The organism is Bradyrhizobium betae (assembly GCF_050632175.1).
GTDB classification, from domain to species: domain Bacteria; phylum Pseudomonadota; class Alphaproteobacteria; order Rhizobiales; family Xanthobacteraceae; genus Bradyrhizobium; species Bradyrhizobium betae_B.
Genome location: NZ_CP192576.1, coordinates 5352066 through 5467408, shown reverse-complemented (window position 1 = coordinate 5467408; position 115343 = coordinate 5352066). Strand labels below are relative to the sequence as shown.

The 115343-nt window shown below is 65.7% G+C and carries 81 protein-coding genes, 11 pseudogenes and 3 riboswitches (2 of these 95 cut by a window edge); of the genes and pseudogenes, 31 read left to right on the top strand and 61 right to left on the bottom strand.

The genetic code is table 11. From position 1 onward, the window contains the following. Positions 1 to 1084, top strand: partial view of a GNAT family N-acetyltransferase gene (locus ACQ86E_RS26080; protein WP_431202428.1) — the 3' portion only. Its footprint begins 53 nt before the window's first position; 1084 of the gene's 1137 nt are visible here — the last part of the coding sequence; its start codon lies beyond the left edge, outside the window; the stop codon is at positions 1082 to 1084. Between the two features lie 28 nt (positions 1085 to 1112). On the opposite strand, the gene ACQ86E_RS26075 is transcribed toward ACQ86E_RS26080, so the two are convergent. Next, positions 1113 to 2336, bottom strand: a complete 1224-nt coding sequence (locus ACQ86E_RS26075; RefSeq protein WP_431202427.1) for an FAD-dependent oxidoreductase — start codon at positions 2334 to 2336, stop codon at positions 1113 to 1115. A 438-nt stretch (positions 2337 to 2774) separates the two neighbouring features. Here ACQ86E_RS26075 and ACQ86E_RS26070 point away from each other — a divergent pair, with 438 nt between their 5' ends. The 3 genes and pseudogenes from ACQ86E_RS26070 to ACQ86E_RS26060 all read left to right on the top strand — a co-directional run bounded on the left by ACQ86E_RS26070 (position 2775) and on the right by ACQ86E_RS26060 (position 7048). Then, positions 2775 to 4121 carry a lipopolysaccharide biosynthesis protein gene (locus ACQ86E_RS26070; protein WP_431202426.1) on the top strand — a complete coding sequence of 449 codons (1347 nt, stop codon included), beginning with the start codon at positions 2775 to 2777 and terminating at the stop codon, positions 4119 to 4121. Positions 4122 to 4317: 196 nt separating this feature from the next. Further along, positions 4318 to 5486 (top strand): annotated as a pseudogene (locus ACQ86E_RS26065) (glycosyltransferase family 4 protein). A gap of 28 nt (positions 5487 to 5514) precedes the next feature. Then, positions 5515 to 7048 (top strand): annotated as a pseudogene (locus ACQ86E_RS26060) (glucosamine inositolphosphorylceramide transferase family protein). 19 nt (positions 7049 to 7067) lie between these two features. Here the strand turns inward: ACQ86E_RS26060 and ACQ86E_RS26055 are convergent. The 11 genes and pseudogenes from ACQ86E_RS26055 to ACQ86E_RS26005 form a co-directional block, all read right to left on the bottom strand. Further along, positions 7068 to 7829, bottom strand: a complete 762-nt coding sequence (locus ACQ86E_RS26055) for an SDR family NAD(P)-dependent oxidoreductase (protein WP_431202425.1) — start codon at positions 7827 to 7829, stop codon at positions 7068 to 7070. A 21-nt stretch (positions 7830 to 7850) separates the two neighbouring features. Then, a pseudogene (locus ACQ86E_RS26050) lies at positions 7851 to 9589 on the bottom strand (nitrilase-related carbon-nitrogen hydrolase). A gap of 13 nt (positions 9590 to 9602) precedes the next feature. Then, positions 9603 to 10593, bottom strand: a pseudogene (locus ACQ86E_RS26045) (acetamidase/formamidase family protein). A 24-nt stretch (positions 10594 to 10617) separates the two neighbouring features. Further along, on the bottom strand, positions 10618 to 11337 hold the full coding sequence (locus tag ACQ86E_RS26040; RefSeq protein WP_431206565.1) for an ABC transporter ATP-binding protein: 720 nt from the start codon (positions 11335 to 11337) through the stop codon (positions 10618 to 10620). Position 11338: 1 nt separating this feature from the next. Then, complete coding sequence (locus ACQ86E_RS26035) at positions 11339 to 12055, bottom strand: ATP-binding cassette domain-containing protein (protein ID WP_431202424.1); 717 nt, start codon at positions 12053 to 12055, stop codon at positions 11339 to 11341. Next, positions 12055 to 13119 carry a branched-chain amino acid ABC transporter permease gene (locus ACQ86E_RS26030; RefSeq protein ID WP_431202423.1) on the bottom strand — a complete coding sequence of 355 codons (1065 nt, stop codon included), beginning with the start codon at positions 13117 to 13119 and terminating at the stop codon, positions 12055 to 12057. Before ACQ86E_RS26030 ends, ACQ86E_RS26035 begins: the two co-directional genes overlap by 1 nt. A gap of 15 nt (positions 13120 to 13134) precedes the next feature. After that, entirely contained in the window at positions 13135 to 14007 is an 873-nt protein-coding gene (locus tag ACQ86E_RS26025) for an ABC transporter permease subunit (protein WP_431202422.1), read from the bottom strand. Then, a complete protein-coding gene (locus tag ACQ86E_RS26020; RefSeq protein WP_431202421.1) occupies positions 13961 to 15343 on the bottom strand; it encodes an urea ABC transporter substrate-binding protein in 1383 nt (460 codons plus the stop codon). The genes ACQ86E_RS26025 and ACQ86E_RS26020 overlap by 47 nt, the downstream gene beginning before the upstream one ends. A 10-nt stretch (positions 15344 to 15353) precedes the next feature. Further along, on the bottom strand, positions 15354 to 16019 hold the full coding sequence (locus tag ACQ86E_RS26015; RefSeq protein ID WP_015687148.1) for an ANTAR domain-containing response regulator: 666 nt from the start codon (positions 16017 to 16019) through the stop codon (positions 15354 to 15356). A 2-nt stretch (positions 16020 to 16021) separates the two neighbouring features. Continuing rightward, positions 16022 to 17176, bottom strand: coding sequence for a transporter substrate-binding domain-containing protein (locus tag ACQ86E_RS26010; RefSeq protein ID WP_431202420.1), 1155 nt, complete (start codon positions 17174 to 17176; stop codon positions 16022 to 16024). A 265-nt stretch (positions 17177 to 17441) separates the two neighbouring features. Then, positions 17442 to 18364, bottom strand: a pseudogene (locus tag ACQ86E_RS26005) (LysR family transcriptional regulator). Positions 18365 to 18471: 107 nt separating this feature from the next. Between ACQ86E_RS26005 and ACQ86E_RS26000 the strand changes: the two are divergent. The 11 genes and pseudogenes from ACQ86E_RS26000 to ACQ86E_RS25950 all read left to right on the top strand — a co-directional run bounded on the left by ACQ86E_RS26000 (position 18472) and on the right by ACQ86E_RS25950 (position 29350). Beyond that, positions 18472 to 18795, top strand: coding sequence for a Dabb family protein (locus ACQ86E_RS26000; protein ID WP_431202419.1), 324 nt, complete (start codon positions 18472 to 18474; stop codon positions 18793 to 18795). Then, positions 18792 to 19871 carry a maleylacetate reductase gene (locus tag ACQ86E_RS25995; protein ID WP_431202418.1) on the top strand — a complete coding sequence of 360 codons (1080 nt, stop codon included), beginning with the start codon at positions 18792 to 18794 and terminating at the stop codon, positions 19869 to 19871. The genes ACQ86E_RS26000 and ACQ86E_RS25995 overlap by 4 nt, the downstream gene beginning before the upstream one ends. Positions 19872 to 19875: 4 nt before the next feature. Next, on the top strand, positions 19876 to 21252 hold the full coding sequence (locus ACQ86E_RS25990; protein WP_431202417.1) for an amidohydrolase family protein: 1377 nt from the start codon (positions 19876 to 19878) through the stop codon (positions 21250 to 21252). A gap of 20 nt (positions 21253 to 21272) precedes the next feature. Then, positions 21273 to 22175, top strand: a complete 903-nt coding sequence (locus ACQ86E_RS25985) for an NAD(P)-dependent oxidoreductase (RefSeq protein ID WP_431202416.1) — start codon at positions 21273 to 21275, stop codon at positions 22173 to 22175. Between the two features lie 15 nt (positions 22176 to 22190). Further along, positions 22191 to 23075, top strand: coding sequence for an intradiol ring-cleavage dioxygenase (locus ACQ86E_RS25980; protein ID WP_431202415.1), 885 nt, complete (start codon positions 22191 to 22193; stop codon positions 23073 to 23075). A gap of 58 nt (positions 23076 to 23133) precedes the next feature. Further along, a pseudogene (locus ACQ86E_RS25975) lies at positions 23134 to 24529 on the top strand (FAD-linked oxidase C-terminal domain-containing protein). Next, the gene (locus ACQ86E_RS25970; RefSeq protein ID WP_431202414.1) at positions 24526 to 26052 is read left to right on the top strand and encodes a sugar ABC transporter ATP-binding protein; all 1527 of its coding nucleotides are present in this window, start codon (positions 24526 to 24528) and stop codon (positions 26050 to 26052) included. Before ACQ86E_RS25975 ends, ACQ86E_RS25970 begins: the two are co-directional and overlap by 4 nt. Then, positions 26045 to 26995, top strand: a complete 951-nt coding sequence (locus tag ACQ86E_RS25965) for an ABC transporter permease (RefSeq protein ID WP_431202413.1) — start codon at positions 26045 to 26047, stop codon at positions 26993 to 26995. The genes ACQ86E_RS25970 and ACQ86E_RS25965 overlap by 8 nt, the downstream gene beginning before the upstream one ends. Next, complete coding sequence (locus ACQ86E_RS25960; protein WP_431202412.1) at positions 26992 to 27969, top strand: ABC transporter permease; 978 nt, start codon at positions 26992 to 26994, stop codon at positions 27967 to 27969. The genes ACQ86E_RS25965 and ACQ86E_RS25960 overlap by 4 nt, the downstream gene beginning before the upstream one ends. 42 nt (positions 27970 to 28011) lie before the next feature. Beyond that, positions 28012 to 28986, top strand: a complete 975-nt coding sequence (locus tag ACQ86E_RS25955) for a sugar ABC transporter substrate-binding protein (protein WP_431202411.1) — start codon at positions 28012 to 28014, stop codon at positions 28984 to 28986. Positions 28987 to 29062: 76 nt separating this feature from the next. Then, positions 29063 to 29350 (top strand): YciI family protein, encoded by a 288-nt coding sequence (locus tag ACQ86E_RS25950; protein WP_431202410.1) that lies wholly within the window; start codon positions 29063 to 29065, stop codon positions 29348 to 29350. A 178-nt stretch (positions 29351 to 29528) separates the two neighbouring features. On the opposite strand, the gene ACQ86E_RS25945 is transcribed toward ACQ86E_RS25950, so the two are convergent. The 13 genes from ACQ86E_RS25945 to hydA (ACQ86E_RS25885) form a co-directional block, all read right to left on the bottom strand. After that, on the bottom strand, positions 29529 to 30521 hold the full coding sequence (locus tag ACQ86E_RS25945) for an ABC transporter ATP-binding protein (RefSeq protein WP_143844377.1): 993 nt from the start codon (positions 30519 to 30521) through the stop codon (positions 29529 to 29531). Then, the gene (locus ACQ86E_RS25940; RefSeq protein ID WP_431202409.1) at positions 30518 to 31507 is read right to left on the bottom strand and encodes an ABC transporter ATP-binding protein; all 990 of its coding nucleotides are present in this window, start codon (positions 31505 to 31507) and stop codon (positions 30518 to 30520) included. Before ACQ86E_RS25940 ends, ACQ86E_RS25945 begins: the two co-directional genes overlap by 4 nt. A gap of 19 nt (positions 31508 to 31526) precedes the next feature. Then, a complete protein-coding gene (locus ACQ86E_RS25935; RefSeq protein ID WP_431202408.1) occupies positions 31527 to 32450 on the bottom strand; it encodes an ABC transporter permease in 924 nt (307 codons plus the stop codon). Further along, on the bottom strand, positions 32447 to 33388 hold the full coding sequence (locus tag ACQ86E_RS25930) for an ABC transporter permease (protein ID WP_431202407.1): 942 nt from the start codon (positions 33386 to 33388) through the stop codon (positions 32447 to 32449). Before ACQ86E_RS25930 ends, ACQ86E_RS25935 begins: the two co-directional genes overlap by 4 nt. Positions 33389 to 33405: 17 nt before the next feature. Then, entirely contained in the window at positions 33406 to 35007 is a 1602-nt protein-coding gene (locus tag ACQ86E_RS25925) for an ABC transporter substrate-binding protein (protein WP_431202406.1), read from the bottom strand. Between the two features lie 141 nt (positions 35008 to 35148). After that, a complete protein-coding gene (gene nikE, locus ACQ86E_RS25920; protein WP_431202405.1) occupies positions 35149 to 36819 on the bottom strand; it encodes a nickel ABC transporter ATP-binding protein NikE in 1671 nt (556 codons plus the stop codon). Next, positions 36816 to 37664 (bottom strand): ABC transporter permease, encoded by an 849-nt coding sequence (locus tag ACQ86E_RS25915; RefSeq protein ID WP_431202404.1) that lies wholly within the window; start codon positions 37662 to 37664, stop codon positions 36816 to 36818. The genes nikE and ACQ86E_RS25915 overlap by 4 nt, the downstream gene beginning before the upstream one ends. Further along, a complete protein-coding gene (locus ACQ86E_RS25910; protein ID WP_431202403.1) occupies positions 37661 to 38695 on the bottom strand; it encodes an ABC transporter permease in 1035 nt (344 codons plus the stop codon). Before ACQ86E_RS25910 ends, ACQ86E_RS25915 begins: the two co-directional genes overlap by 4 nt. Before the next feature lie 45 nt (positions 38696 to 38740). Further along, the gene (locus tag ACQ86E_RS25905; RefSeq protein ID WP_431202402.1) at positions 38741 to 40360 is read right to left on the bottom strand and encodes an ABC transporter substrate-binding protein; all 1620 of its coding nucleotides are present in this window, start codon (positions 40358 to 40360) and stop codon (positions 38741 to 38743) included. A 120-nt stretch (positions 40361 to 40480) separates the two neighbouring features. Then, positions 40481 to 41917, bottom strand: a complete 1437-nt coding sequence (locus tag ACQ86E_RS25900; protein WP_431202401.1) for an NAD(P)-binding domain-containing protein — start codon at positions 41915 to 41917, stop codon at positions 40481 to 40483. Further along, entirely contained in the window at positions 41914 to 42663 is a 750-nt protein-coding gene (locus ACQ86E_RS25895) for an SDR family oxidoreductase (protein ID WP_431202400.1), read from the bottom strand. Before ACQ86E_RS25895 ends, ACQ86E_RS25900 begins: the two co-directional genes overlap by 4 nt. Before the next feature lies 1 nt (position 42664). Next, positions 42665 to 43639 (bottom strand): NAD-dependent epimerase/dehydratase family protein, encoded by a 975-nt coding sequence (locus ACQ86E_RS25890; RefSeq protein WP_431202399.1) that lies wholly within the window; start codon positions 43637 to 43639, stop codon positions 42665 to 42667. Positions 43640 to 43655: 16 nt separating this feature from the next. Beyond that, on the bottom strand, positions 43656 to 45125 hold the full coding sequence (gene hydA / locus ACQ86E_RS25885) for a dihydropyrimidinase (RefSeq protein ID WP_431202398.1): 1470 nt from the start codon (positions 45123 to 45125) through the stop codon (positions 43656 to 43658). Between the two features lie 56 nt (positions 45126 to 45181). Between hydA (ACQ86E_RS25885) and ACQ86E_RS25880 the strand changes: the two genes are divergently transcribed. After that, positions 45182 to 45844 carry an aspartate/glutamate racemase family protein gene (locus ACQ86E_RS25880; protein WP_431202397.1) on the top strand — a complete coding sequence of 221 codons (663 nt, stop codon included), beginning with the start codon at positions 45182 to 45184 and terminating at the stop codon, positions 45842 to 45844. Here the strand turns inward: ACQ86E_RS25880 and ACQ86E_RS25875 are convergent. From ACQ86E_RS25875 to ACQ86E_RS25820, 12 genes and pseudogenes are all read right to left on the bottom strand, one after another. After that, positions 45841 to 46509 carry a flavin reductase family protein gene (locus tag ACQ86E_RS25875; protein ID WP_431202396.1) on the bottom strand — a complete coding sequence of 223 codons (669 nt, stop codon included), beginning with the start codon at positions 46507 to 46509 and terminating at the stop codon, positions 45841 to 45843. The genes ACQ86E_RS25880 and ACQ86E_RS25875 overlap by 4 nt on opposite strands. Continuing rightward, the gene (locus ACQ86E_RS25870; RefSeq protein ID WP_431202395.1) at positions 46506 to 47438 is read right to left on the bottom strand and encodes an N-carbamoyl-D-amino-acid hydrolase; all 933 of its coding nucleotides are present in this window, start codon (positions 47436 to 47438) and stop codon (positions 46506 to 46508) included. Before ACQ86E_RS25870 ends, ACQ86E_RS25875 begins: the two co-directional genes overlap by 4 nt. A gap of 105 nt (positions 47439 to 47543) precedes the next feature. Then, positions 47544 to 49226: a long-chain-fatty-acid--CoA ligase gene (locus ACQ86E_RS25865; RefSeq protein ID WP_431202394.1), complete on the bottom strand. Its 1683-nt coding sequence runs from the start codon at positions 49224 to 49226 to the stop codon at positions 47544 to 47546. Then, positions 49223 to 50518 (bottom strand): aspartate aminotransferase family protein, encoded by a 1296-nt coding sequence (locus ACQ86E_RS25860; RefSeq protein WP_431202393.1) that lies wholly within the window; start codon positions 50516 to 50518, stop codon positions 49223 to 49225. Before ACQ86E_RS25860 ends, ACQ86E_RS25865 begins: the two co-directional genes overlap by 4 nt. A gap of 11 nt (positions 50519 to 50529) precedes the next feature. Beyond that, entirely contained in the window at positions 50530 to 52110 is a 1581-nt protein-coding gene (locus ACQ86E_RS25855; RefSeq protein ID WP_431202392.1) for a hydantoinase B/oxoprolinase family protein, read from the bottom strand. Continuing rightward, on the bottom strand, positions 52107 to 54116 hold the full coding sequence (locus ACQ86E_RS25850; protein ID WP_431202391.1) for a hydantoinase/oxoprolinase family protein: 2010 nt from the start codon (positions 54114 to 54116) through the stop codon (positions 52107 to 52109). Before ACQ86E_RS25850 ends, ACQ86E_RS25855 begins: the two co-directional genes overlap by 4 nt. A 425-nt stretch (positions 54117 to 54541) precedes the next feature. Then, positions 54542 to 56089 (bottom strand): PLP-dependent aminotransferase family protein, encoded by a 1548-nt coding sequence (locus ACQ86E_RS25845; RefSeq protein WP_431202390.1) that lies wholly within the window; start codon positions 56087 to 56089, stop codon positions 54542 to 54544. A 107-nt stretch (positions 56090 to 56196) separates the two neighbouring features. Continuing rightward, positions 56197 to 57619: pseudogene (hydA, locus tag ACQ86E_RS25840) on the bottom strand (dihydropyrimidinase). Then, positions 57619 to 58356: a maleate cis-trans isomerase family protein gene (locus ACQ86E_RS25835; protein WP_431202389.1), complete on the bottom strand. Its 738-nt coding sequence runs from the start codon at positions 58354 to 58356 to the stop codon at positions 57619 to 57621. Before ACQ86E_RS25835 ends, hydA (ACQ86E_RS25840) begins: the two are co-directional and overlap by 1 nt. A gap of 3 nt (positions 58357 to 58359) precedes the next feature. Next, positions 58360 to 59136: an ABC transporter ATP-binding protein gene (locus tag ACQ86E_RS25830; RefSeq protein ID WP_431202388.1), complete on the bottom strand. Its 777-nt coding sequence runs from the start codon at positions 59134 to 59136 to the stop codon at positions 58360 to 58362. After that, on the bottom strand, positions 59136 to 59987 hold the full coding sequence (locus tag ACQ86E_RS25825) for an ABC transporter permease (protein ID WP_431202387.1): 852 nt from the start codon (positions 59985 to 59987) through the stop codon (positions 59136 to 59138). Before ACQ86E_RS25825 ends, ACQ86E_RS25830 begins: the two co-directional genes overlap by 1 nt. Then, entirely contained in the window at positions 59971 to 60975 is a 1005-nt protein-coding gene (locus ACQ86E_RS25820; RefSeq protein ID WP_431202386.1) for an ABC transporter substrate-binding protein, read from the bottom strand. The genes ACQ86E_RS25825 and ACQ86E_RS25820 overlap by 17 nt, the downstream gene beginning before the upstream one ends. A 199-nt stretch (positions 60976 to 61174) precedes the next feature. Between ACQ86E_RS25820 and ACQ86E_RS25815 the strand changes: the two are divergent. Both ACQ86E_RS25815 and ACQ86E_RS25810 read left to right on the top strand, forming a co-directional pair. Continuing rightward, positions 61175 to 61893: pseudogene (locus ACQ86E_RS25815) on the top strand (GntR family transcriptional regulator). Between the two features lie 2 nt (positions 61894 to 61895). Continuing rightward, positions 61896 to 62645 carry an aspartate/glutamate racemase family protein gene (locus ACQ86E_RS25810; protein ID WP_431202385.1) on the top strand — a complete coding sequence of 250 codons (750 nt, stop codon included), beginning with the start codon at positions 61896 to 61898 and terminating at the stop codon, positions 62643 to 62645. Here ACQ86E_RS25810 and ACQ86E_RS25805 read toward each other — a convergent pair whose 3' ends face one another. Next, positions 62646 to 64034, bottom strand: a complete 1389-nt coding sequence (locus ACQ86E_RS25805; RefSeq protein WP_431202384.1) for an amidase — start codon at positions 64032 to 64034, stop codon at positions 62646 to 62648. 88 nt (positions 64035 to 64122) lie between these two features. Between ACQ86E_RS25805 and ACQ86E_RS25800 the strand changes: the two genes are divergently transcribed. Genes ACQ86E_RS25800 through ACQ86E_RS25785 form a run of 4 tightly spaced genes read left to right on the top strand, consistent with a single transcriptional unit; the run spans position 64123 to position 67996 of the window. After that, entirely contained in the window at positions 64123 to 65217 is a 1095-nt protein-coding gene (locus tag ACQ86E_RS25800) for an ABC transporter ATP-binding protein (RefSeq protein WP_431202383.1), read from the top strand. Positions 65218 to 65248: 31 nt separating this feature from the next. Beyond that, the gene (locus tag ACQ86E_RS25795; protein ID WP_431202382.1) at positions 65249 to 66295 is read left to right on the top strand and encodes an ABC transporter substrate-binding protein; all 1047 of its coding nucleotides are present in this window, start codon (positions 65249 to 65251) and stop codon (positions 66293 to 66295) included. A gap of 22 nt (positions 66296 to 66317) precedes the next feature. Further along, positions 66318 to 67181 carry an ABC transporter permease gene (locus tag ACQ86E_RS25790; protein WP_431202381.1) on the top strand — a complete coding sequence of 288 codons (864 nt, stop codon included), beginning with the start codon at positions 66318 to 66320 and terminating at the stop codon, positions 67179 to 67181. After that, positions 67181 to 67996, top strand: a complete 816-nt coding sequence (locus tag ACQ86E_RS25785; RefSeq protein WP_431202380.1) for an ABC transporter permease — start codon at positions 67181 to 67183, stop codon at positions 67994 to 67996. Before ACQ86E_RS25790 ends, ACQ86E_RS25785 begins: the two co-directional genes overlap by 1 nt. On the opposite strand, the gene ACQ86E_RS25780 is transcribed toward ACQ86E_RS25785, so the two are convergent. Beyond that, on the bottom strand, positions 67997 to 68332 hold the full coding sequence (locus ACQ86E_RS25780; protein ID WP_431202379.1) for a hydroxyisourate hydrolase: 336 nt from the start codon (positions 68330 to 68332) through the stop codon (positions 67997 to 67999). Between the two features lie 29 nt (positions 68333 to 68361). On the opposite strand from ACQ86E_RS25780, the gene ACQ86E_RS25775 reads away from it, so the two are divergent. Next, positions 68362 to 69558, top strand: a complete 1197-nt coding sequence (locus tag ACQ86E_RS25775; RefSeq protein ID WP_431202378.1) for an MFS transporter — start codon at positions 68362 to 68364, stop codon at positions 69556 to 69558. After that, positions 69539 to 70906, top strand: a complete 1368-nt coding sequence (locus ACQ86E_RS25770) for an amidase (RefSeq protein WP_431202377.1) — start codon at positions 69539 to 69541, stop codon at positions 70904 to 70906. The genes ACQ86E_RS25775 and ACQ86E_RS25770 overlap by 20 nt, the downstream gene beginning before the upstream one ends. On the opposite strand, the gene ACQ86E_RS25765 is transcribed toward ACQ86E_RS25770, so the two are convergent. Both ACQ86E_RS25765 and ACQ86E_RS25760 read right to left on the bottom strand, forming a co-directional pair. Beyond that, positions 70907 to 72328, bottom strand: a complete 1422-nt coding sequence (locus ACQ86E_RS25765) for a PepSY domain-containing protein (RefSeq protein ID WP_431202376.1) — start codon at positions 72326 to 72328, stop codon at positions 70907 to 70909. A 12-nt stretch (positions 72329 to 72340) separates the two neighbouring features. After that, entirely contained in the window at positions 72341 to 74710 is a 2370-nt protein-coding gene (locus tag ACQ86E_RS25760; RefSeq protein WP_431202375.1) for a TonB-dependent receptor domain-containing protein, read from the bottom strand. Positions 74711 to 74826: 116 nt separating this feature from the next. Continuing rightward, positions 74827 to 75028, bottom strand: a riboswitch (cobalamin riboswitch). Between the two features lie 71 nt (positions 75029 to 75099). On the opposite strand from ACQ86E_RS25760, the gene ACQ86E_RS25755 reads away from it, so the two are divergent. Beyond that, complete coding sequence (locus ACQ86E_RS25755; protein ID WP_431202374.1) at positions 75100 to 75672, top strand: histidine phosphatase family protein; 573 nt, start codon at positions 75100 to 75102, stop codon at positions 75670 to 75672. Positions 75673 to 75678: 6 nt separating this feature from the next. Here the strand turns inward: ACQ86E_RS25755 and cobT are convergent, their stop codons facing one another. The 8 genes and pseudogenes from cobT to cbiE form a co-directional block, all read right to left on the bottom strand. Further along, entirely contained in the window at positions 75679 to 76731 is a 1053-nt protein-coding gene (cobT, locus tag ACQ86E_RS25750) for a nicotinate-nucleotide--dimethylbenzimidazole phosphoribosyltransferase (RefSeq protein ID WP_431202373.1), read from the bottom strand. A gap of 15 nt (positions 76732 to 76746) precedes the next feature. Next, a complete protein-coding gene (gene cobF / locus ACQ86E_RS25745; RefSeq protein WP_431202372.1) occupies positions 76747 to 77496 on the bottom strand; it encodes a precorrin-6A synthase (deacetylating) in 750 nt (249 codons plus the stop codon). Positions 77497 to 77542: 46 nt separating this feature from the next. Next, positions 77543 to 78219, bottom strand: a pseudogene (locus ACQ86E_RS25740) (energy-coupling factor ABC transporter permease). Positions 78220 to 78256: 37 nt separating this feature from the next. Further along, a riboswitch (cobalamin riboswitch) is annotated at positions 78257 to 78474 on the bottom strand. Positions 78475 to 78519: 45 nt separating this feature from the next. Then, complete coding sequence (gene cobA, locus ACQ86E_RS25735) at positions 78520 to 79251, bottom strand: uroporphyrinogen-III C-methyltransferase (RefSeq protein WP_431202371.1); 732 nt, start codon at positions 79249 to 79251, stop codon at positions 78520 to 78522. Further along, complete coding sequence (locus tag ACQ86E_RS25730; protein ID WP_431202370.1) at positions 79248 to 80558, bottom strand: cobyrinate a,c-diamide synthase; 1311 nt, start codon at positions 80556 to 80558, stop codon at positions 79248 to 79250. Before ACQ86E_RS25730 ends, cobA begins: the two co-directional genes overlap by 4 nt. Continuing rightward, positions 80558 to 81340 carry a precorrin-4 C(11)-methyltransferase gene (gene cobM, locus ACQ86E_RS25725; RefSeq protein WP_431202369.1) on the bottom strand — a complete coding sequence of 261 codons (783 nt, stop codon included), beginning with the start codon at positions 81338 to 81340 and terminating at the stop codon, positions 80558 to 80560. Before cobM ends, ACQ86E_RS25730 begins: the two co-directional genes overlap by 1 nt. After that, a complete protein-coding gene (locus ACQ86E_RS25720; RefSeq protein WP_431202368.1) occupies positions 81337 to 81705 on the bottom strand; it encodes a cobalamin biosynthesis protein in 369 nt (122 codons plus the stop codon). The genes cobM and ACQ86E_RS25720 overlap by 4 nt, the downstream gene beginning before the upstream one ends. Next, a complete protein-coding gene (gene cbiE / locus ACQ86E_RS25715) occupies positions 81702 to 82883 on the bottom strand; it encodes a precorrin-6y C5,15-methyltransferase (decarboxylating) subunit CbiE (RefSeq protein ID WP_431206564.1) in 1182 nt (393 codons plus the stop codon). Before cbiE ends, ACQ86E_RS25720 begins: the two co-directional genes overlap by 4 nt. A gap of 10 nt (positions 82884 to 82893) precedes the next feature. On the opposite strand from cbiE, the gene ACQ86E_RS25710 reads away from it, so the two are divergent. Continuing rightward, positions 82894 to 83640 carry a cobalt-precorrin-6A reductase gene (locus ACQ86E_RS25710; protein WP_431202367.1) on the top strand — a complete coding sequence of 249 codons (747 nt, stop codon included), beginning with the start codon at positions 82894 to 82896 and terminating at the stop codon, positions 83638 to 83640. On the opposite strand, the gene cobJ is transcribed toward ACQ86E_RS25710, so the two are convergent. The 7 genes from cobJ to ACQ86E_RS25675 are packed head-to-tail and all read right to left on the bottom strand — an operon-like array spanning position 83616 to position 91538. Then, the gene (cobJ, locus tag ACQ86E_RS25705; RefSeq protein WP_431202366.1) at positions 83616 to 84350 is read right to left on the bottom strand and encodes a precorrin-3B C(17)-methyltransferase; all 735 of its coding nucleotides are present in this window, start codon (positions 84348 to 84350) and stop codon (positions 83616 to 83618) included. The two genes, ACQ86E_RS25710 and cobJ, sit on opposite strands and share 25 nt — an antisense overlap. After that, complete coding sequence (locus ACQ86E_RS25700) at positions 84347 to 85078, bottom strand: precorrin-2 C(20)-methyltransferase (protein ID WP_431202365.1); 732 nt, start codon at positions 85076 to 85078, stop codon at positions 84347 to 84349. The genes cobJ and ACQ86E_RS25700 overlap by 4 nt, the downstream gene beginning before the upstream one ends. 2 nt (positions 85079 to 85080) lie before the next feature. Then, positions 85081 to 85710: a precorrin-8X methylmutase gene (locus ACQ86E_RS25695; RefSeq protein WP_431202364.1), complete on the bottom strand. Its 630-nt coding sequence runs from the start codon at positions 85708 to 85710 to the stop codon at positions 85081 to 85083. Continuing rightward, a complete protein-coding gene (gene cobG, locus ACQ86E_RS25690) occupies positions 85710 to 86873 on the bottom strand; it encodes a precorrin-3B synthase (protein ID WP_431202363.1) in 1164 nt (387 codons plus the stop codon). The genes ACQ86E_RS25695 and cobG overlap by 1 nt, the downstream gene beginning before the upstream one ends. Beyond that, entirely contained in the window at positions 86870 to 90118 is a 3249-nt protein-coding gene (gene cobN, locus ACQ86E_RS25685) for a cobaltochelatase subunit CobN (RefSeq protein WP_431202362.1), read from the bottom strand. Before cobN ends, cobG begins: the two co-directional genes overlap by 4 nt. Continuing rightward, on the bottom strand, positions 90118 to 91167 hold the full coding sequence (cobW, locus tag ACQ86E_RS25680; protein ID WP_431202361.1) for a cobalamin biosynthesis protein CobW: 1050 nt from the start codon (positions 91165 to 91167) through the stop codon (positions 90118 to 90120). The genes cobN and cobW overlap by 1 nt, the downstream gene beginning before the upstream one ends. Next, complete coding sequence (locus ACQ86E_RS25675; RefSeq protein ID WP_431202360.1) at positions 91164 to 91538, bottom strand: DUF1636 family protein; 375 nt, start codon at positions 91536 to 91538, stop codon at positions 91164 to 91166. The genes cobW and ACQ86E_RS25675 overlap by 4 nt, the downstream gene beginning before the upstream one ends. Before the next feature lie 97 nt (positions 91539 to 91635). After that, positions 91636 to 91858: riboswitch (cobalamin riboswitch) on the bottom strand. A 39-nt stretch (positions 91859 to 91897) separates the two neighbouring features. Between ACQ86E_RS25675 and cobO the strand changes: the two genes are divergently transcribed. Further along, entirely contained in the window at positions 91898 to 92533 is a 636-nt protein-coding gene (cobO, locus tag ACQ86E_RS25670) for a cob(I)yrinic acid a,c-diamide adenosyltransferase (protein ID WP_431202359.1), read from the top strand. An 11-nt stretch (positions 92534 to 92544) separates the two neighbouring features. After that, positions 92545 to 93993, top strand: coding sequence for a cobyric acid synthase (locus ACQ86E_RS25665; RefSeq protein ID WP_431202358.1), 1449 nt, complete (start codon positions 92545 to 92547; stop codon positions 93991 to 93993). On the opposite strand, the gene cobD is transcribed toward ACQ86E_RS25665, so the two are convergent. Continuing rightward, complete coding sequence (gene cobD / locus ACQ86E_RS25660) at positions 93982 to 94947, bottom strand: threonine-phosphate decarboxylase CobD (RefSeq protein ID WP_431202357.1); 966 nt, start codon at positions 94945 to 94947, stop codon at positions 93982 to 93984. The two genes, ACQ86E_RS25665 and cobD, sit on opposite strands and share 12 nt — an antisense overlap. An 11-nt stretch (positions 94948 to 94958) precedes the next feature. Next, entirely contained in the window at positions 94959 to 95894 is a 936-nt protein-coding gene (gene cbiB, locus ACQ86E_RS25655) for an adenosylcobinamide-phosphate synthase CbiB (RefSeq protein ID WP_431206563.1), read from the bottom strand. Between the two features lie 151 nt (positions 95895 to 96045). Between cbiB and cobU the strand changes: the two genes are divergently transcribed. From cobU to bluB, 3 genes are read left to right on the top strand one after another with little or no spacing between them, the layout of a single operon-like run. Then, entirely contained in the window at positions 96046 to 96549 is a 504-nt protein-coding gene (cobU, locus tag ACQ86E_RS25650; RefSeq protein WP_431202356.1) for a bifunctional adenosylcobinamide kinase/adenosylcobinamide-phosphate guanylyltransferase, read from the top strand. Then, the gene (gene cobS / locus ACQ86E_RS25645) at positions 96546 to 97328 is read left to right on the top strand and encodes an adenosylcobinamide-GDP ribazoletransferase (protein ID WP_431202355.1); all 783 of its coding nucleotides are present in this window, start codon (positions 96546 to 96548) and stop codon (positions 97326 to 97328) included. The genes cobU and cobS overlap by 4 nt, the downstream gene beginning before the upstream one ends. 4 nt (positions 97329 to 97332) lie before the next feature. After that, entirely contained in the window at positions 97333 to 97965 is a 633-nt protein-coding gene (gene bluB / locus ACQ86E_RS25640; protein WP_431202354.1) for a 5,6-dimethylbenzimidazole synthase, read from the top strand. Between the two features lie 279 nt (positions 97966 to 98244). On the opposite strand, the gene ACQ86E_RS25635 is transcribed toward bluB, so the two are convergent. The 3 genes and pseudogenes from ACQ86E_RS25635 to ACQ86E_RS25625 form a co-directional block, all read right to left on the bottom strand. Further along, positions 98245 to 98787 carry a ShlB/FhaC/HecB family hemolysin secretion/activation protein gene (locus ACQ86E_RS25635; protein WP_431206562.1) on the bottom strand — a complete coding sequence of 181 codons (543 nt, stop codon included), beginning with the start codon at positions 98785 to 98787 and terminating at the stop codon, positions 98245 to 98247. 556 nt (positions 98788 to 99343) lie between these two features. Continuing rightward, positions 99344 to 99775: pseudogene (locus ACQ86E_RS25630) on the bottom strand (POTRA domain-containing protein); the annotation flags it as partial. An 11-nt stretch (positions 99776 to 99786) separates the two neighbouring features. Next, positions 99787 to 115343 (bottom strand): annotated as a pseudogene (locus ACQ86E_RS25625) (leukotoxin LktA family filamentous adhesin); it runs 761 nt beyond the window's last position.

Here is a 115343-nt window from a genome sequence, read left to right as displayed (position 1 = left end):
TCTGTCACCGGAATACGCGGAGCTGTTCGACAGCTCGGCCGCAACCGCGTTTCAGCATCCGCTCTGGCTGGACGGCCTCTATGCCAGGCTCGCCTCCCATGCGGGAGCCAAGAAGCTCGTCGTCGTCGTTCGTCACCGCGCGACGGGGGCGCTGGCGATGGTGCTGCCCCTGCTCCGAATCCGCCGCGGTCCGGTCCGCACCGTTGAATTCGCCGATCTGCGTGTTTCCGACTATCTGGCGCCGGTCTGCAGTCCCGAGGTGTTTTCCAGTCTGCTGGAGGACGAAGCTGCATGCGAAGAAATTCGGCGCCTCGTCAGGCCGTTCGACCTGCTCCGCATGACCAAGCTGCCGGACGGTCGGCTCCCGATCGAAAGTCTCCTGGGCTCACCGCGCCGGGTGTCGATGGATACGAATGCCTATGCGACCGTGCTCGTCGCCCCGTTCGAACAATGGCGCGCCAGCACACTGGATCGCTCCTATCAGAAGGAGCTCGCCAAGAAGTATCGCCAGCTCCAGAAGAAGGGCGAGTTGAGCTTTTCATGCTGTGATGACAGCGCGTCCATTCTCGAGGCGATGGACGCGATGAAGCAGTTTCGCGGCCCGCGATTTCAGGCACAGGGCGACGGAGACCTGCTCCAGCGTCCCGAATATTACGACTTCTATTCCGGCATCGCGCTCAGCGGCCTCGGCTCGTTGGTCCGGCTCTATGCCATAAAGATGGACGGCAACGTGATTGCCGCCGTGCTGGGCCTGTGCCACCGCGGCAGCTTCCTCATCATCATGAGCGCGTTCGACATTGCGGGGTACAAGAGCCAGTCCCTGGGATCCCTGATGTTCGAGCAGGTCGCGAGGGATTGCATCGAGCGCGGCGATCAGATGCTCGACTTCACCATTGGCGACGAGCCCTACAAGAAATTGTTCGGTGGGCAACCTTCGCCCATGTGGATGGTGACGCAAGCCGGCAGCACCGCAGGTGCCATCAGCCTGTTCGCGCTGAAACAGGCTCCCTGGCTCAAGCTGGCGGCCAAGCGGCTATCCGATTTCAGGCTTTTGCCGGCCCGCACCCCAACGCCCACGGGCTGACCGGCGGGCGGGTAATCGGGCGCAGACTTCAGGCGCGCAGCGCACCGCGAACACGTCCGAGCCAGCCCGGATTCATCTGATCGACGCGGTGCGTGAGACTGCGCCGCAGGAAGTGCAGGCGACGCCGCACATCCCATCCGATATCGCTGCGGGACGTCAGGGCCTCGCGGAAGCGCGCCATCTTCAGCGATTGCTGATCTGCCGCGACCTTGTCGGGATCGGAATAGAACTGCGATATCTTCTCCGATCCCATACCCGCGCTTGCAAGCCAACGCGGTGCGTATTCGGTGCAGAGACGATCGACGTCCACCAGCAGGCGGGCGACGCCCGTGCCGGCGGCGGGACAATTGGTCTGGAACGCATCGCCGATGAGGACGATTCCCGGCTGCAAGTGTCCCTCCACCATGGTCAGGTCCATCACCCAGTTCTGGACCTTGTCGGTCACGCGGAAGTCGCCGAGGTAAGGCCATAGTCCCGGCAGCAGGCGCAAAACGGTCGCCTCCGGTTCGCGGCGCAGCTCGCGCATGATCGGATCGGTCGGGTCGCGGAACATGAAGAGATTGGCCCGCATGCCTGATGGCACGGGAAACAGGCTGAGATAGTCGATCCCATCTGCCGTGCGCTCGCCATAACAGGTCAGCGCCTCGAAATCGAACGGCGCGCCGTCCTTGCGGGCGATCGTGAAGCCGAATGAAACGGAGTGACGTTCGGCCAGCACGCGCCGCCTGATGCCGAGCTTGTAGCCGAGCGCGCTCGCCATGCCGGTGGCGAGAACGACAAGGCGCGCGTCCAGGCGCTTTCCGGAGGCCAGCTCGATATGCTGCACATCGTCGCTGCAGCTGATTGCGGTGACCTCGTCGACGATCAGACTGGACGGATCAGGTAATTGGCTACGCGCCATGGCGACGAGATTGGCGTAGGGAAGTCCGTAGGCTCGGCCGATGCTGACATCGACCACCTTGCCTTCCCGGATATTGAGCACCTGATCGTACCGACAGGCGACGTTCGCGAGCGCGTCGAGGAAGCCCAGCTTGCGGAACATCTCCAGCTGCTGGCCGCCGATCTTCTCGACCCGGAATTCGTCCGGATGCACCGCGCGCTTGTCGACGAGAGCGACACGATGCCCCGCCCGCGCAAGCACTGCAGCGGCAAGCGATCCTGCGAGGCCGCCGCCGACGATCGCGATATCAGCGACAATCGTCGCGGTTCCGGCAATACCGCCCGGCTCGGTCACGGCTCTATCGGTCGTCATGGTCTGGGCTCCACGGTCAGCTGTGGTTCCATGTGCAATTCTCTCGCCTGATGTCCTATCGCAACGTCGGAGGCGATCATTTCCAGAGATTGAGGTTAATGGGATGCGGGACAAACCTGTCCCGGCACGCGCCTTGCTCGGAACAGTCTAGAAATCCCGTTCTCTCGTCCGATCGGCAGTGCCAATCCCTCTCTCAGGACCATTCCGAAGCTCGAACGGCCGAACACCGACCGGCTCCGCCTCTTATCGCGCGTCGATGCAGCATCGATCCGGGACAAGCGGCACGCAGCTGTTCCACGGTGACGCAGCAACTTACGACCTTCGTCGACCACAGGCGACTGGCTCAACGGAGCGCGCATTAACACTCGTGATTTTCCGCCATGCTAGGTTGGCGCTGTACTTGAAACCGGTATCTTCGCGGGACGCCGCGTATCTCTGATGATCACTACCATTGTTCAGTTTCTGCGGCGCGACGTAACGCGCGGTGTCGTCGGGACCATCCTGCTCAAGGTTGGCAGCGGCGCACTCGCGTTTGCGTTGTTCTCGCTCGCGGCGCGAACGATGACGCCGGACGGATTCGGCATCTTTGCGACCTGGCTTTCAGTTGCGCAGATCGCGGCGGTCGTCGGGCTGGTCGGCCAGGAATCGCTGCTGGTACGATTTCTGAATGAGTATCAGGTCGGAGACAGGCCCGACCTCGCCAAAGGCGTCCTGCTCTCGAGTATGAAGATCGCCTGCGTCGCGATGCTGATCGCGATCGCCGCAGTCGCACTGGTCGCGAATCTCCGGGGCGATTGGTGGCTGCTGATCCTCGCGGTCTCGGCCTACACGGCCGTGAGCGCCGGACTGATGCTTGGCAGCCAGATCGCGCGTTCGCTGGTCAGCATTCTCATGGGCGAAGGCAACCGCGAGTTCTTCTGGCGGGTGATCGTGGTCTTGTTCCTGCTCGCAATGCTGCTCGGCCACAAGCAGCTCGATCCCACCGAGCTGATCGCGGTGATGACGATCGCCATGTCGTTGGGCCTTGTCGCGCAGATCGTTGCGATCGCGCGGGCGCTGCCGGATCTGCGCAGTACGACCGCGCGTTCCGAGAGATCGCGCTGGCGATCGAGCTCGTTTCATTTCTGGATCGCGTCGATCCTTGAAGTCGCAAACCAGTATTTCGATGTCATTCTGGTCTACTGGATGATGGATCCCGCGACCGCAGGCATCTACTTTGCGGCGTCACGCCTCGCCAACATCTTCGCCATGTTGTCCGCCGCGTTGTACACGTTCGGTGCGCGCCGGCTTCCGTCGCTGTACTTCAGCAAGAACCACGGGGAATTCGAGCGAACGTTAAGGCTCATGGCGGAGGTGACGGCGCTCTGCGTGGCTGCCGGCCTCGCCCTGATCTGGATTGGCGGCCCCTATCTGCTCAATCTGTTCGGGCCGCATTTCACCGCGCAGCACTCAGTCCTGATCGTGCTCGCGATCGGAACGGCCATCCAGGCTGCAGGCGGCCCATCCGCGGCAATCCTGCAGCTGACCGGCCATGAGCGCATCTACGTCCCGGTCGTCGCCGCGAACGTGGCGCTGCGATTGGTCGGGTTTGTCGTGCTGATTCCCTGGCTCGGCGTGCTGGGTGCGGCGATCGCGGCCACCGTGTCACTGGCGCTCACGACCGTCGCCCTCAACATCCTGTGCCGCAAGCGAACCGGGGTCGATCCTTCGGTTCTCGTGCTTCTGCGCTTCTCTGCATGGAAGCGAGGAAGCTACGCGGTCCGCGGCGCCGACTCGGCCGAATAGGCGCGGGCACTGCCAATTGGTTAACGAAAGCGCTGCACGCCATCCTGAAACCGGCGCAATTCCCGCAAGAACAGGCCAATGGGCAGGTTCCGCATTAACTCCGTTTGTTGCTAATCGATGTCTGCGCCGGGCCTGCGTGATAGGTACGGGATTAAGAAGGTGAAGAATTCGTTTCTTTTTTAGCGGGTCGGAATCCGTGCTCCACTACCAGCCGAACAAGGACGAGACCACCGCGGCAGCAGTCGCGCCGCTGAACGGCGGCGAACGTAGACTGCACGTCCTTCTCGTCCAGACTCAGGCCGAGAACGCGGGTGCGCAGGAGATTTCGAGACTGTTGGGCGCCGGTCTCTCCGCGCGCGGGCATCGCGTGTCCAACCTGTTCTTCTTCCGCAAGTCGGACTCGTTCGACGAGCCGCCGGACACGTTCTACTGCGCGACGAGCCGGCCGGGCAATCCGCTGGCGCTGCTGCGCATGCTGTGGAGGCTCGGCGGCCATATCAGGACGATCAGGCCCGACGCCGTCCTGACATTCCAGCATTTCGGCAACGTCATCGGCGCAGGCATGACGCGCCTCGTCAGCCGCGCGCCGGTCGTCGCGAACCAGGTTTCATCCGCGCTGGCGATGAGCTGGCCGGTCCGCACCGCCGACATCGCGATGGGCAGCACCGGGTTCTTCGACTGCATCACGCTCAACTCGCAGGACATGGAGCGCGAATATTCGCACTATCCCGCGGCCTACCGGTCGCGCATGGTGCATGTGCCGCACGGCTTCGAAGACAAGGCGCTGGTCTTGTCGAAGGACGACGCGCGGCAAAACTTCAATCTGCCGCCGGACCGAGTCCTGCTCGGCTGCGCGGCGAGGCTGCACCCCCACAAGCGGCTCGATGCGGCAATACGGCTGTTGCCGGCCGAACCGTCCTGGCATCTCGCGCTGGCCGGCCAAGGGCCCGACGAGACGCGACTGAGGCAGCTCGCGGATTCCTGAAGGTCTCGGACAGATTGCATCTGCTCGGCGAAATCGCTCCGCGCCAGATCGCCGGCTTTCTCGCCTGCCTCGACGTGTTCGTGTTTCCGACGCTGGCCGAAACCTTTGGTCTGGCCGCTGTCGAGGCCGCAAACGCCGGCGTTCCCTCCGTCGTCACGGATCTTCCCGTGCTGCGCGAGGTGCTGTCCTTCGAAGGAAAGCCTACCGCGCTCTTTGTCGATACCTCGGATCAGAAGAAGCTGGCGGCTGCCGTCTCCAGGCTCCTGTCCGACCAGGCACTGCGCGACGAACTGCAACACAACGCCAAAGGGCTGAGGTTGCGCTATTCGGTCGACGCGATGGTGGAGGAATACGTTCGAATCCTCGGCCAGGTGATCTGACCATGCGCTTTGAACGGGTTGGCTCGACATGATCATCGAGTTTCGCTGCGAACGTGACCATGCGCGGCGGTGGATGCACCGCGAGACGCTCTCGATCGACGGCCGGGACGTTCCGGTTCAGATCGCGTGGACGGCGACCACCGAGCCGCGGCCCGCAGGTCTCGACGCGCTGTTCGGGCTGGAGCGCCTGGTGCTGCACAAGGGCAGGCCCGGCGGCGCCGACAGGCTGACGATCACTCCCGACCAGGCGCAGGTGCGTACCGGCACGGCCGACGTGGTTGTCGATTTCACGAACGCCGTACGCGATCCGAACTGTTCTGCCCGGCTCTATCTACGCCCCTTGTTCAACGGATCCGCGGGCGAAAACGCCGCACTCGCCGCCGTTCTCGGCGGCGACCTGCCCGTCATCGAGATCGTCAACGAGATCGACGGTGCCATGCTCGATCGTGGCCACCCGTCCGCAGAGATTGCGGCCGGCCTGAGCGGCGGGCTCGAAACGATCATGGCACGAATAATGACCATGGTGGCTGCAATCCTGTCGGGACGCCCGCGCATCGTGCCGCAGCTGGCGCGTCCCGCACGGAACGGCAACGGGCGTGGGCCGGCAGCCTACGTCGCGCGCGGCCTCGCCGTATCGATCGCCAAGGAGATCTATCGCCTCTGCTGCTATGCCCCGCATTGGCACGTCGGATGGCGCTTCAATGACGGCGCAGGTGTCTGGCAGACCGGCGATCTTTCCGGACCCACATGGAACGTGCTGGGCGATCCCGGAAACCATTTCTATGCCGATCCCTTTGCCATCACCTGGCAGGGGCGAACGTTCGTCTTCTTTGAAGACCTCGATCACCGGATCGGAAAAGGCATCATCTCAGCGATCGAGTTCGGCGACACCGGGCCGATCGGCGACGTCGTGCCCGTGCTGGAGGAGCCGTGGCATCTCTCCTATCCATTCCTGATCGAGGATGACGGCGAGTTGTGGATGATCCCGGAGAGCTCGCTCCATGGCGACGTCGCGCTCTACAAATGCGTCCGGTTTCCGGACAAATGGGAGCGGCACGCGACGCTGCTCTCCGGCCTCGAGATCGCCGACGCGACGATCACGCGGCACAACGGGCTGAACTATCTGTTTGGAGCCTGGCGCGACGGAACCGGCGGCTATTCGGATCTCGCTGGCGATCTACTACGCCGACCACCTGCTCGGCCCCTGGACGCCCCATGCCAGCAACCCGGTCATGATCGACCGCGCGAGCACGCGGCCGGCGGGGAATTTCGTCACCATCGACGGCAAATTGTGGCGGCCGGTGCAGGATTGCGCCGACGGATATGGTGCTGCGCTCGCTCTGGCGGAGATTGTCGAACTGTCGCCGACGACGTTCAAGCAGATCGTCCGCCACTCGCTCAAGCCCGGACCGCTGTGGCCCGGACGAAAGCTGCACACGCTGAATCGCTGCGGCCGGCTCGAAGTCATCGACGGATCGCGCGTTCAACCCAAGACCCGCGCCTTCGCAGCCAAGTTCCCGTCGGCGGTCCTGCCCCCGCGGACCAGCCCGCACACGGCCTGAACGACATCCGCCTCGCGCGCTAGAACTGCACCCCGCGCGTCAGGGCGCCGTCGACGACGAGATTCGTCCCCGTAATGAAGCTCGCGGCGCGGCTGGCGAGGAAGACGGCGGCGTTGGCCATTTCCTGCGGCGTGCCCATCCGCCCCGTCGGATTGAGTGCTAGGGCCGTCTTGTAGAGCTCGGGATTGTTGTCCTTGATCATGTTCCAGACCCCGCCCTCGAAATAGGTATTGCCCGGCGAAACCGAGTTGGCGCGAATGCCCTTGCCGGCGAGCTGATTGGCGAGACCTTGCGTGTAATGGATGATGGCGGCCTTGAAGGTGCCGTAGGGACCGGCGGCGAAATCGACCTCGCGCCCCGAGACGCTCGATATGGTGACGATCGCGCCGGCAGCGCTCTTCTCCAGATAGGGCATGGCTGCGTTCACCAGCCGGACCGTGCCCATCATGTCGGTCGCAAACTCCTTCTCCCAGCTTTCGTCGTCCTGGCCGATCGCGAGCGCACTGACATTGGCGACGACGACATCGATGCCGCCGAGCTTCGAGGCCATATCGCCCACCCAGGCCTTCAGGACGGCGGCGTCGGCAACATCGACCGCACCGCCATAGGCTGCAACGCCCTTGGCCTTGAGCGCAGCGACCGTGCTCTCGACCTCGGCCAGATTGCGGGAGCACACGCCGACATCGGCGCCTTCGGTGGCGAACGTCTCGGCGATCGCGCGGCCGATTCCCTTGGTGCTTCCCGTGACGAGAACCTTGGCGCCCTTGAGTCCCAGATCCATGGCCGAATTCCTTTTCCTGGTTCAGTAATTGTTCGCGACCGCCTTGATCAATCCACGATAGCTGTGCGGCATGCGCATCGACACCAGATCCTTTCGCCGCACGACGTTGGTCGGATAGACGCTGTCGAGATTGGTGGTGTCGACCAGCGCGGTTGCAAGGCCCGTGCCGTCGGCCGCGATCGCCTCCCCCGCGGGAACGCGAACGTGTCGGGGCCGAACACCCCGCTCAACCCGGGATAACCGCGCTCGGGATCGACGACATTGGCGAAGGCGAAGAAAAGGTTGTTCTCGCCGGCGCGAACCCGGAAATGATGCCAGTGATGCGGATCCGGCCCGGTCGGAATCGGTACCGGCTGATCGACCTGCGTGCCGGCGTGCGACGAACTGAAGCGCCCCTTGATCGCGGCGGGGCACGCGATGAGATCGCAGCCGCGCAACGCCAGCACCCGCCCCGCCTCCGGGAACGACGCATCGTGACCGATCAGCAGCCCGATCCGGCCGATCGGCGTGTCGACGACGGTCCAGTCGTCACCGGCGGTGGCCCAGCTGCGCTCGTCGGCCGTGAGATGTGTCTTGCGATACACCGCGATGCCACCGTCGGGCGCGACGAGGCAGGCGCTGTTGTAAAGCAGATCGCCGTCACGCTCGGCGAGGCCGCAGACGAGGTAGAGCCCGAGCTCGCTTGCAAGCTTGCCGAGGCTGTCGGTCGCCGGCCCCGGGATCGGTTGCGCCGATCTCGCGGGATCGGCCAATCCCGTCAGCGCGAGCTCCGGAAAGACCACGAGCTCCGCGCCGTCGTCCCTGGCCTTGCGCGCGAGCGCTGCGATCTCGCCGAGGTTCTGGCTGACGTCATCCCGAGGTGCAAACTGCGCGACGCTGACTTGCGACGTCTTGCCCGTCGGCCACGGCTCATGGCCATAGAGCCCAAAGAAATCGCGCGGATTCCAGCTGAACGTATCGGTGAGCAGTTCAGGGTAAAGCTCCGGCCGACGCTGTGCGAACACCGTCTCGCCGAGCACGCGGCGCGCGCGGGCGGCGCCAAGATCGATCTCCGACATCAGGACACCGTCGCCCTTGTCGAGCACGGCCGTCACCTGCCCGTCCGGCGCGATCACGCAGCTGCCGCCGCTGAACTGCACGGTGCGCTCCAGGCCCCATCGATTGCTCTCGATGACGTAGCAGCCGTTCTCGAAGGCGCGGCTGATCCAGTATGGCGCCGGCGTGCGCTCCGCCAGCCAGTTCGAGATATGGCAGATGACGTCCGCGCCGCCGAGCGCCATCAGCCGCGCGGTCTCGACGAAATGGATGTCCATGCAGATCAGCAGCGCGATCCGCCCGATCGGCGTCTCGAACACCTGGTTGTGCAGGTCGCCCGCCGCCGCCCATTTCGGCTCGGAGATATAGGGGTGCGTCTTGCGGTGGCGGCCGACGATGCCGCCGGGCCCGATCAGGACGGCCGTGTTGAAGTAGATGCCGTCCTCGTCGACCTCCGGCATGCCGACCACGATGTAACAGCCGTGCTTGCGCGCCAGCGCCGCAAAGCGGTTCGTGGTCGGCCCCGGGACCGTCTCGACGAAGGGAGCGACCTCGGCACGGTCGAACCAGCAATAGCCGGTCGTCCCCATTTCCGGCGTGACGATCAGCCTGGCACCGGCCGCCGCCGCCTGCTCGCAGAGTTCGAGCAGGCGCGCGATGTTGCGCTCCTGCTCGAACATGGTCGGTTCGAACTGGACGGCGGCAACCTTGTGCTTGGTGGACATGATCCGGATGGCCTCAAACGAGATAGGACTTCTTGATGGAAGCGCCGAGCGTATATTTCGGGTCCACCATGTTGCCGACCCGCATCCGTCCGGCCTGGGTCAGCAGCATGTAGGCGTCGATCTCGTCGAAGCCATAATCGGCCGCCATCCAGCGGCAGAGTTCACGGTAGGCGATGCGTGCCGCATCCTCCATCGGCCGCGCCGAACCGATGGTCATGATGAAGTCCTTGGTCTCGAGCTCGCGGCCAGGCGATGGTCCAGTTCTTGATCAGGTCGATCTGCACCGTGGTCACGGTCGGATGCTCGATGGCGACGCCGCAGAGTTCACCGTCACCCTGCGCGGCGTGGCAGTCGCCAAGATAAAGCAACGCGCCCTTGGTGTTCACCGGCAGGTAGATGACGGCGCCGACGCCGACATCCGGCAGGTCCATGTTGCCGCCGTAATAGTCGGGAACGAGCGATGAGATCGCCTCGATCTCCGGCGAGGTGCCGATGGTGCCGATGAAGGGCTCATAGGGCAGCGTGATCTTGTCGTTCCATTTCGTCCCGGTCTTGGCATCGATCACGAGTTTCTTCACGCGCTCCGGCAGCGCGGGATTGAGCAGCGCGGTCTGGCCGGTCGAGACAAGGCCGCCGAAGTCCGGCATGACCACGGTGGTGCCGCACGGCTGCGGCCCGCGCGGCACGATGCTCTCGATGTAGACGGCGAGCGTGTCGCCCTTCTCCGCGCCGTTGACGTGGATCGGCCCATTCTGCGGATTGAGGAACGGGAAGTTGAGAATTTTCGACGGGCTGTCGGTCTCGTGCTTGATCGCGCCTTCGAACGCGTCATGAGTCTCGGCGGAGACCACCGCGCCGGGATCGACGGTCAGCACCGAATCGACATAGGGCCCGTAGACATAGTGGTACTTGCCCTGCTCGCTTTCCGTGATCGTATACTCCTTGCCGCGCGCGCCCTTGGCGACGCCTTTGCGCGCCATGATCGACTCGTTTTGCCAGGCCATTGCTGTTCTCCTTGGTTGGACTGTCTAGACCGCGAGGTGCCGGCGCATCTCCACCACGTCGTCGAGCGCCGAGCGGTCGAGACTCGCGACGATGCGGCCCTTGTCCATGACGTAGCAGCGCTGCGCCATGGCGCGGATCATGTCGAGATTCTGCTCGACCAGGATGATGGTCACGCCGGTCTTGCGGTTGAGCTCGACCATGTTGCGCGCGATGTCCTGGACGATGTTGGGCTGAATGCCCTCGGACGGCTCGTCCAGCAGGATCAGGCTCGGATCGGCAATCAGGACCCGTCCGATCGCCAGCTGCTGCTGCTGGCCTCCGGACATGGTGCCGGCGCGCTGCTGCCAGCGCTCTTCGAGAATGGGAAAGGCCTCCACGATCTTGCGCCGGCCCGCTTCGGGAATGCCTCCGCCCTTGATCGCGGCCCCGACGGCGACGTTCTCGCCGACGGTCAGGCGCGGGAAGACGTCGCGTCCCTGCGGCACATAGCCCATGCCGAGCCGCGCCCGCTTGTGCGCCGGCAGCGATTCCACGGCCTCGCCGCGATAGACGATCGAGCCACTCATCGCCGGCACGAGCCCGATCAGACTCTTCATTAACGTCGATTTGCCGACGCCGTTGCGCCCGATGACCGCGACGATCTCGCCTTCCCGCACCTCGATCTCGAGGCCCTGAAGCACCGGCTTGCCGCCATAGCCGGCACGCAGGCCGAGCGTCGAGAGGATCACTTCCTTGCGCGGCATATCAAGCATGGGCCTGCCCCAGATAGATCGCTGCCACACGCTCGTCAGCCACGATCTCGTCGATCGAGCCCTGCGCGAACACCTGGCCGAGATGCAGCACGGTGACGCGCTGGGCGACCTGCCGCACGAACGCCATGTCGTGCTCGATCGCCAGCACGGTCATGCCGCCGGCATTGAGCCGCTGCACCATTTCGCCGGTCATGTGGGTTTCCTCCGGCGACATGCCGGCGGTCGGCTCGTCGAGCAGCAGGAGGCGCGGCTTCAGGCTGATCGCCATGCCGATCTCCAGCCATTGCTTCTGGCCGTGGCTGAGATTGCCCGCGGTCTGCGCCTGCTCGGATTCGAGGCCGAGGAAGCCGAGCAGCCGATCGATCTCGGCTTCGAGCTCGGGGCCACGATGCCGGATCTGCAGGGCGATCTCGAGGTTCTGGCGCACGGACAGGCCCTTGAAGACGCCCGGCACCTGGAACTTGACCGAGAGGCCGCGGTGAATCCGCGCAAAGGATTTCAGCGCGGTGATGTTCTCTCCCGCAAAGACGATCTCGCCGCTGCCGGGATGATGCTCCCCCAGGATCAGGCGGAACAGCGTGCTCTTGCCGGCACCGTTCGGCCCGATCAGGCAGTGGATCTCGCCGGGCTCGAGCGTCAGGTTCACGCTGTTGGTGACGTGCAGGCCGCCAAAATGCTTGTTCAGTTCGCGCAGCTCGAGCAGCGACATCAGCCGGCCCTCTGCGTGAAGCGCGCTGCGAGCCGCCCGAGCCAGTTCATCGCGCCGAGCACGAGGCCGTTCGGAGCGATCAAGACCGTGAGCACGAGCAGAACGCCCATGAAGACGAGCGCGTACTGGCTGCCGTAGATCGTCAGCGCCTGGAACGCCGCGAGCACCACCAGCGTGCCGACCACGGTCGAGGTCAAGTCGCTGCGGCCGCCGACCGCGACCCAGATCAGCGGCAGCGCCGCCGCCGTCATGCCCATGCTCGACGGCGTGATGTATTGCCCCCACGCCGTGTAGAGCACGCCCGATATCCCCGCGAGCGCGGCGCCGATGACGAAGGTGATGAGCTGGTATTTGCGGATGTCGTAGCCCAGCATCTCCGCCCTTTCAGGATTCTCGCGGATGGCGACAATGACGTTGCCGAACGACGAGTTCATCAGGATGCGCAACGCCAGATAGACGAAGACCAGAAGGCCGAGCACGAAATAGTACAGCCCGACATCGGCGAACAGCACGATCGGCTCGCCCGGCCAGGGGATGGTGAGCGGCGGCATCGCGCTCATGCCGTTGAAGCCGTTGAGCCGCGCGCTGCCGATGTGCCACTCCGGCCCCGCGGTCTGCGCCATGAAGCGCTCCAGCATCAGCGTCACGGCGAGCGTGACGATGCCGAGGAAGACGCCGGCGATGCGGCCGAAGAACATGAAATAGCCGAGCAGGACCGCGAACAGCGCAGCGATCGCAATCGCAACGACGAACGCGACCAGTGTGAAGCCATAGGCCGAGCCGAAATTGAGGGTCAGGACGCCGTAGCCATAGCCCGCAATGCCGAAGAACGCGGTCTGCCCGAAGGACAGCGATCCGCCATAGCCCCAGATCAGGCACAGGCTGAGCGCGATGAACACCCAGACGAAGAAGTAGACGGTGTTGCCGACCGTGTAGCCGTCGCTGAACAGCGGATAGGCGAGCGCGATCGCCAGCACGATGGCAAACAGGCCCCAGAAGGCCCGACCGCGACCGACGGTCTGCGGGCCTTCGAGACGGCGAAAAAAGGAAACGAGAGCAGCCACGACGCCATCACTCCGTCAGGTGCGTTCGCGCAGCACGAAGCCGGAGATGCCCTTCGGCAGCACCCGGACCACGATGATGACGGCAACCAAAAGGCCGATCTGGCCGAACAACTGTCCCTGCCAGGACGTCATCCCCGACTTCACGATCGCAAGCAGGCCGCCGGCGGGCGCCGTGCCGAGGAAGACGTCGGCACCGCCGATCACGACCGTGACGAACGCCTCCATGATGAAGGTCGCGCCCATGGTCGGCACCAGCGTCATGGTCGGCGCATAGAGGCCGCCAGCAAGGCCGGCGAGCCCCGCGCCGCAGGCGAAGGTCAGGCTGTAGATCAGGCGCGTATCGACGCCGAGCGCAGCCGCCATGTGCGGCACCTGGATGGTGGCGCGCGCCAGCACGCCGAAGCGGGTCCAGTTGAACAGCGCATAGAGTGCGGCAAGCACGCCGAGCGCGGAGCAAAACAGCACGATGCGGTAGATCGAATAGGAGTAGTCGCCGACCTGAAAACTGCCGAACGGCGTGCCGACCCCCGCCATGGTCGAGCCGACCATGATCAGCGTGCCCTGCGTGGCGATCAGGCTGAGCCCCCAGGTTGCGACGATGGTGTCGAGCGGCCGATCGTAGAGATGACGGATCACCGCGAGTTCGACCAGCACGCCGACCAGCGCAGACACGACCGTCCCCGCCAGGATACCGAGCGGGAGCGGCAAACCGGCATGCACGGTCGCCGCGGTGACATAGGCACCGCACATGATGAACTCGCCGTGGGCCAGATTGATCACGCCCATCATGCCGAAGATCACCGCGAGCCCGCAGGCCGAGAGCACCAGGAACGCGAAGGCGTCACCGAATTGATAAAGTGCCGAAAAGACGTGGGTCGCTATGTCCATGAACCAACCAGATCGATGAGAGGGGCAACGTTGCCGGCGCGGGTAACCGTGATCGTCCCGGCGTGCAGGCACGCCGGGACGACCACCCGCCGGTCAGGGTTTCGGCGGGGGATCTCGACGGCGTGTACTGGGCCATCGGATCTTTCTTGGTCAGATCGCAGCCGGCTTCACCCAGCCAATACGGCTTGATGTCCTCCCAGGTCTTCGGGAAGGAGATCGAATGATCGGCGCCGACCTTGGCCAGATAGATCGTGTGCGACATGTGCTGGCTCTTCGGGTCGATGCAGACCTTGCCTTCCGGTGCGTCCATGCAGACGTCGCCCATCGCGATCACCTTGCGGATGTCCTCGCGCTTGGTCGACTTCGCCCGCTCCACCATCTGCTTGTAGAGGTAGACCGCGAGATAGGAGTTCTCCGCCTCCTGGTTCACATAGGGCTCGCTCGGGAACTTGGCCTTGAACTTGGCGTAGAATTCCTTGCTCTTCGGCGAGTCGATCTCCTCGATGTAGTTGGTGGTGACGTACATGTCCTTCAGGCTCGGCGGCTTGAAGCGCTTGTGCTCGTAGCCCTGGCCGACGTTGACCGAGGATGCCATCGGCAGGTTGACGTTCGCGGAGGCGGCCTGCTCGTAATAGGAAGCCTGCGCGGTGCCGACCAGCAGCGTGACCACGAAGTCGGGCTTGGCCTTCTGGATGTTCTGGACGCTCTGCGAGAATTGCGAGACGCCGAGCGGGATGAACTCCTCGCCGGCCATCTTGCCGCCGTTCTCCTTGACGATCTTGCGCACCCATTCGGCCGAGATCTGGCCGAAATTATAGTCGGCGGCGAGCGTGTAGACGTTCTTGCCGTACTTCTCCATCATGTAGGGAATGAGCGTGGAGAACTGCTGCTCCGGCACCGCGCCCGTTACGATCATGTGGCCGTCGCAGACGCCGCCTTCATACTGGTTGTTGTAGAAGGCAAAGCCGTTGAACTGATCGACGATGGGACGATAGGCCTCACGCGAGGCCGAGGAGAAGCCCGCGAACACAACGTCGACCTTGTCACGCTGGAGCACGCGCCGCATGAACTCCTGGTAGCGGGTGTTGTCGGACTGCGTGTCGTAAGGGACGAGCTCCAGCGGCCGGCCCATGATGCCGCCCGCCTTGTTGATCTCCTCGGCGGCGAGCTGGATGGCGTGGACCTTGCCGATCGTGGCCGCGGCGAAGTCGCCGGACTGATCCTCCAGCACGCCGAGCTTGATCGGGTTCTCCGCCGCGGATGCCGGGACTGATCCGAGGACAAGCGTCCCCGTGAGGGCTGCGGCACGCAGCCCCCGCAATACAGACTTGCTCATTTTGCTTCTCCTAGATGGCTTGCTTGTTGCCGCCTTGCAGCATGATGCCGGTCGTGCGGCCGGACGTATCGGGCGGCTTCGCCCGCTTGCTCAGGAACTCCTCGCAATAGAGTTCCATGTTCTGCCGCGCGCGCATGCTTTCGCGACGGAGCTGGGAATAGGCACCTTCCTCGTCGAGACCGCCCTGCTGCATCAGCAGGACCACGGCCCGGATCACCGCGCGACGACCGCGGCGGCGTTCCTCGAGGTCCTGCAGGCGTTCGCTCATTTCGGCGCGCAGCAGGAACTGGTTGATGCCCATGAACAGGGATGTGTAGACCGCACCGCCATGCACCGGCTTGCGCAGGAACGAGGTCGCACCGAGATTGACGAGCGCCTTCAGCCGGCTCGGCGCCTCGACGCCGACAAGGCCGATCACCGGCACCGGCGGCAGCCGCGAGGCGGGATGGACCTCGATCGCGACGGCGCCTTCGAGATCGCCGTCGACGAAAAGAATGTCGCGGTCGGCCTGCAGGCTCGTCACGTCGATCTGCGCGCGGCCGTCGATGATTTCGGGGTATTCGGTGGAGACGCCAAGCTTGGCGAGCGTCGTTTCGAGCGTGCTCTCCCATCCGCCTCGCCGTGTCACGACGATGGCGCGGCCGCCCTTGAAGTTCTGTAGCAGTCGAGAGCTCATGATTACACCACCTTCAACAGCGGAGAGCGCATTGCGCTGGCAAAGCGCGGCGACGACTGGACGAGATAGGGATCGGGCGCGATCGGCTCGCGGGATTCCAGCAGCACCTCGAATTGCCCGCTCGCAGACGAGCGGCCGATCCGCGGCGTGAGCCAGGCGTGGAAGGTCTGCCGGTCGATGCGGACCTCACCTTGCGGCGCGCGCAGCCGCTGATCGGCCACGGCGGCGCGCACCTTGCGCGCATCGTCTGTGCCGGCCTGCAACAATGCTGCCGCGAGCAGCTTGACCGCGATATAGGACGACTCGGCGTCGGCCGAGGAGACCGGTCCATCCGGAAAGGAGTGCGCATACGCATTGATGAAGGCGGCATTCTCCGGCGAATTCAGCGACGAGAAATAGACGCTCGACGACAGATGCCCGTCGATGGCATCGGGACCGATCTCCGGCAATTCCGGTTCGGACAGCGTGCAGCTCGCGACGGGAATTTCCGCGGCCTGATCGATCCCGCGTGCGCGGCAGGCGGCGCGGAATGCGCGGAAGAAGGCATAGGCGCTGGTGCCGATCAGATTGTTGAAGACGAAGTCAGGGCGCTGCTCGATGATCGCGGCAATGACCTGGTCGACCTCGGTATCGCCCATCGAGAGATAGCGCTCGGCGAGCACGGTACCGCCGCGCGCGATGAGCGCCTCGCGGAAGATGCGGTTGTTCTCCCAGGCCCAGATATAATTCGAGCCGATGCAGAAGGCGCGCGAGCCGACCCGGGACGCCAGATAGTCGACGAGCGGCAGCACGTGCTGGTTGGGCGCTGCGCCGGTATAGATGACGTTATCGGAACTCTCGAAACCCTCGTAGTGCGAGGGATACCAGAGCAGCCCGTCGAACTTCTCGAAACACGGGATCACTTCCTTGCGGCTCGACGAGGTGTAGCAGCCGACCACCTGGCGGATGCCGGAGCCGAGCAGCTCGAGGCTGAGCGAACGATAGCGCGCGAGGTCGCCCGAAGGATTGACCACCACTGGCTCCAGCTCGATATCTTGGCTGGTCGCGTTGACCTCCTCAAACGCGAGCAACGCGCCATTAAGGATCGACCGCGCGACGACGCTGTAGGAGCCCGTCGTCGAGAACATCACGCCAATCCGATAATGTCTTCGCGTCATCACTCGATCCAAAACAAAAAAGCGCCCGCCGGCTGTAAAGCCGAGGGCGCGCTCGCCGCCAACCAAACACGCATTCGCGTGGCGTTGGAAATGGTTTGAACTTGTTCGCGTTGACGGGCTGCCTTGCCCCACGCTCGTGCATTACGGTCGTTGAGATCGGTTATTATGTCAAGCGCGTTGTTGCAGCGAAGATTGCCGCAATTCGTGCCGACGTGTAGCAAAACTGTGCAGTGCGGTCAGAGGCCTCCGGAACTCCGTCTGCCCATCACTTTGTCGCGTCGATCCAGATTCCCGGCTCTGAATGCTCTCGGATATGGCTGACGAGAAAATCGGAAAAGACCCTGATCTTGGCGGGCAGCCGGACGCGGTTCTGATAGGCGATATTCATGGTGAGCAGCGGCAGCTCCCACCCCATCAGCACGGGCACCAGACGGCCGGCCGCGATATCGCTCTGCACAATGTAGAGCGGCTGGATCAGGATGCCGAGCCCGGCGCGCGCCGCACCACAGATGATCTGGCCGTCATTGCTGTCGAGCGTCGGTGCGATCCGGATCGTCTGCGTTGCGCCCCCTGGCTCAGGCGCAGCGAATAGGGATCGTTGGCGAGGTTGTAGATCAGCATGTTGTGGCGGGCGAGATCGGCGGGATGCTCCGGCCGTCCGTGCTTCTCCAGATAGGACGGAGCAGCCGCGAGCACGCGATGCATCTGCCCGATGCGGCGGACGATGATGTTGGAATCCGGCTCCTGCTCGCGCGTGCGGATCGCCACGTCGATGCCGGCCTCGATGAAGTCCAGGTAGCGGTTTGCGCTGGTGATCTGCACGCTGAGATCAGGGTAGAGCGCGCGGAAGGCCGGCAGCATCGGCGCGAGATAGATCATGGCGAAGGACAGCGAGCTCGTTACCCGCAGCATGCCCTTCGGCGACAGCGCTCGGTCGGAAACGGCGTCTTCGGCTTCGGCCAACTCGTTCAGAAGCGGGCTGCAGCGCTGCAGCAGCTCCTGCCCCGCTTCGGTCAGCCATTGCCGGCGCGTGTTGCGCTCGATCAGCCTGACCGCAAGCCGTTCCTCCAGCGCGCTGAGATGGCGGCTGGCAGCCGCGTTCGACATCCGCAACGTATCGGCGGCCTTGGACAGGCTGCCGAGTTCGGCGGTTCTGGAGAAGACTTCGAGTTGGAGCAGCCGGTCCATTTTTGCATAAATCGGAAAAGAGACTTACAAATTTTGGTCTTTATTTCCACTTTTCGCAAGGCAAAATAGCGCCAACAAAGCACAATGGCAGGCGAGGAAACCAGGAAATGTCGGGCCCGATCAGGCACATCGTGATGTGGCGGCTGCGCGGGGAGACCCCCGATGAGCGCGCCGCTGCCCGCTCCAAGGTCAAGACCCTGTTCGAGGGGCTGCGCGGCCGGATCGACGGCCTCACCCACATCGAAGTCGGTGTCGACGTCAGCGACGTCGATTACGCCTGCGATGTCGTTCTTTTCTCCGAATTCACCGACCACGCCGCTCTGGCGGCCTACGCCTCCCACCCTGAGCATTTGCGCGTCCGCGAGGCGCTGGGCGACTTGCGGATCGGACGCTTCCAGGTCGATTATCCCATCAAAGAGACCGGCGCATGATCGGTTCGTTCACCTTCGAAAACCTGCCCTGCCGCGTCGTGTTCGGCAGCGGAACGCTGGCCTCGGCCAAGGCCGAGGTTGAGCGTCTCGGCGGCAAGCGCGCGCTGGTGCTGACGACGCCGCAGCAGGAGGCGCAAGGCAAGAGCCTGGGCGTGGCGCTCGGCCAGCTTTATGCCGGCATCTTTCCCGGCGCGACCATGCACACCCCGGTCGAGGTCACGGAGCGCGCGCTCGCGGCGATGAAGGCGTGCGACGCCGACTGCGTCGTTTCGCTCGGCGGCGGATCCACGACGGGCCTCGGCAAGGCGCTGGCGCTTCGCACCGGCGTCAACCAGCTCTGCATCCCCACCACATATGCCGGCTCGGAGATGACGCCGATCCTCGGCCAGACCGAGAACGGCCTGAAGACCACGGTGCGCGATGCGGCGGTGCTGCCGGAGACCGTGATCTACGATGTCGACCTCACCCTGACGCTGCCGGCGAGCCTCGCCGCAACGTCCGGCATCAATGCCATCGCACATGCGGTGGAGGCGCTTTACGCGCGAGACACCAATCCCGTGACGTCGCTGATGGCGGAAGAAGGCATCCGCGCGCTGGCGCGTGCCCTGCCCGCCATTGCGGCCAAGAGCGACGACCGCGAGGCTCGTACCGAAGCGCTTTATGGCGCCTGGCTGTGCGGGGTCTGCCTTGGCACGGTCGGCATGGCGCTGCATCACAAGCTCTGCCATACGCTCGGCGGCACGTTCGATCTGCCGCATGCGGAAACCCACACCATCGTGCTCCCGCATGCGCTGGCCTACAATGCACCGGCCGTGCCCGATGCGATGGCACGCATCTCGCGTGCGATCGGCGCGGCCGATGCCTCGCAGGGACTCTTCGACCTCGCGAAGCGGCTGGGCGCCAGGCTGGCCCTGCGCGACATCGGCATGCCCGAAAGCGGCATCGACAAGGCGGCCGATCTCGCCGTCACCAATGCCTACTGGAATCCTCGCCCGCTCGAGCGGGGCGCCATCCGCGACCTCATTGCACGCGCCTGGGCCGGCGAGCCGCCGGTTGCCATCAAAGCGGCGGCGTGAAGAGATGCAGCGCACACTGATCAAATCCGCCACGGTCATCAGCATGGATGACGCGATCGGCGATCTCAATACCGGCGATGTGCTGATCGAGGGCAGCCGCATCGTCGACGTGCGTCCGTCGATCGAGCTCGGCAGCAGCGGTGCGAGCGAGACCGAGATCGTCGACGGCAAAGGCCGCATTGTCGTCCCCGGCCTGATCAACGCGCATATGCACACCTGGCAGACCGGCTTGCGCGGCTATGCCGCCAACTGGACGCTGCTGGAATATTTCCGCCGCATGCATGCCGGGCTCGCCACCGTGTTCCGACCGGAGGACATCCACATTGCGACGCTGGTCGGCGCGCTGAACCAGATCAATTGCGGCACTACCACGCTGGTCGACTGGTGCCACAACAATCCGACCCCCGATCACACCGACGCGGCCGTGCGCGGCCTGATCGAGAGCGGCATCCGCGCCGCCTTCTTCCATGGTTCGCCGAAGCCCGAGCCGAAACCAGGCGAGCCGCATTTCTCGGAGATCCCGCATCCGCGCCACGAGATCGAACGGCTACTGGCAGGCCCCCTCGCCGACCGCGACGGCCTCGTCACGCTCGGGCTTGCGATTCTCGGTCCGCATTATTCGACGCTCGACGTCGCCCTGCACGATTTCCGCCTAGCGCAGGAGCTGAAGCTGATCGCATCGATGCATCAGGGCGGCGGTCCGGCCAAGACGCCGGGTGGCTGGGAGAAGCTGATCGAGGCCGGCCTTGTCGGCTCCGGCATTAACATCGTTCATGGCAACGACCTGCCCGACGATCTCCTCGACAGGCTGGTCGATCTCGGCGTGTCCTTCTCGGTGACGCCGGAGAATGAGATGATCCAGGGCCACGGTTTCCCGATCACCGGACGGCTGCTCAAGCGCGGCGTACGACCAACGATCGGCATTGATCTGGAGTCCGTGCTGGCCGGCGACCTCCTCGGCGTGGCCCGCATCGCTTTGTCGATGCAGCGGGCGCTCGACAATGCGGAGTCGCGCAAGGAAAGCGGCACCATTCCGGCGACGACCACGATCCCCGTTCGGGAAGCGCTGCGCTGGATCACCACGGAAGGCGCCCGCATGCTCGGTCGCGAGCACCAGATCGGATCGCTGACACCCGGCAAACTCGCCGACCTCGTCGTCATCAACGCCTCCGACCTCAACCTTGTGCCGGTGCACGATCCCGTCGCGACCGTCGTGATGCAGACGAGCCTTGCCAATATCGAGGCCGTCATGATCGGCGGCGCCTGGAAGAAGCGGAACGGCCGGTTGCTGGTCGAGGGGCTGGAAGCGAAGAAAGAGCTGCTGGCGCGATCCGGCCGGCGGTTGGTGCAGGACATCGAACGACAGGGGCGCGCCGCCTGAGCGGCTGACGGACAACAACAATGACAGACACTTCGAAAAGCGTCGCTTTCATCGGGATCGGCAAGATGGGCCTGCCGATGTCGGCCCTCGTCGCCAAGGCCGGCTATGCCGTCACCGCATTCGATCAGAACGCGGCGCGGATCAGCGAAGCACGCGCGCAAGGCATCTCGATTGCCGCCTCCCCGGCCGAGTCCGTGAGCGGCAAGGCGGCAGTGATTACGTCCCTGCCCGATGACGCCGCGCTACGCGCTGCGCTGCTCGGTCCGACCGGCCTCATCGCTGTGATCACGCCCGGAGCCGTCTTGATCGAGACCAGCACCGTCAGCGTCGAAGCTTCAACCGAAGTTGCAGCCGCCGCGCAGGCCCGTGGTATCGCCTATCTTCGTTCACCAGTCTCCGGAAACGCCAGCATCGTCCATACCGGCGCCCTGAGCTGCTTCGTCTCAGGTCCGAAAGACGCTTTCGAGGAAGCTAGACCGCTGTTCGCAGCCTTCACCCGCGCCCAGACCTATCTCGGCCCCGCCGAGGAAGCGCGTTACGCAAAACTCTCGGTTAATTTGATGATCGCAGTATCCGCCGCGATGATGGCGGAGAGTCTGGCGCTGGCGCGCAAGGGCGGCATTGCCTGGCAGGACATTCTGAAGGTGCTCGACGACAGCGCCGTGGCATCGCCCATGGTGAAATACAAGACCGCGCCCCTGCGCAACCGCGATTTCGAGTCGACTTTCTCCTGCAAGCAGATGGCGAAGGATCTCGATCTCATTCTCGGCGCCGGCCACGCCGTCGGCGTGCCGCTTCAGCTCGCGGCCCAGGTGCGCGAGACCTACGGCTCGCTGGTGGCGCAAGGCGACGGCGACACCGACTTCATCGCGACCGTCAAGCACCTGGAACGGCTGTCCGGGCTTGGCGAACCCGAACTCTGATCGCGGAGACCCAGGATGCGCAACTTCAACGAAAACACGATTACCGACGCAGTGCTGGAGCGGATCGAGGACGCAACCGACCCGCGTATCAAGCAGGTGAGCGAGGCACTGGTGCGCCATCTCCATGCCTTTGTCCGCGAGGTGCGGCCGACCCAGAAGGAATGGGAATACGGCATCGACTTCCTGACCCGCACCGGCCACATGTGCGACGACAAGCGCCAGGAGTTCATCCTGTTGTCGGATGCGCTGGGTGTCTCCATGCTGGTCGATGCGATCAACCATCCCGTGCCGGAAGGCGCGACCGAGACCACGGTGCTTGGCCCGTTCTTCGTCCAGGCCGCACCCGAGAAGGATAGCGGCGCCGATATCTCGGGCCCGATGGAAGGTGATCCGATGCTGGTCACTGGCTCCGTCTCGACCGTCGACGGACAGCCGCTCGCAGGTGCCACCGTCGACGTCTGGCATTCCGACGACGACGGTTATTACGACGTGCAGCAGCTCGACGACATCGGCGATCTCGCGATGCGGGCCCGCTTCCACACCGATGGCAACGGCCGCTTCCATTTCTGGTCGATCAAGCCTGCCGCCTATCCGATCCCGCATGACGGCCCGGTCGGCGAGATGCTGGAGGTTCAAGGCCGCCATCCATGGCGCCCCGCGCATGTCCACTTCATGATCTCGGCGCCGGGCTTCGAGCAGCTCGTCACGCACGTGTTCGTCGCCGGCGACCAATATCTCGACAGCGACGTGGTGTTCGGCGTCAAGGACAGCCTGATCCGCGAATTCGTCCGGCATTCTGCCGGCCGTGCGCCGGATGGTCGCATGGTGGAGCGCGACTATTTTCACCTCAATTACGATTTCGGCCTGAAGCAGGTCGCGAGCAGCGCAAGAGCCGCCTAGACTGGACGGCGACGGACCGAACACGAGTCCGGCAACAGGGAGCAGACGGGAGTTAGGGATGGGACCGCGGGTCAGCACGAGCATATTGGCCGAACGCCTCACCGGCATGATCGGCCCGCGCGCGAGCGTTGCACGCGGCGTGCTGGACCAGCATGGGCAGAGCGAGTCGCATTATCGGAGCCTGCCGCCCGATATCGTCGTCTTCCCTGAAACCACTGAGGAGGTTGCCGAGATCGTCAAGCTGTGCGCGGGCGCGGGCATGCCGATCGTCCCGTTCGGTGCCGGAACCTCGCTGGAAGGAAATGCAGCATCCGTCGCGGGCGGCGTCTGCATCGATTTCGCGCGCATGAACAAGGTGCTCACCGTGCACGAAAGCGACATGGACGTCGTCGTGCAGCCCGGCATCACGCGCAAGCAGCTCAACGCAGAGCTCCGCGGTACAGGCCTGTTCTTCCCGATCGATCCCGGTGCCGACGCCTCGATCGGCGGCATGACATCCACCCGCGCTTCCGGCACCATGGCCGTGCGCTACGGCACCATGAAGGACAATGTCATGGCGGCTCGAGGTGGTCCTGGCCGACGGCCGCGTGATCCGCACCGCCAGGCGCGCCCGCAAGTCGGCGGCCGGCTACGATCTGACACGCATGTTCGTCGGGGCGGAGGGAACGCTCGGTGTCATCACCGAGATCACGCTGAAGGTGCATCCGGTGCCGCAGGCCATCTCGGCCGCGGTCTGCAGCTTCGACAACCTGCACAGCACCGTAGATACCGCGATCTCCGTGATCCAGTCCGCGATCCCCGTGGCACGCATAGAGTTGCTCGACGACGTCATGATGCGCGGCATCAATGCCTACGCCAAGCTCGGCTATCGCGAGGCCCCAACCTTGTTCTTCGAATTCCACGGCTCCGAGAGCTCCGTCGCCGAGCAGGCCGAGGCCGCACAGGCGATCGCCGCCGACCATGGCGGTCATGGCTTTGCCTGGGCCAAGGCGCCGGAAGACCGCAGCCGGCTCTGGCACGCCCGCGACAACACGCTCTATGCCGGCCTCGGCTTGCGACCTGGCGCACGCGCCGTGATCACCGATGTCTGCGTCCCGATCTCGCGGCTCGCGGAATGCCTGACCGAGACGCGTCGCGATGCGGACGAGCACGGCTTTACTGCGCCGATCGTCGGCCATGTCGGTGACGGCAATTTCCACATGCTGATCCTGATCGACCCGGCCAGGCTAGAGGAGACCGAAGGTGCCAAGGCGTTGCAGGCCCGCATGGTCGCCCGCGCCATCGCGATGGACGGCACCTGCACCGGCGAGCACGGCATCGGCATTGGCAAGATCGACTATCTCGCGGACGAGCTCGGCGAAGCCGTCGACGTGATGCGGTCGATCAAGACCGCGCTCGATCCGAGCAATCTGATGAACCCCGGAAAGATCTTTGCCAGCGGAGCGCGCGCATGAGCATCGCCGCATTGGCCGTCGAACCCGCCTCGCCCACACCGCTGCTGGAACTGCGCGGCATCAGCAAGGAGTTCCCCGGCGTCAAGGCGCTGGATGACGTGTCCTTTGCTGTATATCCCGGCGAAGTGCACATGCTGCTCGGCGAGAACGGCGCCGGCAAGTCGAGCCTGATGAAGGTACTGTGTGGTGCCTATCGCGCCGATTCCGGCGAGTTCACCTACAGGGGCGACAAGGTCGATATCTCATCGACCGCGGATGCACAGAAGCTCGGCATTGCCGTGATCTTCCAGGAATTCTCGCTGGTCCCCCATCTCGATATCGCCCAGAACATCTTCCTCGGCCGCGAGCCGAAAGGTCGCATCCCCGGCACCATCGACCGCCGCAAGATCCTGGCCGATGCCAGGCGTGTGCTCGATACGATCGGCTTCGAGATCGATCCCTCCACCACCGTCGACAAGCTCGGCGTCGCGCAGCAGCAGATGGTCGAGATCGCCAAGGCGATCAGCCAGAACGCCCGCATTCTCGTCATGGACGAGCCGACCGCGGCGCTATCCGACCGCGAGACCGAGCTGCTGTTCGCACTGATCGCGCGGCTGAAGGCCGACGGCGTCTCCATCGTCTACATCTCGCACCGCATGGCCGAGGTGTTCGCGCTCGGCGACCGCATCACGGTGCTGCGCGACGGCCGCCGCATCGACGGCGTCAAACCTGCCGACGTCACCCCGGACCAGCTCGTCCGCATGATGGTCGGCCGCAACGTCGACATGACCTATCCGCGCAATTTTGCCGACAAGCCAGGCGAGCTGCTGCTTGAGGTCAAGGGCTTGAGCGCTTCGACGGGAATCTCCGACATCAACATCGAGGTGCGGCGGGGCGAGATCGTCGGCCTGTGCGGCCTGGTCGGCTCCGGTCGCAGCGAAGTCGCGCGCGCCATCTTCGGCGCCGATCCCACCAGCGCCGGCGAGATCATCTTCGACGGCAAGGTCATGTCCGGCGAGCCTGATCTGGCCGCCCGCCGCGGCATCGCCCTGATCCCGGAAAGCCGCAAGAGCGAAGGCCTCGCGCTGTTGCGGTCGGTGAGCGACAATCTGGTGGTCTCGGCGCTGCGAAAGCTGTTTCCGAGCGGCCTGTTCGACCAGCGCAGCGCGCAGCGCACCGCCGACGGCCTGATCCGGCAGCTCAGGATCGCGACGCCCAGCGCGCGCCAGACCGTCGGCCTGCTCTCGGGCGGCAACCAGCAGAAAGTCGTGATCGGCAAGTGGCTGGCGGCCGGCTCGAAGCTCTTCATCTTCGACGAGCCGACCCGCGGCATCGACATCGGTGCCAAGTCCGAGATTTTTGCCCTGATCGATCGTCTCGTCGCCGAAGGCGCCGCGGCACTGATGATCTCATCCGAGCAGATCGAGATCTGCCATGTCTGCGATCGCGCCTATGTGATGCGCGAGGGCCGCATCGCCGGGCACCTGACGCGCAACGAACTGACCGAGGAGAACATCGTGCGACTGGGGATGCATCATGCGTGAGGCCGCAATCGTCTCGCAACCCAACCCGCTGCAGCGCATTCCCGGCGTTGCCATCGTGCTGGTGCTCCTGATCGCGCTGTTTGGCGCAATCGCACCCGGCTTCCTGTCGGTCGCCAATCTCTCCAACGTGCTGGTGCAGTCGACCATCCTGACCATGCTGGCGCTGCCGATGACGCTGATCATCATGACCGAAGGGCTGGACCTGTCGATGGGCGCAGTGCTGACGCTGACTTCGCTCTGCGTCGCCATCGTGTCGCTTGCGACCAAATCGATGCTGCTGGGCCTCGGCGCCGGCCTGCTGGTCGGCACGGCCTTCGGCTTCGCCAACGGCTGGCTGGTCGCCATCGTCGGCATTCCGCCCTTCGTGGCGACGCTCGGCACGCTCGGCATGGCGCAGGGCCTGTCGCTGATCGTCAGCGACGGCCAGAGCGTGGTCGGCATCCCCCATAGCGTGCGCGACATCTATTCGGCCACGCTGCTCGGCGTTCCCGTGCCGATCGTGATGGCACTGGTGACCTACGCGGCATTTCACGGCCTGCTCTATCACACCCGCTTCGGCACCTACATCTTCGCGCTCGGCGGCAACCGCGAGGCGCTGCGCTATGCCGGCCTCTCGCCGAACAAACTGCTGATCGCCGTCTATGCGATCGGCGGCGCCATGGCAGGCATCGCTGGCCTCTTGATGACCGCGCGGATGAATTCCGGCCATCCCACCGCCGGCCTCGGGCTTGAATTCGACGCCATCGCGGCCGTCGCCGTCGGCGGCACCTCGTTCGAGCGCGGCAATGGCTGGCTGCTCGGCACCCTGCTCGGCGTCCTCTCCGTCGGGGTGTTGCGCAACGGGCTGAACCTGATCTCGCTGCCGTCATCGGTGCAGGTCGCAAGCGTCGGCGTCCTCGTCATCGTCGCCCTGTTCCTCGACGGCCTTCGGAGCCGCGCATGACCGACATCACCAAAGAGGCGATGATGCCGCCCCGCTCGTTCCTGTCGCAGGACGCGATCCAGGTGTTCTACCGCCTGCTCGCGGCGCTCTTGATCTGCGCGGTGCTCGCCGTGCTCAGCGATTCCTTCCTGAGCCTCGGCAACATCCTCAACGTGCTCAGACAGGCAAGCCTGACCTTCTTCATCGCCTCCGGGCTGACGCTGGTGGTGCTGACCGCGGGCCTCGATCTCTCGGTCGGCGCCAATGTCGCGCTGTCCGCCTGCATCGCCGGCACCGTGATCCACAAGACCGGCTCGCCGGCGCTCGGCATCCTCGCCGGGCTCGCCTGCGGCGGCATCGTCGGGCTGCTCAACGGTGTGATGGTGACGGCCCTGCGCATCCCCTCCTTCATCGCGACCTATGGCATGCTCTGGGTGCTGAACGGCCTCACCTACTGGTACATGGCGGGCGAGACCCTTCACGGCTTCCCGGCCGGCTTCCGCCAGATCGGCAGCGGCTATCTGTTCGGCCTCCCGATCCCGGTCTATCTGCTGCTGGTGTTCCTCGGCATCGGGACGATGTTTGCCCAACGAACGATCTGGGGACAGGAGATCTATGCGATCGGCGCCAATCCGGTCGCGGCCCGGCTCTCCGGCATCCCGGTCGCACGCCGCCTGCTGCTGGTCTACGCCGTCTCCGGCACCATGGCCGGGCTCGCCTCGATCATCTTCCTGTCGCGGCTCAATTCTGCCGAAGCCGATATCGGCGAGAGCCTGACGCTGCCTGCGATCGCGGCCGTGCTGATCGGAGGCACCTCGCTGTTCGGCGGCGTCGGCACCGTGTTCGGCACCTTCATCGGCGCACTGATCCTGACGCTGGTTCTGAACGGCATGAATTTGCTCTCAGTGAGCGCCAACTGGCAACCGCTGGTGACCGGCGTCATCGTCATTCTCGCGGTCTGGCTCGACATGAAGACCCGACGCCGCGCGCAATGAGTTCCTGGACGACCAACAATCAAAACGAGGGATGGAGACCACATGAAACATAAACTGGGCTATCTGGCGCTACCGCTGCTGATGGCGGCCGCGTTCACGACGCAAGCGCGCGCCGACGGCGAGACCATCGCCGTCTTCACCAAGAACCAGACCAATCCGTTCTTCCAGACGGTGCGGGTCGGCGCCGACAACATGGCGAAGGTGCTGAACGCCAAGACGCTGCAATACATCCCGACCAAGCCCGATTCGATCCCTGAGCAACTCAGCCAGATCGAGGACGTCGTCGTGAAGAAGCCGAGCGCGATCGTCTTCACGCCGGTCGACTACAAGGCGATGGTGCCGGGGGTCGAGAAGATCAACGAGGCAAAAATCCCCGTCGTCAACATCACCGACCGTTCCGCCGGCGGCAAGTTCCTCTCCTTCGTCGGCGCCGACGATTACAGCCTGGGCCTGGAGACCGCACGCTTCCTGCTCAAGACGCTGGGCGGCAAGGGCAACATCGTCATCATCGAGGGCGTCAAGGGCTCGCTGACCAACGTCGACCGCGTGCGCGGCTTCAACGACGCTTTGAAGGAGAACGCGGGCGCCAAGCTGCTGGCCTCGCAGCCCGGCAACTACCAGCGGCTGCAGGCACTCCAGGTGATGGAGAACCTGATGCAGTCGAACGCGCAGATCGACGGCGTGCTGGCGGCCAACGACGCCATGGCGGTCGGCGCGATCGAGGCGCTCGACGGCGCCAATCGCAAGGCGCAGGTGATCGGCATCAACGGCACCAAGGAGGCGATCGACGCGATCAAGTCCGGCAAGCTGCTCGCCAGCGGCGACTACAACGGATTTGCGCAAGGATGCCTCGGCACCATGATGGCGATCCGCTCCTTGCGCGGCCAGCCTGTCATCAGCGAGATCGTGCTGAAGCCGACCGTCATTACCAAGGACAATTACCAGCCGTTCGACGTGCCGCTGGAGCAGCGCACCTGCCCGACCTTCGAAGAAGCCGGCAAGCTCGGCGGCAAGTAAACCAGCCAGTCACGCAAGCCAGGACGGCCGCCCCGGCGGCCGTTCCAAGAAAACCAAGACATCAACGGAGACCACCATGCTGTTCGCCATTCACGCCCTCGACCGCGCCGGCGCGCTGCCGACGCGGCTCGCCAATTACGATGCGCACAAGGCTTTCCTGAGCGACACCTCGCGCTTCGGCGTCAAGATCGTGATGTCGGGGCCGCTGGTCTCCGACGATGGCGCAACCATGATCGGCAGCCTGTTCCTGATCGAGGCGCCCGGCCGCAGCGAAGTCGAAGCCTTCAACCGCGCCGATCCCTTTGGGGCAGCAGGCATCTGGGAGAAGGTCACGATCACTGGCTTTCTGCGCCGCCAGGGCTGAGGCCGGCTCAAGCCAAGATGCGAAAACAACCCCATGCACAGTAGAATGAGGTTGTTTTGACTTGCGAATTTTGTCTGCGCGCGGACTTTGACCCGTCGGGCAAAACAGGGGCATATTGGCACCATCGCCCGATTGTCGCCCCTCCCCTCCGCCCGGCTCTTGGCCGCTGGCACAGCAGCTATGCAGCCGTCGCCGGCACACCGTCTTCGAGATGACAGGCCACCCACTGCTCGGGTGCAGCCGCGCGCAGCGTCGGCTCCTCCGTCCGGCAGCGATCGAACACGTAGGGGCAGCGGGTGTGGAAGCGGCACCCGCTCGGCGGGTTGATCGGGCTCGGTACGTCGCCCTTGAGGATGATCGGATTGCGCTGAGCGCCGGGCTCCGGTAGCGGCACAGCCGAGAGCAGCGCCTTGGTGTAGGGATGCTTTGGCGCGGCAAAAATTTCGAAGCGCGGCGCGACCTCCACGATCTTGCCGAGATACATGACTGCCACGCGGTGGGTCATGTGTTCGACGATCGCGAGATCGTGGCTGATGAACAGCAGCGCCAGGCCGAACTCGCGCTGGAGATCCTGCAACAGATTGACGATCTGCGCCTTGACCGAGACGTCGAGCGCCGAAACCGCCTCGTCGCAGACGATCAGCTCGGGCTCGGCCGCGAGCGCCCGCGCGATGCCGATGCGCTGGCGCTGGCCGCCAGAGAATTCGTGCGGCCGGCGGTTCAGCGCTTCGCGCGGCAGGCGCACGGTGTCCATCAGCGCCGTGACGCGCGTTTCGAGATCGATGGCGGATTTGGCGAGGCCGAAATTGCGGATCGGCTCGGCCAGGATGTCGCGCACGCGCATGCGCGGATTGAGGCTGGAGAACGGATCCTGGAACACGACCTGAACGCGGCGGCGCATCTGACGCATGGTGCTCGGCGCGGCGTCGTCGATCCGCTGGCCGTCGAGAATGACCTGCCCCGAGGTGATGTCGAACAGCCGCAAGATCGCGCGGCCGACCGTGGACTTGCCGCAGCCGGATTCGCCGACCAGCGACAGCGTCTCGCCGCGCGCGATCTCGAACGACACGCCGTCCACCGCATAGACCCATTCGGACTTGCGGCCGAACAGGCCCTTGTTGACGGGAAAATGCTTCTTGAGGTCGTTGACCTGGAGCAGCGGAGGACTCATGCCGCGATGGCCCCCTTGGCGGAATAATGGCAGGCGGCGACGTGACGAGGCGCCTTCTCTTCGAGGCCCGGAGCATATTGGCGGCACAGATCGGTCGCGAGCGCGCAGCGGCCGGCGAAGACGCACCCGACGATGGGCTTCCTGAGATCCGGCACTTGCCCGGGGATTTCGGCCAGACGCCGCGCGGTGCCGGTCAGCGACGAGCCGAGCCGCGGCACGGCGCCGAGCAGACCTTGCGTGTAGGGATGGCGCGGCGAGCGGAACAGCTCGGCCACCGGAGCCTCCTCGACCTTGCGGCCCGCATACATGACCATGACGCGCTCGGCGATCTCGGCAACGACGCCGAGATCGTGTGTGATCAGGATGATCGCGGCGCCGACCCGGCTCTTGAGGTCGAGCATCAGCTTCAGGATCTGCGCCTGGATGGTCACGTCGAGCGCGGTGGTCGGCTCGTCCGCGATCAGGAGTTTTGGATTGCAGGCGAGCGCAATCGCGATCATCACACGCTGGCGCATGCCGCCGGAAAGCTGATGCGGATATTCGCGCACCCGCCGCTTCGGCTCGGGAATGCCGACCAGGGTCAGCATCTCAACCGCGTGGGCCTCGGCGGCGACCTTGTCCAGGCCCTGATGGATCATCAGCGTCTCACGGATCTGACGGCCGACGGTCAGCACCGGGTTGAGGCTGGTCATCGGTTCCTGGAAGATCATCGAGATGTCGTTGCCACGGATGGCGCGCATCTCTCGGTCGGAGAGTTGCAACAGGTCCCTCCCCGCAAAGCGGATGGAACCCGCGATCCTGCCCGGCGGCTCGGGGATCAGCCGCATCAGCGACATCGAGGTCACCGACTTGCCGCAGCCGGATTCGCCGACGATGGCGAGCGTCTCGCCCTCGTTGACGTGGAAGGATACTCCGTCGACCGCTCGGTTGATGCCACTGGGCGTCCGAAAATGGGTCTGGAGGTTCTCGACTTCGAGCAATGCCATCGCGATCAGCCCCGTACCATCAGAGGCTCTTGGCCATGCGCGGATCGAGCGCATCGCGAAGGCCGTCGCCGAGCAGATTCACGGCAAGCACGGTGACGGACAGGAACGCCGCCGGGAAGAACACGATGTAGGGCTTGACCTGCCACAGCGCGCGGCCTTCGGCCATGATGTTGCCCCAGGACGGAATGGTGGGCGGCGTGCCGGCACCGATGAAGGACAGGATTGCCTCGGTGATCATGGCGCTGGCACAAATGTAGGTAGCCTGCACCAGCATCGGCGCGAGCGTGTTGGGCAGGATATGGCGCAGGATGATCATCGGCGTGCGCGTGCCGCAGGCGACCGCGGCATCCACATAGGGCTGCTCGCGCAGTGACAGCACCACGCTGCGGACGAGGCGCGAGACACGGGGGATCTCGGCGATGGTGATGGCCAGAATGACGTTGCCGACGCTGCCGCGCGTCAGCGCCATCAGCGCGATCGCGAGCAGGATTGGCGGGATCGACATCAACCCGTCCATGAAGCGCATCAGGATGCCGTCGGCCCAGCGGATGAAGCCGGAGACGATTCCGATGGCAAGACCGGCCGCGGACGCGAATATCGCGACCGACAAACCCACCGTGAGCGAGACGCGTGCGCCGTAAAGCACGCGCGAATAGATGTCGCGACCAAGCACATCGGAGCCAAACCAGAAAGCGGCCGACGGCGCGCGGGTGCGTTTTGCCGGCGCAAGCGCAGTCGGATCGACCGTCCAGAGATAGGGCGCAAAGATCGCGATCAGGACCAGGATGAGCAGCAACGCGCCACCGATCGCGACGGTGGGATGGCCCCGCAGGAGACCGATGAAGCCGCGCCGGATCACGACAGGCCGAAGAATCTCCGGCAGTTGCGGTGCGAGGACGAAGCCGGCCGGCAGTGCCTGCGGATTGACGGTCGTATCGGTCAATAGCGGATCCTCGGGTCAACGATAGTATAGACGACGTCGATCATCAGATTGACGAGGACGTAGACGAAGCTGAACAGCAGCACGATGCCCTGGATGACGGGATAGTCGCGGCGCAGGATCGCATCGATCGTGAGACGGCCGAGGCCGGGGATCGCAAACACGCTTTCCGTGACGACCGCGCCGCCGATCAACAGTGCGATGCCGATCCCGATCACGGTGACGATGGGGACAGCGGCGTTCTTCAACGCATGAACGAAGAGGATACCGCCCTGCCCGAGACCCTTCGCCTTGGCGGTGCGGATATAGTCCTGCTGCAAGACTTCAAGCATGGTGGCGCGGGTGATGCGCGCGATCAACGCGATGTAGACGCATCCAAGCGCGACCGCCGGCAGGATCAGGTTTTGCAGCCAGGGCCAGACCCCCTCCGAGAGCGGCGTGTAGCCCTGCACGGGCAGCCATTCGAGCTCCAGAGCGAAGATATAGGCGAGGACATAGCCGACGACGAAGACCGGCAGCGAGAAGCCGAACACGGCAAATGCCATGATGGCTCGGTCGATGAAGCTGCCGGCCTTCCATGCCGCCACCACGCCGAGCGGCACCGCGATCACGATCGTGAGCAGAAGCGTGACACTCATCAGCGACAGCGTCGGGCCGAGACGCTGCCCGATCATCGCGGAGACCGGCAGGTTGGTGAAGATCGAGGTGCCGAGATCGCCGTGCAGGATGCGCCAGACCCAGCTTCCGAACTGGATCAGGAACGGCCGATCGAGGCCGAGCCCCTGGCGAATGCGCTCCACATCCTCCGGGCTCGCCTGATCGCCCGCGATCACCACGGCGGGATCACCCGGCGCGATGTAAAGCAGGCTGAACACGAACAGCGCGACGATTGCCATGACCGGCAAGGTCGAGACGATGCGACGGAGGATGTAGGAGAGCATCTGGCTTCAGTGCAAGATCATGCGGATTTCGACACGCCCCAGAAGAACGGCAGCGGCCCCTTGGTGATGCCGGAGACGTTCTTGCGCCACGCCGTGTAGCTCAGGAAGAAGCCGGTCGGGGCGTAGACGACGTCATCGAGCGCCGCCTTGTTGAGGCGGCCGATCGCTGCCTTCTCCTCATCGAGGTTCTTGGCCTCGAACCATGACGTGACTTCCTTCTCGGTGCCGGGGCTGGTGGGCCAGCCGAACCAGGCCTTGTCGCCATTGGCGCGAATGGCAGTATAGGGCGCCGGGTTGGTGCAATCCGCGCCGGCGTGCCAGGTGTGGAACATGTTCCAGCCGCCCTGCCCCGGAGGGGTCTTCAGTGCGCGGCGGGAGCCGACCGTGCCCCAGTCGGTCGCGACGAAGTCAACGTTCATGCCGAGTTTCTTCAGCAGGTCCGCGGTCACGTCGCCCTGTGCCTTGGTGATCGGCTGGTCCTGCGCCACCAGGCACGTCACCGGCTGGCCGGAATAGCCGCTCTCGGCGAGCAGCTTCTTGGCCGCATCGAAATCACGCTTGCCCTTCAGGATCTCGCCGCCCATCTCGGTATAGAGCGGCGTATCCGGCGTGAAGAAGCCGGGTAGCGGCTTCCACAGCGAATTGTCGTCGCCGACGAGCGCACGCATGTAATCTTCCTGGCTCAGCGCCGTCAGCACGGCACGCCGCGCCCGCACGTCGTTGAACGGCGGATATAGAAAATTCATGCGGAACGAGCCGATATTGCCGAGGGGATCGCCGATATCGACGCTAATGTTCTTGTTCTTCTTCAGGACCGGAACGAGGTCGGCGATCGGGTTCTCCCACCAATCGACTTCACCGTTTTGCAGCGCGGCAGCCGCGGTGGCGGCATCCGGCATCACGATCCATTCTACCCGATCGACTAGGATCTGCTTGCCGCCGGCGAGCCATGACGCCTTCTCCTGACGCGGCACATAGTCGGCGAACTTCTCGAACACGGCTTTCGCACCCGGAACCCACTCGCCCTTGGCGAACTTCATCGGCCCGGAGCCGACATAGTCGCCAATTTGCTTGAATGGGTCGGTCTGCGCGATGCGCTCCGGCATGATGAAGGCGCAAGGCGAATTGTTCTTGCCGAGCGCATAGAGCATCTTCGGGAACGGCTGTTTCAGCACCCATTTGAAGGTGCGGTCGTCGACGGCCGTGAGCTCCTGCTGGAGCGCCTTGAGCATCAGCCCCATGGGATCGCGCACGGCCCAGCGCGTGAGGCTCGCAACAACGTCCTTGCTCCGCACCGGCTCGCCGTCGTGGAACTTGAGGCCCGGCCGCAGCTTGAACGTCCAGGTGGTGCCGTCGTCGCTCACCTGCTCGGATTCGACCATCTGCCGCTGGGGCACCAGCGAGGAATCGATGCCGTAAAGCGTATCCCAGACCAGGGCCGACGCATTACGCACGACATATTGCGTGCCCCAGATCGGATCGAAATTGGCGAGGTTGGCCTGCGGCACGAAACGCAGGGTGCGCGCCGATGCGCCTTGCGCGATCGCCGGCGCAGAGATGCCGGTCAACGCCAGACCGCCCGCGCCGGCCAGTCCCTTCAATACCGTCCTGCGATCCATGAAATCCTCCCGATAGTGCCGTGATGCCGGCCGTGCTTGGCCAAGAGCAGGTGAAACCAGAGCCCATTAGCGTGCAAATGGTATGCCACTAACCAGGCCTTCGCCGGCCGGATCTCCTCGGCATTTCGACCGGTTCAGGCTTCAAAGCGCAACCGCCAGCGCCGGCCCGGTGTCGATATGGGGGATCGCCTCGACCAGCTTGCGCGTGTAGTCGGTCTTGGGATTGTCGAACAGCGCCCGGCTGTCGCCCTGCTCGACGATGCCGCCGTTGCGCAGCACGATGGTGCGATCGCACAGCATGCGCACCACATTGAGATCATGGCTGACGAACAGCAGCGCGATGTCGTTCTCGCGCCTGAGGCGGTCGAGCAGTTGCAGCACCACCGCCTGCACCGAGACGTCGAGCGCGGCAGTGGGCTCGTCCAGCACCAGCAGCCGCGGCCGGCAGGCGATGGCGCGGGCAATGCCGACGCGCGCCTTCTGGCCGCCGGAGAGCTGATGCGGGAAGCGCGGCAGAAGATCCAGCGGCAATCCGACCCGCTCGGCGCATTCTTCCACGCGCTTGCGCAGCGCGTCGCCCGCACGCATGCCCCCCAGCCGCAGCAGCGGATGGGCGATGCAGTCGAACGCCGTAAAGCGCGGATTGAGGCTCTCGTTCGGGTCCTGGAAGACCATCTGGATGTCTTTGCGCAGAGGCGAACGATGAAAGTCGCGCGACGCGATATGTCCGATCGACTGCCCGTCGAACACGATGTCGCCTTCGCTGGGATCGATCAGCCGGCAGATCATGCGCGACGTCGTGCTCTTGCCGGAGCCGGATTCACCGACCAGCCCGATGCTCTCGCCGCCGGCCATCTTCATCGAGAAATCCGCGACCGCCGCGGAGCCCTCGTCGAAACGTTTCGCAAGTTTGCGCACCTCGAGGAGCGGCGGCGTCCCGTACGCAGGCTCCTGCCTCGGCTTGCCGAGCACTGCCGCGTAGCCTTCCCGCTCCTCCTCCGTCACGAGGTCTTCGATCCGCGAATTTGCGGTCGGCGATGCCGCGACCAGCCGCTTGGTGTAGGCATGCTGCGGCGCGCTGAAGAGCGCCTTGGGACTTGCCTCCTCGACAATGCGGCCGCGTTCCATCACGGCGATGCGGCGGCAATAGCGCGCCGCAAGGCCGAGATCGTGCGTGATCAGGATCGTCGCCATGCCGCGCGCGGCGGCAATGTCCGCCAGAAGATCCATCACCACCTTCTGCGTGGTGACGTCGAGCCCGGTGGTCGGCTCGTCGGCGATCAACAGCGAGGGATTGCAGGAGATCGCAATCGCGATCATCACGCGCTGGCACATGCCGCCGGAGAGCTCGTGCGGATAGGCATTCATCCGCGTCTCGGGGTCGCGGATCTGGACGGCGCGCAACAGCTCCAGCGCCTCGGCGCGCGCGGCGTCCTTCGATATCTTCTTGTGCGTGAGGATCGCGTCCGCGATCTGCAGGCCGATCGCCCGGATCGGATTGAGCGCCGCCCGCGGGTTCTGGAAGATCATCGACATCGCGGCGCCCTGGAGCTGACGGAGGTCGTCTCCCCTGAGCTTCGTCACGTCCTGTCCGCGGAACATGATCTTGCCGCCGGTGACGCGCCCGGCCGGGTCGAGCAGCCGCGTCGTCGCAAAGCCGGTGACCGACTTGCCCGAGCCGCTCTCGCCGACGAGACCGAGCATCTCGCCTTTTGCGACCGTAAGCGTCACGCCGCGCACGGCCTCCACCATGCCACGCCGCGTCGAGAACGAGACGTGGAGGTCGTCAATTCCCAGCAGTGGTTCGCTCATGTGCGCATCCGGGGATCGAGAATGTCCCGCATCCCGTCCCCGAGCAGATTGAAGCACAGCACGGCCATCATCAGCGCAAGACCCGGAAAGGCGACCAGCCACCACCGCCCCGTCGAGATGAAGCGCGCACCTTCCGCAACCATGATGCCCCATTCCGGCGTCGGCGGCTTGACGCCGAGGCCGATGAACGACAGGCCCGCGGCGTTGAGAATGGCCCAGCCGAGGTTGAGCGAGATCTGCACCGCCATCGCCGGCAGGATGTTCGGCAGCAGGAAGCGCAGCACCACGGAGAAATGGCTCTCGCCGCAGGCGCGCGCAGCCTCGACCCAGCCGACATTGCGGCGGACGTTCACCTCGGCACGCGCAAAGCGGATGTAGAACGGCAGGTTGATGATCGCGGTCGCGATCACGATGTTCTCGATCCGGTTGCCCAGCGCCGCGACCATTGCCATCGCCAGCACGAACAGCGGAAACGCCATCATGACGTCCACGAAGCGGCCGACGCCGCGATCGAGCTTGCCGCCGGCATAGCCGCAGAACGCGCCGACGACGGCGCCGATCACGAAGGAAATGCCGACGGCGGAGACCGCGATGGCAAGATCAAGTCGCGCCGCGATGACGAGCCGGCTGAACACGTCACGGCCGAGCTGGTCGGTGCCGGCGAGGTGCGCCGCACTCGGCGGCAGCAAGGCCTCCGAGACGTTGGAGACAATGGGATCATAGGGCACGATCCACGGCCCGAAGATCGCAACCAGGACGAACATTGCGACGCCAGCCGCGGCGACCGCGGTGAGCGGGTTGCCGCGCAGGATCCAGACGGAATGGCGGAGGGTTGCACTGGTCATTCGATCGACACCCTGGGATCGGCGATGCCGTAACAGACATCGACGACCAGATTGACCAGCACGAACAGGCTGGCCATCAGCAACACGAAGCCTTGCACCGGCGCATAGTCGGAGGACAGCAGCGCATCGAGCGCATAGGAGGCAACGCCAGGCCAGGAGAACACCTTCTCCACCAGAACGTTGGCCCCCAGCATAGTCGAGAACACGATGCCGGCGATGGTGATGACGGGCAGGATTGCATTCCTCAAGGCGTAAGTGACGACCACCTTGTGCCAGGACAACCCGACCGAGCGCGCGGTGCGCACGAAATCGCTGCCGAGCGAGACCAGCATCGAGGCCCGCGTGATCCGCGCCAGCGGCGCGATCACGAACAGCGCCATGCTCACCGCCGGCAGGATCAACTGCCTGCAGGCCGCCCACCAGCCTTCGACGTCGCCGGCGAGCAGGAAGTCGATCGAGAGGAAGCCGGTGCGCTGCGGCGGCAGCGAAGTGAAGACGTCGATCCGCCCGGTGGGATCAGGCGCCAGCCCGAGAAGGTAGTAGAAGACATAAATCAGCAGCAGGCCCGACACGAAGGTCGGCACGCAGACGCCGAGCGCGCAGAACAGCCGCACGCTGTGATCGACGAACGACCCCGGACGCAGCGCCGCGACCACGCCGAGCGGCACCGCCGCGATCAGCGCAATCAAGAGCGCGGTGAAGGTCAGCTCCAGCGAAGCCGGCAGCCGCTCGCGCAGATCCTTCAGCACCGGCTGCCCCGTCATCATGGAGCGGCCGAGATTGCCGTGGCCGATGTCGGAGAGATAGAACACGAGCTGCTCCGGCACCGATTTGTTGAGCCCCATCTGCTTGCGGATCTGTTCGATCTCCTCCTTGCCCGCATTGGGCCCCGAGGCGAAGAACACCGCGGGGTCGCCGGGCAGGACGCGCATCAGCAGGAAGGTGAAGACCAGCACACCGAACAGCGCCGGCAGCGACGACAGCAGCCGCCTGCCCGCCCGTAGCAATGTCGCACCAAGACCGGTCTTCACCTTTCGCAGCCTCTCTCGTTGTCCGCGATCACTTGTTTTCCGCGATCACTTGCGGCTGACGTCGCGATAGTCGACCTGGCGGTGGAACTCGTAGGTGTAGCCTTCGATCGACGAAGCCATCACCGCATCCTGGTTCGGCTGCCAAAGCATGATCTGCGGCATCAGGTCGAAGTGCATCGCATTGAGCTTGCGGCCGGCTTCCTCATATTTGGCCTTGTCCGGCTCGAAGCGGGCTTCCTGCGCGATCGCGGCAAGGTCCGGGTTGTTGATCGAAGAGTAGTTCCAGCGCTGATTGCCGGTGTAGAAGTTGCGGTAGAAGTAATCGGTCGAAGGCAACCAGGCTACGATGCCCTCGGTGTAGAAGGGAAGCTTCTTCTCGTTGATCTGCGTCGACATCTGCGCGTCCGGCAGCTTCTGGATGTCGACCTTGATCCCGATCTTGCCAAGCGACTCCTTGACCAGCGCCGCCATCGGCTCCGCGGTCGCGGCCTGGCCGACGTTGAAGCTGAACGTGGTCGAGAAGCCCTCTGGAAGTCCGGCGGCCTTGAGATATTCCCTGGCCTTGTCGAGATCGAGCTTCACCGGCTGCTGGAACGGATAGGTGCCGTTCAGCGGCTTGCCGTCCGGCCAGCTCGCGCCGAACAGGGGCGCGCCGCGGCCGAACAGAGCAGCCTTGAACATGTCGTCATAGGGCAGCGCGTAGGCGATGGCGCGGCGGACATTGACGTTGTCGAAGGGCGGCATCTGGTTGTTCATCGAGACGTAAGTGATCGCGTTGTATTGCGGGGTCGAGACCACCTTGAGTTTGCCCTTGGCCTCGAGCGACTGCACGTCGCTGGCCTGGAGATCCACGACGAGGTCGGCATCGCCGCGCTCGACAAGATTGGCCCGAGTCGCCGGCTCCGGCACCGACTGTATGATCACGCGCTTGAAGAAGGCCGGCTTGTTGGCAGTGCCGCGATTCCAGTTCTCGTCGCGCTTGAGGATGACCTGCTCGCCGGGCTTGAACGTCTCGACCACATAGGCGCCGCTGCCGGCGGTGTGCTCTTTCAACCATGCCATCGCCCAGGGATCATCCGCGGTGGCGTGCTGCTTGGCGAGCTTCGAGTTGATGATCATGGGATAGACGGTGGCGAGATTTGGCAGCGCAAGCTTGTCGGGTTTGGGAAGCGTCACCTCGATCGTGAGGGGATCAATGACCTTGAACTGGTCCGCCGAGGTCAGCGAACCCGTCAGGAGCTGTGCCTTGCCGAGGATCGGCGCGGTGACGCAGCGATCGAGCGACCATTTGACGTCCTCGGCCGTGACCGGCGATCCGTCCTGGAACTTGGCGTCCTTGCGCAGCCGGAAAGTGATCTTCAGACCATCGGGGCTGACGTCGTAGGATTCGGCGAGCTCGCCGGTGATCTTGTCGAGATCGAACACCCATTTGCCGTTGAGTTGCTTGCGGCCGAACGCCACCAGCCGGTCATAGGTGCTCATGCTGAGCGCGAAAGATTCGCGGGTCGAGCCCGGGATGTTGGGATCGAGCGCATTGACCGAAGATCCGGTGACGTAGCGCAACGTCTCCGCCCTGGTTTGCGCTTGCGAAGGCGCGGTCGCGACGAGCAACAGCGCAGTGGTGGCGAGGACTGAGGTCGCGGACCTGAAAGACACAAAACGCATTCGATTTCCCTTGAATTCTAGAACAGGAAGGCCGGCAAGGCTGGTCAAGAAAGAAGCAAGTTGCGCGCCAGTCTCATGGGAGACTGCCGCGGACACTTCGCCACGGCGGCGAATGGATCATCATCGCGTTTCCTCCATTTTTCGCGCCGGCCGCGTAACCACGGCCTGCGGCACGTCGTAAGCGCTGAGCGAGGCCCAGTGCCGTTCCACATCTGCGCGAAACAGGCCGCGCGTCAGGCCATTCACCAGTTTCGGCACCGCGGTCGTCATCGCGTTGATCGACGATCCCGACGCACCAAAGCTCATGGTGGAGGCGATGGCGAAGAGATGGATGTCCGAGATCCACGGCGTCTGTCCCGGCACGCGCTCGGTGAAGGCGTAGTCGTCGGCAAGATACGGGAAGCGGCCGAGCCGCGCGTTGCGCTCGTTCTCCGGCGGCTGGTAGCGATCGGCCCAGCTCGCGATGTTGCCGGCACATTTGGCGAGCTCGCCGCGGCCGGCATAGTTCATGTCGATGCCGGTGCCGCTGATGACGAAATCCGCCTGTATCGTGCCGCGCGGAGTCTGCAATTCGACACCACCGGCGGTCTGGCGCGCGGCCTCGAGCGGCGCGCCCTCGTGCAATGTAAAATTGGCATGACGGGCGCAGCGATCGTAAGTCGGCTGCGGGAAGCCTTCGCGCATTTCGAGGATGGTGCGCATGAAGCGCCAGCGCCAGGCATCGTCGAGATCGCTGAGATGGCGCAGGAAGCCGCGAAAGGTCAGCCAGCGATAGGGCTGGATCACCTGGATCTGCGCGCGGCGGCACAGCAGATGCACCTCGGCGGCGCCTGCTTCCAATGCCGTTGCCGCATTATCGAAGGCGGAGGCGCCGGCGCCGATCACCGCTACGCGCTTGCCGCGAAGGCCTTCGAAGTCGATATCGTCGGCGACGGTCGCGACCGAACCCGCCGGCAGATCGCGCAGCGGCTCGGGGATCATCCAGTCGCCCATACCCTCCTGCCCGGTCGCCAGCACGATCTTGCGGGCATAGAGCGTCTCGATGCTATCAGCGCGTTTCACGCGCGCGGCAAGCAGGCCGTCCGCCGCAGGCGCAATCTCCAGCAGCTCGCAAGCATTGCGCACCGGCAAGCCGATCGTGCGCCGCAGCCAGAGCAGATATTCGGCCCAATGCTCTCGCAGGATCAGGTTCAGCGTCTGCCAGCTCTCCTTGCCGAAGCGCGCTTCGTGCCAGGACTGGTAAGTCAGGCTCGGAATATCGAGGTCAGGTCCCGTGTAGTCCTTCGGGCTGCGCAGCGTCGGCATGCGGGCATAGGTGAGCCACGGCCCCTCCTTGCCCTCCTCGGCCTTGTCGAGCAGCAGGATGTTGCTGACACGGGAGCGCATCAGGCCAAAACCGATCGCGATGCCGGACTGGCCTGCTCCGATGATCAGCACGTCCAGCGCAGGCTTGCCGTCCGGCCCGATCTTCGGTTCGAGCCATGCGGCGTGGGGATGCGCGATCATGGCGAGATCGGCGTGAACGTCAGCTTCGAGCTGTCTCAGCGCATCACTCATGCCGCGAGCCAGCCTCCATCGACCACCATCACGGTACCCGTCGTGAACGAGGAGGCATCGCTGGCGAGATGCAGCGCGGTCTGCGCGATCTCCTCGGCCTCGCCGAACCGCTTCATGGCGTGGCGGGTGCGGGAGGCTTCGCGCACCTCCTCCGAATTGGCGTGGCGGGCAAAGCTGCGGCGCAGCATCGGGGTGTCGATCGCACCGGGCGCGATCGCGTTGACACGAATACCGTCGGTGGCGAAATCCACCGCCATCGTCCGCGTCAGACTGACGATCGCGCCCTTGGCTGCGATATAGGCGCTGTTGCCCTTGCCGCCGGCGATCGCGAGCTGCGAGGCCAGGGTGATGATCGAGCCGCCCTTCTGCCGCTGCATCTGCGGCACCGCGGCGCGCGCCCACAACCAGGTGCCGCCGACATTGGCGCGGAACACAGCGTCCCAGTCGTCCAAGCTCGTCGTCAGCACCGTGCCGCCGACGGAGAAGCCTGCCGCGGTCATCAGGATATCGAGGCGGCCGTGCCGCGCGACGACATCGCCGACCACGGTCTCGGCGAAACCGGCATCGCCGACGTCACCAACATGCGTCGTTGCCTCACCCACCACGCTCAGCGTTTCCTCGAGGCCCGCGGCATCGCGATCGACAAGGGCAAGACGCGCGCCCTCCTCCGTAAACAGCTTCGCGCTGGCGCGGCCGATACCCGAGCCCGCGCCGGTGATGATGGCCGTGCGCCCTTGTAGCCGCATCTCAAACCCACTCCCTGTGCTGCGTCCACCACGCGCTCATGGCTGCGGCAGACTCCGCGCAATCGAATCGGGCACGCCAGCCGAACTCGTCCGCCATCCGGTTCACTGCAAGCGGCGCGCGCGCCGGCCCGTGCAGCTTGATGGCTGTCTTCTCGCCGGGTGACGCCAGCCGGCACTCCAGACCGGGATGCAACGCCGCGAACGCCTGGCCCCATTGCAATGCGGACCACGCCTCGCCGTTCGAAATGTTGTAGAGCCGGTGGCGGGGCCGTTCGGCTTCCACCAGGATCGCGACAGCTTCGGCTGCGTCCGGCGCATAGGTCCAGTCTCGCAGACCCGGCTCCGGCATGATCGCCGGCTCGCCGCGCGCGAACGCCGACAGGATCTGATATTGCAGGCTCGGGGTGTCGCGCACCGAACCGGGCCGCTCCCATGGTCCGAACACCGCAGTCAGTCGCACACTCAGAAAGTCACCGCCGAACAGCTCCGCGTGGCGGGCGACCGAGCGCTCAGAGGCGAACTTGCTGATCGCATAGAACGAGATGGGATCGCAGGGCGTCTCCTCATCCAGAATGTTGACTCGCGCCCCCGCTGCGCCATAGGCCGACGCCGACGACAGATTGACGACGCGGCGAACGCCATGGCGGATCGCGGAGAGCAGGATCGGGATCTGCGCCATCACGTTGACTTCGAGAACGCGCGCGGTGGAGGCCCGCTCGAGTTCCTCGCCGGCGGTGATCGCCGCCCCGAGCACGATCGCGTCGCAACCACCGGCAATGAGAGCGTCGATCGTGTCTGTGTCGGTGATATCGCCCTGCACGGCCTTGAGCCGTGCGCCGTCATCCGCAAGAGATCGCCGAGCCGACAGCGGCAATTCAGCGCGGTCATACAGCGTGACGTCATGGCCGCGCGCGAGCAGCGCCTCCGCAACATTGAGGCCGACAAAGCCGGTGCCGCCGAAGATGATGATCTTCATCGCGCGCAATCCACCGTCACAGCAGCTTTGCTCCAAAATTCCGTTCCGGATCCATGTCGGCCACGAGCCGGCCGGTCGGCTTGGCCGCCTCGCCGCCGCTGCGCGCCAGGAATTTTCCGCTGCCGGCGCTCGCATGGCACTTGTCGCCGTCGATGATCACCCGGCCGCGCGACAGCACCTGCAACGGCCAGCCCTTCAGCGTGCGGCCCGCGAACGGTGTGTAGCCGGTGAGATCGTGCATCATCTCGTCGGCGATCGTGACCTCGCGGTTGGGATCCCAGATCGCGATATCGGCGTCGGCGCCGACCGCGATCGAGCCCTTGCGCGGATGCAGATTGTAGATCTTGGCCGGCGCAGTCGAGGTCAGCTCGACGAACTTCTCCAGGCCCAACCGGCCCTTCGACACCATTGCGTCAAACAGCAACGGCAGCCGCAGTTCCAGGCCCGGCAGGCCGTTGGCAACCTGCTTGAAGTTGGGATTGGGACCTGCACGCAGCTTGCCGGTCTCGTCATAGCGATACGGCGCGTGATCCGACGAGATGGTCTGGAGATCACCGAGCGACAGCGCCTGCCACAGCGCCTCCTGATCCGCATGCGTGCGCGGCGGCGGGCTGCACATCCATTTGGCGCCCTCGGCGCCCGGCTTGTCGAGATCATTGGCCGTGAGGAACAGATATTGCGGACAGGTCTCGGCGAACACCTTCAGGCCCTGCCCGCGCGAATCGCGGATCACCTTGGCGCCTTCGGCGGTCGAAACGTGGAAGATCATGATGGGCTGGTCGATGAGCGCCGCCATGCCGATCAGCCGCGTAAAGGCTTCGGCCTCCGAGACGCGCGCGTGGCTGACGGCGTGGTATTTCGGCATGGTGTAGCCGCGCGCGAGCAACCGCTTCACCATCCAGGCAATGATGCCGTGATTTTCGGCATGGGCGCACAACATCGCGCCGGACTGGCGCGCGGCAAGCAGGATGTCGAGCAGCGGCTCGTCGTCGACCTTGAGCCGGTCGTAGGTCATGAAGATCTTGATCGACGCATGGCCCTGCTTCACCAGCGCCGGAATGTGCTCCTCGACGGTCTCCCTGGTCGCATCCGCGATGATCATGTGAAAGGCGTAGTCGATCACCGCGCCCTTCTTCGCCAGCGCGTGATAGTCCTCCACGACCTGCGGCAGCTTCATGCCGACATGCTGGGCGGCGAACGGGATCACCGTGGTGGTGCCGCCGAAAGCGGCAGACACGGTCGCGCTCTCGAACGTGTCGGCATTCATGATGCCGGCCGCGGACAGTTGCTCGATATGGGCGTGGCTGTCGACGCCGCCAGGCAGGACCAGCTTGCCGCGTGCATCGATCTCGCGCTTGGCTGCCGGAAGGCCCTTCCCGATGGCCGCGATGGTCTCACCGGAGATGGCGACATCGGCCTCGAACACATCGGTGGTGGTGGCGACGCGACCGCCGCGAATGATCAGGTCGTAAACGGGTTCAGTCATGAGGCACTCCGTGATATGCCTGAGGCAAGTGATCGCCATCTCGAGGGAAGACCACCATGGCCCGGCCGCGCATTCTCGTCATCAATCCGAACTCCAACCCCGCAGTCACGCAAGGACTGGAGGAGGCCCTGAAGCCGCTCGGCTTCGACGGCGGACCTGAAGTCGTCTGTCAGTCGCTCGCCGAGGGTCCGTTCGGCATCGAAAGCCAGGCCGATGTCGACGGCGTCGCCATGCCGCTCCGGAAGCTGGTCGAGGGCGACAACAGCTCGGCCGCGTTCGTCATCGCCTGCTACAGCGATCCCGGACTGCAGGTCTGCCGCGAAGGTACGAGCCGGCCGGTGTTCGGCATCGCCGAGTGCGGCGTGCTGACGGCGCTGGCCCGCGCCGAAACTTTTGGCGTCATCGCGATCGCCCAGCGCTCGATCCCGCGCCACATGCGCTACCTCAGGCAGATGGGACTGACCGACCGCCTCGCCGGCGAGCGGCCGCTCAACATGAGCGTTGCGGAAACCGCCTCGGGTGAAGGTACGCTGGCGAAAATGATCGAGATTGGCCGCGCCTTGCGTGACGAGGACGGCGCCCGCGCCGTCGTGATGGGCTGCGCCGGCATGGCGCGCCACCGCCGGCCGCTGGAAGACGCGCTCGGCATTGCCGTGATCGACCCGACACAGGCGGCCGTCACCATGGCACTGGGTACGGTTCAGTTCTCGGCTCACTAGGCGTCCTTCAGCTCTTTGGCGTCCTGCCGCGCGAGCCATTGCGCATGGCTCTCGCGCGCCAGCGCAAACGTATCCCGCTGCGTCGTATAGAGATTGCCGAACATGCGGCCAATCGGCCGGTAGGCATCGAGGTCGACATACATGTTGGCTTCGTCGACCAGACCCTCACGGGCGTGAACCCGGAGCACCTCGCCAACGAGCAGTTCGCGATCGGGCGAGAAATTCAGCACGACATGACGGCGGCATTCGAGCGCGAACGGCGCTACGGCCAGGCGCGGCACCTTCACATCGATGGAGGGAAGCGTCGCAAGCCCGGTCGCTGCGACCTCGCTGTCCCCGGACGGGAAGTCGACCGCACAGTCGTTCATCGCCCTGGACAGCGCCTCGTCCACCATGTGCACGACGAACTCGCCGTCACGATGGATGTTGCGCGTCGTGTCCTTCGGGCTGTGATCCGGCTTGTGCTGAAGCCCCAGCACGATCAGCGCGGGGCTCTCGGAGAACACGTTGAAGAAGCTGAAGGGCGCCGCATTGACTGCGCCGTTCTCGTCGAGCGTCGTCACCAGCGCAATCGGCCGCGGCACCACTACGCCGCAGAGCAGCTTGTAGCGATCGCGCGGATCGAGTTCACGGAGCGATATGCCGTTGCCTGCCATCGGCGTCATTTCTCCGGCGGCGGCACCGCGCCGGTCTGGCTGGTGATCAGGCCGTAGTGCTCGACGCGGCGATGTTGTGCGAAGTTGAAGATCGTGGTCTTGCCGAACGTCGTGGCGTCGAGGTCGCAGGGATGCACCAGAAGCTCATCCTCTTCCGTCCTGGCCTCGGCGACGATCTCGCCGTTGGGGTCCACGATCAGGCTGCCGCCGAACAGCGGATGGCCATCCTCATTGCCGGCCTTGGCCACCGCCACCACCCAGGTCGCGTTCTGATAGGCGCCGGCCTGCACCGAGAGGCGGTTGTGGAACAGCCGCTTCTCGACGCCCTCCTCGCTCTTCTCCGCGTTCACGGATGGCGTGTTGTAGCCGATCAGCACCATCTCGACGCCCTGCAAACCCATGACGCGATAGGTCTCGGGCCAGCGGCGGTCGTTGCAGATCGCCATGCCGATGATGCCGCCGAGCTCGCGCCAGACCTGGAAGCCGAGATCGCCCGGCTCGAAATAGCGCTTCTCCAGATGCTGGTGCGAACGCCTGGTGTCGTACTCGACATGGCCGGGCAGATGAACCTTGCGATATTTGCCGACGATCTTGCCGGACTTGTCGGTCAGGATTGCGGTGTTGAAGTGGTGCCCGTCAGGCGTCAGCTCCGCGTAGCCGAAGTTCATCGCGATTCTGTGCTGCGCCGCACGTTCGAACAGCGGCTTGGTCGCCGCGTTCGGCATCTCGCGCTCGAACCAGATATCGGCTTCCGCCCGGTCCTCCGAATACCAGCGCGGAAAGAACGTCGTCAGCGCCAGCTCTGGGTAGACGATCAGGTCGGCGCCCTTTGCCTTGGCCTCGTCCATCAGCGCAATCATGCGCCTGACCACGGCCTCGCGGCTGTCGGCTTTCTGGATCGGGCCCATCTGGGCGGCGGCGACGTTGACGATACGCATCAGCAAGTTCCTGATTTCTTGACGAGGCTGAAGGTTACAGCTTCAAGGGGTATCGGCGCGCGCAGCATAACGCGGTCTGGCGCCGAGTTTCCAGCCAAGCAGTTTTCATGCCGTTCGCCCCCATTCGGCATCCTGCAAAAGCCGCCAGTTGATCTTGTTGCTCGCGGTCCGCGGCAGCTCGTCCACGAAGACAACCGCGCGCGGCGCCTTGTAGCTCGCCATCGCGCCGCGCGCCCAGCTCACGACATCGTCCGGCGATGTGGTGGCGCGCGCCGCCTCGTCCAGCACGACCAGCGCCTTGACCGTCTCGCCGCGGTAGTTGTCAGGCGCCGAGATGATGCAGCATTCCCGGATGGCGCGGTTCTGGTACATCGCCGCCTCCACTTCGGCTGGCCACACCTTGAAGCCGCTGACATTGATCATCCGCTTGAGGCGATCCACCGCGAAGAAATAGCCGTCGGCATCGCGATAGCCGAGATCGCCCGTGCGCAGGAACCGCTTGCCCTGAAGCTCGATGAAGGATTCCGCATTGGCCTGCGGCCTGTTCCAATAGCCCTGCAATACCTGCGGCCCGTGCACCACGATCTCGCCGACGACATTGTCGTCGAGCTCGATCAGGCTTTCAGGATCGATGATCCTCGCATCGGTCTCGTGCACCGCAATGCCGAGACACTGGCGCTTCGGCGCGGCCATCGGATTGAGGTGTGTCGGCGACATCGTCTCGGTCATGCCGTACCCCTCGACGAAATCGAGGCCGAACCGGCTCTTCAACCGCTCAGCCACCGCGGTCGGCATCGCCGCGCCGCCGCCGGTCAGCACTTTCAGCTTGGCAAAGCATCGGTCACGAAACCGCGCGCTGGCGAGCACGTCCACGATCATGGTCGGCGCCGCATTCCAGAACGTCACGCCATAGGTCTCGAACAGGTCCGGCAGCAGATCCTTGTCCCAGCGCGCCATCAGCAGCAGCGTCGCGCCCGCCACCATCGCCGCATTCATCGAGCCCTGCATGCCCGCGACATGGAACAGAGGCATGAATCCGGTCATCACGTCATCGGCGCCCATTCCATACCAGCGCGCCTGCAGGACCGCGGTGAACAGCGCGCTGCGGTGCGTATGCATGCAGGCCTTGGGCCTGCCCGTCGTTCCCGACGTGTAGGGAAGGATCATCAGATCGTCCGGACCGGCGGCCATCGCACCGGGCTGCAGGCCTTGCGCGATCGCGGACGACCAGGCGTGCCAGCCCGGCGAGGACGGCACCTCTGACGGCGCTTCAGTGACACATGACGGCAGCGTATAGGGCGTCGCGCTGGGCACCTCGTCGCGATACTGCGCGACGATGGCATGCGCGATGGCCCCGCCCACCAGCGGCGCAAAGACATCGTTTAGTTCGCTGCCTGTTATCGAGACCCTGGCGCCGCTGTCCTCGGCGAGATACGCGATTTCGCCCGTCTTGTTCATGGGATTGACCGGCACGATCACGGCGTCCGCCCGCATCACCGCATAATAGGCGATGACATATTGCGGCGAGTTCTGCACCGCGATCATGACGCGGTCGCCGCGCGCGACGCCGCACGCGCTTTGCAGGAATCCGGCCAAGGCATCGACGCGATCACGCAGCTCGCCATAGCTCAGGCTTGCGCCATAGAAAATCGTCGCCGGGTGCGATGGCCGGTCGCGCGCAGCGCGCGCCAGCGCGTCATAGAGCGTCCCCTCCGGCATCGCGAGATGCCAGGGTTCATCCGCCGGCCACGCCGACGATCGCAGCGGCGTTGCGTGGTCCGCGCTCACCCGTGCTCCTCGTCGGCGATATCGAGGCCGTGGTCGAGCGCATCCAGCAGCCACTCGGCCTCATGCTCGGAGATCACCAGCGGCGGCGCCAGGAACAGCGAGGTTTGCTCGCCGCTGGTGCCGATGACGGCGCCAGCCTCGAGTGCCCGCGCAGCCACGCGCGAGGCGATCGGCACTTCGGTGGTGTCGGCATGCCAGTTGCGCCAATCCGGCCCGTGCAGCTCCACTGTCCAGTGCAGTCCCTGCCCGGCCACGCGCTGCACGCTCGGATGTTTCTGCGCGATCGCGAGCAGGCGGCGGGTGAACAGCTTCTCGAGGCTGTTCACGTGCTCTAGGATCTTCTCCTCGCTGACGACCTTCAGATAAGCGCTGACGGCGGCCATGCTGATGGGGTGGCCACGCAGCGTGCCGTAATTCTGCCAGCTCGTGCCCTTGAGCCGCTCGACGATGTCTTTCGACACCACGACCGCAGCGACCGCGGCGGCACCGCCGCCGAGCGACTTGCCGAGCGTCACGATATCGGGGCGGCTTTGGGCGCCCTGGAATGCGAACCAGCGGCCCGCTCGTCCTGCGCCGGTGACGACCTCGTCGGCGATCCAGTACGAACCGGCCTGCCGCGCAAGGCGCGCCACCTCATCCTGATAGATGCCGTCGTAGTAGATGCCGCCCTGCGTGTAGTCGATGATCGTTGCCGCGGTATCCGAGAGCAGGCCGGTGGCATCCGCCAGATATTCGCTCGGCGGAGTATTGTTGGCCGGCGCGCCATAGATCGCGCCGTCGGGCGCCGGCAGGATCCGCACCGGTGCCATCGGTGCCGGCAGCTTCGAGCCGCCTGAGTGCATCGCGAGGCCGCCGTGCCATTGCGGCTGCACCGTCATGCTGCGCGACAGGCCGGTGATGCCGTGATAGGCGCGCTCGCGCGTCGCCAGCGCCGAGCGCTGCGTCAGGGCCTGGCACAGCGACAGCGCCATATCGTTGGCCTCGCTGCCGCTGATGCAGAAGCGCACCGCGCCGACCCAATCTTCCTCGCCCTTGAAGGCGGTGTTCATCAGATCGTCAGCAGCCTGCTCCCGGCCGACCCAGGTCCAGCCCTCGTTCACCACGGGCGTATCCGCTGCATTGCGGATCGCTTCCACCATCGCGGGATGACGATGGCCGAGACCGCCGCCGGTGTTGCTGCCGTCGATCAGCTTGCGGCCGTCCGACAAGTGGAAATATACGCCTTCGCCGCCGACGACGGCCATCGGCGCGGTCTCGCCCGCGTTCAGTCCAGTTCGCAACAATTTGCTCATCGCGGGTCTCCTCACTCTGCCGCCGCGGCGCCGTAGCCGCCGCCGCCGCACATCTCGATCGTGACGAGATCGTCTTGCTGCAACACCAGGTTCGATTTGCCGTCGATGGCGACGTTCTCGCCCTGCCGGACCAGCGAGATGCGACAGGCCTTCCCTGACTCGCCGCCCTGCATGCCGAAGGGCGCAATTACCATCCGTTCGATGCAGGTGGTCAGGTGCATCGAGGGCGCCAGGATGCGATAGGTGCGAACGGAGCCGTCACCGCCACGATGAGCGCCCGCGCCACCCGAGTTCCAGCGAATGGCCTGCTGCTCGAGGCGGATCGCGTAGCTCGCCTCGATCACCTCGACCGGCGTGTTGGACGTGTTGGACAGATGCACCCGGGTCGCCGACATGCCGGCGCGATTGTGCCGCGCGCCCTCGCCGCCGCCATGGACCTCGTAGAGCATCTTCCACGAGCCGTTTGGACGCGGCTCGGCAAAGAACAGAACGCCCGCCGTGGTTGCCCCGCCGGCCGAAAGCCGCTCGGGGATCGTGTGCTGCATGGCACGGAAGATCGCATCGACGATGCGCATCGAGGTCTCGTGGTTGCCGGCGGCAACGGAGGCATTCCAGCCCGGTTCCAGGATCGAGCCCGGACGCGTGATGATGGTCAGCGGCCGCAGCGCGCCGGCATTCTGGTGCATGTCGCGACCGCTCATGATGCGCGCGGCATAGGCGACCGCCGAGCGCGCCATGAACGGCGTCGTGTTGCAGAAATTGGAAACGCGATCGCAGCTCCCGGAGAGGTCGAACGTCGCCTCGTCTCCCGCGATGGTGATTTTCACATGGATACGCGCGGGCGCATTGTTGGCGCTGCCATCGTCGAGATGATCCTCGCCTTCATAGACGCCATCCGGCAAGTCGCGGATCGCCTCGCGCATCTCGATCTCGGAAAGATCGTGAAGGCGCGACTGCGTTGCCGTGAACACCGCCTTGCCATGCTCGCGGCAGAGCTCGACGATGCGCTTCTCGCCGGCCTTGGTCGCCGCGATCTGCGCAAGCAGATCGCCCTCGCAGGACTCGGGATCCCGAACGTTGGCCTTGAGCAGCTGCACGATCGGCGTATTGACGCCGGCCGCGGTCGCGATCAGCACCGGCGGAATCCGCATCGCTTCCTGGAACGTGTCGATGGCCTTGGCAAAATAGCTGCCGGGCCAGGTGCCGCCGATGTCGGGCCAGTGCGCGAGACTAACGGCGAAGGCCACGATATCGCCGTCGACGAAGACGGGCCGCACGACCTTGACGTCATTGAGGTGATTGCCGCCGAGCGCGCCGACATTGTAGATCACCACGTCGCCGTCGTTCAGGCCGTCCCGCGGCATCACCTTCAGCAACTCAGGGATCGTGTAGGCCATCGCGCCGAGGTGGATCGGAATATCGCGGCCCTGCCCGACCAGGCCGCCATGGCCGTCGGTGATCGCCGACGACAGATCGCCGGCCTCACGCAACAGCGGCGAGCGTGCCGAGCGTGTCATCACCAGGCTCATTTCCTCAGCCGCGGCGGACAGCCCGTGCCTGATGACCTCGACGACAAACGGATCGAGCTTCATGCCGCCCTCCGCGTCAGGAACAGATTGCCTGCTGTATCGGGTTTTGCCTGCCAGCCGGGCGGCACCACCACGGTCGACCACGCGTCCTCGATGATCGCGGGGCCGCTGACGATGTCGGTCAGCGCGGCGCGGTCGATGATCGCGGTTTCGATCTCGTGCAGGCCGTCGAACGAGCAAATTCGCTTGCCGGTGGACACGGCGCGCACGGCCGTCGCCGGACGGCTCACGGTCGTCGTCGATGGGCGGCGCGCTTGCACCCGCACGGATTCGATGACGCAGGGCTCGCCCGTCGCGTAGCCGAACAGCTCATGATGCCGTGTCAGGAAATCCGTCTTCAGCCTGGCAACATCGAGCGGCAGCGTGAATGACACCGGAATGGCGTCGTTCTGCGCCGCGTAGCGCATCAAGGCGACCAGCTCGACCTGGATCTCCGCCTGCTCAACGCCGTTGGCGATCAGCGGCGCCGAGGCATCGTCGATCAGCGTCCCGATCCGTTCCGAGGCGCGGGCGAGATCGATGCCGTCGAGGGCGGCGCGCAAGGTCTGCTGCTGCAGGAAGCTGAAATCAGCGGTGAGACAGCCCAGCGCCGAAAACGCACTCGATGCACTGGGCACGACGACCTCGGCGATCCCGTAGAGATCGGCAAGACCCGCCGCATGCATCGGACCGCCGCCGCCGAAGGCGAGCAGCGCGCAATCGCGTCCGTCGATGCCCCGCTCGACCGTGACGCGGCGGAGCGCGCGGGCCATCGTCGCGTTCGCGACCTTGATGATGCCGAGCGCCGTTTCGGTGAGGCTGAGGCCAAGTGCGCGCGCGATCGGCGCGATGACGCGCCTGGCCGCCTCAATGTCGATGCCGATGCGGTCGCCGAGTTTCGTGTCGGGATTGAGATAGCCGAGCACCGCATTGGCGTCGGTGATCGTGGGTTCGGTGCCGCCGCGGCCGTAGCAGGCCGGCCCCGGCTCGGAACCGGCGCTCTCCGGGCCGACCGTCAGGCCGCCGGGCCCATTGCGCACGATCGATCCGCCGCCTGCCCCGATCGAATGAACCGCAAGCATCGGCTGGCGCAGCGGCTTGTCGCCGAGCATGCGGCCGTCGGCCATCTCGGCCTGGCCGTCGACGATCAGGCAGACATCGGTCGTGGTGCCGCCCATGTCGAAGGTCAGCATCCGCGACGTGCCGAGCTGGCGCGCGATGCTGACGGACGCCGAGACGCCGGCGGCCGGGCCCGACATCGCCATCACCAATGGCCGCCGCTTCACGGCCGAGATCGGGATCATGGCGCCCGCCGAATGAAACACTTGCAGACCGGGACCGATCGGCAGCCGCTGCTCCAGCTCGCTGAGATATTCCACCGCGATCGGCATGGCGGCTGCGTTGAACACGGTGGCCGAGGTCCGCTCGTATTCGCGTGCCTCCGGATTCACCTCATGCGACAGCGAGACATGGGCAACGACATCCTTGAGCCGTTCGCCGAGCATCTTTTCGTGGACGGGATTGGCATAGGCGTGCAGCAGAGCGACGGCGACGCTCTGCACGCCGGTCTCTTTTAACCACGCCACCAGTCGCTCGATCTCCGCCTCCTCCAGCGCCTTCAGCACGCGGCCTTCGTGGTCGAGGCGCTCGGCGAGTCCAAAACATCGCTCGGGCGGCACCAGCGGCGGCGACTTCGGCGGGACATCGAGACGGTAGAGATCGCGGCGACGATAGCGCGCGATCTCCAGCACATCGGCAAAGCCTTCGGTCGCAACCAGCGCCACCTTCGGCAGCCGGTTCTCGACGATGGCATTGGTCACGCGCGTGGTGCCGTGGACGAAACGCTTCACCTCGCTCTTGCGCAGGCCCACCGCCTCGATCGCCTCGAGCATCGCCTGAACCGGCGCGTCGGGGCGCGACGGGACTTTCGCGATCCGCGCTTCGCTGGAATCGCGCCGAATCGCGATGATATCGGTGAAGGTCCCGCCGATATCGGTGCCGACTTCCCAGTGACTGTCGAAATCATTCATGTGCGGGGTCAGCTGCCGATGACGTCCGAACCGGACGCCGGGTTCTTGCCGTCCGTCATCACGTCCAATGCCAAACCGAGAGCGCTCATCATCATCCCCTGTCATGCCATCGCCGGCGAGCGTGCGACAGAGGAGCTGGCTCGGAACAGTGCCAGAGTTGCGGCAAATCACTAGACCAGCGGACCGGCGCCGCCGCGCGCCGCGGCACCCGCTGCACGTTTTGGTGCAGCCGTGCCTGCGCAGGAAGCACGTGAGCGCGAACCGCTCGTTCGCAGGAATAGTGCGACGCACCATGGATTCCCGGGCACAAGTCGCAACCTCCGCTGCACTGCAATTCAGGCTCCTCCATCGCCTGTCTAATTTGCAGGCGATCGACCCGCACCGCCGGATATTCGGGTGCCTATGAGCTATGCATAGCGGGCGGCTCAGCTTCTCTTTATTGTACGAACGGTACGCGAGGATCTTGCCGGGCTGGGCGGCGCATTGCGGGGGCCGCTGCCGATGCAGGCCGCGATTCTCGCGAGCAGCGGCGCGGCATCCTCGACATGCAGCCGCCCGTAGCCGAACACCAATCCCTGCCGCGTCGGCTGCTCCAGAAAATTCTGTGACAATGGCTGCACGTGGATACCCGCCTGCTTCAGGCTTGCTGCCGCTTCGCGGTCGCTCATCCGCGCCTGCATCGCCTCGGTGAACAGCGCCACCAGATGCAGTCCGGTGACGGCGGAGGACACGGTCAGATCGTCCGGCATCAGCGCTGCGATCGCATCGATCAGCGCCTTTCGCCGGCTGGCATAGACGCGCCTCATCCCGCGCAGATGCCGCAACAAATGTCCTTCCCGCATGAACTCGGCGAGTGCGAGCTGGCCGATGCCGGAGGTGTGGACGTCAATCCGCGCCCGGCCCCTGGAAAACCCTTCGATGAAATGCCTGTTGGCGACGAGGTAGCCGAGCCGCAGGTTCGGCATCATGATCTTCGAGAAGGTGCCGAAATAGATCACCCGCCCCTCGCGATCGAGCGAGCGCAGCGACGCAATCATGCTGTCCTGATGCCTGAACTCCGAATTGTAATCGTCCTCGATGACCCAGACATCGTTCTTGTTGGCCCAGTCAAGCAGTTCGAGCCGCCGCTCCAGCCCCATGCTGACGCCGAGCGGATATTGGTGCGACGGCGTGACGACGATCAGTTTCGCGCGCGGTGCGCGGCGGATTCCCTCGGAGACGACGAGGCCTTTGTCATCGACCGGAATCGGCACCAGCTTTGCACCCGCCGCCGTGAGCGCCCAGCGCGCCTCGATGAAGCCGGGCTCCTCGACCCAGACCTCGTCGCCGGGATCGAGGATCATCCGGCTGCAGAAATCCAGCGCGCCCGATGTACCTGAAGTGACGACGACTTCTTCCGGCGAGCAGACCAGCCCGCGCACCGAGCCGAGGAAGTTCGCGATCTCCGCTCGCAGGCGCGGATGGCCTTCGGGCGGAAGATCGAGGCACTCCTGCTCCTTCGGATTCTGCCAGGCCTGGCGCAGCAGGCGCGACCAGTCCTTGAACGGGAAGGTCGAGATATCAGGCGCGCCGGGCGCGAACGCGGACGGCCAGTTGGTCTCGTAGTCCAAACCAAGCAGCGCTCGCCAGCGCTCCGACATCCGGGCGGGCTGGGTCGCAGGCGACGCGGTGGACGGCGGCTGCGCATGCGGGGCTGCGACGGCAGCCACCATGACGCTGCCGCGCGGCGTCGATTCAAGATAGCCCTCGGCGTAGAGCAGATCCCAAGCGGTCAGGACCACCGTGCGTGAACAGCCCAATTCCCGCGCGATCTCGCGCGATCCCAGGAATTGCGTGCCAGCCGGAAAGACGCCGCGCAGGATGCCGTCGCGGATGTGGGCCGCGATCTGCAGATGCAGCGGCACGGTCGACGTCCGGTCAATATGGATGCCGGCAAGGGACACGCGCTTGCTCGGGTGACGGCTGTTGTCCATGATCGTTCACCGCCGGGCAAGACATCGTAGCCCGCATGGAGCGGAGCGGAATGCGGGAACACAGTCCCGGATTGCGCTTCGCTCCATCCGGGCTACATGGACGCGCCTCACACCAGGCTCGACTTGCCGCGGCTCAGCACCTCACCCGCGCCCTTGTCGCCGACGATCTTGCCCTGCTCGTATACCACACGGCCGCGCGCGATGGTGGTGACAGGCCAACCCGTCACGTCGAACCCCTCCCACGGCGTATAGTCCGAGCCGTGATGCAGATCGGCCTGCTGGATTGTCTTCGTCAGCTTCGGGTCCCACAACGCGATGTCGGCATCGAAGCCGACGCCGATCGAGCCCTTGCGCGGGTAGAGGCCGTAGATGCGCGCATGATTGGTCGCGGTCAGCTCGACGAATCTCTGCAAGCTGATGCGTCCCTTCGACACGCCTTCCGAGAACAGGATCGGCAGCCGGGTCTCGACGCCGGGAATGCCGTTCGGCACCCAACGGAACGAGGTGCGCGAATTCGGCGTCAGCTTGCCCTTGGGATCATCGTAGCGGAACGGGCAGTGATCGGACGAGAAGGTCTGGAACACGCCCGTCGTGATGCCTTCCCAGATCGCCTGCTGGCTCTCGGCATCGCGCGGCGGCGGCGAACAGACATATTTCGCGCCCGTGATGTCCATGTTGAGGCCCTTCATGTCGTCGGCCGTCAGCGTGATGTATTGCGGACAGGTCTCCGCATGCACCGGCAATCCGCGCTGCTGGGCCCAACGCACCTGCTCCATCGCCTCGCGCCCGGAGACGTGAACGATCATGATGGGAACGCCGATCACCTCGGCATGGCTGATGGCGCGATGCGTCGCCTCGCGCTCGACGGCCTGGGGCCGCGAGGTGCCGTGGTAATAGGGCGCGATATGACCCTCGCGCTCCAGCTTGCTGGTCAGGAAGCGAATCGCGTCGTAGCCCTCGCAATGGACCATCACCAGCGCCTCCTCGCGGCGGGCGACGTCGAACACCTCGAGCAGCTGCTTGTCGCTGAGCACGAGATCGTCATAGGTCATGAACACCTTGAACGAGGTGTAGCCGTCCTTGACCAGCGCCGGCAGTTCCTGCCCGAGCACGACCGCGGTCGGGTCGGAGATGATGAGGTGGAAGGCGGTGTCGATGTAGCACTCGCCCTCGGCAAGCTTGCGGTAGTTCTCGACGCAGGTCCGGAGCGACGTTCCCTTCTCCTGAAGCGCGAAGGGCAGCACCATGGTGTTGCCGCCGGCCGCCGCCGCGCGCGTCGCCGAGGCAAAGTCGTCGGCCATCACGACGTCGGGGCCCGAGGGTTGCGAGATATGGACGTGGCTGTCGATGCCGCCCGGCAGCGCCAGCAGGCCCGTCGCATCGATCTCGTGCGCCGCGCCCTCGAGCATGGTCGGCAATGCTGACGATCCGGCCGTCGCGAATGCCGATATCGGCGCGGAACTCGTCGCTGGCCGTCACGATGGTGCCGCCGCGAATGGCGAGATCGAGCTGCGTCACAGAAGTCTCCATCACTTGATGACAGCCGATGTCTGGAAGATCCGGCCCCACTGCGCAAGGGCCGCGATGTCGCCGCCGGCAAGCTCCAGCGTCCGCCACAATGTGACCGCGACGGAATCCAGCACCGCGACATTCAATTCCCGTTCGAGCGAGGCCGCCAGCGCCGCGCCGTCGAGATTGGTGCAGAGGATGACGACGGCGTCGGCGCCCTCGGCCGCCACGGCGCGGATCATGTCCGCGATCGTCGCAGGCGCGACCTCGCCAAAGGAGAAATTGTCCCGCAGGCCCAAGTGCCGCTCGACATGCGGCGCGATGCCCTCCTCGGCCCAGACGTCGCCGATCCGGCGCTGCACATCGTCGGTATAGGGCGAGACCAGGCCGACGCGCCCGGCACCGAGCGCGCGGGCCGCGTCGATGCAGGCGAGCGTCGACGTCGTCGCGGGGATGCCCGTGCGCGCCGTGATCGCGTCGCACAGACTCCTGTCGCGGCCGATTCCGAGCCAGCTCGCGGAGGTGCCGTTCCAGGCGATGGCATCGACTTTTGCATCGGCGAGCAGATCCGCCGCCGGCAACATCACCGAGGCATCGAACTGGTTCAGCGCAGCGGCATCCAGCGCAATCTCGGTGACGCGGAAGCGCGAGAAATGGGCGGTGACGTCGCTCACGTCATGCAGCATCGCGCTGGTGACGGGCTCGAGCACCGAGTTGGAGGACGGCGTGATCATCCCGAGGCGTTTGCGCATGGCCATACCTTACGACGCCTGCGCAAGGCGCGTCGACTCCTCCCGGATCAGGGACAGGATGCGGCGCTTGGCGTCATTGAATTCGGGGCTGGTGATGTCGCGCGGGCGCGGCAGGTCGAAATTGACGGCTTCGCGGATGCGGCCGGGCCGCTTCGTCATCACCACGATCTTGTTGCCGAGCACCAGTGCCTCGTCGACGCTGTGGGTGACGAACACGATGGTGCAGCGGCGCTTCTGCCAGATCGCCACCAGCTCTTCCTGCATTTCGAGCTTGGTCTGGGCATCCAGCGCCGCGAACGGCTCGTCCATCAAAATGACGCTGGGATTCATCAGCAGCGCCCGGGCGATGCCGACCCGCTGGTTCATGCCGCCCGACATCTCGGAGGGGTGATGGTGCTCGAAGCCGCGCAGGCCGACGAGATCGATGAACTCCATGGCGCGATGGTGCCGCTCAGCCTTGCCGACGCCCTTGAGCTTGAGATGGAAGGCGATGTTGTCGATCGCCGTCAACCAGGGCATCAATGTCGGCTGCTGGAACACCACGCCGCGATCCGAGCCCGGCCGCTCCACCTGCTTGCCGCCGACCAAGGTGCGCCCGGAGGTGGCCTGCTCGAAGCCGGCGATGATGTTGAGCAGGGTCGACTTGCCGCAGCCGGACGGGCCAAGCAGGCAGACGAAGTCGTTCGCCTCGATGTCGAGATTGATGTTGTCAAGCGTCAGCAGGTCGCGGCCGCGCCGCTTGTCGGAGAACACCTTGACGATGTTGCGAAGCTCGATTGCCGCCATCAGCTCGCCCTGCCCTGCACCGTGGTTGTCTGTTGCCAGCGCAGCGTGCGCGCCATGATCGCCTTGAGACCGAGGTCCGAGAGATAGCCGAGCAACCCGATCGAGATCATCGCAGCGAGCACGATGTCGTAGCGCAGGAAATAGTAAGAATCCCACAGCACGTAGCCAAGGCCGCTCTTGACTGCGACCATCTCGGCCGTGACCGTCAGCATCCAGGCCGATCCGACCGCGATGCGCAGGCCCGCAAAGATCGAGGGCAGCGCGGCCGGCAATACAATGTCGGTCAGCATCTGCCGCTGGCTCGCGCCCATCATCGCACCGGCCCGCACGAGGTTATGGTCCACGGTCTTCACGCCATGGATGGTGTTCATCAGCACCGGAAAGAACGCGCCGAGGAACACCAGAAAGATCGCCGGTTTGTCGGCGATGCCGAACCAGATGATCGCGAGCGGAATCCAGGACACCGGCGGGATCGGCCGCAGCATCTGGAGCGTCGGCTCCAGCGTCTTCTCGAACAGGCGCGACCAGCCGATGGCGACGCCGGCGAGAATGCCGAGCAGGCTCGCCAGCGCAAAGCCGCCGAACACGCGCAGGGCGCTGGCGAGCGCGTCGCGCAGCCAGTGGCCGGAATAGGTCTGCGTGGTCTCGTCGAAGCCGAACACCCAGTCGCCGAGCGCATGCAGCACCGCACTCGGTGCCGGCAGCAGCGCAGGCGGAAGCACGCCGCTGCGGGCAAAGACTTCCCAGCCCGCAATCAGCAGCGCGGGCACGATGACGCGTTCGAGCCCCTGCAAAGCCTGCGTCAGCCGGAACGCCGGCTTGGCGGGCGAGACGTCAGTAACCGAGGTCATTCTTGGCCTTTCCCGTGGCCTTTTCCAGGAACGAATAGTCCATGTTCTTCTCTGCCTCCGCGGAGACGTCCTTCTGGATGTATTTGAGGTCGCGCATCATCGCGGCGATTGCCAGCGTCTGCGACCGATGGATCGCGGGATCGGGCGACGCATTCTTCAGCGCCTCGGTCGCAACATTCTTGTCGAGCCCGGTGAGCTTGTTGATGACCTCGATCCACGGCGCCTTGTCGGCGATCAGCTTGTTGTCGAGCTCGACCACGGCGCTGACCACGCCCTGGACGCCGGCGCGCTGGCTGGCGATCACGTCGGATCGGGTGACGATCAGGTTGGTCAAATTGCCGGCGGCCTGGTCGTAAGGCAGCACAAAATGCTTGCCGGCCCCGGCAAGCCGGATCTGCGAAGCAAAGGGCTCCACCGAGCAGATCATGTCGACCTCGCCGCGTTGCAGGGCCGCGAGATGGTCGGACGGATTGGGAATGTTGATGAACTGGACATCCTTGTTGGGATCGACACCCTGCTTGAGAAACGCGCCGCGCATGTGGATGTCCTGCGCATTGCCTCGCGAGGCCGCCACCTTCAGCATCTGCCCGTCGCTTTTGCCCTTGGCGACGAGTGCCTTGAACGCAGTCCAGTCGTCAGGTGGGAGGTTGAGCTTCGTTGACGACAAACATTCCGAGCCGCCATTGATCTGCCCCGACACGGCGACGACGTCAAAGCCCTTGTCGAGCGCGGTGATGTAATGGAGGTAGGTGACCTGAGCGACGTCGATGCTCTTCGAGATCAACGCGGTCAGCACGTCATTGCCCGAGTTGAAGCCGGTGGCCTCGACCTCGACACCCTTCGCCATGCCTGAAATCAGCGACATCGGCAGGCAGTGCGCGCATTTGGCATAGCCGAGCTTGATCTTGGGGGTTTGCGCGATGGCGAGATCGCCTCCGCCGAACATCGCCGCCATCACCACGAGGCCCAGTCGCAAACTCGTTCGCATCGCTCACTCCGTTTCGGAAGGCGCGAGATATCGCGCGTCGCGCACGATCATCGACTGGCCTTCGCGGCAGCGCAATCCGGTTTTTGCATGCTGCATACAATTTGCGCTCTCTGCCATTGTTTTCAGCTACATACGTCTGTATTTTGGGCAAGCCAGAGGGCCGGAAACGGCTAGGATGAATCGAAGCAACGAGGCGCGCGTGCAGCAGAAGTCGGAAACACCGAAGGGCCGAAAATCGCTCAAACTCAAGAGGATGGGCCTGCATGAGCGCGCGGCTGCGCGGATGCGGACCATGATCATTCGCGGTGAGTTGCCGCCGGGATCGCAGACCCAGGAGACCAGATTGTCGAAGGAGCTCGGGGTGTCGCGCACACCGCTGCGCGAGGCGATGAAGGTGCTGGCGGCGGAAGGCTTGATCGAGCTCCGCCCCAACCGCAGCCCGCGCATTGCCGGCATCGCGGTCGAGGGCATCGCGGAATTGTTCGAGGCGCTGGCCGGCATCGAGCGGATTGCCGCAGAACTTGCCGCCGAGCGTGCGACCGAGCGCGATCTCGCCCGCCTGCGCACACTCCAGACCCGCATGGAGGGTCACCACCGCAGCGGCAAGCTCGACGACTACTTCGCCATCAACGGTGAGATCCACAACACCATCGTCCGCATGGCCCGCAACGCGCCGCTGCGCGAGGCGCACGAGACGCTGATCTCCCGCGCCGAGCGCGCGCGCTGTTGGCGCTTGGCGCCGACCGCCGCTGGAGCAATTCGGTCGACGAACATGCCGGCATTCTCGCGGCTCTGGAGGCGCGCGACAGCGAAGCGGCCGGCCGCCTGCTCGGCGCCCATGTCCGCCAGACCGGCACGGCACTGCTCGAGACTCTCGCCCCCAAGCCCGAGTTCAAGCCCAAGCTGACGGCGGCCTGACCATGAAGCTGCTGCTGCTCAGCCCCAACACCAGCGCGTCAGTCACCCAGTTGATGACGGATATCGGGCAGCGCGCCGCCGCACCCGGCACCGAGCTGGTTCCCTGCACCGCAACGCGCGGGGTGCCCTACATCTCGACGCGTACGGAAGCCCAGATCGGCGGCGCCATCGCGCTGGAGATGCTGGCCGAGCAGCATCGTAAGGTCGATGCAGCGATCATCGCCGCCTTCGGCGATCCCGGCTTGTTCGCCGCGCGCGAAACCTTCGACATTCCCGTGGTCGGCATGGCTGAAGCCGCGATGCTGACCGCCTGCATGGCCGGGCGACGCTTCGCCATCGTTACCTTCGCGCAGGCGCTGGGACCCTGGTACGAAGAATGCGTCCGCGATCACGGGTTGCGGGAGCGCTGCGCCGGCATCCGCATGCTCGATACGCCGTTCCAGGCGATCTCGGAGGTTGGCACCGAGAAGGAGGATGTGCTCGTCGAACTCGCCCAGCGCGCGATCATCGAGGACGACGCTGACGTTTTGATCTTCGCAGGCGCCCCGCTCTCGGGCCTCGCCGAGCGCGTCGCCGACCGCATCCCCGTCCCTGTCGTCGACCAGGTCGTCGCCGCCGTGAAGCAGGCCGAGGCGCTGGTCGCGTTGCGGCTGCGCAAGGCAACCGCGGGCACGTTCCGCCGTCCCGCCGCCAAACCCACCACCGGTCTTGCCGGAGCGCTCGCTGCCCGGCTCGAACATCGCGACAGCTGATCAGAGAGGCGGCCGGCGATGCGAAAAGCCCAGTTCGTGTTCGAGGGGCCGGCCGAAGGCGAACAGGCGGGATTCGCAGCCCGGGGGCGCGATGATCTGGATGCCGAAGGGCAGCTCGTTCTCCCCGCGCAGCGCGGGCAGCGTGAGCACCGGAAACCCAACCAGCGAGACGATGAAGGTCACCGCGAGATAGTCGATCGGCGTCTCCAGCGCCGCGCCGTCGATCGCGGTGACGTCGCTGACCTCGTTCGGCCAGGGGAAGACGGACGCCGCCGGCGCAACCAGAAAATCGGTACTGGTGAACAGTTCGCGAAAGCTGCGGTAGATCGCGGTGCGGCGGCGTTCGGCGTTGAGGTAATCTTCGGCCGAGAGCTTCGCGCCGGCCTCGATGTTCCAGATCACGGTCGGCGTGAGCTCGGCACGGCGCGTCCGCAGCAGCTCGCCGTAACTGTTGGCGATGTGTGCGGCCCGCAGCGTGCGGAAGGTCTCGATCGCACCGACGCAATCGGGCGAGGATGGAGCGACATCGGCGACGCCGGCGAGCGCGTCGCAGGCGGCAGCAAAACGGGCGCGAACATCGCGCGCGACCGGCGCGATGCCGAAATCGGGCGTCACCGCGATTCTTGGGCGTCTCGCAAGCAGCCCGTCGTCGCTGCCGACGCCGACCGAGAGCGGATCGTTCGCATCGCCTCCCCCGCAGACCGACAGCGCCAGTTCGAGATCGTCGACCTCGCAGGCGAGGAAGCCGTGGCTGGCGAGCATGTCCCAGCCGAGGGGGCGACGCGGCGACGGAATACGGCCGGGCGTCGGCCGGATCGAGGCGACGTCGCAGAAGCTTGCTGGCGTGCGGACGGAGCCGCCGAAATCGGTGCCGTGCGCCAGCGGCACCATGCCGGCCGCAACTGCGACGGCGGAGCCACCGGACGATCCGCCGGAGGTCAACGCGGGATCGAACGGATTGCGCGTCGGCCCGCAAAGCTTGTTGGTGCAGACCGCACCGAAGCCGAATTCCGGCGTGTTGGTCTTTCCCAGGATGATCGCGCCGGCGCGCCGCAGCCGCGCGACCACGAGATCGTCCTCGGCCGGGACGTGATCGCGAAACAGGACAGATCCGTACGTGGTTCTCAGCCCGGCGGTGTCGGTGAGATCCTTAATCCCTACGGGCACACCATGCAGCGGGCCGATCAGCGCGGGCGCGGCGTCGCAGACATCAGCGGCGCGGCGGGCACCCTCGGCATCCACGGTCACGAACGCCGACAGTTTCCCGTCCTGCTCCGCGATCCGCGCCAGATGCGCCTCGACCGCGTCACGCGAGCAGAGTTCGCCCTTTGCGATGGCGCGCGCAAGTGCGGTGGCGGAGAGGTCGCAAATCGATTGATCCGATGTCATCGCCGCACCATGCCAAACCTCGCATCGAAAGGCGAGCGCGGCGGGCACGAGATTTGCTTTCTTCTTCGGGGCAACGGGAGGCAACACCATGGCTGAAGCGCAAGGCGGCCGATCGCTCGTCGTGGACGCCGTTACCCATCGCTATCCGAGCGGCGCGCTGGCGGTCGAGAATATCAATCTCGACATCAAGGGCGGCGAGATCATCGCCCTGCTCGGCCCGTCCGGCTGCGGCAAGACCACGCTGCTCCGAATCATCGCCGGCTTCATCGCGCAGACGCAGGGACGGATCATCATCGGCGACGACATCGTCGATGCGCTGCCGCCGAACCGCCGCGCCGTCGGCATCGTGTTCCAGAACTATGCGCTATTCCCGCATCTGTCGATCAGCGAGAACGTCGCCTACGGTCTCGCGGCTCGCGGCGTCGACAAGGCGGCGCGGCAGCGCGAGGCGCAGCGCCTGCTTGATCTCGTGCAGTTGCCGACCATGGCGGAACGGCTGCCGCGACAACTTTCCGGCGGCCAGCAGCAGCGCGTTGCGCTGGCCCGCGCGCTCGCGATCAAGCCGTCGATCCTGCTGCTCGACGAGCCGTTTGCGGCACTCGACAAGAATTTGCGGCTCGACATGCAGATCGAGGTGAAGCGGCTGCAACGCGTCTCCGGCATCACGACGGTCATCGTGACGCATGACCAGGAAGAAGCGCTGTCGATGGCCGACCGCGTCGCCGTGCTGAGCCACGGCAAGCTCGAACAGTTCGGATCGCCGTCGGACGTCTACGACCGGCCGCAGACCCTGTTCGTCAACACCTTCGTCGGCTCCAGCAACCGCATGCCCGGCGTGGTGGTTTCGGCCGATCGCACGGCGGCAAAGGTTCGCCTCGATGCCGGCGCGGAGATCATCGCGCGCCCCGCGGGCGGCACGCTCACCGAAGGCGGCCGCGTCACCGTGTGCATCCGGCCCGAGCACCTTCAATTCGTCGGTGACGAGACCGGCTTTGCCGGCGTGGTCGGCATGTCCTTGCCGCTGGGAGCCACCGTCGTTCACGAAGTCACGACCGCCGACGGCTCCGGCGTCAAAATCTCCCAGGCGCGCATCGGCGAGACGCGCGCACTGGAGAGCGGTGCCGCCGTGCGCCTTGCCCCGCTCGCCCCATCGCTCGCCAACGCTTTTCCCGCAACGCTTTAGCTTCAGTCTTTTGTCCAGAGGGAGTTCGACCATGATCATGAACCGCCGCAGCCTGATGACGACCGCGCTCACACTCGGCGCCATGAAGGCGTTTCCGGGCCTCAGCTACGCCCAGGCCCGGCCGCTGGTGTTTGCGACCTTCACCGGAAGCTGGGAGGAGGCGCACAAGGCGGTGCTGGTGCCCGCCTTCCGCAAGGCGAATGCCGACGCCGCGATCGTGCTCGACCCCATGCTCTCGGTCGACCAGATCGCCAAGGTCAACGCTGCCAAGGCCAATCCGCCGATCGACGTCATGCTGCACGATCCCGGCCCGGCCCTCGTCGCGATCGGCCAGGATCTCGTCGAGCCCTATCCGGTCGAGAAGAGCGCCTATTACAAGGACCTGATCTCCGAGGCCCAGGAGCCGATGGGCCCTGCCCCATTCTTTCAGGTCGTCGGCCTCACCTACAATCCGGAAGCCGTCAAGACGCCGCCGACCTCCTGGGCCGATCTGTGGAAGCCGGAGTTCAAGGGCCGTGTCGGTATCACCAACCTCAATTCGACGCTCGGCACCGGCTGGCTGGTCGAGATCGCCAAGATGCGCGGCGGCTCCGAGACCAATGTCGATCCCGGCTTCAAGGCGATCGAGGAACTGAAGCCCAATCTTGCCGCGGTCGCCGCCAACCCCGGCGCGCTCGCGACGCTGTTCCAGCAGGGCCAGATCGACATCTCGCCCGGCAATTTCAACGCGATCCAGATCCTGAAGGCGCGCGGCGTTCCGGTCGAGTTCGTGGCGCCGAAGGAAGGCGCCATCGCCTTCAAGACCACGATCCACATCGTCAAGAACTTGCCCAACCGCGAGCTCGCCTTCAAGCTGATCGAGGCGTCGCTGACGCCGGAGGTGCAGACCACGCTGATGAACCCGCCCTATCTGATCGTGCCGACGAATTCCAAGGTGAAGATGGGCGGTGAGATCGCGCGCGTGCTCGCCAAGGATACCGCCGAGCTGAAGCAGAAGTTCGTGTTCCAGGACTGGAAGAAGATCAACGAGCAGCGCTCGGCCTGGATCGAGCGCTTCAACCGCGAAATCAAGATCTAAGGCATCGCCGAAGGATTTCGTCATGGGCACGGCACCGGCATCACGGGATGTGACGTCCTACGGGATGGGATTGGCGGCGCCGCTGGCGCTGTTCTTTCTCTTCTTCTTCGTGGCGCCGCTGCTGCAATTGCTCTGGCTTTCGCTGCACAACGACACGGCCGCGCTCCATTGGGGGCTCGGCCAGTACCTGCACTTCCTCACCGATCCCTTCAGCCTCAGCGTGCTCGGCTCGACGTTGCTGCTGGGGGCCGAGGTGACGGCCGTGTGTCTCGTGCTCGGCTTCCCCATCGCCTGGCTCTACCAGCGGGTCGGACCAAAGCTGCAGACCATCATCATCCTGATCGTGCTGCTGCCGCTCCTGACCAGCGTCGTGGTCCGCACCTTCGCCTGGATCGTCATCCTGGGCCGCCAGGGCATCATCAATGCGACGCTGCAATCCCTTGGGATGATCGATACACCCATAAAGCTGCTCTACACCCAGTTCGGCGTGGTGATCGCGCTGGCGCAGGTGCAGATGCCGCTGATGACGCTGCCGCTGATCACCGCGCTCGGGCGGATCGATCCCAATCTCGACGATGCCTCCTGCTCGCTCGGTGCCGGAAGCTGGCGCACCTTCTTCCGCGTCGTGCTGCCGCTGTCGCTGCCGGGCGTGATCGCCGGCTGCACGCTGACCTATGCCGCCGCGATCACCGCCTTCATCACCCAGTCGCTGATCGGCGGCGGGCAGATGCTGTTCATGCCGATGTATCTCTATCAGCAGGCCTCCACGCTGCAGAACTGGCCCTTTGCCTCCGCGATCTCGATCATCTTTCTGCTGGCCGTGCTCGCGGTCGTCTCGGTCTTCACCACGCTCGGCCGGTTGTCACGCGGTTATGGAGGCGCGTGATGAGCGGACGCAAGCGTACCCTGGAAGCCATCAGCTTCGAATTCGTGATGACCGCGATCGCGGTGATCGCACTGATCATCATCATCGCGCCCTCGCTGGTGGTGCTGATCGTCTCCTTTACCAGCGGGTTCTCGCTGCGCTTCCCGCCGCCGGGCTATTCGCTGCGCTGGTACGCCGAGCTGTGGGATGCCTGGCAACTGCACTTCGCGGCGAAGAACAGCCTCATCGTGGCACTATGGGCAACGGGCCTCTCGGTCGTGCTGGGGGTCGGAGCCGCCCTCGCGATCTCGCGCTCTCGGACGCTGTCGGCGCGGCTGCTCGATTCCCTGTTCATGTCGCCGCTGGTGCTTCCGGCACTGGCTTTCGGCTTGGCTGCGCTGATGCTGTTCTCGCTGGTCGGGATGCAGGTGTCGTTAATAACGCTGGTGATCGGCCACACGGTCGTTTGCGTCCCCTATGTCGTGCGCAACACGGTTGCAGCCCTCGCCCAGCTCGAGCCGACCCTGCTTGAGAGTTCGGCGGTGCTGGGCGCAAGCCGCCTCTATACGTTCCGCCGCGTCGTGCTGCCGCTGATCCGGCCGGGCATCATCGCGGGCGCCTTCATCGCCTTCATGTCGTCGTTCGACAATGTGCCGGTCTCGCTGTTCCTGCGCGACGCCGCCACCGACATGCTGCCGATCCGGATGTGGCAGGACCTCGAGGGCAAGCTGGATGTCACCATTGCCGCGCTGTCGAGTGTGCTGATCATCGCGACCGTCGCGATGGTCGCGGTCATGGAGCGTGTCACCGGCCTGTCGCGGCGGCTGACCAACTGATCAGGCGCCGCGGAACAGCGAGTAACCCCAGCGCGTGAATTTCAGCGGCAGATGAAAATGCTCGTCGACATGCTTGATGCGGAAGCGGAACGGCGTCACCGTGAGGAAGCCGTCGCTGTCCGCAAAGAACTCGCCGAGATGAAACAGCACCTCGTACTCGCCTGCCGTCACGCCCGCGCCCTGCGCAATGGGGTGATCGAGCACGCCGTTGGCGCCGAGCCGGCCGTCGGCGACCCGCTGCGAATCCGGGTCGATCCGCCAGATTTCGACGCGCAGACCCTGCGCCGGCCGGCCGTTGGCCACGTCGACCGCGTGAATGGAAATACCGCCTGCCATCGTGCCGTTCCTCCTCGTAGCGCCGCGCCATGGTAGACGCAAACACCGCCGCTCGGCCAGCGCCACCGTTGCTGCCGGCGCTCGGCGCGATGACCTGGCTCCAGGCGCTGGTGGCGCTCGCCTTGTTTGCTCCGGGCGTGGTCGCGCCGCGCGCCCATATCGAGGTCTGGCAGCTCTCGATGTTCTCCTGCGCGGTGTTCGCCGTCGGCATCCCCGCCTCGTTCTGGGGCGGCGGCTTCATCGCACGCGTGGGTTCGATGCGAATCGCGAGCCTGTGCGCGATCGCGATCGCCGTCAGCATGGCGCTGGCCTCGTTCGGCTCGACTGCGGCCCTGCTCGCCGCCGGCCTCTGCCTCGGCCTTGCCTTCGGTCCCGAGACCCCCGCGAGCGCGGCGCTGCTGTCGCGGCTGGTGACGTCGGAGCGACGCGCCTTCGTGTTCTCGGTGCGCCAGACCGGCAACCAGATCGGCGCCGTCTGCGGCTCGCTGGCCCTGCCCGCGATCGCGATCTGGCTGGGACCGGCATGGTGCTACGCAGCCGTCGGTGCCTGCGCTCTCGTCGCAATCCTGCTGTTCGAGCACCTGCGGCCGGCCTATGCCGGCAAATCCGTCCCGCTTCCGCAACTTGATCTCCGCGCGCGGTTGGCACTGGTCACCGCGGACCGGCGCATCGCGATGCTGGCGCTGGCCTCGATGCCATTCAGCGCGATGCAGGTGTCGCTCAACACCGTCTTCGTCATGCTCGGCACACGCGAGCTCGGCCTCAGCCACATCGAGGCCGGCATGGCGCTCGCCTGCGCGCAGGCCGGCGGCCTCGTCGGCCGGCTCGGCTGGGGCTATGTCGCCATGCGCCTCGATGCCTCGCGCATGGTGCTCGTCGTCATCGGCCTCGGCATGGCCCTCTGCGCCGCGCTGCTCGGCCTCGATGGCGCATCACTCGGTCGCTCCGGGCAATTCGCCGTCGCGACCCTGTTCGGCTTGACGGCGTCGGGCTGGAACGGCGTCTTCATCGCCGAGATCGCGCGCCTGGCACCACAGGACAGGATCGGCGAGACCACGGGCGCGGTGCTGACGGCGTCCTATGCCGGCCTGCTGGCCGCGCCGGCGCTGGTGTCGGTGCTGGATGGTGTTGCCGGTCTCGGCGCAGCGTTCTTCGCCTTGGCTTGCCTTGCGCTGTGCGGCACAGTGGCGCTGATCTGGGGAGGCCATGACACAGCGAAAACGTAGCGCGCGCGAGATTGCGGCCGACGTCTCGGCCGGACGGACCAGCGCGGTCGAAACCGCCGAGGCTGCGCTTGCGCGCATCGAGGCGGCCAGGGCGCTGAACGCGGTGGTGACGATCGATCCTGCCCACACGCTTGCCGACGCGGCAGTGGTCGATGCGCGCCTGCGCTCCGGCGAGACGATGCCGCTGGCCGGCGTCCCCATCATCGTCAAGGACAATATCTGGGCTAGCGGCTGGCGTATCACGCAGGGCTCGCGCCTGTTCGCCGATTTCATTGCGCCACGGGATGCCATTGCGATCGCGCGCCTGCGCCAAGCCGGCGCCGTCGTTGTCGGCATCGGCGCGACGTCGGAATTCGCCAGCAAGGGCGTAACAACCTCGCAGTTGTTCGGACCCACACGCCATCCACTCGATCCCACGCGGACGCCGGGCGGCTCATCAGGCGGTCCCTCCGTCGCCGTCGCGGCCGGCCTCGTGCCGCTCGCGATCGGCACCGATGCCGGCGGCTCCAGCCGCAGGCCGCCCGCCCATGTCGGTGTCGCCGGCTTCAAGCCGTCCTATGGCGCGATCCCGTATGGACCGGGTTTCGCCGAGCCGTTCTTCGGCCTCTCCGTGATCGCACCGATTGCCGCCGATGTCGCAGATATCGCGCTGGCGTTCGAGGTCATGGCCGGTCTTGATCCACGCGATTCCGATTCCGCGGAGATTGCACGGGACGCTCAAGCCATCACAGGCCTGCGCATCGCCTTCTCGCCGCGTGTTGGGCTCGACGTCGCAGTCGACCGTGTGGTCGCAGACGGTCTCGCCTCGACCGTCACACGCCTCTCCGCCGCAGGGATACACATCGCACGTCGCGATCCCGTCTGGCCTCCGGGCGCAACGGAAGAGGCCATCATGCCGCTTCAGCACGCCGGCCTCGCAGCACTCTACGGCGACACCTTCCGCGAGGACCCAACCGTCTTCGATCCCGATATCGCAAAACAGATTGAGCGGGGACTCTCCTGGTCGGGTGCGGATGTCGCTGGAGCCCTCGTCGCCAGCACGGCAATCGCCAATGCCTTCGCTGCCTTCTTCACCGAGGCCGACCTGTTGCTGGCGCCGACGGTGCCCTGCGTTGCCTGGCCGTTGAGCCAGCTCGGACCCGAGACGATCGGCGGCCGCGCCGCAAGCCCGCGCGCGCACGCCGTATTCACGCCGTTCGTCAATCATGCCCGGCTGCCGGCGATTTCGATCCCTTGCGGGACCGATGAGCGCGGACTTCCTTTCGGCCTGCAGATCATCGCCCGGCGTGGACAGGACCGCACGCTGCTGCAAGCTGCCCAACACATCGAGTCGGTGCTCAGGGCATAATCAGGCCGCAAAGGTCGATCGCAAGCGGCGCCAGCCGATGACGATGCCGGTGACGGAGAATGCCAGCCCGAGCGCGCAGAGCCCGACGATCAGGACATCGCGCAACTGCGGATGCGCGAGCAGGACCGGAAAGTCGAACGTATGCAGCGCGCTGTAGACCCAGCGATAGGCCCGCCGTGACGCATCGAGTCTCTGCAGCACGCGGCCGTCGGCCCCGTCGATATCGAACCAGAGGTCGCCGCAGCGGGAGCGATAGACGGGTGCACGCGCGATGATCGAGTGCGCGGGATAGTCGTCATCACCGGCAAGACTGGAGGGTGCGCCGCAGCCGGCTGCGACACGCGTCATCAAGTTTCCGACCTCCAGCGCGCTCAGGAATTCCGACTCTCCATTTGCGGGGCGGACCAGAGCTTGTTTGTCGAGACCGAGCCGCTCGCGCCGATTGATTTTTCCATCGAAGGCAAACCATTCCACCTCGCGGGCCGCGGACGATATCGGCATCCGATCGAGCGACGCGGCTGTCGTCCAGTCCGGCGAAACATCGATCACGCCGGCTTCAGCCGTGGTCAACTCCCCGCGCGAGAACAGCCGGCCGTGATCCATCGAGAGCCAGCCGCTGAAGATCCAGGTCAGCACGAAAGCCGTCGCGACGAGGCCGATGACGTGATGCAGGGCATGCCAGCCACGATAAGGCGATGACAGTTGCCGACCACGAAGCCTGAGCCGCGCGAGCCCGAGCACCGCGCCGAGCACTGCCGCAATCAAGGCCAGCAGCGACAGCGTCCAGACCGCGCCATCCCATAGCGCCCAGTTGCTTCGAAGCACTGTCGGATAGATCCAGTGCAGGACACTCCCAGCCCAATTCCAGCCACGTTCGCTTCGCGTCGTATCCAGGACGACCTCGCCGGTCAGCGATGAAACGTAGACCTCCGTTCCGGCGGCATCGCCAAGGGCGACGCGGAACAGCGGCCGATGGCGGTCAAAGCCGTTCGGCACGCTCCATTGATCGTAATCCGCACGCGTGAGGATCGCGGCGCCGGCAACATCGAGCCCGCGGCGTCTGGCGTGCTCCCGCGCGATGGCGAGCGCGACTTCGGACGACGTCACCGACGCGTCGGTTCCATCCAGGGCACGAAACGCGCGAACACGCGATGGCCCCGAGACGATATAGACCGGTCCATCGCTTCGCCGGATCAGGCGAACCCGTCTGGCATCCGCAATCTCGCTGGCGACCACGGCGTCATGGGCCGACATAGTCACCAGGCTGCCCCCCACCGGTGCCAGTCGGGCAAATCGCTCCGCTTCCGTCAGTGACGGAAACGGAACGAAGTGCATCACGATTCCGGTTGCGAACCACATCGCGAACAGCAGGCAGAACGCGATCCCGAGCCAGCGGTGCAGCAGGACCATCGCGTTCATCATGTGGTCAGCGTCCTACCATTTGAACGCGGCCGAAAGTTCATAGGTGCGCGGCGCGCCGAGCAGGATCTGGTCGGGATAGAACGGATCGCCCCAGATCGCGTAGCGCTTGTCGGTGATGTTGCGGACGCGGAAGGTCAGGCGGGCCTGGTCGACCGCATTGAACACCGTCTTCGGGATATCGACGAAGGCATAGACGTCGGCGACGGTGTAGGCCTTCATCGTCACGACGTTGGCATCGGTGTTGTAGCGATCGCCGACATGGCGGCCGCTGATTCCGACTTCCACGGGCCACGGCGTAAAGAACCGGTACGATGCGCCGGCGTTGGCGACGATGCGCGGCACGTTCGGCGGCGTGTTGCCCGAGAACGAGCCGCCGGCGAAATTGTAGTCGGCATAGCGCGCGTCGACATAGGCGATGTTGCCCCACAGGCGCAGCGGCTCGATCGGACGCACCGCGGCGGCGAGCTCGACGCCCTTCGATTCCTGCCGCCCGGCGATGTTGAGCGTCTGGCCGCCGGCGGCGGCATAGACGTTCTTGCGCAGGATGTCGTAGGCCGCGAACGACCATTCCGCCCTGTTGCCCCAGAACAGATGCTTGACGCCGGTCTCATAGGTGCGGGCCGTCGTCAGATCCAGGTTCTGGGTCGGACCAAGCAGGAAGATGTTGTTGGCCGAGATGTCCGCCCCCGTCGCGTACTGGCTGAAGAAGGTCAGGCCGGGAATGGCTTCCCAGGTGTAACCGATACGTCCCGTCACCGGCGCCCAGTCCTTCGTGAACGGGAATCCGGCCTTCTCCAGTCCGTTCTTGTCGGTCGAATTGCGGTCGAGCCCGATATGCTCGACGCGCAGGCCGCCGACCAGCGCAAAGCTGCGCGTCAACTTCAGCCGGTCCTCGAACGACAGCGCCTCGTTGTCGATGCGGGCGGTCTGCTGCTGCGTCGTGAGCAAGCCGTAATAGCCGCGATTTGGATCGACCAGTGAAACGGAATCACCCGGGAAGTTTGCCGCACCCGGCCTGACAAAATCGAGGTAGCTCGACGACAGTGTCGTGACCAGCCGATTGTCGAAACCTGCGATGTTCGCATCCCAGATCAGGTCGGTGATGTTGCCGACCAGCCGCTGGCTGTGCGCGACATAGAATCGCTCACGATCGACGAGATTCGAACCTGAATTGAACGCCTCGACCTCGTTGTTGAACCAGCTGCGTTCCGCACCATAGCCATACGCCTGGCTCTTCAAGGTCAGGTCGGGCGCCAATTTCAGCTCGAATCCGCCACGCAGCCACACCTCCTGCGCGACGTTGCGATTGTCGAGGACGTTGTAATTGGTATTGAAGGTGCGGTCGTCGATGGTGACAGCACCGAGATTGGTTCCGTTGTAGTTCGAGACGTAATTGCCGGAGACGATGCCGCTCGTCGCATGCGACCCGCTATAGGCCACCGGCACCAGCGGCGCGCCCCAATACGCCTTTGATCGATCCTCGCGATACTCGATCGCGCCCCAGACCTTGAGACTATCGGAGATGCGGTAGTTGAGCTGGCCGGACACATCGAGCGTCTTTGTATTGGTGTCGTCGGCAAAGCCGTTGAGCGAGGAACGGCTGACGTCGAAGCGGTAATCCAGCCCCTGCACATTGGTGCTGCCGCCCGAACCGTAATGCGCACGAAACGAGTTCAGCGAATCCCAGGAGAAATCCGCCTCATTCCGGATTGGCCCGGTGTGCGGCTGCTTGGTGACGAAGTTGATCGCGCCGCCGGCGGCGCCCTCGCCCGAGATCAGCGAGGCCGGGCCCTTCAGAAATTCCACGGCTTCCAGATTGGCCGTATCGGTGATCCGCGACGTCATGTTCTGCGGACCGATCTTGATGCCGTTGTAGAGCGTGTTGATCTGGCTGTTGGTGAAGCCGCGCATCGAGAAGGCCGCGGGCTCGGCCGGGTTGTCGCCGGAGGTGACGCCGACCGCGCCTGCCGCGACTTCGGACACGGTGCGATAGCCCTGCTCGCGCATCGTCTGCGCCGAGATCACCTCGACGGTTGCAGGGGTCTCCCGCACCGTCAGGCCAAGCCGCGAGGCGCTTTCCGCCACCGTATTGCTGTTGAGCGGTGTTTGCGCTTGTGTCTGCGCTGCGGAGACCGTCGTGACAGGCTTTGGCGCGCCCGCTGCAGTCGCGGACCGGCGCGCTGTCGGGCGTCGCGGGCTCTGCCCTTCCCGGCCGGCTGGCCTCGCCTGCTCGCGGGACTGGACGGGCGACACTTCGATCGGCGGCAGGGGATCGCGAACTTGCTGCGCCGACGCTGAGGGCAGATCGATAACGGCAAACGACGTGAAAGCGGCGGACGCGAGCAGGACGCGGCGCGGTCGTACAATACGGATGGACAACACGGTCTTGGACCTCGGTGTGACGTCAGTGGCACGTCACAGCGAATTAAGGTCCCATCTTCCGGCTTCCCGCCGTCCGATGAAGCCGAATGTCTGTACTCCCCGACCGACATCTTCGCGTGTGACCACGGCTGACGGCAGGTCTCCTGGCTCGCGGGTCGCTACCTTGCGTCGCCTTCCCGGGACCGAGAACCCCAGTGGCACATGACGCGAGATTCGCCGCTTACAGTTGCGGGGGCAGCCACGGCATTGGGGACAATGTCCCCGCACCGCATTCCCTTTTCATCCCCTCGCGGGGAAACCGTCACGACCATCTAGGATTAGGAGCAAGACGGAGTCAATGTGCTGCACGCGGCGATATTGCCACACGACCAATTTCTCTGGAGACAAGCATGGAAGGCGAGACCTTCCTCTGGCTGATAAGACATGCGCCAGTCGCCGGCGTCGCAGGGACGATCCACGCGTCCGATGCGCCGGCCGATCTCGGCGATCCCGCGCAACTGGTGGCGCTGCGGCAACACCTGCCGCGCGATACGGCGAGCTATGCCAGTCCGTCGCGGCGCACGGTCGAGACCGCGCGGGCCCTTCGGCTCGAACCGGCGCTGGTGACCGAATTCAGCGAGCAGCATTTTGGCGACTGGACCGGCCGGAAGCACGACGAACTTGCCGCCACCGGCGGCGAGACCTACACGGAATTCTGGAGCGATCCCGCCCACAAGAGACCGCCGGGCGGCGAAAGCTTCGAGGATCAGGTCGCGCGCGTGCGGCAGGGACTGTCGCGGATCGGCTCCGGCCCAGCGACGCTTGTCGTACATTCCGGCACCATCCGGGCGGTGCTCTGCATCGCGCTGGATCTGACACCGGAAGCGGCCTTGCGCTTCGTGGTCGATCCGCTGTCGCTGACCCGGATCGACCGGCTCGCCGCCGGCTGGCGCGTCGTCTCGGTCAATCAGCGCATGACCTGAGGCGGTTCAGGCGGGACGATCCGGCACGTTGGCCTGCGCAAACGTCGCCATGCCGTTGTGAAGCGCACAGGCCGATCGCACCAGCGGCAGCGCGATGGCGGCGCCCGATCCCTCGCCGAGCCTGAGATCAAGGCTGATCAGCGGCTGCACGTCGAGCGCGCGCAGCACCAGCCGATGCCCCTGCTCTGCCGATTGGTGCGATGGCAACAGGAACGGCTGGCACGACGGATTGAGCCGCACCGCCGCCAGCGCCGCGACCGAGACGATGAATCCGTCGATTAAGACGGGGATTCGGCGTTGCGCTGCCGCAATGATCGCGCCGCAGATCGCCGCGATCTCGAGTCCGCCGACCGAGCACAGAATTTTTTCGGGCGAGGCCCCGGCGACGCCATGGCGCGCAATCGCAGCGTCGATCACCCGCGCCTTGTGCGCGCGGCCGGCCGCATCGATACCGGTACCGCTTCCTGCGATCTCCTCTGCGCTCACGCCCAGAAGGCTTGCGGCAATCGCTGCCGATGTCGTGGTGTTGCCGATGCCCATCTCGCCGAAGATCAACAGATCAGGCTGGCTGACCGCCGCACGCGCGACGGCGCGTTGGCCGGTCTCGAAGGCAAATGCCAGCTCGGTGGGGGTGAGCGCAGCTTCGACGCTGAAATCGCGGGTGCCATGGCGCAGCTTGTCGGTGACGACGCCCGACATCTCCCCCTCCGCCAGCGTGCCGGCATCGACTACCTCGAGGCTCGCGCCAAGCTCGCGTGCCAGCACGGAGATCGCGGCACCGCCGGAGGCGAAATTCGCCATCATCGCGATGGTGACGGCTTGCGGATAGGCCGACACGCCCTGCGCGACAATGCCGTGATCGCCGGCGAAGATGATGATCGGCACCCGCGCCGCACGCGGCTGCCCGGTCGCCTGCAGGCCTGCAAGCTCGATCGCCAGTTGCTCCAGCCGGCCGAGCGAACCGGTCGGCTTCGTCAGCTGCGCCTGCCGCGCAATCGCCGCCTCGCGATGAACCGCGGAGACGTCAGGGCATTTTTGAGTGACCCATTCGGGAAGCATGCTGCCTCGCTTGGCCTATGGCCTGCGCTTGAGAATGTAGCTGTCCATGATCCAGCCATGCCGCTCGCGCGCCTCCTGGCGTGCGGCCACGATGCGCGAGCCGATCTCGGCCAGCGCTCCGGACAGGATGATCTGGTCGGGCATGCCGAGATAGGCGCCCCACCAGATCTGCAAGCCGTCCGGATCGAGCGACTGGAATGCGGTGCCGCCGTCGAGCATCACCACCACGGTATCGACGCCTTGCGGCCAGCCGCCCTCGCGCAAACGTCGCCCCGTCGTGACCAGAAACGGTTCGCCGATGTCGTTGAGCGGCAGCGCATGCGCCGCGCACAGCGCCTGGATCGAGGTGATGCCGGGCACGACCTCAATTGTCGGCAAGGGAGAGAGCCGCTGCGCGATGCGCAACGAGGAATCGTAGAGCGAGGGATCGCCCCAGATCAGCAGCGCAACCCTGCCATCGCTGCCAAGATTGCTTGCGATCGTCCGCGACCAGGTCGCGGCGACCGCATCGTGCCAATCGTCCACGCCCTTGTGATAGTCCGCTTCAGCGGCGTCGCGCACGGGAAGATCGAACTCGGCGATCCGCGTCTTGTCGTTGGTCAGCACGTCCGTGCAGATCGTCCGCCTGAGATCGGCGAGATCGGACTTCGCGCTCCCCTTGCGCGGGATCAGAACGAGATCGGCCGCGTTGATGGCACGGGACGCGGCGCGCGTGAGCTGTTCCGGATCGCCGTAACCAATGCCTATCAGGGAGAGGGTGAGCATCGCGAGTGCGAAGGGCGACCGCGATGGCCGCCCGTTCGCTTGTCTCTCAGGCCGGGTTGTGCAGGCGGGGGTGACGAGGCCGGGAGTGGTGACGCCGCGCAACGACTTCGCCAGCGCCAGCACCGCCAGATCGGCCAGCGGCTCGATCACGATGACGAGCGCATAGGAGGCCGCGAAGGTCGCGATGTTGGCGAGATTGCTCATGGCAAAGCCGGAGCCATACAGCGCCCAGAACGCGACCCAGCCGATCACGCCGGCCTGGTAGGTCGTCGAGAGCGCCAGCGCCTGGCGATAGCTGAGATCGACATAGGCGGTGTTGCGCGAAATGATCCGCGCTGCAATCGCCTGGATGGCGAACAGCGGCACCAGCAGCGTGGTGACGTTCATGCCGAATTGCGGCAAATCCGGCGGCTCGAAGAAGATGCCCTGGAACAGCAGGCCGAAGGCGAGGCCGAGAGCTGCGGGGGCCGCCCCGAACAGCAGGAACAAGGTCGAGCCAAGAATGAAGTGCACCTCGGAGACGCCGACCGGGAAGTGCGGCAGGATCTCGAAGAAGGTGAAGACGAGCGCGGTGGTGGCGAGGGTACGCAACGCAAGCGAGCCGACGCCCTGCTCGCGCACGGTATCGACGGCGAGCTTCAAGGCGACGCCGCCGGCGGCGATGCCTGTTGCGTAACTCAAAACGAGCTTTGCGCCCGTCACGATCCCGGGTTCGATATGCATGGCTCAGATCCTTCCTGCCGTCACACCCGACGGCCTTGGCCTCAAAACACGCACGGCCGGTCTCCTGGCTCGCGGTTCACTGGGTCTCCGGCCTTCCCGAGCCTTGCAGCCCAGTGGCGGTTCGGAGCCCCTCACCGCTTACAGTCGCGGGGGCGGCTGGGGTTTGGGGCGCCGCAACTGGGTCCGCCCATCCCCATTCCCGATTATGCTCCGGCGCTTTGCGCCGCGTCGAGCACCATGCATCTCCTGTGTGCCCCTTTCGCGGAGCCGGCGTCAAGGGGCGAGCGGCGGCCGGAGCGATCATGACGGGTAATCCCCAGCAAGCGCACCGAACAGAATCACGGCCGCCGTCGACGCCGCGCCGCCGCGCGCAAGCTGCTCCGCCAGTTCGGCAATTGTGGTGCGGACCAGCCGCTCATCCGGGCGACCGAGAGATTCGGCGAACAGCGCCGGAGTACCTGGCGCCAGACCGTGCTCGATCAATTTCGCGACAAGCGCCGGAAAGGTGCGGCGGCCCATATAAACCACGGTGGTCGCTTCGGGATCGGCCAGCGCCCCCCAGTTCAGGTTCTGCGGCAGCTCGCCGGTGACGTCGGCCCCGGTGATGAACTGAACCCGGCGCGAGGTGTGGCGCCGGGTCAAGGGAATGCCGGCTTGCGCCGCCGCGACGCAGGCCGTGGTGACGCCGGGAATGATCTCGTAGCCGATGCCGGCTTCGCGCAGCGTCTCGAGCTCCTCCTCGAGGCGGCCGAAGATGCCGGCGTCGCCGGACTTCAGCCGCGCCACGCGAACGCCCGTCGCCGCATAGTCGACCAGGAGACGGTTGACGTGGTGCTGCTTGGTCGAGGGCCGCCCTGCCCGTTTTCCCACCGCGACGAGATTGGCGCCGGGCCGGGCGAGATCGAGGATCGCGCCGGAGGCGAGATCGTCATAGAGCACGACGTCGGCCTCGCGCAGCCGCGCAGCTCCCTTCAGCGTGAGCAGCTCGGGATCGCCAGGGCCGGCGGAGATGAAAGTAACAAAACCGCTCACCGGTCCTCCGCGATCAGATGGAAGAACGTGCCGGTGGCTTGCCCCCGCCGCGAGCCGGTCTCGGCGATGACGGCGCCAGTCGCATCGTGCACCACCGCCAGCGGCGTGTCCGGCTGCGCGAGGATCGTCGAATAGTGGAACTCGTGGCCGCGCAGCCGCGCGCCGACCTGATGCCCCGGCATCGGGGCAGCGAGCGCGGCGAGACGATAGCCCAGATGCATGCGGCGTTTGGCAAAGCTCGTCTCCAGACCGAGCAGGCCCGTCATCTCATGGCGGATTCCCTCGGCATCGGTGATGCCTTCACCCAGCACCATATAGCCTCCGCATTCGCCGTGCACCGGCCGCGTTTCGGCGAAGGCACGCAAGCTGCCGCGAAAGCGCGCATTGGCCGCGATCGTCCCGGCATGAAGCTCGGGATAGCCGCCGGGCAGCCAGCACACATCGGCGCTCGCGTCGGGCGCCTCATCGGCCAGCGGCGAGAACGGCAGGATCTCGGCGCCCGCCGCGCGCCACGCTTCCAGCATGTGCGGATAGACGAAGGAGAACGCCGCGTCGCGCGCGAGCGCGATGCGTTGTCCGGGCGGCGTTACATTCAGGCCGTTCGCCGCGGGCTGCGGCGACCAGGCCACGGCCGATTTCAGCACCGCGTCGAGATCGACATGCTCGGCGACGAAGCGCGCCGCCTCGTCGATCAGCGTGCCGATCTCCGCCTGCTCCTCGGCCTGCACCAGGCCGAGATGCCGCTTCGGCAGGCTGATCTCCGCATGACGGGGCAGCGCGCCGAACACGGTGATGCCGGCCTCGACCAGCGCATGCCGCACGAGGTTTTCGTGACGCGGGCTGGCAACGCGGTTGAGCACGACGCCGGCAAGGCGCACGCCTGGACGATAATCGCGCAGGCCTGCGGCAATCGCCGCCGCCGTCTGCGCCTGTCCCGATGGATCAATCACCAGCAGCACTGGCCAGCCCAGGATCTGCGCGATATCGGCGGTGGCTCCGGTGCCGCAGACGCCGCGCGCGGCGACGCCGTCGAACAGGCCCATCGAGCCCTCGGCAAGCACGACATCGGCATCAAGGCCGCGGCTGACGAGATGCGCGATCGTTGCCCGGTCCATCGCCCAACTGTCGACGTTGACGGAGGCCCGTCCCGTCGCAGCGGCATGGAAGGCGGGGTCGATGTAGTCCGGCCCGCTCTTGAAGCACTGCACGTTCAAGCCGCGATTGCGCCAGGCACGCGCGAGCGCCAGCGTCAGCGTGGTCTTGCCGACGCCGGAGGCTGGCGCGGAAATGACGAGGCCGGCCGCCATCACGACGCCTCCGGAAAGCGCGGTTCGGTGCCGACGGGCCGATAGCGGCGATCATAGTCGGCGGCGTAGAGACGGCTCTCGTCAAAATCGGCAGCGCCGAGCGTCTTGCCGACCAGGATGAGCGCGGTGCGTTCCATCTCGCTTCCGACGGCGACATCGAGCGTCGCCAGCGTGGCGCGGACGATGCGCTGGTCCGGCCAGCTCGCGCGCCGGACGATCGCGACGGGACAGTCCGCGCCGTAATGCGGCGTCAGCTCGGCGATGACCGTGTCGAGCAGATGGATCGACAGATGGATTGCAAGCACAGCGCCGGTCGCAGCGAATGCAGCGAGATTTTCTCCCTCGGGCATCGCGCTGGCACGTCCCGGCATGCGCGTCAGCACCACCGTCTGTGCAAGGCCGGGCAGCGTCAGCTCGGCCTCGAGCGCAGCCGCGGCGGCCGAGAAGGAGGGAACGCCGGGTGTGACCGTGTAGGGAATCCGGAGGGCCCGCAGGCGGCGGAGCTGTTCGCCCATCGCCGACCAGATCGAGAGATCGCCGGAATGCAGCCGCGCGATATCCTTGCCGTCCGCATGCGCGGCAGCGATCTCCGCGATAATATCGTCGAGCGACAGCGGCGCGGTGTTGACGATGCGCGCGCCGGGCGGGCAATGCGCCAGCACACCTTCGGGCACGAGCGAGCCGGCATAGAGGCAGACCGGACAGGCGGCGATCAGGTCGCGGCCGCGCAGCGTCAACAGATCGGAGGCGCCCGGCCCCGCGCCGATGAAATGCACCGTCATGCGCCGTCTCCTTCGGCGATCGCCGCAGTCGCGGTCCGGTCCTGCGAGACCACGCGCGTCGCAATCAACCGCGCACGAGGCCCGGCCGCCGCGAGCGCTGCGGCTTCGGCAACCGAGCCCGTGTCGAACTTTTCGGCGACGAGCTTTGACTGCGTCGGCGTGTCGACTCTTGAGAGCACGTCGGCCGGGATCGGCTTGATCGGCACACCGCATTCGCGCGCGAGCTGCTTCAGCACCTCCGCATCAGCCTTGTCGCTGACGGTCGCCACCGCCGCAAGGCCGTCAGGGCCGCCGGCCGCCAGAAGAGCCTCCCACAGCGAAGCCAGCGTGACATCCCGCTTGAATCCGAGTCCGGCGACCTTCATCGGACCGCACTCCACTGCACCACCGGCCGTGCCGCCTCCCACGACCGGAAGCGGCCGAGCGGCGCGGCCTGCGCAATCTCGACCCGCATCAGCTCGCCGCCATGGCGCTGATGCAACTCGCCGAGCAGCGCTTCCGTCTCCAGCGTCACAGCATGCGCGACGAGGCGCGTGCCGGGCGCGAGCAGCGGCCAGACGGCATCGAACATTGCGCCATCGAGGCCACCGCCAATGAAGACGGCATCCGGTGCCTCCAGCGCCGCAAGGGCCTCGGGCGCTTTCCCGGGAATGACGCTGACACGATGCGCCAATCCGAACGCCGCTGCGTTGGTGCGAATGTTGGCGGCACGATCCTCGCGCGCCTCGACTGCAATCGCCGTTCCGCCGCACAGCGCCCACTCCACCGAGATCGAGCCCGAGCCGGCGCCGATGTCCCAGAGCCGTTCACCGGGACGCGGCGCCAACGCGGACAACGCGAGCGCGCGCACCGGCCGCTTGGTGATCTGGCCGTCGTGGACGAAGAGATCGTCCGGCAGTCCCGAGCTGCGAGGAATGCCCTGAGTTCCCCTCGCCAGCAGCGCGACCGCAACCAGTTTCTCCGAGAGATCATCTGTAAAGAGGTCGGCGCGATGCTGGTCGATGCTTTCACGCGGACCGCCAAGGGCAGCGAGAGTCCACAGGAGCGAAGGGCCCCATCCGCGCTCCGTCAGCCATATCGCGAGATCACCGACTGCCGCTGCGTCGCGCACCAGACAAATGATGCGTGTGTCTTTCGCCAGATGCGGCACCAGCCGTTCGAACGGGGCGGCATGAAGCCCAAGGCACGCGACCGATTCGAGACGCCAGCCAAGCCGCGCAGCAGCGAGCGAGAAGGTCGAGGGGGCCGGATGCGCGATCCATTCATCGCTACCGAGCTTCTCGGCAAGGCTCCCGCCGGCGCCGTACCAGAACGGATCGCCGGAGGCGAGCACCGCGGTCGGCCGGCCACGGCAGCTCAGCACGATTTCCGCATCGAACGGTACCGGCCACGGACGACCACGGCCCGTCACGCCGGCAAGCGCAAGATGCCGTTCACCGCCAAATACGGTTTCGGCATCATCGAGCGCCTTTCGGCTTGCCTCGGACAGCCCGGCAAGGCCATCTTCGCCGATACCGATGATCGTCAGCCAGGGATCAGCCAAGGAACTAGCCATGAACCGCGCCCTCATTCTGGGCGGAATTGCCGATGCGAGCCTGCTCGCAGCGGAGATCGCGCGCGCGGGCATCGATGCCGTTTATTCCTATGGCGGGCGCACCCGCGCGCCTGCCGATCAGCCGCTGACGACCCGCATGGGCGGCTTCGGCGGCGTGAGCGGTCTTGCCGATTACATCCGCCGCGAAGGCATCACGCATGTGATCGATGCGACGCATCCCTTCGCAGCCGAGATGAGCCGACATGCGGTGGCTGCATGCGCGGAAACCGGCACGCCGCTGATCGCGCTGGAACGCGCACCATGGGCCATGGCGTCTGTCGACAACTGGATCGAAGTCGCTGACGTCGATGCCGCGGTCGCCGCGTTGCCTACCGCGCCGGCAAAAGTATTCCTGGCCATCGGCCGCCAGCACATCGCACCGTTCGCGGCGAAGCTGCAGCATGCCTACACGCTGCGCTTCGTCGATCCGCCCGAAGCTCCCCTGCCGTTTCCGGCTGACGTGATCGTGTCGCGTGGACCATTCACGCTCGACGGCGAGTTGGAGATGATGCGAAAGCGCGGCATCGCCTGGATCGTCGCCCGCAATTCCGGCGGCGATGGCGCACGCGCCAAGATCGACGCAGCCCGAATGCTCGGCCTGCCCGTAATCATGATCGCGCGGCCGCGGTTGCCCGAACGGTTGCGGGTCGAGAGCGTGACTGAGGTGATGCAGTGGCTCGGTCATCGGACCCGCCTCGGCGCATAGACCCAGCGGCCGATACGGCGCGTCTGCGCGTTGCAGACAATCACGAGCGTGCGCATGTCGGCCATCTCGGGCGTCGCGTCGTTCAGCGTCACGGTCTCGATTGTCTCGTCAGGGGCACTGACCGCGCGGGCGAAGATCACCAGGTGCTCGCCGCAGCCGGCTTCCTTCAGCACCGCGAGCGCGCGGACAAATCCTTTGGGGCGGCTCGCCGAGCGCGGATTGTACATCGCAATGGCAAAATCGGCTTCGGCGGCAAGCCGCAGACGCTTCTCGATCACCGTCCACGGCTTGAGATTATCGGAGAGATTGATCGCGCAGAAATCATGCCCGAGCGGCGCGCCGGCGCGCGCCGCTGCCGCCAGCATCGCGGTGATGCCCGGCAGCACACGAATGGGAAGCTCCCGCCATTGCGGCGCCTGTTCGAGCGCCTCGAACACGGCCGAGGCCATCGCGAAGACCCCGGGGTCGCCGGAGGACACGACCACGACCCGTCCGCCTTCGGCGGCAAGCCGCAGCGCCTCGCTCGCGCGTTGCAGCTCTTCGCGATTGTCGGATGGGCGCAAGGTGAGGCCGGCCCGCGGCGGCACGCGCGCGACATAGGGCGCATAACCCAGAATGTCGGTCGCAGCCGCAAGCGCGGCGGAAACCTCTGGAGTTACCAGGGCATCGCTGCCCGGCCCGAGGCCCGCGATGGTCAGCGTGCCCGTCATTCGGCAGCGTCCGGATGCCGGCCCTTGCCGTGCACGAGCACGATCGCGAAGTAAGGACAATCAGCGGCATCGATCTCGGCGAGCCGCACCACGCGCTCGCCCGGCATGGTGCCGCGCTCGACCAGCCAGGAATCATCGAGGCGGCCGGCGGAGGCGAGTGCGCGACGCACCTTTGCGAGATTACGCCCGGTCTTCATGATCACGAGCGCATCAGAATCGCGCATGCGCCGTTCGAGCTCGTCTTCGGCCAGCGTCCCCATCAGCACCGTCGTCACGTCGTCGCCGAGCGCGATAGGCTGGCCGACGCCATTCCAGCAGCCGACCATGCCGGGAATGCCGGCGATCACCTCGATCTCGACCCGGCCCTGCAGCCGCGTGTGCAGATGCATGAAGGAGCCGTAGAAGTAAGGATCGCCTTCACAGAGCACGACGACGTCGACCGCGCGCGCCAATCTCGCCAGGCGCTCGGCCCATTCGTCGTAGAAGCCGGCCAGCAGCCGGACGTAGTCGGGACTGTCGAACGCGATTTCCGTGGTAACGGGATATTCCATGGGGTATTCGGTGATTTCGGCCGCAAGCATGCCCTCGACGATGCGACGCGCCTGCCCGGGCCGCCCCTTCTTCCGGAAATAGGCGACATGCCGTGCGCCGCGCACCGTGCGGTCCGCGCGGACGCTCATCAGATCGGGATCGCCGGGGCCGAGTCCGCAACAGATGATGCGTCCCATCGCTACTCGCTCCGGCTCGCCAGCGCGTTCACGGCGGCAACGGTGATTGCCGAACCCCCGAGCCGGCCCTCGACCGTCAACGCCGGCACCTGCGGATCGGCCATCAGCGCCGCCTTGGATTCGGCTGCGCCGACGAAGCCGACCGGGCAGCCGATGATCGCCGCGGGCCGCGGACAGCTTTGGTCCTCCAGCATGTTGAGCAGATGAAACAGCGCGGTCGGCGCGTTGCCGATCGCGACGATCGCGCCACCCAGATGCGGCCGCCACAGCTCCAGTGCCGCCGCCGAGCGGGTGTTGCGCATGGATTGCGCCAGCTCCGGAACGGCTTCGTCGTTGAGCGTACAAATGACGGCGTTGGCCGCAGGCAATCTCGCGCGCGTAATGCCTTCGGAGACCATGCGCGCATCGCACAGGATCGGCGCGCCCTTCTGCAGGGCTGCGCGCGCAATGGTCGCCATGCCTGATGTGAAACGGATATGTGCCTCCAGGCCGACCATGCCGGCGGCGTGGATCATCCGCACCACGACCTGTTCCTCGTCGGGCGTGAAGCGCGCAAGATCCGCCTCGGCCCGAATGGTCGCGAATGATTGCCGGTAGATCGCCGCACCATCGGTTTCGTAAGTGTGCGGCATCAGTGCCCTCCGACCAAAATGGAGGGATCGCTGACGATGTCGGCGGCGTTGAGCCCGCGCAGGACCGGCTCGTCGCGGGTCGAGCCGCCGCGGACGAGGTCGAAGCCGGCGCTGGTCGCGACCAGCGTCACCGCGGACGGGCCGGAACGGGCGCAGCCCTTGGCGCAACCGGAGACGTGCAGCCGCGTGTCAAGCGCGATGCGCGGGGCCAGCGCGGCGGCCAGCGCACGCGTGTCGGCATGGGCCTCGCGGCAGCGCGGCGCGCCGCTGCAGGCAATGACGCGCAATGCAGGATCGTAGGGTTCGGTGATGAGGCCCGCCCCGCTTGGCATCTCGCGCTTGCCCTCGCTCAGCACCATCCGCCACGGCGTCATGCGCAGCGCATGACCGCAGCCGGAGAATTGATGCAGGGTCGTGTGCAGCATCTGTCCGAACGCGACGCCGACCAGGGCGCCATGCGGATAATGCCCGGGCCGCGACGCGGCCATCACGGGTGCGGGCTCGGTCTCACCGTTCAACGCCTGGGGCAACGCCGCACCCGCCGCGATGTGGGCCGCCATGCGCCCGCGCCCGCCCTTCGCGCCGCCGGAGGCGACGAACCAAGATGCGAACGCGAGCGCGGTGCTTACAACCTCTCCACGCCCGACGGAACGGCCTAACCTCGCACCATCGGCCCGCACCAGCAGACGGCCGTCCCGGTCGCGTTCGATGCGCACGTCGGCGGAATCGCCGGCAAGCACGCGCGATTTTCCGTCATCGATGGCGAAGCCGAATTTGGTGGGGAGTTCGAGCGCGCTGTTCGCCAGCGCTTCTTCAAGCTCGGCAGCGAGCGCCTGCGTCTCGTCGCCGGAGTTCCAAAACGGCGTCACCAGGATGTTGCGCCGGGCTTCGATGTCGGTGTCGGGGTCGAGCAGCCGCAGCAGCGCAAGTCCATCAAGCAGCCGGCGGTGGCCCTGTTCGGTCACGCCCCTGATCTGGAGGTTGGCGCGGCTGGTCACGTCGATCAGACCGTTGCCGTAGCGCTCGGCGAGTTCGGCAAGCCCGGCGACCTGCCCGGCTTCGAGACGACCGCCGAACGGGCGCACGCGGACCACGAGTCCGTCGCCCGACTGCATCGGGCGCAGCGCACCGGGACACCAGCCCTTCACCGAAGCCGCGTTCATGACGCCTCCCGCAATGCAGCCGCGATCGAGTTGCGCCGCGTACGCCAGAGCGAGGCGTCGTGCAGGCGCGCGAAGCAGATCTCCATTGCGGCAAGCGCCGCCGGATTTTCGCGGGCCATGAAGGCGCGAACACCGGCATCGCCAAGCGTCGCATCGTAATAGAGATCGAACAGATGCGGGGGCACGGCATCGGCCAGATGGGCGAAAGCGGCCATGTGCTCCAGCGTTGCCGTGATCTCGGCGGCGCCGCGAAAACCGTGACGCATCATGCCGGCGATCCAGCCCGGATTGGCTGCGCGCGCACGGACCACACGGGAGATTTCCTCGGTCAGCGTCCGTGCATGCGGCTGCTCGGGCCGCGTCGTATCGAGGTGATAGAGCGACGGTGTCGTCCCGCCGAGATGCATGGCTGCCGCCGCAATGCCGGCTTCATGCGCGGCATAGTCGGCAGCGAGCAGAAGATCGGTTTCCGGCAGGTCCTGGACGTGGACGAAAGCATCGGCAGATGCGAGCCGCTGTTCGATGCCGGCGCGATCGGGCTTGATCTCGCCGTCGGCCGAGAACGCCCAGGACGATGCCGACAGCCAGGCCTCGCCGGCCGCATCGCGAGTCTCGGCCGTGAAGGCATCCGGGATCGCCGAGAGACCCACGCCGTATTGTCCCGGCCGCGGCGCGAACACGCGGGAGGCGCGGTGGCGATAGGGATTTTCCTCGCCCTCGTCCTGGCGGCCTGCAAGCGCCTCGGCGGCGGCTTCGAACAATTGGGCAAGGCCGGAGAAGACATCGCGGAACAGGCCCGACACGCGCAGCGTGACGTCGATGCGGGGGCGGCCGAGCTCGGCCGGCGCGATGATGTCGTAACCGGTGACGCGGCCGGATGCGTGATCCCAGCGCGGTGCGAGACCGGCCAGATGCAGGGCCATCGCGAATTCCTCACCCGCGGTGCGCATCGTGGCCGAGCCCCAGAGATCGACGACAAGGCCCTTCGGCCAGTCGCCGTGATCCTGCAGATGACGGCGGAGCAGTTCTTCCGCGAGCTTGATGCCTTGCGCATGCGCCGACGGCGTCGGCACGGCGCGCGGGTCGACAGCAAAGAGATTGCGACCGGTCGGCAGCACGTCCTGACGCCCGCGATAGGGCGAGCCCGATGGTCCCGGCGCAACCCGCCGTCCCGCGAGCGCAGCAAGCAAGGCGCCGCGCTCCGCTTCGCCGCAAGGACCGCGGCCGAACACATGCAGGCCGTCGCCGAACTGGCTTTCCTTGAGATCGCAGACGAAGCGATCAATCCGCGGGATGGCTTCGGCCGGTGCGGCCGATGCATCGAGGCCGAGATCGTCTTCGAGGCCGGCGGTACGCGCCTCGTCTCGGATCGCGGCGATCAATCGCTGACGACGCGCGGGGTCGAGACCGTCGGCGGTCGAATATTCGTCGAGCAGGCGTTCGAGCCGGCGCAGGCCTTCCGGCACCGCGGATTTCTCCAGCGGCGGCGGCAGATGGCCGATGGTGACGGCGCCGATGCGCCGCTTGGCCTGCGCGGCCTCACCGGGATCGTTGACGATGAAGGGATAGATGACGGGAAGATCGCCGACCAGGGCTTCCGGCCAGCACGCCGACGACAGCGCCACGGATTTCCCGGGCAGCCATTCCAGCGTGCCGTGCGCGCCCATGTGGACGATCGCATCAACGCCCTGTTCGCGGAGCCAGAGGTAGAACGCGACATAGGCGTGGCGCGGCGTGCGAGCGAGATCGTGATAGTCGCCATCTCGCGTCGTCGTATCGCCGCGCTCGGGCTGAACCGCGATGATGGATCGGCCGCACGGGATCGCGGCGAAATGGAAGGCGCCATCGCGGCAGCTTGGATCGTTCTCCGGCCCGCCCCAGGCTTGCGCGAGATCATCCTGCAAGGATTGCGGAAGGCGCGAGAGCGCGGAGTGATAGTCAGCGACACTCGAGGTCAAATTCCGCTTCAGCAGCGTCTCACCGAGTGCATCGACCGGGGCGATATCGAATTCGGCCGCCGCGAGGTCGGACACCAACGCCTCGACCGACGCCAGCGCATCCAGACCAACCGCATGCGCGATCTGGTGCGGGCGTCCCGGATAGTTCGACAGCACGATCGCCAGGCGCTTTTCACCGGCAGGCGTTTCCGCAAGGCCTCGCCAGGCCGCGACGCGCGCGGCGACGGCTTCCACGCGCTCGTCATCGGCGCGATGCGCCAGGTGCGAGAACTGCAGATCGGGATCACGCTCCGCCGCCGATTTGAAGCTGACGACACCGGCGAACAGGCGGCCGTCGACCTCGGGCAGCACCACATGCATCGCAAGATCGCCCGGCGACAGGCCGCGCAGCGAGCTTGCCCAGTCCTCGCGCCGCGCCGTGGAGAGCGCGACCTGGAAGACGGGGCACGATGCCGCGTCGAACGGCGTCGTGCCGTCGTCCCCCAGCGCCGAGAACGCCGTCGCATTGACGATCGCGGCCGGCGGGTTTTGCGCAAGATGCGCCCGCAGCCAATCCGCAACCCCTGGCGCCTTCAACGAGGTGACGAACACGCCGTATGTGTCAAATCCCTTCCCGCGCAGCGCGGCGATCAGGGCATCGACGGGACCAGTGTCCGCCGCGGTCAGATAGGAGCGATAGAATGTCACGAACGCGCGTGGCAATGCATCGTTCGCCGGGAGTGCAGCAATCACGCCGCGCAAGGGATCATAGAAGCCCATCTCGGGAACGGTCGTCTCGCCGACGACCGGTCCAGCATAGAGCCCAGAGGCCAGCGCAAGCTGTGCGATCGCGGCTTGAGCAGCTACGGGACCGCCGGTGTCGCAGAGCACCTTGAGCCGCCGCAGCGTCGAAACCGGCAGGGTCGAATACGCATCGAGCCGCGCATCGTCGCGGCCATCCGCCGGCAGCACGGCGATCACGATCCCGCGATCCCTCGCGAGTTGCTGAAGAGCCGCGAGACCATACGACCAATAGGACTCGCCCCCGATCAGACGCACCAGAATGCCGCGCGCCTGCGCCAGCGTGCGCTCGACATAGGTGTCGACGGACAGCGGATGACGCAGCTCCGAAAGATTGGCGAGCCGCAGCGACGGCAGGCTGTTCCGGCCACGCCGCCAGCCGGCCGCGAACGCGGCCAGATCGGAATCCGAATACGAGAGCACCACGAGATCGGCCGCGTCCTGGCCGATGTCCCTTGGCGTCGCAGTCTCCTCGAGACCGCGGCTCTCGCGGAAGACGACGTGCATCAGGCACCAAGTCCTGAGATACCAAGTCCCGCTTTGATTGCGGCCTCGTCGATATCGCCGTGCTCGCCGATCACGACGAGCTTCGACTGTCTGCTGCCCGCGCCCCAGGGCTTGTCGAACTGGTGGCGCACGCGTTCGCCGACCGCTTGCAGCAAAAGGCGCATCGGCTTGCCTTGCACGGCGATATAGCCCTTGACGCGCAGCACGTTCTGCTCGCGCGACAGACGCTGCACCGACGCGACTAGTGCGTCGATGTCGGTGACTTCAGGAAGATCGATCACGACGGAGGCGAAATCATCATGCTCGTGATCCTCCTCGCCATCATGATGCGAGGGGCGTGCGGAAAGATCGTTCTCCGCGGCAGCGCCGAGGCCGAGGATCACGCGCGCATCGATCGCACCGTCGGTGACGGAGAGCATCGGCACGCGGCGCGGCATCTCGGCCGTGATCAAAGCCCTGGCGGCTTCAAGTCCCGCCGCGCCGGCAAGATCGGCCTTGGTCAACAGCACGATGTCGGCGCAGGCGATCTGGTCCTCGAACACCTCCGACAGCGGCGTCTCGTGATCGAGATTTTCGTCCGCCGCGCGCTGCGCTTCGACGGCAGCCGGATCCGGCGCGAAGCGACCCGCAGCCACGGCTTCGGCATCGGCCAGCGCGATCACGCCGTCGACCGTGATGCGCGAACGGATCTCGGGCCAGTCGAACGCCTTCAGCAGCGGCTTTGGCAGCGCCAGGCCCGAGGTCTCGATCAGGATGTGATCGGGCCGCACCGGCCGTGCCAGAAGCTTCTCCATGGTCGGAATGAAATCGTCCGCGACGGTGCAGCAGATGCAGCCATTGGCGAGCTCGATGATGTTCTCTTCCGGGCAATTGGCGTCGGCGCAGGATTTCAGGATCTCACCGTCGACGCCCTCGCTGCCGAACTCGTTGACGAGCACGGCGAGCTTCCTGCCGTCGGGGTTTGCGAGCAGATGCTGGATCAGCGTCGTCTTGCCGGAGCCGAGGAACCCCGTGACCACCGTCACCGGAACCTTTGCGAGCGAATTCATTCGGCTGCCTCCGGCACGACGCCAATGGGGGGAATGCGCGCGAGCGACTGCTTGCGGAAGATTTCAGGTCGGCTGCGCCAGGGCACGAGACCGTCCGGCGCGGCCGCATAGGCAGCGACGCCGGCGACCACGTCGTTCGCATGGGCTTCCGAGAGGCGGCCATAGACATAGGACCAGCGGCCGGGCGCGCTGAGCGCGACCGAACAGCCTTGGCTGCATGCAGACAGGCATTCGACGGGAACCACTGCGACGCCGTCGGGCACGCCTGCATCGAGGATCGCGCCATGCAGGCGCTTGCCCGGCGTGGCCTCGCCCTCGGCGGGCGTCTCTCCGGCGCGGCAGGTAATACAGACGTGAAGTGTAACGGTCATCGCCTCTTCCTGGGATAAAATCGGGAGGCGAAGAGGCTCACGGAGCGTTCTTGCGAAGGCCCGTTTTCCCCGTCGCGGAACACCCCGTCCGCCGGTCCAAAAATCGTCCGCGCTGGCAGGTCTCCCGGCTTGCGGAGCAGGGCTTTTGGCCCTTCGATCCCCGCCTTCCCGATCCCCTTGGGGGATCAGTGGCTTTGGACATCTCTCCGGTCACGGTCGCGGGGGCGGCTGCAGTTTGAACCCGAATCTTGCAGATTCGGACCCTATCGCATTCCCTCTTCGCCTGTCATAGGACAGGAACCAACGCCGGGTCACCATTTGCCCCCGGCCGCCTCTTGTCAAGCCGAAGGACCGGTACGATGACGCCTGAACCGGATACCCAGACGGGTGAGCAAACCGACGTCCGCCACGCCCAGAAAATGGCGAAGAAAAAGGCCGCCCGCGACAAGATCATGGCGACCAAGAGCGGCGAAAAAGGCCTCATCATCGTCCACACCGGCGCCGGCAAGGGCAAGTCCTCCTCGGCCTTCGGCATGATCGTCCGCTGCGTTGCCCATGGCTTCCCCTGCGCGGTCGTGCAGTTCATCAAGGGCGCCTGGGACACCGGCGAGCGGCGCCTGCTCACCGGCCATTTCGGCGATCTCTGCCAGTTCCACGCCATGGGCGAAGGCTTCACCTGGGAGACGCAGGACCGCGCCCGCGACATCGCGGCGGCGCGCGCCGGCTGGGAGAAGGCCAAGGAGCTGATATCAGATCCCAATTTGCGGATGGTCGTGCTCGACGAGATCAACATCGCGCTACGCTACGATTATCTCGACGTCGCCGAAATTGTCGACTTCCTGACGACGCAGAAGCCTGAGATGACGCATGTCGTTTTGACCGGACGCAACGCCAAGGACGAGCTGATTGAGATCGCCGATCTCGTCACCGAGATGACGCTGGTCAAGCATCCCTTCCGCTCCGGCATCAAGGCGCAAGCCGGCGTCGAGTTCTGACGACGATCGCGATGGCGCGCGCATTGATGATCCAGGGGGCCGGCTCGGACGTGGGCAAATCGCTCATCGTCGCCGGCCTTGCGCGCGCTTTCACGCGGCGCGGCCTGCGCGTCCTGCCGTTCAAGCCGCAGAACATGTCGAACAACGCCGCCGTCACCGTCGATGGCGGCGAGATCGGCCGCGCCCAGGCGTTGCAGGCGCTCGCCGCCGGGGTCGAGCCGCACACCGATATGAACCCGGTGCTGCTCAAGCCAGAGACCGATATCGGCGCGCAAATCATCGTGCAGGGAAAACGCATCGCGACCGCGCGGGCGCGCGACTACGCGGCGATGAAGCCACAGCTGATGGGCGCCGTGCTGGAAAGCTTCGAGCGGCTGAAGGCGCGCGCTGATCTGGTCCTGGTGGAAGGTGCCGGCAGCCCGGCCGAGGTGAACCTGCGCAAGGCCGACATCGCCAATATGGGCTTTGCCCGCAAGGCCGACGTGCCCGTCGTGCTGGTCGGCGACATCGACCGCGGCGGCGTCATCGCCCAGCTCGTCGGCATCAAGACGGTGATCGACCCCGACGATGCCGCGATGATCCAGGGCTTCGTCATCAACAAGTTTCGCGGCGATCCCACGCTGTTCGACGACGGCTACAAGCTGATCGAGCAGATGACGGCCTGGCGCGGGCTTGGCGTATTGCCCTGGTTCGCCCGCGCCGGCGAGTTGCCGGCCGAGGACGCACTCGGTCTCAGCGACGCGCGCAAGCCGGGCCAATGCAAGATCGCCTGCCTTGCGCTGTCGCGGATCGCCAATTTTGACGATCTCGATCCGCTCAAGCTCGAGCCCGGCGTCGATCTCATCATGGTGCGTCCGGGCGAAGCGATCCCCGGCGACGCCAGGCTCGTCATCATCCCGGGCTCAAAATCCACCCGCGGCGATCTCGCCTTCCTGCGCGCGCAGGGCTGGGACATCGATCTGCTTGCGCACCACCGTCGCGGCGGCCATGTGCTCGGCCTCTGCGGCGGCTATCAGATGCTCGGCCGCAGCATCGCCGACCCCGATGGCATCGAAGGCCCCGCGGGCGACACGCCGGGCCTCGGGCTTCTGGACGTGGATACGATGATGACCGCGCAAAAGACGCTGACGCGTGTCGCGGCCGTGCATGCCGCCACGGATCAGCCGATCGAGGCCTACGAGATCCACATCGGCCGCACCGACGGGCCCGATCGCGCCCGCGCCTTCGCGAAACTGAATGGCGAGCCTGAAGGCGCGATCTCGCGCGACGGGCGCGTGCAGGGCAGCTATCTGCACGGCCTGTTCACGTCGGACGATTTCCGCCGAGCGTATCTCACCAAGCTCGACATTGCCGCCGGCGACGAGCCTTATCACGACAGGGTCGAGAGCGCGCTCGAGGCGTTGGCCGATCACATCGAACAGCATCTCGACGTCGAAGGCCTGCTTGCGCTAGCGCGCTAGCACCTCGGCAAGGCGCGTCCACTCGGCTTCGCTGCCGGGAAGCCCGAGGCGCAGCCATGTCGGCCTTTGCGCGAACACGCGCGACCAGATCTGGCTCCGCGCCAGCTTGTCCTGCGCGGCAAGCGCGTCGGGCGTCTCGTAGAGACGAAACAGCGGCGTGCCGCCGACGAGACGCCAGCCTTGCGACTGCGCCATGCCGTCGAGGCGACCACAGTCGCGCACAAGTCGCGCCGACGTCGTCTCGGCCCAGGCATCATCGCGCAAGGCACGGCAGCCGATCGAGATCGCAGCTCCCGAGACCGGCCACGGGCCCGACATCGCGGCGAGCTTCTCGATGTCGGCCGCATTGCCGATGGCGAAGCCAAGCCGCAGGCCGGCGAGGCCGTAAAACTTTCCGAACGAGCGCAGGATCAGCAGTCCCGGCCGAGCAGCTTCCGGCGCGAGCGACAGTTGCGGAACCGTGTCGGCAAAACTCTCGTCGATCACGAGACGGCCGACGCGCGGCAGCAGGGCGAGCAAATCCTTTGGCAGATGACACCGGCCGTCGGGATTGTTGGGATTGACGACGATCGCAACATCCGCTCCCGCCAACGCGTCGAGTTCGCCGACCTCCTGCACGTCCCAGCCAGCGGCCGACAGCACACCCGCGTATTCGTTGTAGGTCGGCGCCAAGATACGGGCACCGCCGGATGGCGCCAGTTGCGGCAACAGTTGAATGGCAGCCTGCGCACCGCCCGTCGCGACGACCGGCGCGCTGGTGCGATAGGCGTGGTGCGCCGCGCGGTGCAGGGTTTCGATTTCGGCGCGCGACGGCAATGCCTGCCAATGATGCGCGCTCACTTCGCCCACCGGATAAGGCAGCCGGTTGATCCCCGTCGAGAGGTCGATCCAGTGCTCGGCGCGCCCGCCAAAACGCTGCTGGGCCAGATCGAGATTTCCACCGTGCTCGCGCATGCCCCGTTCTTTCACGCGAAGGCGAGGATCGCAAGCATGCCGGCGAGCAGCAGCATGGCACGGCGGTAGACCGTCAGTCCCTCGCCGATATCGGCGGCGAGTGGATCGCGTGCGGCTTCGTTGAGCCAGGGCTCATTGGTGGTGCTGCCGTGATAGATGCGGGGACCACTGAGCCGCACGCCGAGCGCGCCCGCCATCGCCGCTTCCGGCCAGCCGGCATTGGGCGAGCGATGGCGGCGCGCATCGCGCGTCATGCACGACAGCGCCTCGGATCGCCTTGGCGCCAGCAGCACGAGCAGAAATCCGGTCAGGCGGGCCGGAATGAAATTGGCGACATCATCAATGCGGGCCGCTGCCCAGCCGAAAGCTTCGTACCGTTCGTTGCGATGGCCGATCATGGAGTCCAGCGTGTTGATGGCCTTGTAGCCGAAAATCCCCGGCAGGCCGAACAGTGCGCCCCAGAACACCGGCGCCACGATGCCGTCGGAAGCGTTTTCGGCAAGGCTCTCGATCGCCGCACGCGCGATGCCGGCTTCATCGAGCGCCGCGGGATCGCGGCCGACGATGCGCGAGACCGCGTCACGCGCGGCGGCAATGTCTCCGGCGCGCAATGGTTTCGCCACCGCAGCCACATGATCATGCAGCGAGCGCAGCGCGACCAGCGGCCAGGCCAGCACGCCCACCAGCACGACCTGCACCCATCCCCACGGCAGCAAAGACTGGAGCAGGAACTGAATCGCCCAGCCGAGCGCAACGGAGAGCGCGATCACCAGGAGCGCGCCGGCGACGCCGGCAGCGCGGCGAAATGCCGGCGGATCGGATGGGCGATCCGACGTGGCGTCGATCGCGTTGATCAAACTGCCGAGCCAGGTGACGGGATGGCCGATCCGTGCGAACAGCCATGCCGGCCAGCCCGTGAGGGCATCCACCGCCATCGCCACCACCATCGCGCCCGCAAAGCCCACACCTACTCCCACCCCTGCCTCCTGTCCCGCCCCTGTTGCGCAAAGCGACGGCCAAGCGCAAGCCCCTGCCCGCCTGATTTCGGCTTTGTCTTTGGCCGCGTTTGGTGATTAGTCAGGCTCGATAGGAGACTTCATGGCCGTCATCTTGATCACGGGCGGAGCGCGATCGGGCAAGAGCAAGCGTGCGGAAACGCGCACGCGCGCCTTTCCGGGGCAGCCCGTCTATGTCGCGACGGCCGAAGCGTTGGATGCCGAAATGGAGGCGCGCATCGCCACGCATCGCGCGCGCCGCGGAACCGACTGGGTCGAGCGCGAGGTACCGCTCGATCTCGTGCCCGCACTGGCCGCAAGCGACGGCGGCGGCGCCAGGCTGGTCGACTGCCTGACGTTGTGGCTTTCCAACCTGATGCATGCGGAGCGCGACTGGGAGCGCGAGGTCAGCGAGCTCGCCGGCGCCCTGCCCCGTCTCAAGAGTCCCGTCGTCCTCGTGACCAACGAGGTCGGCCTCGGCATCGTGCCCGACAACGCACTGGCACGCAGCTATCGCGACGCCGCCGGGATCATGAACCAGACCATCGCGGCAATTGCCGACGAGGTCGAATTCGTGGTCGCAGGCCTGCCGATGAAGCTGAAATGATGCCGCGCGCCGAATTCTTGAAAGACGTCGTCGCCGATCTCAGGATGGCGGCTTCGTTCGTGACGATCCTCCCCGTCGCGTCGTCGAAGCCCGCGGCCGACGGCGCCGTCGCGCGCGCGACCTGGGCGCTGCCCGTCGCCGGATTGCTGGTCGGCCTAGCCGGTGCGGTGGTCTACAAGATCGCCAGCCGGTGCGGATTGACACCGAACCTTTCCGCCTTGCTCGCACTCGCGACGACCGCGCTCATCACCGGCGCGCTGCACGAAGACGGGCTTGCCGACACCGCCGATGGGCTCGGCGGCGGCCGCACGCGCGAACGCAAGCTCGAGATCATGCGCGACAGCCGGATCGGCACCTATGGCAGCTGCGCGCTGATCCTGTCATTCGGCCTGCGCTGGAGCGCGCTCGCAACAATCGCCAATCCGTGGTTGGTCGCGCTCGCGCTGTGCGCCGCGCACGCAAGCGCGCGCGCGGGCGTGCCGGCCTTCATGTCACTGGTGCCCCCGGCGCGGCCTGATGGGCTGTCGGCGAGCGCAGGTGCGCCGCCGGGCCGCAGCGTCGCCATTGCGTTTGCGCTCGGTACGCTCGTACTCGCTCTCGCGCTCGGGCCGGGCAAGGCCCTCGCCGGCCTGATCCTGCTGTCGCTCGCCGGCCTGCTGCTGGCGCGGCTTGCGATCCGCCAGATCGGCGGGCAGACCGGCGACATCCTCGGTGCGTTCGAGCAGCTCGGCGAGATCCTAATCCTGCTGGTTGCCGCGGCCTTCCTGCGGGGACGCTGACCTCATGGTCGAGTTCGACGACGTTTTCCGCCGACAATTGCGCGAACTGTTCGTGTGGCGCCGCGACGTGCGCCGCTTTCGCGGCGATCCGTTGCCGGATGGTGCCATCGATCACCTGATCGAGACCGCCTGCCTTTCGCCCTCGGTTGGCCTCAGCCAGCCTTGGCGCTTCGTCACCGTCGATGATGTTGCTCGACGCCGTGCCGTCATCAACGACTTCAAGGCCTGCAACACCGACGCGCTGAACTGTTACGCCGGCGAACGCGCCGCACGCTATGCCGGGCTGAAGCTGTCGGGCCTCGAACAGGCGCCCGGCCACCTCGCCGTGTTCGCCGACAAGGCCAGCGACATCGGCCACGGCCTCGGCCGTGCCACCATGCCGGAAACGACGGAATATTCCGTGGTCGCGGCGATCACCGCGATGTGGCTCGCCGCGCGCGCGGAGGGTATCGGGCTCGGTTGGGTCTCGATCCTGAACCCGGCGCGCATTCACGCCGTTCTCGAAGTGCCTGATACCTGGAAATTCATCGCCTATCTCTGCATCGGCTATCCCGAGGCCGAATGCGATCAGCCTGAGCTCGAGCAGGCGAAATGGGAACACCGGCGCAGCGCGGACGAATTCACGCTGCGGCGGTAGTTACCGGACCATCCTCCGTCATTGCGAGCGCAGCGAAGCAATCCAGAGTCCCTCCGCGGTGACAGTCTGGATTGCTTCGCTGCGCTCGCAATGACGGTATGGGAAGAGACGACGTCCCCCGCTACGACTTGCTCCTGCCCGCAGCCGCCGCCATGGGCGCCGAGCTTTCCGGCTTCTGGAACATCAGCAGCGGCCGGAGGATGACGCGGCCATAGGCCTCGTAGTGGTTCTGGGTCGACACCGCCATCTTCAGCGGCGTCGCGTAGTTGGCTTCGAACGTCATGAACGACGCGTAGGTCCAGGAGAAGCCGACGCCGACCGAGCCCATTTCGGTGACGCCGGGGAAGGTCGAATACACCGCACCCCAGTCGGTGAAGATGTAGGTGTCGAATCCCTGAGCCATTGCGACCAGTTGTAGTGCAGCTCCGCGTTGAAATAATAGCCGCTGTCGCCGGATGCCGCGTTGGAGGGATAGCCGCGCACGGTCGTCGGGCCGCCGATCGAGAAAATCTGGTCGCCCGGCAGCAGCTTTTCCTGCGTGTATTGCCAGCTCGCCAGCAAATTGGTGCTGAAATTCGCCGGCCCTGCGGCGCTGGTCGCGATCAGCGAGCCGGTATAGGTGTTGAACGTGCGGTTGTTGCCGAGCACGTGGTCCTGCCATTCGATGTAGTTCACCGCCGGCGAGACCGTGATCGAATAGGTGTTGCCTGAATTCGTCACCGAGACGCCGGCCGTGGCCCTGTCGTAATGGTCGTTGGTGACGTCGACCGTGGCGAAGCGGCTGACCGTCTTGCCCTCGGTCTCGGCGGCATTGAGCAGCACCAGCCAGTTCTGCGACACCCAGACCGGCTGGCTGAAGTTGATCGCCGCCTGGCTCGAGCTGTCCGGTGACGTCGAGCGCGACGAACGGTCCGTTGACGATCTTGATCTTGCCTTCGGTGTAGCTGACGCCGACGCGGCCGCCCCACGGATTGACCGGAATGCTGTAGGCGACGTTGCCGTTGAGGTTGCCGTCGGAGCGGACTCCGTAGAAAGTCAGGCGATCGTCGACGCCGAACAGGCCGTGGCGCTTGTAGAAGGCCCCGCCCTCCCAGCGCCCGGTGTTCTCCGGGCCCTGGTTGTCGGTGAAGAGCTGCAAGGTGTCGACCGGCGGCTCGATCACCGCGAACTGCAGGTCGGTGAGACCGAAGCTCGTGCCGGGCTGGAGCAGCGCCTTGATCTGCACGTCGTTGGTGCGGTTGAACCAGGTCACATCGCGGTTCAGCTTTGGAACGTCGAGGACCTCGCCTTCCGGCTCCTTCACGCGCTGCAGGATGTAGTCGGTGCGGGTCTGCTTGTTGCCCTCGATGGTCGTCTTCTGGAGCCGGCCCTCGGTCAGCTTGATCTTGACCACGCCGCCCTTGGCATCCTGGTCCGGCAGCGTCGCGATGCCCGTGACGATGCCGCGCTCGGTGTAGATGGCGTTGATGTCGGCAACGAGCTGCAACAGCGAGGCGATGTCGACGTTCTTGCCGACATACTTCCTGGCGATCTCGTCGAGCTCCGCCGGCGTGATGAACCTGGACGGGTCGAATTCGACCTTGCGCAGGCGGAATTTCGGCCCTCCTGGCTTCAGCAACTGGGATTTCTCCCGCTCCCCGCCAATCACCGCGGGACCGGTGAGTTTGGGCGGCGCGCTCTGCTGTTCGAGCTGGCGGCGTTGCCGGTCGACGTCGTTCTGGATCACGCCGGGATTGATCGACTGGGCGCGCGCGGATGCGATGCAGCAAGCTGCAAGCCCTACTCCCAACGCTGCCCTCCAAATCCGCATCCCGAATCCCGCTACCAGGCCTGTGCGAGGCGGCCGACGACCGGCCGCGTCGTTTCGACAGAAGCGTCTTTCCAGCCCGGGCGACCGACGCGCTGTCCCTGACGGCGCAGCTTGCGCAGGTCGCTCAGCCCTTCGATGTTGACGGCGGGACCGGAGCCGATGGTCTCGACCGGACGCGGCGTCAGCAATGCATCGAGCCGTGCCTTACCGGAGAGGCCGAGCAAGTAAAACGTCCCACTGTCCTTCTTCGCGATCCAGGTCTCGATGCTCTCCTTGCCCTCGCCGTCGACCGGGATGTTGCGCACCATGCTGGCGCCGGTGAAACCGTCGCAGCAGGTGTGGCCCGGGCCATAGTTGGTTACGGTCGCGGAGATGTCGCCGGTGTAGAACGCCACATAGGCATTGCTGACATTGACATTGCCAACCTGGCTCATCGTGAACACACCGTCCGGCTGGTAGAGCTGGATCGACGATCCGTTGGACGGCGCCGGCGTGCGGTTGTTGAGCAGCACCTGCTGGGTCGCCGTGGTGAGCAGGAGCTGGCCCGGCACGTAGCCGTTCAGGATCGTCACGGCGTGCGCGTCGGTCCAGAAGTTCGCGTCCACCACCCTGAAATTGTTGACGATGATGCTGTCCGGGTCGATCGAGACGTTGGCGTATGTCGCGACGCCGCCGTTATAGCCGGTGATATTCAGGATCAGCGGGATCGCCGGGTTCGAGCGGACCTGCTCGCCCTTGACGTTGATCGTATCGGCCGCGAGGTCGAGCTCCCTCACGACGCTGACCCAGTTGATCGTCAGGTCACCCGACGACGTCATCTTGACGGTGTCGCCGCTGATCCGGTCGAACGAGACCGATCCGGCGACATCGAAGCGGGTCTCACCATGGGCGGTGATCGATCCGCCGCGGAGCGAGCCCGTGTCCGACTTGACGTCGAGGTCACCGGCATCGCCCGGGATGCCTGTCGTGGTGAGCTGGCTGAAGACGATGTCGTCCACGGCGTGCAAGGTCTGCGTGCCGCCGCTGGTGGCGGTGCCGACGGTGATCCCTCCGGCCGTCGCGGTGACGCTGAGCGTGCCGCCGGCGGTGAGATTGTCCCAATGAACGACGGTGCCGCTCAGGACCGCGTTGCCGGTCGCGGCCGTGAGGTTGTGACCGGTATTGGTGCCAGCGGCGATCAGGCTCGCCGAACCATGGGCCGAGACTGACCCCAGCGTGGTCACGCCGCCCGACATCACCGTCTGCGCCAGGATGAAGCCGCTGTCGGCGGTCACGTCGATGTTGCCGGCGTCACCGGCAGAGCCGGTGGCCGCAAGCGATTTGAACGTCACGTTCTGGCTGGCGCGGATCGTCTGCGAGCCGCTGCTGTCGACGGTGCCGATGACGATGCTGCCGTTGTCGATGACGGCGCTGAACGTGCCGCTGGCGCCGGTTGCCGTGCCCGCCAGCACCCGGTCGAGTGTGAGCGCCTGGGTGCCGATGATATCGACGTTGCCCTTCAGCGCCGACAGCAGCGTTGCTTCGGTGCCGGTCAAGGCCCGGAGGTAGATGCCGCCATCGATCGTGTTTGCCGAGAGCAGCGGCGCATTGAAGGTGAGCCGCCGCGTGGCGCTACCGATGCCGTTCGACGCCGTGAGGTCGAGGCTGGCGCCGGCTCCTGAGGTCATGAAGGTGGTCTGGCCATCGCCGTTGCCGAGGATCGCGCCAAGCGACGCCACGCCGCCAGCGCTGACGACGATCGACGGTGCATTGCCGGCCGCGGCATAGGACAGCGGCGTGTTGAGCTGGCCGAGGATCGCGTCGCCGGTCGTGGCGATCGTGATCACCTTGGCCGCGTCGATCGCGGAATAGGCGCCCATCGACAGCGTCGCGGCGGCCAGCGTCACGCCCTCCGAGCTGCTGGTCACCAGCACCGGCGCCGCGCTGGTACCGTCCGGAATGGTGATGGCGCGGTTGGCGAGCAGCTGCATCAGGCCGACGCTGGTGAGGCTGGTATTGATGGTGAGCGCGCCGCGCACCGCGTTCAGCGTCAGCGCGCCGCCGGCACTCAGCGTCCCATAGGCGCCGCTGCGGCCGATCGCGAGATCGCCGGTCACCGCAAGGATGCTGAGATCGCCGACCGCCGAGCCGGTCACGGTGCCCGAGATATTCACCTGCAGCGGCTGGAAGGACGCGCCGTTGAAGCCGATGCTGCCGCCGGCGCGCAGGTCGAGGTCGGCGCCGAGAATGTGGATCGCCGTACGGTCCATGAAGCCGGCTTCGGCGTAGATGCTGCCGGCCGCGGCGATCTGGATGTCGCTGCCGGCCGAGATGTTGCCGAGAATGAGATCGCCGGTGGTCTGCTTCACATAGATGCCCTGCCCGGACGAGACCTGGTCGAGCTGATCGTTGGCGGCGTCCGCGAAAGCGATCTGGATCGCGTTCGCGTTGCTCGCGGGATTGCTTCCGGCGGTTCCCGAGGGGGCACCTATATTGCCGTGCTCGGCGATCAGGGTCAGGTTGGCGATATCGCCCGTGATCACGGGCACACCGGTCACGCCGGCGGCCGCAGTGATGCCGGTCACGGCGTCGAGCTTGACGTCGCCGCGGCCGGTCACAGCGATGCCGTTGGCCTGAGCCGCCGCGATCGGGCCGTAGCTCGCGGTGATGCCGCCGAGCGTGAGGCTGTTCTTGCTGCCGAGATAGACGTTCGTCAGCGCCTTGGCCGAGATCGCGACCGGGTTGTCGAGGACGACGAGGTTCTGTTGCGACAGGCTGACCGTATAGGTCGTGACATGGGTGGTCGGGTCCGTGGTCGCCCCGACCGTGAGCTGGCCGGGGCCGGCCGACGAGAGCAATGCCTTCTGCTCAGTCGACAGCGCCGAGGAATCGACGCTGGTGAAGGTGAACGTCTGGGGCGCGGCCGAATTTCCGACCGACCCCTTCGGCGCGTAGAGCATGATCTGGCTCGCGCTGACATTGGCCGCGACGTTGGGATCGATCGGTGGCGGCGCCGCGCCGACGGCCGACGATGAGACCGTGTAGGCGAGCTGGTCATGCGTCCACTGCGAACCCGACGTGATGATGCCGTAGACCCGCTCGGTCGATGCCAGTGTGTAGCTGTAGTTCGCGGAGTAAGTGTTCAGCGCGGCCTGCAGCGCGGTGTTGGTGGGCAGGCGCTGGTCGGCGGCGGCGACGCCCTGGAACAGGCTCGTGAACAGGCCCGACGAGAGCGTGGTGCCGAACACCGTCGCGAGCGCGTCGGTCGGCGCGTTTCCGAGCAACGTCGTCAGCGAGCTGTTGAGCTCGGCGGTGGAGATCTTGCCGAGCAGGAACTGGTCCCTCAGGAACCGGGTCGTCGCCTCGACCTTCATGTCCGTCGTCGAGACGTTGGCGGGATCGATGCCGAGCTTGGCGGCCACCTGCGCACGCAGCACCGTCAGGCCCACCGAAGTCGGATTGTAGGTGCCGTTCGCGAAGGCGATGTTCTTGAGCTGGAAGTAGTCGTTATAGGCCGCCGTGACCATCGACTGGTAGCTGTTGACGGCGGCGGTGGCGGGATTGCCGTTGAGCAGGCCGAGATTGTCCCAGACCTCCTGGAGATGCGCGCTCTCCGCCGCACTGATACCGGCGGCCGGGCGGCCGTTGAGGATGCTGGCCGGGTTGTTGTCGGAGCCGGCCGCCTCAAGGAAGACCGGGCCGCCGCTCGACTGGATCGTGCCAAGCCGCAAATCGCCCTTTGACTGGATGATGTAGGTGCCGGTCGCCGAAGCGCTGTCGAGAACGCCGCCATCGACGGTGCCGCCGGCTTGCGTGGTGCCGGTCGCCTGGATCACCAGCGGATTGATGTTGGTCAGGGTGGTTGCGCCATTGACGACGCTGCTGGTCGCGCCGATCGCGCCGCCGCTGGAATTGATCTCGATGTTCTTGCCGACCACGACAGGATTAGCGACGTCGTAAGCGGCCGCCGAGTTGATGTCGCCGGTCGCCGAGAGGAAGACGCTGCCCTGCGGCGTGGCGCCTGACGCATTCGCCCTCACATGGTCGATCGATAAGGAGCCGGTGGCCGCGATCGCGATGTCCCGGTCGATCGTATCGGCCTTCAGGCTGCCGCCATAGACCTGCACCTGGAGGGGAACACCGTTCGTGCCGCGCGTGCCGATGCCACCATCCGCCGACAGCGTCACGTTGTTGCCCGATATCATCGGGTTGTTGGCACTCGCACCTGATGTGATGGCCGAATTGACGCCGGTGGCGATGACCGTCGTATCACCCGAGAGGTTGTTGATCGGGCCATTGATGACGATGCCGGAGTTCGAACTGACGTTGACCGTGCTCACGCCGCCGCCGCTGAACTGGATGTTGATCGGGTTCGACGCCTTCACCGTGTTGGTGAGCGTCAGGGTCAGGTGATCGTAGATCTGCTGGAACCAGTCGTAATGACCGTCCGCACCGCAGCACAAGCCAGCCGACGTGTTGTAGCCACCCCCGTGATAGCTGCCGGTCGCCGTGACGACTTCCTGGAAGTTCGCGGTCTGTAATTGGCCGGTGTTGCCGCCACCGCCCGTGGCCTGCATCACGTTCTCGACCAGGCTGACGGTGCGGGTCCAGTTGTCTCCGGATGCGTTCGGCGTGTAGTGCCAGCCATAGTCGAACTGCGTGCTGGTGGTCGGACGATCCAGCGTCGCCGTATCGACCCACTGGTAGTACATGTTGGGCTTCACGGCGTACTGGATGCCCGCCGTGCCGCTGAGGCCGGTCAGCATCGAGCCTGTGTACTGGCTCGCATTGACGCCATTCGTCCGATACGTCGACACCTGCTGGCCGCCCGACGCGGAGGGATTGTAGACGTACCACGTCGTCTGCTGCTGGAGCTGATCGACGATCTGGATCACGCTAGGCGCGCTGACGCCCGTATTGATCGTGTTGGTGACGAGCTGGAGTCCGGTCGAGTTGTTCACTGTGATCGTGCCGGCACCACCCTTGACCGCGATCGTGCCCTGGGCAGTGCCGTCGGTCGAGGTCGAGATGATCTTGCCGTTCAGATAGACGTAGCCGCCCGATCCCTGCACCACGCCGTTCACCATGATCTGGTCGGTGAGCGCGTTGTACTTCACCCCGATCTTGATATCGCTGGAGAACTGCGTCGTCGCAGCCGCCGTGATGTCGTAATAGCTGCCGTTCCGCGCATTGGCCTGGGCCTGGGCGAAGTCCGCGCCATTGTTGCTGGTCTTGAGGCTGTTGATGGCGGACAGCACCCCGCCGCCGATGTCGACCGAGTAATTGCTGCTCGTGCCGCTCTGGATGAGGCCGTTGACGTTGATGACCCCCGCCGAGATGATGATCGCCTGGCCGAGAATGAAGGGCGCGTTCGCGGGGTTCTGGTACCCCGAGGGTGTGGTCGAGCTCCAGTTCGAGCTCGCGTTCGTGTTCGCGGTCCTCGGCGTGATCACGTCGTTCTGGATATTGACGACCTGGAAATAGGCCGAGCATCCCGAGCAATTGAACGGCGAGTAGTACGTGGCCGTGCGATTCTCGGTGACGGTGTGGCCCTGGGCATCCGTGGACGTCACGGTGTAGTCGTAGGTCGTGTTGCTGAACACGCCCTGGCCGGCATAGGTGTCGCGCTCCCATGGCGCGGTCGAGATGGTCTGGACCGTCGGCCCCTCCATTTGCGCGAGCGTGGTGGTGCTGCCTACGCTGCCGCCGCCTCCGTTGGGCGAGCCGTTGCCCATCGGTAGGAAGATCGCCGAATAGAGCGACAGGCCGTCGTAATAGGTCATCAGCATGCGGGCAGTGAAGACCGTGCTGTTGGCGGCCGTCTGCTGGACGCCGCTATGGCCGTCGACGCAGCAATAATAGAAATACGGGTGATTGCCACCGTCGCCGATATGCGGGCTGGTCGCGTAGTCGCCGTAGGCGCCGAGGAAAGTCGCCGCCGCCATCACCGCCGTCAGCGTGTCGTTATCGGCCGGCTTGTACTCGACCCCGGCCCATTGCGATGTGACATCGTGGTTGGAGTTGTAGAAGCTGCCGACGCCGCCGAGGAAGATGAACGAGCCGTTGGGCGCCACCATCTGGATGGTCGCGGCATTGAGCGACTGCGAGGCCACGACGCTGCCGAGCTGGCTGGTGATCTTGAGCAGGCCGTTCTCGTTGGTGACGATGCCGTCGAAATAGATGTCGGGCTTGCGGGTCAGTTGGTTGCCGTTGCCGTCGACGCCGAGCCCGGTACTGGGATCGACGCGGTTGTAGGTCGCCGAGATGTCGATGATCGGCGTCGCGCTCGGCGTGGCGGTGAAGGTCACGTTGGAGTGCGAATCCGGGTCGACGTGGTCGATCTGGCGGTAGGTGATGTTGCCGCCGGTCACATTGGTAACCGTGAGGTTCGCGAAGTCCATGAAGTCGAGGCCGCGGTTTTCGACCCTGATCGTCGGCGAACTCTGAGCAGTCACGGATGGCGCCGTGTGACCTGAGAGGCTGTTTCCGGTCAGCTTCTGCGCGAGGATCGAGACGTTGCCGGCGGACACCAGGATGTCGCCGAATGCGAAGGCGTTGCCGGAGGCGTCGGAGGTATAGGGCGCCTGCTGGATCAGCGCGTTGATCTGGCGCTGGAAGTCGCCGGTCGGATCGGCGCCGGCCGGCGCCATCGTGGCGGGATGTGCGGACGTCGAGGTCGAGAGCTGGGTCCGGATCTGCGTCGCGGTCAGGCCGGTCAGCGTGGCGAGCTGGTTGACGATGTTGTCATAGGGATTGAAGCCGCCGACGATGGTGTACTGGAGCGCCTGGTGGTTCCAGGTCATCACCGGGCTGAAATGATCGACGTCGGCGGCGTATTCCAGCGTGGGTGACAGCGACGAATAAGGACTGGTCGTGCTCAATGTCGGCGCGCTTGCACCAAGATCGATCGTGATCGTGACGTTGTTGTTGATGCCCGCGACGACCAGGCCGTTGAGTGCGACATCGCCGGTGCCGCTGGTGTGGCTGTGGTTGTCGCTGTTCTTGGCGCTGAAGATGTCCAGATACGGATTGTAGTTGCTGCCGTTGCCGGCCGCAGTGACCTGCCCTTGCGTTGCACCGAGATAGATGTCCCGGACACCGAGCACCCGCGAGCTGTCGGCAAGTGTCAGGCTGGAGCCGTTGCCGGCATTGGCCGTGCCGCGGTACAGCGTGGAGATCGGAATGGCGGTGTTGTTGTAGACGACCGTCGTCGCGGTCGCCTGCACGCTGCTGAAGGTGATGGTATCGCCGGATATGCCGGCAAGGATGTTGATGTCGCGCCAGGCCTCGATTGTCGTGCTGCCGCTGACGGTGACGGCCTGGTTCGCGTGCACCCAGGTGTTGGTGCTGGCGCCGACACCGGCGATTGCGCCATAGAGGCTGGCGTTGGCGTAGTTGGCCGCCGCCATCTTCGCAGCCGACCCGATATAGATCTTGCCGACGCTGAACAGCTCGCGGGCATTGATGTTGACCGCGAGCGTGGCGTTTGCCGTCATGTTGGATTCGGCGCCGCCGCCGGCGAAGAAGGCGGCCGTGGCGAGGCTCGCCGTGGCAGTGGTGTTCAGCGTATTGTACGCCTCGATGTCGATCACGCCCGTCGCGGTCCTGGGATCACCGTTGAGGCTCAGGACCGTGCCGGCGCCGATGTTGGTGGTGACATTCTGGGTGACGGTGGAGTCGCTCAGGGCGGCCGCCCCCGAGAACGAGCCGCCGGAACCCGAGCGCGCACCGCCGCCGGCCTGATTGACGATGTCGTTGGAGATGACGACGATGTTGCCTCCGTCCGAGTTGATGATCAGATGCGTTCCGATCTCGGCGGTGGTGGTCGTGGTGACGTCGTTCTGCGCCTTGCCGGCGGAGACACCGGCCGTGGACGCCTGATAGGCGTCGCCGCTGGCCGCATAATTCGTGGTGTGCTTGGCCTTGACGCTGAGGCCGCCGAAATAGAGCGTGTCGTCGGTCGCGCCACCATCGAACCGCGCATTGGTCACGGCGGTCGAGCTGGTCGTGGCGACCGCCGCCGCGCCGGCGTAGGTGCCGCCCGCGCCGACCGTCGCGTTGGAGACATTGGCATCCGTGCCGGTCGCCGATATCTCGAGGATGCCGGTGTAGCCGGCGTGATTCAGGTGGGCGGCGTCCATATCGGCGGGCGCGCCCAGATAGGCATAAGTGTGCGCGCTCGACGACGTCTGTGCCACTGTCGCTCCGAGCGCGAGGAACCCGCTCGAAAGGCCGGTCGCCTCGGCGTATTGGGCGCTGTCGTTCTGGGCTGCGATCACCACGTCGCTGTTGGGCAGCGTGATTCCGGTCCCGCCATAGGCGCTGACCGTTGCGTTCTCCGAGGCCTGCGCCAGGCTGCCCTGGGCGCCGATCAGCGAGCCGCCGCCGCCCGCGAGCGCCTTGGCGTAGGTCGTGGTGCCGGTCGTCGGGACCAGCGCCATCGCGGTCACGCCGAGCGCTCCGCCGGAGAAGACGACGTTGTCGCCGACATCGGCCGTGACCGTGGCTTCGACGGTTGACTTGGCGATGGCGATGCCGACAGCGCCGCCGCCGACCGAGACGCCGATCGCGCTGCTCGACAGATTGGGCTTGATCGACGCCGTTACCAGCGTGCCAACATCAGATGCCGACGTGGTGATCGAGGCGCCGGTTCCGATCTCGGCCGTCACGCTCGAGTTCTCGTGGGCCTCTGCATCCGCACCGACGCCGGCAACGATACCGCCGCCGAGCGCCGTCGCCGTCGTGGTGAGCGTGCCTGCGCCGGATGCTCCCACGGCCAGAGTTGAAACATCGACGACCGCGTTATCCAGAACTTGCGCCGCAACCGTGCTCGACCGTGACGCCGTGGCAACGGAGGCTCCGACCGCCGCGGCACCGGCGGTGACACCGCCCGTGAAGACGTCCTGGGTCGTGGAATCCTGCGCCATGACGGTGACGCCGGTGCCGCCCGAACCGGTGACATGCCCGCCGAGCTGGGCCGTCACGTCGTTGGCGACATTGCCGATCGCCACGGCCGCATCCGCGCCGAAGTACAGCGCCGCGCCGCCGGCGATCGCCTCGGTGTCGATGGTCTGGCCGGCATACGGTCCGGTGGTGGCGTCCTTGACGACGGCCGCGACGGTGACGGAGGGCGCAGTGACGTTCGCGGTCAGATCCGCGAGCACGTAGCTCTTGACGCTGGTGTAGCCGATGCCGGCCCCGATACCGACATTCTTGGCGAAGCCGGCGCCGAGCAGGTACATCTTGGCCGCGTTGGCGCTGGTGGCGGCGACGTTGACCTCGCTGCCCGTGACATTGCCGCCCAGCACCTGCGCCGTGACGCCGTCCCGGCCGGCGTCGGTCAGCACACCGCTGACGTTGTAGGTCGACGTTACACCAGCGCCGTTCGGATTGCCGGCGGTGCCGCTCGCCACCGCGTCGGTGCCGTGAGAGGCATTGGTTCCGGAGTTCGCGGCGCCGATGGTGCCGTCGAGCTGCGATTGCTCGTGCGTGTCGCCGAGATTGGCACCGATGATGATGACCCCGACGGTCGCACCGATGCCGACGCTGCCGCCGATGCCGGCCGTCACCGCATAGGACAGCACCTCCTTGGTGCTGAGCGCGTTGACGTTGATCGCGCCGGACGAATTCAGGTTGCTGTTGATGCTTTCCGCCGTGGTCTGGCTCTTGAAGACGATGACGTTGGCGGCGGCGCCGATACCAACACCTCCCCGCTGGCGCCGACCGCGAGCGCGCCCGCGATCTCCTTGATCGCGACGTCCTCGTTCGCGTTGATGGTGACTGCGCCGGCCGTGCCGCCCGTTGGCGACTGCAGCGTGACGTCGTAGACGCCCGCGATCGTGGTGTTGCTGGCGATCTCGATGTTGGCCATGCCCGCGATCGCGGCCGATCCCGTCGCGAGCGCGCCGCCCACCGAATAGGCCTCGAAGCGGTTCTTGGTCTTGGCCTCGACGTCGAGCGCGCCGGTCAGATTGATCGCCGTCGTGTGCGTCGCCGTGCCGCCGTGATAGGCGAACTCGTCGCCGACATAGGCCTCGGTCCGGTTCGAGGAGACCTGGATCAGGAAGGCGGCGCCGATCGCAGCCTGGCTGCCATAGGCGCCAGAGCCGTTCGCGGAGAAGATGCCGGTGTTGTTGTTGGCATTCACCGTCAGCGACGCGGCCGTCAGCGCGCCGCCGTCGACATAGGCTTCCGTCGTCGCCTGGAAGACGTTCAGCCCGACCGAGCCGGTGTTGAATCCGATCGCGATCGAGGACGCATCCTGCTCGGCATTCGCCTTCACGGTGACGGCGCCGACCGTCGGACTCGACGACTGGACGCCGCCGATGGTGGCATTGGTGATGGTGGCGAAGGTATCGCGCGACATCGTCGTACTGATGATGGCGGCGCCGCCGCCGCCATTGCCGGTGGGCGGGATGATGCCGGCGCCAAGCGTGCCGGAATAGGAGAAGCTCGATGCGGCAACCTCGATCTGCGGCGCCAGAGTCGAAGACGTCAGGCGCGTGTCGATCGCCGCGCTGTCGATATAGGCCCGGGTCGCCCCACTCATCACATTGGTGATCGGGTTGATCATGATGGCAATGCCGCTGCTGGCGGCGAGCGACGCGACGTTGGCCACGATCGCCTGGTGCGAGCTCGCGACCACGGCGAGGCCGCGCACGGTGTCCTGGTTCTCGCTGAGGTCGGGGGTGCTGTCGCTCGGTGCGTGGGCGGTGCCGAGATCGAATGCATGCACGAGCGTGCCGTTGTTGACCGACAGCGTATCGGTGGTGCTGGTCCCGAGCGCGTCGACCTTGGTGTTGGACCCGCTGATATAGGCCGCAGTGGTCCCGGTAATCTGGTTGGTCACCAGAGAGCCCGCGCCCCCGCCCGCGCCCTTGCTGATCGACACGGCGCCGGCGAACACCGCGGCCGTGTCGTTGTTGCCGGCGACCACGCCGACATTGTTGGTGGCGGTGACATCGGCGCCGTTGATACCGTTGGCACCGGCAGCGGTGATGCTGGCGGTGACGTTGGTCCCCATCAGATTGGTCGCGACCGAGCCCGCCAGCCCGACCTGCGAGGACATCGCGATACCGACGGCGACGGTCGAGATATTGGCGTTCGAGTTCGCGCTGACGGCGACGTTGCCCGAGGCGGTCAGCTTGGAGCCGGTGACGCCGGCGCTGACATTGTTGGCGATGCTGCTGTAGACGAGTGCCAGGCCGGCGGCGCTTCCCTGCGTCGAGGCGCCTGCGACGGCGGCGGTTCCGGTGATGCTGGAATTGTCGGTCGCGGTCACCAGAATGCTCTTGGCACTGATGGCCGATTGCGACGCGCTGGACAAATTGTTGCCGATGGCCGCCGAAACGGTATTGGCGATGCTGCTGATCGTCGTGCCGCCGACGCCCGCAAACTGTCCGGTCGCAAGACCAAAGCCGATCGTGACTGACTGGATCTTCGAAGAATCGACTGCACTCACACTGACGTTGCCGTTGACACCCGCCGTCAGCAGCACGTTGGCGATGTAGGCCGAATGCGTCGTCGCGATGGTGTCGTACACCAGCGACGCCCCGACATTGTTCTTGCCGGCCTGGATCATGCCCGCAACGGAGATGATGCTGGCGCCCGGACCGTTAGCCGCACCGTCGTTGAGCGCGGCCGCGCTGAAGTCGATGCAGTTCTGCCCGCCCGTGCCGCCCGCGACCGTGCAGGTGTCCGAGGCAAGATGGTTGTTGTTCGACTTCTTGACGAGGTTTCCGAGCGCCGTATCCAGCGCCGACACCGCGCCGCTGTCCGCCAGCACCGTCACGCGTCCGACGTTGATGCTTACCGTCGCGCCGCTGTTGATGTAGGCCGTCGTGGTGGGCGAGATCTCGCTGACGACGATCGCGCCGGCCAGTCCGTTGGCGCTGGCCCCTCCCCGCCCGAGGCCGCGCCGGCCGCAATCACGCTGGCGCTGTCGGCCATCACCAGCAGGGTGTCGTAGTTCGATATCCCGGTGCTGCGGATATGCGCGTCGGTGGCGTTACCGCCCGAGGGATCGGCAATCGACGCATAGGTCAGGCCGATGCCGATGCCGACCTGGCCGCCCGACATATAGAGCGAGCCGCCGCCGATCGCGATGTTCGTCGTCTGGTAGGCGTCAACCTCGAGCCGCGCGGTTCACGCCGCTCGCCTGCCCCGTGATCGTCGAGCTCTCGATATAGGCGTTGGCGCTGTCGGTGATGATGCCGACCGAGGCCGACAGCGACGCCGAATTGGATCTCGATCCCGCCACGCCGAGAGCGACGACGGTCTCCGAGCCGCCATTGAGCGCCTGCACCGTTACCGAACTCTGGTCGTTCATGGTGGTGCCGTAGATATAGGCGATCGTCGCGTTGTTCGACATCGCCGACGCGATCGCGCCGCCGATCGCAGCCCCGGTGGCGGACGCTCCGGCCAGATTGAGCGCCGCCGAGCCGGACCCATTGTTGAGCATGGTGTCGTTGAGCGCCTGAACGATCGTATTGGTCGTGACAGCGCTGGCCGTGGTGTATTTGTTGACCGTCGTGTTCTTGATATAGGCGCTGGTGCCGAGCGAGACGTCGCTCACCGACGAGCTGCCGGCAAGATCGAGGCTGAAGCCGCTGGTGCTGGATCCCGAAGTCGAACCGATCTTGCTCGCGGCGGTCGCCACGCCGGCGGCCCCTCCCGTCGCGGCGGCGCCGGCAGCGTCGGCCTTGTCGGAGAAACTCGACGATGCCGGATCGGAGACGGCCGCCGCGACCGCAGCCGCGGTGATGCGCCCCGAGGTGGTCGCGCTGAGCGTCAGATTGTCGACGTTGACCGATCCGCTTCCGCCGCTGGTGCCGGCGAACGGGTCGTTCGAGCTGAACACGCCGGGCCGGATATCGGAATGGTTGTCGCCGATATAGGCGGAGGTGTCGGTATTTGCGCCGAGATAGGCGACCGACAGGCCGACTGCCGAACCGCCGCTGCCATTGTAGCTCATCGCGCCGGACAGGGTCACGACCGACAGGTCCTGCTGCGCCAGGATGCCGACGGTCGGGGCATAGACGGTAGCCTGGCTCGAGATCGACGCATGGGTCGTGTTGTTGAGGAAACCGAGCGAGGTAATGCCGTTCAGCGCCAGCGTGCCGGCAGCCTTGCCGGACGACGGCGCGACGGCGACGAACTGGTCAGAGGTGATTGCGTTGACGGCGATGTCGTCCGCCGCACGCAGCGTCGCACGGTCCGAAACGCCCGCGATGGTGTTGGTGTTGAACTGGACGAGATTGAGCGCGCCGCCCACCGACGAGCCGCCCGACGTGTTGCCGAACAGGAAGCCGAGCGTGCCGACATTGCCGGCCGCGTCGATCGACGCCATGCTCGTGGTCGCCGCGATCTGGATGCTGGCGTCGTAGGTGTGGACGTCACCGTTGTTTACCGTCGCGGACCAGCTGCTGCCGCAGTCCGCGGTGGTGCAAGTCGCGGTCAGGCTGGCGCTGCCGGCCACCCACGCCGTCGTGTTGTTGTTGACGACGAAATGGTTCAGCGAACCGGCGAGACCGATCGTGTCGCCGGCGTCGGCCGTGGCGTTGGCGTAGCTGGTCAGGATATTGCCGCCAACGCCAAGATTGCCGTTGAGGTGGCCGAGGACCTCGGTCAGTCCGTCCCACTTCAGCCAGGTATTGGTGATCGGCATCGAGGTGGTGGCCTCAACGGCGATGTTGGCCGCGTTGACGGTGGTGCCGCTGCCGATATAGGCGTTGGAATTGTGGTTGAAATTGCCCCAAGCGACTGCCGCGCTGATCGCGACGCCCTCACCGCTGGTGACGTCCTTGGTGATCGCGGAAGCCGTCGCATTGCTGCGCACGCCCCGATCGATGAGGGTGCTGACGACCGCGACGTTGCCGCTGACATAGAGGCTGGGCGCGCCGCCGCTCGGATTCTGGCCGATCGATGCCGTCGCGTTTTCAGTGCTGTTGGCCAGCGACAGCGCACCGGCGGCCTTGAAGTTGAAGTTCACCGGCATCAGCGAGACCATCTGCTGAGCCATCATCCCCGACAGGCTGGGGCTGGAGACCAAGACCCTTGGATCGCGCCGACCAAGGCCGGCGTACCGACAATGGTCGACGCCATGGTCGAGTTGCTCGTCGTGTTCGAGGTCGCCTCGACCAGAACGGAGCCGTTCATCCGCGACGACGCGCTGGTGCCCAGCGACGAGCCGAGCTTCGCGGTTGCGGATGTGGTGACGTCGCTGATCGCGAGCGCCCCGCCAACACCACCGCTGGCAGTCGGCGTGCTCAGCGCAACCGACGTGGCGCCGGTCGAGAACGAGTTGTTGTTGATCGCCCGCACTGTCAGCGAGTTGCCGGATGCATTCACAGTGCCGACGGCGAGGTTCGCGCCGGTCGCAACATTGGCCGTGGTCGAGACCGAGCCGGTGGAATAGGCCACCGTCTCGACGAATTGCGCGCTGGAGGTCGCTGCGACCGCGGTGACGGCCAACGTTGCGTCGTTGATGGCGTGGATGCCGAGGTTGCCGCCTGCGCTGATCGTGGCGCCGGAGGCAACATTGGTGCTGACATTGCCGTCGATCTTGCCGACGACAGCGGCGGCGCCGATCGGCGAGCCGCCGATCAAGGTGCTCGCAATCGCAGGATCCTGCGCCGTCTCCGAACCGTGCGAGGCGATGGAGACGTTGCCGGTGCCGTTGATATTGGCGTTGCCGTTGATATTGACCGTAGCGGTGGCACTCGCGGCCACGTAGCCGCCGTTGATGCCGAGCATCGAGGCCGCGAGCGTGGTGCCCACCAGCGTAAAGAGGCCAGGAACCGAGCTCGTGAAGCTGGACGACGCCGTCGAGACCGATGCGATCGTGATGTCGCCGCCGGTGATCCGGCCGTCGATCGTAATTCCCGAGGTCGCACTGGCTTGGCCCGACAGCTTGCTGTCGCTCGCCGTCGCCGCGAGCGTCACATTGCCGCTGGTGTAATGCGTGCTGGCGGAGTTGACGGCCTGCGCGAGAATTTGCGCGCCGTTCTGGATATCGATTATCCGCGCCTCTATCCGGATGTGGTTGGCATTGCCGGTCGAATAACCATTGGCATCGAGATGACGGGTATCGACCACTGCGTGGGCCGCCAGCGTGACCGAGTTGTCTGCCTGGATGAGGTAGGTGGCACCGGCGCTGAGCCCGGCGAGCGCAGCCGCGACCGAGCTGTTCGACAGCGTCACGCCGGTGTCGCCCTGGGCGGCATCGCCGATGACCATGTCGGTCGGGTCGATCAGCAGCGTGCCGGCCTTGCCGTTGTCCGCGCTGAGGTTGACCTTGATGCCCTGGCCGATGTCGACGATCCCGTTCGCGCTGAAATCGACAAGGCCCGCATTGCCGGTCTTCGCGCTGGCATCGAATTTGGCGCCGCCCGCCACAGTCAGGTTCTGCGCCGCCTTCAGTCGGATCTCGCCGGCACCGCCGGTCGTGCTGGCGATATCGAGCTTCGCCTTCTTGCCGATGTCGATGTTGTTGCCGGCCTGGACCGTGATGTTGCTCGGCGTCGCAGCCTTGCTGCGCGCGGTCAGGCGCCCGTTGACGCGAGCGTTGTTGACCGCGCCGATATGGATC

Bases quoted from the DNA above. Each gene is read 5' to 3' on its own strand.
- ACQ86E_RS25925 (WP_431202406.1), bottom strand. From the start codon at position 35,007: ATGGATCGCAGGACGGTATTGAAGGGACTGGCCGGCGCGGGCGGTCTG.
- ACQ86E_RS25730 (WP_431202370.1), bottom strand. From the start codon at position 80,558: ATGGCGGCCGGCCTCGTCATTTCCGCGCCAGCCTCCGGCGTCGGCAAG.
- ACQ86E_RS25700 (WP_431202365.1), bottom strand. From the start codon at position 85,078: ATGGGACGCATCATCTGTTGCGGACTCGGCCCCGGCGATCCCGATCTG.
- cobN (WP_431202362.1), bottom strand. From the start codon at position 90,118: ATGCACGTCGTCTTCCGCGAGAGCCGCGGTCTCGAGGAGACTGCGACG.
- cobM (WP_431202369.1), bottom strand. From the start codon at position 81,340: ATGACGGTGCATTTCATCGGCGCGGGGCCGGGCGCCTCCGATCTGTTG.
- bluB (WP_431202354.1), top strand. From the start codon at position 97,333: ATGGTCGAGTTCGACGACGTTTTCCGCCGACAATTGCGCGAACTGTTC.
- ACQ86E_RS25805 (WP_431202384.1), bottom strand. From the start codon at position 64,034: ATGACATCGGATCAATCGATTTGCGACCTCTCCGCCACCGCACTTGCG.
- ACQ86E_RS25945 (WP_143844377.1), bottom strand. From the start codon at position 30,521: ATGAGTCCTCCGCTGCTCCAGGTCAACGACCTCAAGAAGCATTTTCCC.
- ACQ86E_RS25995 (WP_431202418.1), top strand. From the start codon at position 18,792: ATGATCGGTTCGTTCACCTTCGAAAACCTGCCCTGCCGCGTCGTGTTC.
- ACQ86E_RS25720 (WP_431202368.1), bottom strand. From the start codon at position 81,705: ATGAAGGTCGCCGGACTCGGATTCAAGCGGGATGTCACGCTGGCTTCG.
- ACQ86E_RS26075 (WP_431202427.1), bottom strand. From the start codon at position 2,336: ATGACGACCGATAGAGCCGTGACCGAGCCGGGCGGTATTGCCGGAACC.
- ACQ86E_RS25965 (WP_431202413.1), top strand. From the start codon at position 26,045: ATGCGTGAGGCCGCAATCGTCTCGCAACCCAACCCGCTGCAGCGCATT.
- ACQ86E_RS25940 (WP_431202409.1), bottom strand. From the start codon at position 31,507: ATGGCATTGCTCGAAGTCGAGAACCTCCAGACCCATTTTCGGACGCCC.
- cobU (WP_431202356.1), top strand. From the start codon at position 96,046: ATGGCCGTCATCTTGATCACGGGCGGAGCGCGATCGGGCAAGAGCAAG.
- ACQ86E_RS25795 (WP_431202382.1), top strand. From the start codon at position 65,249: ATGATCATGAACCGCCGCAGCCTGATGACGACCGCGCTCACACTCGGC.
- ACQ86E_RS26015 (WP_015687148.1), bottom strand. From the start codon at position 16,019: ATGAGCTCTCGACTGCTACAGAACTTCAAGGGCGGCCGCGCCATCGTC.
- cobO (WP_431202359.1), top strand. From the start codon at position 91,898: ATGACGCCTGAACCGGATACCCAGACGGGTGAGCAAACCGACGTCCGC.
- nikE (WP_431202405.1), bottom strand. From the start codon at position 36,819: ATGAGCGAACCACTGCTGGGAATTGACGACCTCCACGTCTCGTTCTCG.
- ACQ86E_RS25665 (WP_431202358.1), top strand. From the start codon at position 92,545: ATGGCGCGCGCATTGATGATCCAGGGGGCCGGCTCGGACGTGGGCAAA.
- cobD (WP_431202357.1), bottom strand. From the start codon at position 94,947: ATGCGCGAGCACGGTGGAAATCTCGATCTGGCCCAGCAGCGTTTTGGC.
- ACQ86E_RS25820 (WP_431202386.1), bottom strand. From the start codon at position 60,975: ATGCGAACGAGTTTGCGACTGGGCCTCGTGGTGATGGCGGCGATGTTC.
- hydA (WP_431202398.1), bottom strand. From the start codon at position 45,125: ATGACTGAACCCGTTTACGACCTGATCATTCGCGGCGGTCGCGTCGCC.
- ACQ86E_RS25955 (WP_431202411.1), top strand. From the start codon at position 28,012: ATGAAACATAAACTGGGCTATCTGGCGCTACCGCTGCTGATGGCGGCC.
- ACQ86E_RS25770 (WP_431202377.1), top strand. From the start codon at position 69,539: ATGACACAGCGAAAACGTAGCGCGCGCGAGATTGCGGCCGACGTCTCG.
- ACQ86E_RS25780 (WP_431202379.1), bottom strand. From the start codon at position 68,332: ATGGCAGGCGGTATTTCCATTCACGCGGTCGACGTGGCCAACGGCCGG.
- ACQ86E_RS26035 (WP_431202424.1), bottom strand. From the start codon at position 12,055: ATGTCGCTGCTCGAGCTGCGCGAACTGAACAAGCATTTTGGCGGCCTG.
- ACQ86E_RS26020 (WP_431202421.1), bottom strand. From the start codon at position 15,343: ATGAGCAAGTCTGTATTGCGGGGGCTGCGTGCCGCAGCCCTCACGGGG.
- ACQ86E_RS25905 (WP_431202402.1), bottom strand. From the start codon at position 40,360: ATGCGTTTTGTGTCTTTCAGGTCCGCGACCTCAGTCCTCGCCACCACT.
- ACQ86E_RS25695 (WP_431202364.1), bottom strand. From the start codon at position 85,710: ATGCCGCACACTTACGAAACCGATGGTGCGGCGATCTACCGGCAATCA.
- ACQ86E_RS25980 (WP_431202415.1), top strand. From the start codon at position 22,191: ATGCGCAACTTCAACGAAAACACGATTACCGACGCAGTGCTGGAGCGG.
- cobG (WP_431202363.1), bottom strand. From the start codon at position 86,873: ATGAACGCGGCTTCGGTGAAGGGCTGGTGTCCCGGTGCGCTGCGCCCG.
- ACQ86E_RS25875 (WP_431202396.1), bottom strand. From the start codon at position 46,509: ATGACGCCGATGGCAGGCAACGGCATATCGCTCCGTGAACTCGATCCG.
- ACQ86E_RS25990 (WP_431202417.1), top strand. From the start codon at position 19,876: ATGCAGCGCACACTGATCAAATCCGCCACGGTCATCAGCATGGATGAC.
- ACQ86E_RS25765 (WP_431202376.1), bottom strand. From the start codon at position 72,328: ATGATGAACGCGATGGTCCTGCTGCACCGCTGGCTCGGGATCGCGTTC.
- ACQ86E_RS25830 (WP_431202388.1), bottom strand. From the start codon at position 59,136: ATGGCGGCAATCGAGCTTCGCAACATCGTCAAGGTGTTCTCCGACAAG.
- ACQ86E_RS26070 (WP_431202426.1), top strand. From the start codon at position 2,775: ATGATCACTACCATTGTTCAGTTTCTGCGGCGCGACGTAACGCGCGGT.
- ACQ86E_RS26040 (WP_431206565.1), bottom strand. From the start codon at position 11,337: ATGCCGCGCAAGGAAGTGATCCTCTCGACGCTCGGCCTGCGTGCCGGC.
- ACQ86E_RS25790 (WP_431202381.1), top strand. From the start codon at position 66,318: ATGGGCACGGCACCGGCATCACGGGATGTGACGTCCTACGGGATGGGA.
- cobT (WP_431202373.1), bottom strand. From the start codon at position 76,731: ATGCTTCCCGAATGGGTCACTCAAAAATGCCCTGACGTCTCCGCGGTT.
- cobJ (WP_431202366.1), bottom strand. From the start codon at position 84,350: ATGACGGGCACGCTGACCATCGCGGGCCTCGGGCCGGGCAGCGATGCC.
- ACQ86E_RS25755 (WP_431202374.1), top strand. From the start codon at position 75,100: ATGGAAGGCGAGACCTTCCTCTGGCTGATAAGACATGCGCCAGTCGCC.
- ACQ86E_RS25870 (WP_431202395.1), bottom strand. From the start codon at position 47,438: ATGCGTATCGTCAACGTCGCCGCCGCCCAGATGGGCCCGATCCAGAAA.
- ACQ86E_RS25810 (WP_431202385.1), top strand. From the start codon at position 61,896: ATGAAGCTGCTGCTGCTCAGCCCCAACACCAGCGCGTCAGTCACCCAG.
- ACQ86E_RS25915 (WP_431202404.1), bottom strand. From the start codon at position 37,664: ATGACCAGTGCAACCCTCCGCCATTCCGTCTGGATCCTGCGCGGCAAC.
- ACQ86E_RS25855 (WP_431202392.1), bottom strand. From the start codon at position 52,110: ATGAAGCTCGATCCGTTTGTCGTCGAGGTCATCAGGCACGGGCTGTCC.
- ACQ86E_RS25835 (WP_431202389.1), bottom strand. From the start codon at position 58,356: ATGGCCATGCGCAAACGCCTCGGGATGATCACGCCGTCCTCCAACTCG.
- cobF (WP_431202372.1), bottom strand. From the start codon at position 77,496: ATGCTCACCCTCTCCCTGATAGGCATTGGTTACGGCGATCCGGAACAG.
- ACQ86E_RS25825 (WP_431202387.1), bottom strand. From the start codon at position 59,987: ATGACCTCGGTTACTGACGTCTCGCCCGCCAAGCCGGCGTTCCGGCTG.
- ACQ86E_RS25710 (WP_431202367.1), top strand. From the start codon at position 82,894: ATGAACCGCGCCCTCATTCTGGGCGGAATTGCCGATGCGAGCCTGCTC.
- ACQ86E_RS25930 (WP_431202407.1), bottom strand. From the start codon at position 33,388: ATGCTCTCCTACATCCTCCGTCGCATCGTCTCGACCTTGCCGGTCATG.
- cobW (WP_431202361.1), bottom strand. From the start codon at position 91,167: ATGAATTCGCTCGCAAAGGTTCCGGTGACGGTGGTCACGGGGTTCCTC.
- ACQ86E_RS25845 (WP_431202390.1), bottom strand. From the start codon at position 56,089: ATGGACAACAGCCGTCACCCGAGCAAGCGCGTGTCCCTTGCCGGCATC.
- ACQ86E_RS25785 (WP_431202380.1), top strand. From the start codon at position 67,181: ATGAGCGGACGCAAGCGTACCCTGGAAGCCATCAGCTTCGAATTCGTG.
- ACQ86E_RS25775 (WP_431202378.1), top strand. From the start codon at position 68,362: ATGGTAGACGCAAACACCGCCGCTCGGCCAGCGCCACCGTTGCTGCCG.
- ACQ86E_RS26000 (WP_431202419.1), top strand. From the start codon at position 18,472: ATGTCGGGCCCGATCAGGCACATCGTGATGTGGCGGCTGCGCGGGGAG.
- ACQ86E_RS25900 (WP_431202401.1), bottom strand. From the start codon at position 41,917: ATGAGTGATGCGCTGAGACAGCTCGAAGCTGACGTTCACGCCGATCTC.
- ACQ86E_RS25960 (WP_431202412.1), top strand. From the start codon at position 26,992: ATGACCGACATCACCAAAGAGGCGATGATGCCGCCCCGCTCGTTCCTG.
- ACQ86E_RS25950 (WP_431202410.1), top strand. From the start codon at position 29,063: ATGCTGTTCGCCATTCACGCCCTCGACCGCGCCGGCGCGCTGCCGACG.
- ACQ86E_RS25970 (WP_431202414.1), top strand. From the start codon at position 24,526: ATGAGCATCGCCGCATTGGCCGTCGAACCCGCCTCGCCCACACCGCTG.
- ACQ86E_RS25860 (WP_431202393.1), bottom strand. From the start codon at position 50,518: ATGAGCAAATTGTTGCGAACTGGACTGAACGCGGGCGAGACCGCGCCG.
- ACQ86E_RS25880 (WP_431202397.1), top strand. From the start codon at position 45,182: ATGGCCCGGCCGCGCATTCTCGTCATCAATCCGAACTCCAACCCCGCA.
- ACQ86E_RS26055 (WP_431202425.1), bottom strand. From the start codon at position 7,829: ATGGATCTGGGACTCAAGGGCGCCAAGGTTCTCGTCACGGGAAGCACC.
- ACQ86E_RS25890 (WP_431202399.1), bottom strand. From the start codon at position 43,639: ATGAAGATCATCATCTTCGGCGGCACCGGCTTTGTCGGCCTCAATGTT.
- ACQ86E_RS25675 (WP_431202360.1), bottom strand. From the start codon at position 91,538: ATGACCGTTACACTTCACGTCTGTATTACCTGCCGCGCCGGAGAGACG.
- cbiB (WP_431206563.1), bottom strand. From the start codon at position 95,894: ATGGTGGTGGCGATGGCGGTGGATGCCCTCACGGGCTGGCCGGCATGG.
- cobS (WP_431202355.1), top strand. From the start codon at position 96,546: ATGATGCCGCGCGCCGAATTCTTGAAAGACGTCGTCGCCGATCTCAGG.
- ACQ86E_RS26010 (WP_431202420.1), bottom strand. From the start codon at position 17,176: ATGACGCGAAGACATTATCGGATTGGCGTGATGTTCTCGACGACGGGC.
- ACQ86E_RS26025 (WP_431202422.1), bottom strand. From the start codon at position 14,007: ATGGACATAGCGACCCACGTCTTTTCGGCACTTTATCAATTCGGTGAC.
- ACQ86E_RS25850 (WP_431202391.1), bottom strand. From the start codon at position 54,116: ATGAATGATTTCGACAGTCACTGGGAAGTCGGCACCGATATCGGCGGG.
- ACQ86E_RS25985 (WP_431202416.1), top strand. From the start codon at position 21,273: ATGACAGACACTTCGAAAAGCGTCGCTTTCATCGGGATCGGCAAGATG.
- ACQ86E_RS25895 (WP_431202400.1), bottom strand. From the start codon at position 42,663: ATGCGGCTACAAGGGCGCACGGCCATCATCACCGGCGCGGGCTCGGGT.
- ACQ86E_RS25800 (WP_431202383.1), top strand. From the start codon at position 64,123: ATGGCTGAAGCGCAAGGCGGCCGATCGCTCGTCGTGGACGCCGTTACC.